The sequence below is a fragment of the Flavobacterium silvisoli genome (assembly GCF_004329815.1).
Lineage (GTDB): Bacteria > Bacteroidota > Bacteroidia > Flavobacteriales > Flavobacteriaceae > Flavobacterium > Flavobacterium silvisoli.
The window spans coordinates 173015-288357 of the sequence record NZ_SJPE01000001.1 but is presented as its reverse complement, the minus strand read 5'-3'; the positions used below and the strand labels follow the sequence as shown (position 1 = coordinate 288357).

At 38.7% G+C, this 115343-nt stretch carries 94 protein-coding genes and 1 tRNA gene (2 of these 95 running past the window's edge); 34 read left to right on the top strand and 61 right to left on the bottom strand.

The genetic code is table 11. The features are described from left to right. From EZL74_RS01195 to EZL74_RS01160, 8 genes are all read right to left on the bottom strand, one after another. Window positions 1-299, bottom strand: partial view of a BatD family protein gene (locus EZL74_RS01195; RefSeq protein ID WP_131474758.1) — the beginning only. Its footprint begins 1465 nt before the window's first position; the window shows 299 of its 1764 coding nt (coding positions 1-299); it begins with the start codon at window positions 297-299; the stop codon falls past the left edge of the window. A gap of 35 nt (window positions 300-334) precedes the next feature. Beyond that, entirely contained in the window at window positions 335-1108 is a 774-nt protein-coding gene (locus tag EZL74_RS01190) for a tetratricopeptide repeat protein (protein WP_131474757.1), read from the bottom strand. After that, a complete protein-coding gene (locus EZL74_RS01185) occupies window positions 1109-2149 on the bottom strand; it encodes a vWA domain-containing protein (RefSeq protein WP_131474756.1) in 1041 nt (346 codons plus the stop codon). A gap of 76 nt (window positions 2150-2225) precedes the next feature. Then, complete coding sequence (locus EZL74_RS01180) at window positions 2226-3227, bottom strand: vWA domain-containing protein (RefSeq protein WP_131474755.1); 1002 nt, start codon at window positions 3225-3227, stop codon at window positions 2226-2228. Continuing rightward, window positions 3227-4861 carry a hypothetical protein gene (locus EZL74_RS01175; protein ID WP_131474754.1) on the bottom strand — a complete coding sequence of 545 codons (1635 nt, stop codon included), beginning with the start codon at window positions 4859-4861 and terminating at the stop codon, window positions 3227-3229. Before EZL74_RS01175 ends, EZL74_RS01180 begins: the two co-directional genes overlap by 1 nt. 171 nt (window positions 4862-5032) lie before the next feature. Beyond that, window positions 5033-5242: a four helix bundle protein gene (locus EZL74_RS13255; protein ID WP_240034540.1), complete on the bottom strand. Its 210-nt coding sequence runs from the start codon at window positions 5240-5242 to the stop codon at window positions 5033-5035. 39 nt (window positions 5243-5281) lie between these two features. Further along, on the bottom strand, window positions 5282-6148 hold the full coding sequence (locus EZL74_RS01165) for a DUF58 domain-containing protein (protein WP_131474753.1): 867 nt from the start codon (window positions 6146-6148) through the stop codon (window positions 5282-5284). A 106-nt stretch (window positions 6149-6254) separates the two neighbouring features. Continuing rightward, window positions 6255-7259: an AAA family ATPase gene (locus tag EZL74_RS01160; protein WP_131474752.1), complete on the bottom strand. Its 1005-nt coding sequence runs from the start codon at window positions 7257-7259 to the stop codon at window positions 6255-6257. 252 nt (window positions 7260-7511) lie between these two features. Between EZL74_RS01160 and EZL74_RS01155 the strand changes: the two genes are divergently transcribed. From EZL74_RS01155 to EZL74_RS01135, 5 genes are all read left to right on the top strand, one after another. Continuing rightward, the gene (locus EZL74_RS01155) at window positions 7512-8378 is read left to right on the top strand and encodes an aldo/keto reductase (protein WP_131474751.1); all 867 of its coding nucleotides are present in this window, start codon (window positions 7512-7514) and stop codon (window positions 8376-8378) included. A 111-nt stretch (window positions 8379-8489) separates the two neighbouring features. Then, window positions 8490-9641: an ATP-binding protein gene (locus tag EZL74_RS01150; RefSeq protein ID WP_131474750.1), complete on the top strand. Its 1152-nt coding sequence runs from the start codon at window positions 8490-8492 to the stop codon at window positions 9639-9641. Beyond that, entirely contained in the window at window positions 9634-10371 is a 738-nt protein-coding gene (locus EZL74_RS01145; protein WP_131474749.1) for a metallophosphoesterase, read from the top strand. Before EZL74_RS01150 ends, EZL74_RS01145 begins: the two co-directional genes overlap by 8 nt. Window positions 10372-10437: 66 nt before the next feature. Beyond that, window positions 10438-10932 carry a DUF6646 family protein gene (locus EZL74_RS01140; RefSeq protein ID WP_131474748.1) on the top strand — a complete coding sequence of 165 codons (495 nt, stop codon included), beginning with the start codon at window positions 10438-10440 and terminating at the stop codon, window positions 10930-10932. 20 nt (window positions 10933-10952) lie between these two features. Further along, a complete protein-coding gene (locus EZL74_RS01135) occupies window positions 10953-11528 on the top strand; it encodes a PhnA domain-containing protein (protein ID WP_131474747.1) in 576 nt (191 codons plus the stop codon). A 79-nt stretch (window positions 11529-11607) separates the two neighbouring features. Here the strand turns inward: EZL74_RS01135 and amaB are convergent, their stop codons facing one another. The 3 genes from amaB to EZL74_RS01120 all read right to left on the bottom strand — a co-directional run bounded on the left by amaB (window position 11608) and on the right by EZL74_RS01120 (window position 15024). Next, a complete protein-coding gene (amaB, locus tag EZL74_RS01130; RefSeq protein ID WP_131474746.1) occupies window positions 11608-13161 on the bottom strand; it encodes an L-piperidine-6-carboxylate dehydrogenase in 1554 nt (517 codons plus the stop codon). A gap of 156 nt (window positions 13162-13317) precedes the next feature. Then, on the bottom strand, window positions 13318-13854 hold the full coding sequence (locus EZL74_RS01125; RefSeq protein ID WP_131474745.1) for a 3-hydroxyanthranilate 3,4-dioxygenase: 537 nt from the start codon (window positions 13852-13854) through the stop codon (window positions 13318-13320). A 60-nt stretch (window positions 13855-13914) separates the two neighbouring features. Further along, window positions 13915-15024 carry an endonuclease/exonuclease/phosphatase family protein gene (locus tag EZL74_RS01120; RefSeq protein WP_131474744.1) on the bottom strand — a complete coding sequence of 370 codons (1110 nt, stop codon included), beginning with the start codon at window positions 15022-15024 and terminating at the stop codon, window positions 13915-13917. A gap of 138 nt (window positions 15025-15162) precedes the next feature. Here EZL74_RS01120 and EZL74_RS01115 point away from each other — a divergent pair, with 138 nt between their 5' ends. The 5 genes from EZL74_RS01115 to EZL74_RS01095 all read left to right on the top strand — a co-directional run bounded on the left by EZL74_RS01115 (window position 15163) and on the right by EZL74_RS01095 (window position 23652). Further along, entirely contained in the window at window positions 15163-17982 is a 2820-nt protein-coding gene (locus EZL74_RS01115; protein WP_131474743.1) for a carboxypeptidase-like regulatory domain-containing protein, read from the top strand. A gap of 11 nt (window positions 17983-17993) precedes the next feature. Further along, a complete protein-coding gene (locus EZL74_RS01110) occupies window positions 17994-18626 on the top strand; it encodes a choice-of-anchor J domain-containing protein (RefSeq protein WP_131474742.1) in 633 nt (210 codons plus the stop codon). 2 nt (window positions 18627-18628) lie between these two features. Further along, window positions 18629-19933, top strand: a complete 1305-nt coding sequence (locus EZL74_RS01105) for a DUF5689 domain-containing protein (RefSeq protein ID WP_131474741.1) — start codon at window positions 18629-18631, stop codon at window positions 19931-19933. A gap of 108 nt (window positions 19934-20041) precedes the next feature. Next, window positions 20042-21943: a S9 family peptidase gene (locus tag EZL74_RS01100; protein WP_131474740.1), complete on the top strand. Its 1902-nt coding sequence runs from the start codon at window positions 20042-20044 to the stop codon at window positions 21941-21943. 185 nt (window positions 21944-22128) lie between these two features. After that, the gene (locus EZL74_RS01095; protein WP_131474739.1) at window positions 22129-23652 is read left to right on the top strand and encodes a T9SS type A sorting domain-containing protein; all 1524 of its coding nucleotides are present in this window, start codon (window positions 22129-22131) and stop codon (window positions 23650-23652) included. Between the two features lie 74 nt (window positions 23653-23726). Here the strand turns inward: EZL74_RS01095 and accC are convergent, their stop codons facing one another. The 6 genes from accC to pdxA form a co-directional block, all read right to left on the bottom strand. After that, a complete protein-coding gene (accC, locus tag EZL74_RS01090; protein ID WP_131474738.1) occupies window positions 23727-25073 on the bottom strand; it encodes an acetyl-CoA carboxylase biotin carboxylase subunit in 1347 nt (448 codons plus the stop codon). 124 nt (window positions 25074-25197) lie between these two features. After that, window positions 25198-25683: an acetyl-CoA carboxylase biotin carboxyl carrier protein gene (gene accB / locus EZL74_RS01085; protein ID WP_131474737.1), complete on the bottom strand. Its 486-nt coding sequence runs from the start codon at window positions 25681-25683 to the stop codon at window positions 25198-25200. A 24-nt stretch (window positions 25684-25707) separates the two neighbouring features. Beyond that, the gene (locus EZL74_RS01080; RefSeq protein ID WP_131474736.1) at window positions 25708-26706 is read right to left on the bottom strand and encodes a beta-ketoacyl-ACP synthase III; all 999 of its coding nucleotides are present in this window, start codon (window positions 26704-26706) and stop codon (window positions 25708-25710) included. Between the two features lie 159 nt (window positions 26707-26865). Further along, complete coding sequence (rpmF, locus tag EZL74_RS01075; RefSeq protein WP_073308476.1) at window positions 26866-27060, bottom strand: 50S ribosomal protein L32; 195 nt, start codon at window positions 27058-27060, stop codon at window positions 26866-26868. A 9-nt stretch (window positions 27061-27069) separates the two neighbouring features. Beyond that, window positions 27070-27612: a YceD family protein gene (locus tag EZL74_RS01070; protein ID WP_131474735.1), complete on the bottom strand. Its 543-nt coding sequence runs from the start codon at window positions 27610-27612 to the stop codon at window positions 27070-27072. Between the two features lie 85 nt (window positions 27613-27697). Beyond that, window positions 27698-28744, bottom strand: coding sequence for a 4-hydroxythreonine-4-phosphate dehydrogenase PdxA (gene pdxA / locus EZL74_RS01065; protein WP_131474734.1), 1047 nt, complete (start codon window positions 28742-28744; stop codon window positions 27698-27700). 60 nt (window positions 28745-28804) lie between these two features. On the opposite strand from pdxA, the gene EZL74_RS01060 reads away from it, so the two are divergent. Both EZL74_RS01060 and EZL74_RS13075 read left to right on the top strand, forming a co-directional pair. Beyond that, on the top strand, window positions 28805-29395 hold the full coding sequence (locus EZL74_RS01060) for a riboflavin synthase (protein ID WP_131474733.1): 591 nt from the start codon (window positions 28805-28807) through the stop codon (window positions 29393-29395). A gap of 72 nt (window positions 29396-29467) precedes the next feature. After that, window positions 29468-29686 (top strand): hypothetical protein, encoded by a 219-nt coding sequence (locus tag EZL74_RS13075; RefSeq protein ID WP_154669973.1) that lies wholly within the window; start codon window positions 29468-29470, stop codon window positions 29684-29686. 161 nt (window positions 29687-29847) lie between these two features. On the opposite strand, the gene EZL74_RS01050 is transcribed toward EZL74_RS13075, so the two are convergent. After that, window positions 29848-29921: transfer RNA gene (locus tag EZL74_RS01050), tRNA-Ile, on the bottom strand. A gap of 50 nt (window positions 29922-29971) precedes the next feature. Beyond that, window positions 29972-30373: a methylmalonyl-CoA epimerase gene (gene mce / locus EZL74_RS01045; RefSeq protein ID WP_131474731.1), complete on the bottom strand. Its 402-nt coding sequence runs from the start codon at window positions 30371-30373 to the stop codon at window positions 29972-29974. Between the two features lie 127 nt (window positions 30374-30500). Here mce and rbfA point away from each other — a divergent pair, with 127 nt between their 5' ends. Together rbfA and EZL74_RS01035 are read left to right on the top strand one after the other, a co-directional pair. Further along, the gene (gene rbfA, locus EZL74_RS01040) at window positions 30501-30893 is read left to right on the top strand and encodes a 30S ribosome-binding factor RbfA (protein ID WP_131474730.1); all 393 of its coding nucleotides are present in this window, start codon (window positions 30501-30503) and stop codon (window positions 30891-30893) included. Between the two features lies 1 nt (window position 30894). After that, the gene (locus EZL74_RS01035) at window positions 30895-32097 is read left to right on the top strand and encodes an ABC transporter permease (protein ID WP_161971676.1); all 1203 of its coding nucleotides are present in this window, start codon (window positions 30895-30897) and stop codon (window positions 32095-32097) included. Here EZL74_RS01035 and dusB read toward each other — a convergent pair. Then, window positions 32094-33086: a tRNA dihydrouridine synthase DusB gene (gene dusB / locus EZL74_RS01030; protein ID WP_131474729.1), complete on the bottom strand. Its 993-nt coding sequence runs from the start codon at window positions 33084-33086 to the stop codon at window positions 32094-32096. The genes EZL74_RS01035 and dusB overlap by 4 nt on opposite strands. Window positions 33087-33290: 204 nt before the next feature. Here dusB and lepA point away from each other — a divergent pair, with 204 nt between their 5' ends. After that, window positions 33291-35087, top strand: a complete 1797-nt coding sequence (lepA, locus tag EZL74_RS01025) for a translation elongation factor 4 (protein WP_131474728.1) — start codon at window positions 33291-33293, stop codon at window positions 35085-35087. A 114-nt stretch (window positions 35088-35201) separates the two neighbouring features. Then, window positions 35202-36248, top strand: coding sequence for a thiamine-phosphate kinase (thiL, locus tag EZL74_RS01020; RefSeq protein WP_131474727.1), 1047 nt, complete (start codon window positions 35202-35204; stop codon window positions 36246-36248). Window positions 36249-36433: 185 nt separating this feature from the next. Here thiL and EZL74_RS01015 read toward each other — a convergent pair whose 3' ends face one another. The 8 genes from EZL74_RS01015 to EZL74_RS00980 form a co-directional block, all read right to left on the bottom strand. Next, window positions 36434-37099 carry a response regulator gene (locus tag EZL74_RS01015; RefSeq protein ID WP_131474726.1) on the bottom strand — a complete coding sequence of 222 codons (666 nt, stop codon included), beginning with the start codon at window positions 37097-37099 and terminating at the stop codon, window positions 36434-36436. Beyond that, on the bottom strand, window positions 37096-39147 hold the full coding sequence (locus EZL74_RS01010) for a tetratricopeptide repeat-containing sensor histidine kinase (RefSeq protein ID WP_131474725.1): 2052 nt from the start codon (window positions 39145-39147) through the stop codon (window positions 37096-37098). Before EZL74_RS01010 ends, EZL74_RS01015 begins: the two co-directional genes overlap by 4 nt. Window positions 39148-39250: 103 nt before the next feature. Next, window positions 39251-39514 (bottom strand): hypothetical protein, encoded by a 264-nt coding sequence (locus EZL74_RS01005; protein WP_131474724.1) that lies wholly within the window; start codon window positions 39512-39514, stop codon window positions 39251-39253. A gap of 581 nt (window positions 39515-40095) precedes the next feature. Further along, complete coding sequence (locus EZL74_RS01000) at window positions 40096-42153, bottom strand: tetratricopeptide repeat-containing sensor histidine kinase (protein WP_161971675.1); 2058 nt, start codon at window positions 42151-42153, stop codon at window positions 40096-40098. Beyond that, window positions 42153-42527: a hypothetical protein gene (locus EZL74_RS00995; protein WP_131474722.1), complete on the bottom strand. Its 375-nt coding sequence runs from the start codon at window positions 42525-42527 to the stop codon at window positions 42153-42155. The genes EZL74_RS01000 and EZL74_RS00995 overlap by 1 nt, the downstream gene beginning before the upstream one ends. 341 nt (window positions 42528-42868) lie before the next feature. Next, window positions 42869-43525 (bottom strand): response regulator, encoded by a 657-nt coding sequence (locus EZL74_RS00990; RefSeq protein WP_131474721.1) that lies wholly within the window; start codon window positions 43523-43525, stop codon window positions 42869-42871. Between the two features lie 32 nt (window positions 43526-43557). Continuing rightward, a complete protein-coding gene (locus EZL74_RS00985) occupies window positions 43558-44442 on the bottom strand; it encodes a LytR/AlgR family response regulator transcription factor (RefSeq protein ID WP_131474720.1) in 885 nt (294 codons plus the stop codon). Between the two features lie 297 nt (window positions 44443-44739). Continuing rightward, a complete protein-coding gene (locus EZL74_RS00980; RefSeq protein WP_131474719.1) occupies window positions 44740-46281 on the bottom strand; it encodes a glycine--tRNA ligase in 1542 nt (513 codons plus the stop codon). Between the two features lie 98 nt (window positions 46282-46379). Between EZL74_RS00980 and EZL74_RS00975 the strand changes: the two genes are divergently transcribed. Together EZL74_RS00975 and EZL74_RS00970 are read left to right on the top strand one after the other, a co-directional pair. After that, window positions 46380-47063, top strand: a complete 684-nt coding sequence (locus EZL74_RS00975; protein ID WP_131474718.1) for a ComF family protein — start codon at window positions 46380-46382, stop codon at window positions 47061-47063. Between the two features lie 74 nt (window positions 47064-47137). Continuing rightward, window positions 47138-48736 (top strand): Ig-like domain-containing protein, encoded by a 1599-nt coding sequence (locus EZL74_RS00970; RefSeq protein WP_131474717.1) that lies wholly within the window; start codon window positions 47138-47140, stop codon window positions 48734-48736. Here the strand turns inward: EZL74_RS00970 and EZL74_RS00965 are convergent. The 5 genes from EZL74_RS00965 to EZL74_RS00945 all read right to left on the bottom strand — a co-directional run bounded on the left by EZL74_RS00965 (window position 48729) and on the right by EZL74_RS00945 (window position 54253). Further along, on the bottom strand, window positions 48729-49493 hold the full coding sequence (locus tag EZL74_RS00965) for an amidohydrolase (protein ID WP_131474716.1): 765 nt from the start codon (window positions 49491-49493) through the stop codon (window positions 48729-48731). The two genes, EZL74_RS00970 and EZL74_RS00965, sit on opposite strands and share 8 nt — an antisense overlap. Before the next feature lie 69 nt (window positions 49494-49562). Further along, the gene (locus EZL74_RS00960; RefSeq protein WP_131474715.1) at window positions 49563-50324 is read right to left on the bottom strand and encodes a succinate dehydrogenase/fumarate reductase iron-sulfur subunit; all 762 of its coding nucleotides are present in this window, start codon (window positions 50322-50324) and stop codon (window positions 49563-49565) included. Between the two features lie 15 nt (window positions 50325-50339). Further along, window positions 50340-52349 carry a fumarate reductase/succinate dehydrogenase flavoprotein subunit gene (locus EZL74_RS00955; protein ID WP_131474714.1) on the bottom strand — a complete coding sequence of 670 codons (2010 nt, stop codon included), beginning with the start codon at window positions 52347-52349 and terminating at the stop codon, window positions 50340-50342. A gap of 18 nt (window positions 52350-52367) precedes the next feature. After that, window positions 52368-53225, bottom strand: a complete 858-nt coding sequence (locus EZL74_RS00950) for a succinate dehydrogenase cytochrome b subunit (protein ID WP_131474713.1) — start codon at window positions 53223-53225, stop codon at window positions 52368-52370. A 161-nt stretch (window positions 53226-53386) separates the two neighbouring features. Then, entirely contained in the window at window positions 53387-54253 is an 867-nt protein-coding gene (locus EZL74_RS00945; RefSeq protein ID WP_131474712.1) for a hypothetical protein, read from the bottom strand. Between the two features lie 113 nt (window positions 54254-54366). Here EZL74_RS00945 and EZL74_RS00940 point away from each other — a divergent pair, with 113 nt between their 5' ends. From EZL74_RS00940 to EZL74_RS00930, 3 genes are all read left to right on the top strand, one after another. Then, window positions 54367-54930, top strand: a complete 564-nt coding sequence (locus EZL74_RS00940; protein WP_131474711.1) for a Crp/Fnr family transcriptional regulator — start codon at window positions 54367-54369, stop codon at window positions 54928-54930. Between the two features lie 86 nt (window positions 54931-55016). Then, window positions 55017-56309: an aminopeptidase P family protein gene (locus EZL74_RS00935; RefSeq protein ID WP_131474710.1), complete on the top strand. Its 1293-nt coding sequence runs from the start codon at window positions 55017-55019 to the stop codon at window positions 56307-56309. Window positions 56310-56436: 127 nt separating this feature from the next. Then, window positions 56437-57222, top strand: a complete 786-nt coding sequence (locus EZL74_RS00930; protein WP_131474709.1) for an alpha/beta fold hydrolase — start codon at window positions 56437-56439, stop codon at window positions 57220-57222. Here EZL74_RS00930 and EZL74_RS00925 read toward each other — a convergent pair. From EZL74_RS00925 to EZL74_RS00905, 5 genes are all read right to left on the bottom strand, one after another. Further along, on the bottom strand, window positions 57219-59978 hold the full coding sequence (locus EZL74_RS00925; protein ID WP_131474708.1) for a PD-(D/E)XK nuclease family protein: 2760 nt from the start codon (window positions 59976-59978) through the stop codon (window positions 57219-57221). The genes EZL74_RS00930 and EZL74_RS00925 overlap by 4 nt on opposite strands. 62 nt (window positions 59979-60040) lie before the next feature. Next, on the bottom strand, window positions 60041-61435 hold the full coding sequence (locus EZL74_RS00920) for an OmpA family protein (RefSeq protein WP_131474707.1): 1395 nt from the start codon (window positions 61433-61435) through the stop codon (window positions 60041-60043). 128 nt (window positions 61436-61563) lie between these two features. After that, window positions 61564-62757, bottom strand: a complete 1194-nt coding sequence (gene kbl, locus EZL74_RS00915) for a glycine C-acetyltransferase (RefSeq protein ID WP_131474706.1) — start codon at window positions 62755-62757, stop codon at window positions 61564-61566. A 53-nt stretch (window positions 62758-62810) separates the two neighbouring features. Then, window positions 62811-65960, bottom strand: a complete 3150-nt coding sequence (locus tag EZL74_RS00910) for a UvrD-helicase domain-containing protein (protein ID WP_131474705.1) — start codon at window positions 65958-65960, stop codon at window positions 62811-62813. Then, window positions 65960-66541, bottom strand: a complete 582-nt coding sequence (locus tag EZL74_RS00905) for a GNAT family N-acetyltransferase (protein WP_317125790.1) — start codon at window positions 66539-66541, stop codon at window positions 65960-65962. The genes EZL74_RS00910 and EZL74_RS00905 overlap by 1 nt, the downstream gene beginning before the upstream one ends. A 173-nt stretch (window positions 66542-66714) precedes the next feature. On the opposite strand from EZL74_RS00905, the gene EZL74_RS00900 reads away from it, so the two are divergent. Continuing rightward, window positions 66715-67323, top strand: a complete 609-nt coding sequence (locus EZL74_RS00900) for a superoxide dismutase (protein WP_131474703.1) — start codon at window positions 66715-66717, stop codon at window positions 67321-67323. A 593-nt stretch (window positions 67324-67916) separates the two neighbouring features. Here EZL74_RS00900 and EZL74_RS00895 read toward each other — a convergent pair. Together EZL74_RS00895 and EZL74_RS00890 are read right to left on the bottom strand one after the other, a co-directional pair. Further along, window positions 67917-69815 carry an amidophosphoribosyltransferase gene (locus EZL74_RS00895; RefSeq protein ID WP_131474702.1) on the bottom strand — a complete coding sequence of 633 codons (1899 nt, stop codon included), beginning with the start codon at window positions 69813-69815 and terminating at the stop codon, window positions 67917-67919. 94 nt (window positions 69816-69909) lie between these two features. Then, window positions 69910-70836: a PfkB family carbohydrate kinase gene (locus EZL74_RS00890; RefSeq protein WP_131474701.1), complete on the bottom strand. Its 927-nt coding sequence runs from the start codon at window positions 70834-70836 to the stop codon at window positions 69910-69912. A 122-nt stretch (window positions 70837-70958) separates the two neighbouring features. Between EZL74_RS00890 and EZL74_RS00885 the strand changes: the two genes are divergently transcribed. Beyond that, a complete protein-coding gene (locus EZL74_RS00885; protein WP_131474700.1) occupies window positions 70959-71378 on the top strand; it encodes a hypothetical protein in 420 nt (139 codons plus the stop codon). Between the two features lie 5 nt (window positions 71379-71383). Here the strand turns inward: EZL74_RS00885 and rnhA are convergent, their stop codons facing one another. Together rnhA and purN are read right to left on the bottom strand one after the other, a co-directional pair. Further along, window positions 71384-71863 carry a ribonuclease HI gene (gene rnhA / locus EZL74_RS00880; protein ID WP_131474699.1) on the bottom strand — a complete coding sequence of 160 codons (480 nt, stop codon included), beginning with the start codon at window positions 71861-71863 and terminating at the stop codon, window positions 71384-71386. 8 nt (window positions 71864-71871) lie between these two features. Further along, window positions 71872-72435 carry a phosphoribosylglycinamide formyltransferase gene (purN, locus tag EZL74_RS00875; protein ID WP_131474698.1) on the bottom strand — a complete coding sequence of 188 codons (564 nt, stop codon included), beginning with the start codon at window positions 72433-72435 and terminating at the stop codon, window positions 71872-71874. Between the two features lie 176 nt (window positions 72436-72611). Here purN and EZL74_RS00870 point away from each other — a divergent pair, with 176 nt between their 5' ends. From EZL74_RS00870 to EZL74_RS00845, 6 genes are all read left to right on the top strand, one after another. Continuing rightward, the gene (locus tag EZL74_RS00870; protein WP_007137004.1) at window positions 72612-72848 is read left to right on the top strand and encodes an acyl carrier protein; all 237 of its coding nucleotides are present in this window, start codon (window positions 72612-72614) and stop codon (window positions 72846-72848) included. 178 nt (window positions 72849-73026) lie between these two features. Further along, window positions 73027-74280, top strand: coding sequence for a beta-ketoacyl-ACP synthase II (gene fabF, locus EZL74_RS00865; protein ID WP_131474697.1), 1254 nt, complete (start codon window positions 73027-73029; stop codon window positions 74278-74280). A gap of 7 nt (window positions 74281-74287) precedes the next feature. Then, window positions 74288-75028, top strand: coding sequence for a ribonuclease III (gene rnc, locus EZL74_RS00860; protein ID WP_131474696.1), 741 nt, complete (start codon window positions 74288-74290; stop codon window positions 75026-75028). A 113-nt stretch (window positions 75029-75141) separates the two neighbouring features. Further along, window positions 75142-75630, top strand: a complete 489-nt coding sequence (locus EZL74_RS00855; RefSeq protein ID WP_131474695.1) for an IPExxxVDY family protein — start codon at window positions 75142-75144, stop codon at window positions 75628-75630. A 5-nt stretch (window positions 75631-75635) separates the two neighbouring features. Then, entirely contained in the window at window positions 75636-77066 is a 1431-nt protein-coding gene (pyk, locus tag EZL74_RS00850; protein ID WP_131474694.1) for a pyruvate kinase, read from the top strand. A 29-nt stretch (window positions 77067-77095) separates the two neighbouring features. Then, window positions 77096-77860, top strand: coding sequence for a Bax inhibitor-1/YccA family protein (locus EZL74_RS00845; RefSeq protein ID WP_131474693.1), 765 nt, complete (start codon window positions 77096-77098; stop codon window positions 77858-77860). Between the two features lie 49 nt (window positions 77861-77909). On the opposite strand, the gene dinB is transcribed toward EZL74_RS00845, so the two are convergent. Then, window positions 77910-78992 (bottom strand): DNA polymerase IV, encoded by a 1083-nt coding sequence (gene dinB / locus EZL74_RS00840; protein WP_131474692.1) that lies wholly within the window; start codon window positions 78990-78992, stop codon window positions 77910-77912. 40 nt (window positions 78993-79032) lie between these two features. Here dinB and EZL74_RS00835 point away from each other — a divergent pair, with 40 nt between their 5' ends. Continuing rightward, entirely contained in the window at window positions 79033-79500 is a 468-nt protein-coding gene (locus tag EZL74_RS00835; protein WP_131474691.1) for a CYTH domain-containing protein, read from the top strand. Between the two features lies 1 nt (window position 79501). On the opposite strand, the gene EZL74_RS13315 is transcribed toward EZL74_RS00835, so the two are convergent. The 11 genes from EZL74_RS13315 to uvrC all read right to left on the bottom strand — a co-directional run bounded on the left by EZL74_RS13315 (window position 79502) and on the right by uvrC (window position 94066). Continuing rightward, complete coding sequence (locus EZL74_RS13315) at window positions 79502-80065, bottom strand: septal ring lytic transglycosylase RlpA family protein (RefSeq protein WP_131474690.1); 564 nt, start codon at window positions 80063-80065, stop codon at window positions 79502-79504. 84 nt (window positions 80066-80149) lie between these two features. Further along, the gene (locus tag EZL74_RS00825) at window positions 80150-80572 is read right to left on the bottom strand and encodes a hypothetical protein (RefSeq protein ID WP_131474689.1); all 423 of its coding nucleotides are present in this window, start codon (window positions 80570-80572) and stop codon (window positions 80150-80152) included. A gap of 84 nt (window positions 80573-80656) precedes the next feature. Then, window positions 80657-82300 carry a glucose-6-phosphate isomerase gene (gene pgi / locus EZL74_RS00820; RefSeq protein ID WP_131474688.1) on the bottom strand — a complete coding sequence of 548 codons (1644 nt, stop codon included), beginning with the start codon at window positions 82298-82300 and terminating at the stop codon, window positions 80657-80659. A gap of 94 nt (window positions 82301-82394) precedes the next feature. Then, complete coding sequence (locus EZL74_RS00815; RefSeq protein WP_240034539.1) at window positions 82395-83621, bottom strand: M23 family metallopeptidase; 1227 nt, start codon at window positions 83619-83621, stop codon at window positions 82395-82397. A gap of 26 nt (window positions 83622-83647) precedes the next feature. Further along, window positions 83648-84577, bottom strand: a complete 930-nt coding sequence (locus EZL74_RS00810) for a tryptophan 2,3-dioxygenase family protein (protein WP_131474686.1) — start codon at window positions 84575-84577, stop codon at window positions 83648-83650. After that, a complete protein-coding gene (locus EZL74_RS00805; protein ID WP_131474685.1) occupies window positions 84577-85353 on the bottom strand; it encodes a DUF3108 domain-containing protein in 777 nt (258 codons plus the stop codon). Before EZL74_RS00805 ends, EZL74_RS00810 begins: the two co-directional genes overlap by 1 nt. Window positions 85354-85643: 290 nt before the next feature. After that, window positions 85644-86804, bottom strand: coding sequence for a 4-hydroxyphenylpyruvate dioxygenase (hppD, locus tag EZL74_RS00800; protein ID WP_131474684.1), 1161 nt, complete (start codon window positions 86802-86804; stop codon window positions 85644-85646). A 54-nt stretch (window positions 86805-86858) separates the two neighbouring features. Further along, window positions 86859-88016, bottom strand: a complete 1158-nt coding sequence (locus tag EZL74_RS00795; protein WP_131474683.1) for a homogentisate 1,2-dioxygenase — start codon at window positions 88014-88016, stop codon at window positions 86859-86861. A gap of 302 nt (window positions 88017-88318) precedes the next feature. Then, window positions 88319-89956 carry an amino acid permease gene (locus tag EZL74_RS00790; RefSeq protein ID WP_131474682.1) on the bottom strand — a complete coding sequence of 546 codons (1638 nt, stop codon included), beginning with the start codon at window positions 89954-89956 and terminating at the stop codon, window positions 88319-88321. Between the two features lie 88 nt (window positions 89957-90044). Continuing rightward, window positions 90045-92258 (bottom strand): patatin-like phospholipase family protein, encoded by a 2214-nt coding sequence (locus tag EZL74_RS00785; protein WP_131474681.1) that lies wholly within the window; start codon window positions 92256-92258, stop codon window positions 90045-90047. A gap of 8 nt (window positions 92259-92266) precedes the next feature. Beyond that, the gene (uvrC, locus tag EZL74_RS00780; protein ID WP_131474680.1) at window positions 92267-94066 is read right to left on the bottom strand and encodes an excinuclease ABC subunit UvrC; all 1800 of its coding nucleotides are present in this window, start codon (window positions 94064-94066) and stop codon (window positions 92267-92269) included. Window positions 94067-94172: 106 nt separating this feature from the next. Between uvrC and EZL74_RS00775 the strand changes: the two genes are divergently transcribed. Continuing rightward, entirely contained in the window at window positions 94173-95411 is a 1239-nt protein-coding gene (locus tag EZL74_RS00775; protein ID WP_131474679.1) for a pyridoxal phosphate-dependent decarboxylase family protein, read from the top strand. After that, entirely contained in the window at window positions 95404-95970 is a 567-nt protein-coding gene (locus EZL74_RS00770) for a 5-formyltetrahydrofolate cyclo-ligase (RefSeq protein ID WP_131474678.1), read from the top strand. Before EZL74_RS00775 ends, EZL74_RS00770 begins: the two co-directional genes overlap by 8 nt. Here the strand turns inward: EZL74_RS00770 and EZL74_RS00765 are convergent. The 6 genes from EZL74_RS00765 to gdhA form a co-directional block, all read right to left on the bottom strand. After that, on the bottom strand, window positions 95945-96568 hold the full coding sequence (locus EZL74_RS00765) for a lipoprotein signal peptidase (RefSeq protein WP_131474677.1): 624 nt from the start codon (window positions 96566-96568) through the stop codon (window positions 95945-95947). The two genes, EZL74_RS00770 and EZL74_RS00765, sit on opposite strands and share 26 nt — an antisense overlap. A gap of 87 nt (window positions 96569-96655) precedes the next feature. Next, a complete protein-coding gene (locus tag EZL74_RS00760) occupies window positions 96656-97036 on the bottom strand; it encodes a TraR/DksA family transcriptional regulator (RefSeq protein ID WP_131474676.1) in 381 nt (126 codons plus the stop codon). Window positions 97037-97048: 12 nt separating this feature from the next. Then, on the bottom strand, window positions 97049-100450 hold the full coding sequence (ileS, locus tag EZL74_RS00755) for an isoleucine--tRNA ligase (protein ID WP_131474675.1): 3402 nt from the start codon (window positions 100448-100450) through the stop codon (window positions 97049-97051). 94 nt (window positions 100451-100544) lie between these two features. Next, entirely contained in the window at window positions 100545-101258 is a 714-nt protein-coding gene (gene recO, locus EZL74_RS00750) for a DNA repair protein RecO (RefSeq protein WP_131474674.1), read from the bottom strand. Window positions 101259-101321: 63 nt separating this feature from the next. Beyond that, a complete protein-coding gene (gene porZ, locus EZL74_RS00745) occupies window positions 101322-103616 on the bottom strand; it encodes a type IX secretion system anionic LPS delivery protein PorZ (RefSeq protein ID WP_131474673.1) in 2295 nt (764 codons plus the stop codon). Window positions 103617-103741: 125 nt separating this feature from the next. Beyond that, window positions 103742-105085, bottom strand: a complete 1344-nt coding sequence (gene gdhA, locus EZL74_RS00740) for an NADP-specific glutamate dehydrogenase (protein WP_131474672.1) — start codon at window positions 105083-105085, stop codon at window positions 103742-103744. Window positions 105086-105350: 265 nt separating this feature from the next. On the opposite strand from gdhA, the gene EZL74_RS00735 reads away from it, so the two are divergent. Beyond that, window positions 105351-106133, top strand: coding sequence for a THC0290_0291 family protein (locus EZL74_RS00735; RefSeq protein ID WP_131474671.1), 783 nt, complete (start codon window positions 105351-105353; stop codon window positions 106131-106133). A 9-nt stretch (window positions 106134-106142) separates the two neighbouring features. Here the strand turns inward: EZL74_RS00735 and hflX are convergent, their stop codons facing one another. Then, entirely contained in the window at window positions 106143-107363 is a 1221-nt protein-coding gene (gene hflX / locus EZL74_RS00730; protein ID WP_131474670.1) for a GTPase HflX, read from the bottom strand. A 188-nt stretch (window positions 107364-107551) separates the two neighbouring features. Here hflX and EZL74_RS00725 point away from each other — a divergent pair, with 188 nt between their 5' ends. Beyond that, on the top strand, window positions 107552-115343 hold the 5' portion of the coding sequence (locus EZL74_RS00725; protein WP_131474669.1) for a choice-of-anchor J domain-containing protein. The gene runs 155 nt beyond the window's last position; the window shows 7792 of its 7947 coding nt (coding positions 1-7792); the start codon lies at window positions 107552-107554; its stop codon lies beyond the right edge, outside the window.

Below are 115343 nucleotides of genomic sequence, written 5' to 3'. Positions count from 1 at the left end.
TGCTTGATGGTCAAGGCTCCTTTTTGCGTAGGCAATAAAATATAGATGTAGGATTTGTTAAAACTACTTCTTCCGTTTATCCAGGATTGACTAACCGATTGGCTTGGTCCTCCAACGATTCTGAAACCGCTGGCCTCAAAATTTGGTGGCTGAAAATTATCACCATCAGCATTCATAGTAAACTCGATGCGCAATCGTTCATTGATGCCCAAGGAGTTTTTGCTCACTTTAGCTTCAAATTGTACTTGAGCCCAAAGCGAGTTTGTCACTAAAAACAATAAAATGAGTATCCTTTTCATTTTCAAATCTTCAAATTGAATCATTTTCAAATTAACTACCAATCTTTTTCAGTTTTTTTCGGATTGGCCTGAACTTTTTGTTTGTTTACTTTATCCTGAACTTTTTTCTCTTCGTTGTTTACAGCGTCCAATAAGTTGTCTATTCTTTGTTTAGAAACACCACCCGGTTGTGGTTGCGGTTTGTTTCCGTTTTGATCTTTGTTATCCTGCTTGTCTTTGTTTTTTCCGTCTTTATCCTGGTCTTTTTGATCTTTATTTTTGTCTTTATCTTTATCCTGATCTTTGTTCTTGTCTTTATTTTTTTGGTCTTTTTTGTCGTCTTTCTTGTCCTTGTCTTTGTCTTTTTTGTCTTCTTTTTTAGGCGGATGGTCTTTCATCATTTTTTTGGCCAAAGCGTAGTTATAACGTGTTTCCTCATCGGCAGGATTGTTGCGCAAGGCATTTTTATAGGCTTCAACAGCTTCAGCGTATTGCTTTTCTTTCATCAAAGTATTGCCGATGTTGTGTAATGCTTCGTGTTTTTCTTTACGGGTTTTAGCATTTTTAAGTGCTTTGGCGTAATGGTATTTGGCTTCACTGACTTGATTTTGACGGTAAACAGAATTCCCCAAGTTGTATGAAGCAATTGATTTCTTCGGATTTTTAGATTCCGAAATGCGATATTCTGCTTCAGCGTCGTTGTATTTTTTTTCTGTAAATGCTTCGTTTCCTTTAGGCAAATCAGTGTCTACTTCCTTTTTCTGAGCTTTCGCCAAAAAAGAAAATAAAAGAAGAAAAATCAATGTCAAATATTTGTTTCTGGCTATCATCTAATTACCTTTCTCATTAAATAAATTCATCTTTTTCACCCATTTGGTTCTTTTTTCCAACAGGAAAACATCTAAAAACAACAAGAAAAAGCCAAACCCTAAGAACCATTGAAACTGTGATTTAAAATCAGCCATTTGTGTGCTTTCAAATTCTGTTTTCTGAATATTTTCCAGCGCATTTTTTACATAGTCCAATACCGCTTTGGTTGAGTTGCCGTCAACGTAACCGCCGCCGGTGGCTTTGGCAATTTTTTTCAGGACTTCTGAATCTCTTTTGGTGATAACCACTTCGTCGTTTTGATCTCTTTTAAAGCTTTCCACTACTCCGTTTCGTTTGAGCGGAATCGGACCTCCTTTTTCGGTTCCAACTCCTACGGTGATGATTTTTAGGCCCAATTTTTTTGCCTCTTCGGCAGCTCCTACTGCTTCATTTGAATGGTCTTCTCCGTCGGTAATGATGATGAGCAGTTTGTTGGTTTTGTCTTTTTTATCAATAAAAGAGGTCGCTAAGTTTATGGCCTGATCGATAGAAGTTCCCTGAGCCGAAATGATACCCGGATTCATACCTTGTAAAAACATTTTAGCCACGCTGTAATCGGTAGTAATCGGCAACACCGGGAAAGCACTTCCTGAATAGGCAATGATTCCGATGCGGTCGCTTCCCAAGTTGTTGATGATTTGTGAAACCAACTGTTTACTTTTTTCCAATCGGCTTGGAGCAACGTCTTCGGCCAACATACTTTTCGAAACGTCAATGGCAAAAACGATATCTATTCCTTCACGTTTTACTGTTTCCAGTTTTGTTCCTATTTTGGGGTTAACTAAACCTATGATGAGGCAGGTTAAGGCCAAAAGAACAACAATTAATTTCAAAATCGGTTTGAAAACGGATTTTTCCGGACTTAGTTTTTTGAGCAAATCCAAATCGCCGAATTCCCGTTGTTTTTTTCTTTTCCAGAATTGAATGTACAAGAAAAGTAATGCCATTGCCGGAATGACAAACAAGAGATACAAATACCATTTTTCTTCTAACTCGTACATACTTTAATTGTGAATTATGAATTTTAAATTATGAATTGAAATAATTTGTAATTCGTAATTTTTCATTCTTAATTATTTATATAAAACTTCTGTAAATCGTGTTGCGCAAACCAAATTCGATTAACACTAATATACCAGCAATCCAAACAAACGGACGGTATTTTTCGTCATAATCATAAAACTTCAATTCCTGAATTTCGGTGGTTTCCAGTTTGTTGATTTCGTCGTAAATGGCTTGCAGTTTACTGTTGCTGTTGGCACGGAAATATTTTCCTCCGGTGTTTTTGGCAATAGTCTGCAGCAAACTGACGTCAATCTCTACCGGCATCATTCTGAATAAAAATCCGCCTCCCGGAGCATAAGCATATGGGAAAAGTGCATCTCCATTGGTTCCGATTCCGATAGTGTAGACTTTTATGCCGTATTCTTTAGCAATTTGTGAAGCGGTTTCCGGCTCAATAAATCCGGCATTGTTCACACCGTCAGTCATTAGAATGATTACTTTGCTCTTGGCTTTACTTTCTTTCAACCGATTGATGGCAGTGGTTAATCCCATCCCGATTCCGGTTCCGTCCTGCAATACGTTGTCGTATTTTATGCTTTGAATAGCATCTTGTACAATGGCTTTATCGCTGGTCACCGGTGTTTTGGTGTAGGCTTCAGCGGCATAAACGACTATACCGATGCGGTCATTGGGTCTTCCCTCAACAAAATTTTCGGCTACTTTTTTTAAGGCTTCCATTCGGTTTGGCTTCAAATCTTTGGCCAACATACTTCCCGAAACGTCAATCGCCATTACAATATCAATTCCTTTAGTCGATTTGGTTTGGCTGCTGATGTCTACTTTTCGGGGTCTTGCCATAGCCACAATCAGTGAACTTAATGCCAATAACCGCAAGACAAACAAAAACGGTTTAAGTTTGGCCAGCAATGATTTCTGTGTTTTAAACCCTTTTACCGAACTGATTTTCAAAGTAGCGGTTTGCTCTTTTCTTTTCCAAATAAACCACACTATGGCCACCGGCAGTAATAAAAACAACCAGAAAAACTCAGGATTTAAAAAGCTTACCTCTTTCATTATTTGTCTGTTGTTTGTAGTTCAACCGAGTTTAATACCCTGTCCATAATTTGTTTTCCGTAAGTGTCATCTTCGCGATGCATGATTGTGATTTGTTGTAAGCCTCCATTTTGGGCAAAAACCAACATTTCGTAATACATTTTGGTCGATTTGCCTTTAATTTTATCCAACACAGTCATGGTTCCGTACGCTTTTTTACCACTAATGCCTTTTTGTGTGTTGAAATCTTCTGTTTTTACAATAATATTTTGTGCGCCTTGCGCTTCGAAAACCTTTAAGCTTCCTTCTGCGGCCTGGTCTAAATCAATTTGCGTTTCTTGTTTGTAAGTAACCGTAGATACACTGATGTAAAAGTCGTCAATCAAACTGCCGTAAATGAAAATTTGCATTTCTTTTAATAATGCCATTGCTTCTTTGGGCATTATCTTTTCGGCATTCATTCTTTTCAGGACTTTTGGCGTTTCTATTTTCACGCCCGGATTTCCGTATTCGCTGTAAACCCATTCGCCTTCCATCAGTTCTTTGGTTGGATGGCCAATGATGTTGTCTTTGACATAATCAAATCCTTTGAAATAAATTAAACTCAGCAAAGCCAACAAAAGCATCCCCACCACAATTCCTATGGTAGTAATGATGCGAACACGTTTTTGCTTTTTTAGTTTTTGTAAACGAGCCAGTTCTTTTTGCTGTTCGTTCCAAAGCGCCAATTCATCATTTTCTTCCACCGTTTCAGGAATGGATTGATGGATGGTTACGATGGAATTGGAGATGCGTTTTTTGTCTTCTTCGATTTCAAAATCCAACGGCTTTACTTTGGCAAATTTTACCAAATCGGCTTGTTTCAAAACTTTTTCAAGGTTTTCGACGGTTTCGTTGGATAACTTGAGTTTCTTTTGCTTGGCGGCTTTACGAAGTCCTTCAATCAGTTCCGAAGTGGTGCTTTCCATGGCCGGAATGTGGATTTCTTCTTCAATATAATTTCGGGCAATGTCTGTCAGTTCCGAATAATAACTCTTAATTTCACCTCTTTGCCAAAGTTCTTTTTTCTCCAATTGTTGCAACAGGGTAGTGGCTTTTTCAATTGGCGTTTTAAAAACGATGACTTCCTCTTTTTCGATTGTTTGTCTTTTTTTGATGTATTTGTAAATAAAAAATCCGGCAGCGGCGATGACCAATAAAACCAAAACATAAATCCACCAAGAACCCATCGGACTTTCGACTTGTGCGATGTCTTTGATGTCATACATTTTTTGCTTCAGAGTGTCTACTTTTACATCATTGACTTCCACTTTAATGCTGTCGGAAAACGAGAGCTTGCCGTTGATCAGAACCGGGATACGGGGAATGGTGTATTTCCCCGAATCAAATTGAGTCAAGCCATATTTTTTAATCAATTCATATCGACTTCCTTTCTTTACGGTATCAATTTTATAGGATTGAATTACTTCTAAGGCACCAAAGTTCCTGGCTTCGGGAAATTTTACTTTAGACAAAGTATCGACGTCTGTTTTTAAGGTCAATTTGAATTCGGCGCCGATTTTATTTTTGGTAACATTCACCGAAGTGGAGACCTTAGGTTGCGCCCAAAGTCCTATCGAGAACAGAAGAAATAATATGTAAATCTTTATTTTCATTGTTGATTGAAGATTAACGATTTTTGATTTCAGAATTTGTTTTAGCGGTTTTAATACTTGAAACAAAAATTGAAATGAGCTCGTTAGCTTCCGATTTTAGTTTGTTGATTAAGGTTATATTTGATGATAACGTTGCTTTTTCAATAATTTTTAAACAATTAAACGTTTCTCTTAATTCTTTGAAATCCCCATTTTATGGATAAAATCTTTTTTACTTTCAGCACTTTGTGCCTCTCCATAATTTAAAGCCGGAGATGTTGATGAGCGAACAATTTGACCAATAAGATGATTTCCGGCATAAGATTTATCAATATCATTGGTAAACAAAATTATTTCTGCTGCAAAATCAATCAATCGCTCCTCTAAATCTTGTTTTTTCATTTCTAAAATCAAAAATCGTTAATCATCACTCTCAAATTCTTATCTCGATTTAAAATAGCCTAATAATTTCGTTACATAACTATCGTCAACACGAGTATTGACAGTTCCCGAACCACATTTTGAAAAAATATCTTTGAAGTAATTCACTTTGTCCTGATATTGTTTTTCGTAGCTCATACGCGCTTTTTTAGAGCTCGTGTCTACCAACAAAATTTCCCCTGTTTCCGCATCTTCCATTTCTACCATACCGATATTGGGCATTTTTTCCTCGCGAATATCATACACACGAACACCGGTGATGTCGTGTTTTTTTCCGGCAATTTTTAAGGTTTTCTCGTAATCGTCTTCTACCATAAAATCCGAAATTACAAAGACAATGGCTTTCTTTTTCTGCGTGGATGACAGAAATTTTAAAGCCTGTGATAAATCGGTCTTTTTGCTTTTGGGTTCAAATTCAATTAGCTCCCGAATAATACGCAATACGTGTGACTTTCCTTTTTTGGGCGGAATGTACAACTCAATTTGATCCGAAAATAAGATCAACCCAATTTTATCATTGTTTTGTGTAGCCGAAAACGCCATGGTAGCGGCAATCTCGGTCACAATTTCACTTTTCAGTTGGTTTTTGGTCCCGAAACTCTCCGAACCCGAAATATCTACCATCAGCATCATGGTGAGTTCGCGTTCTTCTTCGAAAACTTTGACATACGGCTCGTTGTAGCGCGCGGTTACGTTCCAGTCGATGGCACGTATGTCATCGCCGAACTGGTATTGACGTACTTCCGAAAACGTCATACCACGACCTTTGAACGAGGTGTGGTATTCGCCCGAGAAGATGTGATCGCTCAATCTTCGGGTTTTGATTTCGATTTTACGAACTTTTTTGAGTAAATCCTTAGTTTCCATGTGATTGTTGATTGTTGATTAACGATTTTTGATTTCAGATCTTAAATGCTTTGCCAATTCGAGCAAATCTCTCGGGTCTTAAATCAGCTATCAGAAATCTTAAATCTTAAGGCACTTCGATTTCGTTTACGATTTTGTTGATGATATCAACCGAAGTGATGTTTTCGGCTTCTGCTTCATAAGTAACCCCGATTCTGTGGCGTAATACGTCATGTACTACAGCACGAATGTCTTCCGGAATTACGTAGCCACGACGTTTGATAAAGGCGTAACATTTAGCAGCATTGGCCAAATTGATACTTCCACGTGGCGATGCGCCGAAACCAATCAGTGGTTTTAAACTTTCTAATTTGTATTTCTCCGGATAACGGGTAGCAAAAATGATATCGAGGATGTATTTTTCAATTTTTTCGTCCATATACACTTCACGAACAGCTTCTTGTGCACGAAGAATTTGATCGATAGAAACTACCGGGTTGACTTTTTCATAAGAACCTTTCAAGTTTTGACGGATAACCAAACGCTCTTCGTCTACTTTTGGATAATCGATGACGGTTTTAAGCATAAAACGGTCTACCTGCGCTTCCGGCAATGGGTAAGTTCCTTCTTGTTCAATGGGATTTTGCGTAGCCAATACTAAAAACGGTTTGTCTAGTTTGAAGGTGGTATCGCCAATGGTGACTTGTTTTTCCTGCATGGCTTCCAACAAAGCCGATTGTACTTTGGCCGGAGCACGGTTAATCTCATCAGCTAAAACGAAATTGGCGAAGATGGGCCCTTTTTTGATGGAAAACTCGTTGGCTTTGATGTTGTAAATCATGGTTCCGATAACGTCGGCCGGTAATAAATCGGGGGTAAACTGGATGCGGCTAAAGCTTCCGTGTACAGCTTGCGATAAGGTGTTTATGGCTAATGTTTTTGCCAATCCGGGAACCCCTTCCAAAAGAATATGGCCTTGGCCTAAAAGCCCAATTAACAATCGTTCTACCATGTGCTTCTGACCAACAATCACCTTGTTCATTTCCATTGTCAGCAAGTCTATAAAAGCACTTTCTCTTTCAATTTTTTCATTAATTGCTCTAATATCTAAAGCAGTACCATTTTCTTCCATAGTTTTGGGTTTATTCTAATGTGTGATGGTTATAATTTTAACATTTCAAAAGTCAAAATTTATTGGGTTACCAGATGTTAATAATGCGTTAAAACTTTAGAAAACACCTTAATTTTAAGGATGATTTATGATTTTCTTTTTATAATTTTAAGACCTGATAGCCGCTTTGAAATTTTTGAGGCAAAATACTAAAATTTTCAAAAGAGCAAAATTTACGAAACTACTTTTAAACACATCTTAAGAAACACAAAAATGCAAACAAAATTATCATCAATAATAGCCGGAACTATGAACTGGGGAATTTGGGATAAAAACCTCAGCACTTCCGAAATGGAACACCTCATAAACCTTTGTGTTGAAAATCAAATTACCACCTTTGATCATGCCGATATTTACGGCAATTATACTACCGAGGCCGATTTTGGTAAAGCGTTCAAACAAAGTAAAATTGACAGAAAAAAAATCCAACTCATCTCAAAATGCGGAATTCAGCACACCAATGGGCGCGATAACAAAATCAAACATTATGATTATTCCAAAAAATACATCGTTTGGTCGGTTGAGAATTCCTTAAAAAACCTGCAAACCGATTATCTGGATGTACTGCTGTTGCACCGTCCGAGTCCTTTGATGGAAGCCGATGAAATAGCAGAAGCGGTAGCCCAACTGAAACAGGAAGGAAAAATTCTTGATTTCGGCGTTTCCAATTTTACGGCTTCGCAAACCGAATTGATTCGACAAAAAACAGAAATCAGTTATAATCAGGTGCAGTTTTCAGCCACGCACCATCAGGCCATGTTGGACGGCAGTTTTGATTATATGCAGTTGCACAACATCCGTCCGATGAGCTGGAATCCGCTGGGTACGGTTTTCCGAGAAGACATCGAACAAACCCGACGACTGAAAAAAGTATTGGCACAGTTGGTTGAGAAGTACCATTTGGGTGCCGATACCATTTTGTTGGCCTGGATTTTAAAGCACCCGGCCAAAATAATTCCGATAGCAGGGACCGTGAACGTAGCCCGAATTCAGGCGTTACAGAAAGCTGCCGAATTGCAACTGGAGCAGGAAGATTGGTTTGCCATTTGGACGGAAAGTATGGGGAATAAAGTGCCATAATGATTGCAGATTGCAGAATTTTGATTGTTGATTACAGAAGAAGGATAATATGTCTTAATTTTCAAAAACCAATCTTAAATCAAAAATCGTTACTCTTCATTCTTAAAGCAAATGATCAACAAGCGCCTTTTAATCAAAAATCTATTGGCTCACAACGATGAGAGCAGTTTTTATGATAAAAAGCGCCAGTTGAATTTACATACCAAAGAGGGCAAGGCCAAGTTTTTGAAGCACATTTGTGCGTTATCCAATTCCAATCCTTCCAACAATTCATATATTGTCGTGGGTGTGGAAGATCATGATAATGAAATTGTTGGCGATGATTTTTTCGACGACAGCAGGATTCAAAATCTGGTCAATGCCTATCTGGAAAATCCGCCTAAAATTCAATATGAAAATGTTCCTTTTCCCAATTTGCCTAAGGACAAAGTAGTGGGATTGGTGACCATAAAACCCAAACACAAAACCTCTTTCTTTAAAAAAAACATTCATACCATTCTGGCCAACACGGTCTTTGTGCGCGTGGGCAGCAACTCGATGCCGACGGAAGAAAAAATCCCGTATTCCAAACAAAATATTGAGGCGGTCATCAGCATCGAAAACAGTTCGCGCAACAGCATTGCCCATACGCTCGATGGGGTCATTGATTTTATGAACAACCGTCATAAAGACATGCCCTCGAAGTATAAGGTTTTTAAGGAGTTGTTTGTAATTTGCTGGGCCGGAGTCCCCAAAAAAATCAGGGACACAACCTATCTTTCCAGAGTAGATATCGAACTGATTAATGAGCAGGTAAAGTTGTTTTACTCGGCCCTCGATGTGGTTTCAATCAGTTACGACCATCAAAGTTTTACCATAGTCGAGCATGTCCCGCTGGGGCTGAATGACAAAACCAGTTACTACCCGCTGGAACAACTGACGATTCGCTTTTTTGACAACGGCTATTACAAAATGGAAACACAAATGCTGTTTGAACCCCCGTCCTATAACAAAAAAATGTTGCACCACATTTACAATTCTAACGTAGCTTTGCTGAATAAAATGCAAAAGGGAATTCCGCTTTCGGAACGAGAGGAAAAGGATTTGGAAAATTTTTCGTCTACTTTGATGATTTGTTATCTGAACGGTTTTGACGACGCTAAAAGAAAACTCGTAGAAGCCAAACCCTTCCTGAAAATACAACCCAATGCCACGGTTTACCTAAGTTTTAAGGAAGCCATGCGCATTTTGAGAAAAATGAAATACAATGTAAATAATGCCTAGAAAATTAGTAATCGGAGACATACACGGTGGCTTGAGGGCTTTACATCAAATTATGGAAAGAGCCCGGGTAACCCCCAAAGACACCTTGGTTTTTTTGGGAGATTATGTAGACGGCTGGAGCGAATCACCACAGGTTTTAGATTTTTTAATCGAATTGAATACCAAGCAAAAATGCATTTTTATTAGAGGGAATCACGACGAGTTGCTGTTGCATTGGCTCACGGGAAATACACAACATATCGATCAAACCATGTGGTATCATCACGGTGGCGAAGCTACGGTTTTGGCGTATGAAAACGTCTCCAAAGCAAAAAAGCAAGAACACATCCGTTTTTTAAAGAACCTCGAAAACTACTATCACGACAGCAAGAATCGGTTGTTCATCCATGCCGGATTTACCAATCTGAACGGCATCCATTATGAATATTTTCCGAAGTTGTTTTACTGGGACAGAACCTTGTGGGAAACGGCACTCTCGTTGGATATCTCCATTTCAAAAGACAGTCCGCTCTATCCGCGACGCCTGAATTTATACGACGAAATTTACATTGGACACACGCCCGTGACTCGCATTGGACTTACGGTTCCCCTAAAAAAAGCCTGTATTTGGAATGTAGACACCGGAGCGGCCTTCAAAGGGCCTCTGACTATTATGGATGTCGATTCGAAAGAATATTGGCAAAGCGAGCCTCTCAACGTTTTGTATTTTAATGAAAAAGGAAGGAACTGATTTGGTATTTTAGAATAAGGATTTAGGATTTTAGAATTTCTATATTTGCATCATAATTCAAGACAAATGAAAAAAACAATCATTATAATGGCTTTGGCCGTTGTGGGTTTTGCCAATGCGCAAGCCTACAAAGGCAAAGGCGATGTGAAAGGACAAGTGGGCTTGAACTCACAGGATCACGGAACCGGCATCAACACTTCGGTTGATATTGGGATAGGCGAAAATATGTCCTATGGTTTTGTCGCTTCTTATTTGCTTTCGGTAGATAAGGCAGATGGGGTCAAACCCAAATTTGAGGACCGTGCCGATGTCAAAGTGCGTTTTAATGCCAATATAGGCAATGTGTTTGGTTTGGATAAAAAAATGGACATTTATCCCGGATTGAGTTTAGGGACCCGAAATTTCGGAGGACATTTGGGCTTTCGGTATTTTTTTACCAATGGTTTCGGACTCTACGCCGAAGGAGGAGCGCCCATAGCCAAATATGACACCAACACCCAAGGCTTTGAACATTTTAACAACCAGTTTGTTTTTAATTTCGGAGCTTCTTTCAACTTGTAATAATATCTAAAAGCCATAAAATGAGTATCGTAACCGAAAAAAGATTAAAAGACCGAAGCGGTTCCCAATGTGAAATCAGCGGAAGTGAAGAAAACCTGGTAGTGTACTTGGTACCTCCTAAAACCGAAGCCACACCCGAAAACTGCATTTTGATTTCGAAGCCCTTAAGAGATCAAATCGAAAACCCGGATACCATGAATCCTAACGATTGGAGAGGATTGAGCGACAGCATGTGGAATGAAAACCTGCCGGTGCAAATTGTGTCTTGGCGCATGTTGGCGCGTTTGAAGAATCATGATTTGTTAGACATGATGTATCTGAATGAAGACGCCTTAGAATGGGCCAAAGCGACCGGAGAAGGGGAAGATGAAGAGGGCAAGATTGTTCACAAAGACTCGAATGGCAATCTTTTATTTGATGGCGATTCGGTGGTGCTGATCAAAGATTTGGATGTAAAAGGCGCCAATTTTACCGCCAAAAGAGGAGCGGCTGTGCACAACATTAAATTGGTTTGGGACAATGCCGAACAGATTGAAGGCCGTGTCGAAGGACAGCATATTGTAATTTTGACACAGTATGTCAAGAAAACCAAATAACGTCAACCTCATGTTATAAAAAAAGTCCCGGAATTTCCGGGACTTTTTTGTCTATTATCTTTTAGTCTCTTCTTTAAGACTATAAATCAAATTTGATTCCCTGTGCCAATGGCAAACTGGTCGTGTAATTGATGGTGTTGGTTTGTCTTCTCATATACACTTTCCAAGCGTCAGAACCTGATTCGCGGCCACCCCCGGTTTCTTTTTCGCCACCAAAAGCACCGCCTATTTCAGCACCCGATGTTCCGATGTTGACGTTGGCAATACCACAATCCGAACCGGCGTGTGATAAGAACGTTTCAGCTTCTCTGAGGTTGTTGGTCATGATGGCAGAAGACAATCCTTGTGCCACGCCATTTTGAATTTCAATAGCGTTGGTCACATCGCCCGAATATTTCAACAAATACAATACCGGAGCAAAGGTTTCGTGTTGCACAATTTCGAAGTGATTTTGAGCTTCGGCAATGGCCGGTTTTACATAACAACCGCTTTCGTAGCCTGCGCCCGAGAGTACGCCACCTTCTACTAAAATTTTACCGCCTTCAGCCACTACTTTTTCTAAAGCTTTGTTGTACATTTCAACGGCATGGGTATCGATTAACGGCCCCACATGGTTGTTTTGGTCTAACGGATTTCCGATTCTCAATTGCCCGTAAGCACTCACTAACGCATCGCGTACTTTATCGTAAATACTTTCGTGGATGATTAATCGGCGGGTTGAGGTACAACGTTGTCCGGCAGTTCCTACGGCGCCAAATACCGCACCGATAACGGTCATTTTAATATCAGCATCCGGAGTTACAATGATAGCGTTGTTTCCGCCTAATTCTAATAAAGAGTTTCCTAAACGAGCGGCACAAGCCTGCGCTACAATTTTACCCATACGGGTCGAACCGGTAGCCGAAACCAAAGGCACACGTTTATCGTGCGTCATCATTTCACCCACTTTATAATCGCCGTTGATCAAACAAGAGATGCCTTCCGGAAGGTTGTTTTCTTTTAATACTTCGGCAATGATATTTTGACAAGCGATGCCGCATAGAGGCGTTTTTTCAGACGGTTTCCAAACGCAAACGTCGCCACAAATCCAAGCCAAAGCGGTATTCCAAGACCAAACGGCTACCGGGAAGTTGAAGGCCGAAATGATGCCGACAATGCCCAGCGGATGGTATTGCTCGTACATGCGGTGTCCCGGACGCTCGGAGTGCATGGTCAACCCGTGTAATTGACGTGATAAACCAACAGCAAAATCACAGATGTCTATCATTTCCTGAACTTCTCCGTAGCCTTCCTGAAGGGATTTCCCCATTTCGTACGAAACCAATTTTCCTAGTGGTTCTTTGTATTTTCTTAATTTTTCACCAAACTGACGCACGATTTCTCCGCGTTTGGGAGCCGGCATCAAACGGAAAGTTTTGAAGGCTTCGCTGGCCGTTTGCATTACTTTTTCGTAATCTTCGGCAGTGGTGGTTTTTACTTTTCCGATGAGTTGTCCGTCTACCGGGGAGTAACTTTCGATGATTTCTCCGTTAGAAAAATGGTTGTTTCCGGTGGAGGTTCCTTCGTTGATGGCTTTTATGCCTAGTATTTCTAAGGCTTCGGTCATACCGAATTGTTGTGCAATTGTTGCCATTGTACTATTTATTTTGTTTGTTTTTAAAATGTTGACTGCAAAAGTAACGGTTTATTTTGAATAATTAATCACCTAGCCCGGATAGGAACGGCATCCTTTTTAGGATGGCCACATCCTAAAAAGATAGAGTGGATAGCCGGAAACCGCTCCCAGAAATTATTGGGCTACAAATCTCGGGTCGGTTGGCATGATGGTGCCACATTTTTCACAGGTTCGCAGGGCTTCGGAACCGTAAAAATGGGTGAAATGCTGGAGGAAATCCTTTTCGATATCGGTGAGCGGAAAGTAGACTTCGTGCAGTTTGTGGTTGCAGTTGTCGCAAAACCAGAGTAAACCGTCTTTGCCTCCGGCGTCGTGGCGTTTGCGTTCGATAACCAATCCGATGGAATTTTCGCTTCGGTTGGGCGAATGCGGTACTTTGGCCGGGTGGAGGTACATGTCGCCGGCAGAGAGTTTCATAGCGCGTTTTTCGCCATTGTCCTGTATATAAACGGTAATGTCGCCTTCGAGTTGATAGAATAATTCTTCGGTTTCGTTGTAATGGTAATCTTTGCGGGCATTGGGACCGGCCACAATCATGACGATGTAATCTTCGGAGTCGACATAGATATTTTTGTTGCCGACCGGCGGTTTTAGCAGGTGGCGGTTTTCATCGATCCATTGGTTGAGATTGAAGGGTGCAGGAATGGCCATAGTTTTTTTAGGTAAAGATAAAAAATAAAAAAGTCCCGAAATCTTCGGGACTTTAAAATATTATTTGACTTCTTTAATCAGGTAAATATAGGACGGGAAGTGGTCACTGTAGCCTACTTCGTTCATGCTGTGTCGCAGCGGATACCCTTTGTATTGACCGGTGGTTTGTATCATGAAAGGTTTATTCCAAATTCCGGCTTTCCAGTAGCGGAAAGAAGAATAGTCTTTTTGAATCAAGGTTTCCGAAACCATGATTTGGTCGAAAATATCGCCGGCATCACGGTAAAATAACGTAGCATTTCCTTTGTAGAACATTTCTTCAAACGGATTGTAAACCCCAAATTTTTGGACTTCTTCTTGTTTGCGCTTGGCGCCTACACCTTCTTTCACACTTTTGTTATAAGTGCCGTCGTTCAAGTCGCCCATGGTAATGATTTTGGCATTGGGGTTGATTTTGTAGATGGAATCCATGATTTTGCGATTCAATCTGCCGGCGGCTTCACGGAAAGGGGAGCTTTTCTTTTCACCTCCTGAACGCGATGGCCAGTGGTTGACCATGATGTTGATTTCTTCTCCGTCCAACAAACCGGTTACTAAAAGGATGTCACGGGTATATACTCTTTCTGAATTGGCTTCTACCTCAGATTTGTCATCAGACGCATCATCAGTAGCGTGTTTTCTTTTGGCAGTTTGATCCAGTTGGTTTTTGTAGATTAAGAGCGGAATGTTTTTATAACTGGTTGGTTTGAAATGTTTCTTTTGGTATAAGAAACCTACATCAATCCCTCTTTTATCGGGAGAATCAAAATGTACAATTCCGTAGTCGTGTGCCAGCATTTCGGGTTCTTTAACTAAATCTTCTAAAACGCCTCTGTTTTCAATTTCGGCACCACCAATAATTACCGGCGCTTCTTTTTGTTGGTCGTTGGTTCCGATTTGCGATAAAACGGTGGCAAGGTTGTGCAGTTTTTGACGGTATTTTGCAGAGGTCCAGTTTTGAACGCCATTTGGGAGCCATTCTTCGTCATTATTTGGTCCGTTGATGGTATCAAATAAGTTTTCCAGATTATAGAAAGCTACCGTATGAACAACGTATTTTTTAGCTTGTGCATTTGCTCCGTAAATTGCGAAAAAAACAAAGAAAAGAGCTATTAATTTTTTAATTCTCATAAAATGTATATTAATTTAATATCAAGTTTATACAAACTTTGCGCCAAAAGTATATAATATTATTAAAAGATGTACATTTGTCGGCTGTTAAGTTTTTATTAAGGCTTGACTTTAGGAAAAATTAATTTTATTTTATTTATGAAAAAACTTGTTATTAGTACTTTATTTGTAATGCAAGTATTTTTTGTTTTTGCTCAAAACAATACCGGTTTTACTGGTAAAGTATTAGATTCAAAAACACAAAAACCATTACAAAATGTAGTTGCTTCTATTCAAAACACCAACTTGTCGATGTTAACTGACGTAAGTGGTGTTTTTACATTTAAAGAGGTAACGGTCGGCAGTCAATTATTACAAATTAAGAGCGCGGGTTACAAAGATCAGTTGCTTTCTATCGATGTAATTGCAGGAAAAATCTTAGATTTAGGTATCATTGTTATGGACGAAGATATTACTTCGGAACAACAATTGAGTTTGATTACAATTACCGAGAACGATTTAGGCGATGATAATAGTGGTTCTGAAAGTACTTCAGGATTATTGCAAGCCTCTAGAGATGTTTTTCAACAAACTGCAGCCTTCAACTGGGGGCAAGCCCGATTTAGAATAAGAGGTTTAGATAACGAGTATGGTACCACTATGATTAATGGTATCGTAATGAATAAAATTTACGATGGTAGACCACAGTTCAGTAACTGGGGCGGACTAAATGATGCTACCAGAAACCAAGAGTTTACTTCGGGTTCTACACCATCTGATTATACTTTCGGAGGGATTTTAGGAACTCAGGAAATCAATACCAGAGCTTCCATTTACAGAAGAGGTAGTCGTGTGTCTTTTTCAGGAACCAATACTAACTACAGTTGGAGAACCATGGGTACTTACGCTTCAGGGATGAATACTGACGGATGGGCTTTTGTAATTTCAGCATCAAGAAGATGGGCTCAGGAGGGATATTTTGAAGGAACCGATTACAGTGCTAATTCATTGTTTGCCAGTGTTGAAAAAAAATTTAATGATCATCACTCTATTGGTTTTACTTCTATCTTTGCACAAAACAGAAGAGGAAAAAGCTCTCCGAACACCAATGAAGTTAATGACCTTAAAGGTTTCAAATACAACTCTTACTGGGGATGGCAAAACGGAAGAAAAAGAAACTCAAGAGACAAAGAAGTTGAAGAGCCAATCAATATCCTTACGCACTATTGGAAAATCAACAACAATACCAATTTAAACACTAGTGTTTCATACCAAGTAGGACACGTTGGAAACAGTAGGTTAGATTATCAGTTAGCTAACAATCCCGATCCAACCTATTACAAGTATTTACCAAGTTACTTCCTGAACTCTCCGGATTCTTATGTTAATGGGTTTGACGACCAGGGAAATCCAATTGTAACCAATCCCGAGGCTGATGCTGCCAGAACTAAGTTCCTAAATGACGGACAAATTGATTGGAATGCAATGTATTTAGCAAACACATCGAGTGTTAATATGGGTAAAAGTGTTTATGCGCTTTATGAGGACAGAACGGACGATAAACAATGGAATGCTAATTCCATAATTAATTCAAGGCTGTCTGACAAAATATCGTTGAATGCTGGAGTGAACTTCAGAAAATTAACCTCGCACAATTATCAAAAACTTACTGATTTATTGGGCGGTGAGTACTTTTTGGATATAGATCCTTTTTACTCAGGAGATGCGAGTCAATCTGATTTAAATAATCCAAACCGAGAGGTAAAAGTAAACGGTACTTACGGTTATAACTACAATTTATTGGCTACAACTTTTGACGGTTTCACCCAATTTAAATTCAGTTACAAAAAAGTTGATTTCTATTTAGCAGAATCTTTTTCAAGATCACAATACCAAAGAGACGGGTTATATAAAAATGGTATTTATGCCAGCAACTCTTATGGTAAGAGTCAAAAAATGATTTTTGAAAACTTTGGTTTCAAAGGAGGATTAACATATAAAGTTAATGGTCGTAATTTCTTTGATTTCAATGGAGTATACATGACAAAGGCACCAAGCATGAGAAATGTGTTTGCGAATGCTCGTATCAATAACAATACTACACCTGATATTAAAAGCGAATCTGTGATTGGTGCTGATGCTAGTTACATCATCAAAGCTCCAAAATTTAAAGCAAGACTTACCGGATATTACAGCAAAATTTTAAATGCTAGTGAGATTTCTTTCTTTTACGGAGAAGGTTTATTTGATGAGGTAGCGGTAGGATCCGGAAATGAAGATTCATTCATCAGTGAGATTGTTACCGGTATCAACAAGAAAAATATAGGTGGAGAATTTGGTTTTGAATATCAATTAACTTCAACTATCAAAGTTAGTGGTTCAGCTGCTTACGGGGAATACAAATTTGACAATAATCCTAATTTGAAAGTTAATGATGATGCACAAGCATCTCCTACAAATACTAATCCGCTCACGGATTTCGGTAAAACTTATTTAAAAGGATACCGCCAATCGGGTATGCCTCAACAGGCATACTCTATTGGACTGGAGTACAGAGACCCTAAATTCTGGTGGATAGGTGCTAATGCCAATTATTTAGCTGATAGTTATATTGATGTTTCCAGTATATTGAGAACGAAAAACTTTGTAGTCGAAGATACAGCAAACGATATCGGATATGACGGAGGAACAGTTGATGCGGTTCGTAAAGCTCTAAAACAAGAGAAGTTTGATCCGGTTACTTTGGTTAACTTAGTAGGAGGAAAATCTTGGAAAGTTGGTAACGATACTTTTGGATTCTTTGCCAGTGTAAATAACGTCTTTGATGTTAAATATAAAACGGGAGGATTCGAACAATCCAGAAAAGCCAATTTTACAGAATACCAGGCTGACAATGCCAACGGTACACCTTCATTTGGATCAAAATATTTCTACGGTTATGGAAGAACATATTTTGTTAATCTTTACATTAATTTCTAATAAGATATACTATGAAAAAAATACTTAAACTAACTTTTGCATTACTTGTAGTAAGTGTTGCAAGCAGTTGTACCGGAGATACTGAAGTGGCTCCATATAAGCCCGTGTTCTTCTCTCAGTCTTTTGAGTCAGTTGAGGCAGGCAGCGGTTCAGTTGAGATACCTATCAATGTAGAGGGATGGATTAATTATAATGCTTTGGGTTTAAGAAATTGGTGCTGTAAAGTTGCAAACAATAACAATTACGCAGAATTCTCTTCTTTTTATTCCAACAATCCTTCAACAAGTGATGATAATGATCAAGTTTGGTTGATTACACCGAAAATAGACTTTACTACGACTACCAATGAAACATTGCTTTTTAAAACGCAATCGAAATTCTCTAATGGCGCCGAATTTAAAGTCTTGATTTCAACTGATTTTGACGGAACAACAGCAGGAATAGCAACAGCAACTTGGACTGCTTTAAACCCAATTTTACCAACCGTTGATAATGTTTTTGTTGACAGTGGTTTTATCGATTTAAGTGATCAAGCATTCCAAAGTTCCAACGTATATATAGCTTTCAGATACACAGGAAGTAAACCCGGTAACAAAACAACAACGTTTCAGTTAGACGGCATTAAAATATTTGAAAATAAATAACTATGAAAAACGCAGCAAAATTTTTAACATTATCGCTGTTCACAACATTATTTGTAGGTTGTGTAAATAACGATATATACAACACCCCCGATTTGAGTGGTGAGTGTAATGACTTAACGGCTACAAAACAAGTTAGTGATATTGTAGCTACTGCTCCTTTGTCGCCTAACGAAATCAAATATACTGGCGAAGACATTATTGAAGCGTATGTTACATCTAGTGATGAGGGTGGAAACTTTTATAAGTCTATCTCTTTTGTATCTCTTGATGGATCTGTTGGATTCAGTATTCCTATCGATGATTACAATTTATATACTAAGTATCCTCCCGGAACTAAAGTATATGTTAATTTAAAAGACAGATACTACACCAAAGACTTCGGTTCAATGATTATCGGATCACTGTACCAAGGAAATTCAGTTGGAAGAATCTCAATTATCAGTTATCAAGATGTTTTAACAAGATCATGTACTCCACGTATTTCAGAAGATAATTTGGTAAACAAAATTACTATTCAACAAGCAAAAAATGATTCTTACCTCAATAAGTTAGTCGAAATTGATAATGTTCAATTTACCGATGCTTCAGTTGGTAAAAACTATTATGACCCATCTGTAAATAGTATAGGAGGAGCTACAAATCACCTTATTGAAGATGTTGATGGAAATACCTTAACTTTGAGAGTTAGTCAGTATGCTAATTTTGCAGCCAACTCAGTAACCGGTAATAGCGGAACTATAAGAGGAGTTATGACAAAATTTGGTACAACTTATCAATTTATGGTGAGAACTATCAATGATGTTAAATTGACACAGGGAAGAATGTTGCCATTGTTTATGGAGACATTTGATACAAATTTCCCTAATTGGGTAAAAGCAAGTGTAATAGGAGCTCAAGTATGGACATTAAATGCTACTGGTAATCCAGGAAATTGTGCTGATATGAATGGATTTTCAAGCGGCCCGGTTCAAAATGAAGACTGGTTAATTTCACCTGCTATCGATTTATCAGCCGTATCAGCTGCAACTTTAACGTTCCAAACATCCAGACCTTTCTCGGGTAACAACCTTCAGGTTTATGTTTCTACTAATTATGTAGCTCCAAATCCTGCAGCACCTCCTATGCCTTCAACGGCTACATGGACATTACTATCGGGTTCTTTAGCAACATCAGCAACTTGGAAAGATTCAGGTAATGTTTCTTTGAACGCCTATACAGGTAATACAAATGTTAGAATTGCTTTCAAATACACATCTACTACATCATCAGCCTCTGAGTGGAAAGTGGATAATGTTAAGATTAAATAATCTAATTAATTTTGGATCTAGAGCCCCGTATTTTCGGGGCTCTTTTTATATAAAACAAATTTATTTAATTACTACTTTTAAAACTTCAAATTAATTATTTCAATACCCATGAAGAAATTACTTTTCATATTCGTCAGTACTATGAGTTTAACAACATCTGCACAAAAAGTTCTCTCTCCCGAAACCCTTTGGTCAATCAATCGCGTTACCGCTTTAGGAATTTCGAAAGACCGAAAATCAATTGTCTATAAAGTGGCCACCCCATCTGTCAATGACAATAAACTGAATTCCAAATTCTATACTATACCGCTAGCAGGAGGAAATCCCACTGAGGTGATGGAAACCAAAGATTTGCTAAAAGATAAAAATGTCTCTCCTGATGGCAAATACCTACTTTCTTCTCAGGAAGTAAAAACCGAAAACGTTTTGGGAAAAGACATTTACGCTGATTTGCAGAAAGCGGATGCCCAAATCTACAATGGTCTCGATTATCGCCATTGGGATACATGGAATAATGGCACACACAACCACGTTTTTTATGCCGAAAACAAAGACAAGGCCATTCCGGTTGATATTATGAAAGACGAACCGTATGATAGTCCGCAAAAACCTTTCGGAGGCGATGAGGATTACATTTGGGCACCAAATGGGAAAAGCATCATTTATGTTTGTAAAAAGAAATTCGGAACAGCCTATGCTATTTCAACAAATACCGATTTGTATGAGTACAATTTAGAAACCAAAATCACCAAAAACCTCACAGAAGGAAATTTAGGCTACGATACCAATCCGGCTTTTTCTCCCAATGGAGATTTGACCTGGTTGCAAATGAAACGCGACGGTTATGAAGCCGATAAAAACGACATCATCGTGCGTTTTAAAGGAATGGATATCAACCTGACTGCCACTTGGGATGGCTCTGTAGAAAGCTTTAAATGGGCGCCTGACGGCAAAAAGGTGTATTTCCTGGCGGCTGTAGACGGAACTCAACAGTTGTTTGAGGTAAATTTCCCTGGCCTTACGAAAATTGCTGTAACAGTAAGACAAGTGACATCGGGCGATTTTGATGTGCATGACATAGTAGATGTTTCCCGCGAAAATTTCATTCTGACCCGTACAGATATGAATCATGCATTGGAAATTTATTCATACAGCACCAAGAATAAGACTTGGTTACAATTGACTAAAACCAATGAAAGTATTTACAGTCAATTGGCTTTGCCAAAATACGAAAGACGTTATGTAACTACTACTGATGGGAAAAAAATGTTGGTGTGGGTCATTCTGCCTCCAAACTTTGACAAAACAAAAAGATACCCGACATTGTTATACTGTCAGGGCGGACCTCAATCTCCATTAACTCAAAGTTATTCCTTCCGTTGGAACTTTTCTTTAATGGCTTCACAAGGTTATGTAATTGTAGCACCAAATCGACGCGGTATGTACGGACATGGTCAGGAATGGAATGAACAAATATCTAAAGACTGGGGCGGACAGGTGATGAAAGATTACTTGTCGGCAATTGATGATGTAGCGAAAGAAAGTTATGTAGATAAAGCTCGGTTAGGATGTATTGGAGCGAGTTATGGCGGGTATTCGGTATACTTCCTTGCTGGAATCCACAATAATCGTTTTAAAAGCTTTATAGCGCACGATGGTGTATTTAATTTAGAAAGCATGTATGGTACTACTGAAGAAGTGTTCTTCAACAACTGGGATCATGGCGGACCATATTGGGACAAAAATAATGCAGCGGCTCAAAAGACATTTAACGAGTTCAACCCAGTCAAAATGGTCGATAAATGGAATACACCCATCTTAATCATTCAAGGTGGAATTGATTTCCGTGTGCCTATAGGACAAGCTCAGGAAGCTTTTCAGGCTGCACAATTACGAGGGATTAAAAGCCGTTTCCTATATTTTCCCGAAGAAAATCACTGGGTGCTAAAACCACAAAATGCTTTGGTATGGCAACGTGAATTTTACAAATGGTTGAAAGAGACGTTATAATACATTAGATAATATTTTCAAAAAACCTCTGTTTCTAAAGAAACAGAGGTTTTTTTATTTGACGATAGGCTCTTAGATGATTGAATGCAAAAACTCAATTAATACTTTAAAAATCATAGTATTGTTTTTAATGATTATTTTTATTTCGTAATTTTCTTATATTTGATAAATAAACCGTTCAATTTATGAGAAAAATTTACTTTGTAGCAATTTCGTTACTATTTTTTAATCTTATCCAAGGACAAATTATTAACATACCTGATGCTAATTTTAAGGCAAAGTTATTGTCTGCAAGTGCTTTGGTTCAAGTGGCATCCATTCAAACACCCAATTTAAGTGGAAATGTTTCTTCATATAATAGTATAGATACTAATAATGATGGTGAGATTCAAGTTAGTGAAGCATTAGTCATTAAATATCTCAATATTAATTCAGGTAATATTATGGATTTGACAGGAATAGAAAACTTTACCAATTTGGTAAATTTAAATTGCTCCACGAATCAGTTGACAACGTTAAACATTAGCGCTTTAACTAATCTTGTATTTCTGAATTGTTCAGTTAACCAACTGTCGGCTCTTAACGTGACAAATTTAACTAGTCTTTTATCACTTGATTGTTCATCTAATCTTTTGCCTGTTTTAAATTTAACTGGTTTAGGCGCGCTTAACACTCTGAAGTGTTCAAATAATCAATTAACCAGTTTAAATATTAGCAATATCAATTATTTAACGCTTCTGGATTTCTCAAATAATGCTATTCAAAATATAAATTTATCATCAGCAGTAAGTTTGGAATCATTATCTATGGGAGCCAATCCTTACACGGCACAAGTTAACTTAAGCAATCTTATAAATTTGCAATTTTTATACTTACAAAATTTGCCAAGTAATGCCATATCTCCACTGACTGTTAGTGTCATGCCACATCTAACAAGCTTGACAAGCTTAACAACTGACGGATCAGCTTTAGGAAATATTAATTATGCTTTATTACCAAATTTGCAAACTCTTTTTTGTAGAAATTCGGGATTAACAAATATGAACGGTATTCCAAACACTTTAAGTGTTTTTGTTTGTCAAAATAATCAATTGACAAGTTTGAATCTTACAGGATTTTCAAATTTGACCGCATTGAATTTTGCCAATAATCCGTTGACAAGTTTAACTTTTGGAAATCATCCCAATTTGATTACCATGTTTGCAGGTCAAACTAATTTAACAACTATTGATGTCTCTAATTTACCTGCACTTTCAAGTTTAAGTGTTTATAATAGTCCGGTTTTGATAACTTGTAATATAAAAAACGGTATCAATACAACTATGAGTTTTAATCTTTGTCCAAATTTGCAATGCATCACAGCGGATAGCAGTGAAATAAGCACAGTTCAAAATAATATCATTACCTATGGATATACTAATTGTTCGGTTAGTTCTAATTGCTCATTACAAAATGATGATTTCGAACGTTATAATACATTCAGGCTTTATCCAAACCCCGCTGTAAACATTCTAAACATAGAAGCTAACAGTTCGACAAAAATAAAAAGTATCATTATTTACAATATTTTGGGACAGGTTGTAAATACAATCAATAATGCTGAAGATGTTTCATCAATAGATATATCAAATTTGATTAAAGGGAGTTATCTTATAAAGCTAATTACGACAGATGGAGGTAACTTGAATATGAAATTTGTTAAGGAGTAGTTTTAACAGATAATTTTCTTTTTTAAGATTAAGAGATCACAAAAAACCCCAACTCAGTGAGTTGGGGTTTTTATTTATTGCGGATCTTTCATTTTGAACGTTTCCATGAATTTTGTGGTATAATTTCCGGCTACATAATCCGGTTCGTCCATTAACTGGCGGTGGAACGGAATAGTAGTTTTTACACCTTCAATATAAAACTCATCCAAAGCGCGTTTCATTTTGTTAATGGCCTCTTCACGGGTTTGTGCTGTGGTGATTAACTTGGCAATCATGGAGTCATAGTTTGGCGGAATAGTATATCCGGCATAAACGTGAGTGTCCAGACGCACTCCGTGGCCTCCCGGTGCATGTAAAACGGTAATTTTACCCGGAGAAGGGCGGAAATCATTATACGGATCTTCGGCATTAATACGACATTCTATAGAGTGCAATTGCGGTAAATAATTTTTACCCGAAATTGGCACACCGGCGGCTACCAATATCTGCTCACGAATTAAGTCGTAATCAATAACCTGCTCGGTAATTGGATGTTCTACCTGAATACGGGTATTCATCTCCATGAAGTAAAAATTGCGGTGTTTGTCCACCAAAAACTCAACGGTTCCGGCACCTTCATATTTGATGAATTCGGCAGCCTTAACGGCAGCTTCTCCCATTTTTTGACGCAGTTCATCCGTCATGAAAGGCGAAGGGGTTTCTTCTGTCAATTTTTGGTGACGACGTTGTACCGAACAATCTCTTTCGGATAAGTGACACGCTTTTCCATACGAATCACCCACTACTTGAATTTCAATATGACGAGGTTCTTCGATTAATTTTTCCATATACATACCGTCATTTCCAAAAGCGGCGGCCGCTTCCTGACGGGCACTTTCCCAAGCTTTTTCGAGCTCTTCTTCTTTCCAGATGGCACGCATTCCTTTACCACCACCACCGGCAGTAGCTTTCATCATCACTGGGTAACCAATTTCTTTGGCCACTTTTTTTGCTTGCGTAAAATCTTCTAAAATACCATCGGAACCCGGAACACAAGGAACTCCGGCCTCTTTCATAGTAGCTTTGGCTGTGGCTTTGTCTCCCATCTTATCAATCATCTCAGGAGAAGCACCAATAAATTTGATGCCGTGTTCCTGACATATTTTAGAAAACTTCGCGTTTTCCGAAAGAAAACCGTAACCCGGGTGTATAGCATCTGCATTGGTAATCTCTGCAGCGGCTATAATATTCGGCATTTTTAAGTATGATAAATTGCTGGGCGGTGGACCAATACAAACAGCTTCGTCAGCAAACTTTACATGCAAACTCTCAGCATCAGCAGTAGAATAAACAGCCACAGTCTTGATGCCCATCTCACGACAGGTTCTGATAACGCGAAGCGCGATTTCGCCTCGGTTGGCAATTAATATTTTTTTAAACATCTTTTTAAATTAGATAGTTAGACAATTGGATTGTTGGATTTTTAGATTGTTTCGCATGTAGAAGGGAACATTTGATTATTAGAAAAACTAATAATCTGAAAATCTAATAATCTAATAATCTAAATTATGATGGATCAACTAAGAATAGAGGTTGGTCGAATTCAACCGGCGACATATCATCAACTAAAATCTTAACGATTTTTCCTGAAACTTCGGCTTCAATTTCGTTGAACAACTTCATAGCTTCAACCACACAAAGTACATCTCCTTTACCAATAGTGCTGCCAACTTCCACGAATGGAGCCTTGTCAGGAGACGGTTTGCGGTAGAACGTACCAATCATTGGTGATTTAATAGTAACATATTTAGAATTGTCATCAGCAGCTGGAGCAGCGGCAGGAGCAGCAGGTGCTTGAGCCACAGGAGCGGCAGCTACCGGAGCAGCCAATGCAGCCTGCATAGGTGCTTGTTGTACGTAAGTGATTTCAGGGGTGTTTCCTTCTAAAGTAGTTCTGATTGTGATTTTTACATCACCTGTTTCCAATTTTACTTCAGCAACTCCTGAATTGGATACAAATTTGATCAGGTTTTGAATTTCTTTTAAATCCATGATTTATTGGTTTTAGAATTAGTTTTACTGTTTGTTATAAGCCCATTTCAGGTAGATAGAACCCCATGTGAATCCTCCTCCAAAAGCGGCAAAAATTAAATTATCTCCTTTTTTAAGTTGGTTTTCAAAATCACTCAACAACAACGGAAGCGTTGCTGAAGTTGTATTTCCGTAACGGTGAATGTTAACCAATACTTTTGATTCGTCCAATCCCATACGATTAGCGGTTGCATCTATGATTCTTTTATTGGCCTGATGGGCTACTAACCAATTGATGTCGTCTTTGGTTAAGTTGTTGCGTTCCATGATTTTCTCGCTGACATCAGCCATACCGGAAACAGCGTATTTGAATACGGTTTTACCATCCTGAAAAACATAATGCTGTCTGTTTTGAACAGTTTCTATAGATGGAGGAAGTATAGAACCGCCGGCGTCAATTTTGAGGTATTCTCTACCAATGCCGTCGCTTCTTAAGTACTCATCCTGCAATCCGAGACCCTCGTAATTAGGTTCAAATAATACGGCTCCGGCACCATCTCCAAAAATGATACAAGTGGCTCTGTCGGTATAATCAATTATAGAGGACATTTTATCGGCTCCAATCAATAACACTTTTTTGTAACGACCTGATTGTATGTATGCTGCAGCATTGGACATGCCGTATAGAAAACTTGAGCAAGCGGCCTGTAGGTCATAAGCAAAAGCATTAACGGCTCCGATTTGACTGGCTACGTATACACCGGTAGAGGCAACGGGCATATCGGCAGTAGTAGTGGCCATGATTACCAAGTCTATTTCGGCAGGATTGATATTGGCTTTGGAAATTAAATCCTGAGCGGCTTTGATAGCCATAAATGAAGTGCCTTTTCCTTTTTCTTTTAAAAGTCTTCTTTCTTTGATTCCGGTGCGAGTGGTAATCCATTCGTCATTGGTATCAACCATTGTTTCCAGTACTTGATTTGAGAGTACAAATTCCGGAACATAAGCTCCAACTGCGGTAATTGCGGCTGTTATTGTAGTCATAAAAATGGTATTTTTCCTGTCGATTTTTTGAAATCGAAAAGTTGTGGAAATTACAAAAAAAAAATTATACCGAGGGTGTTTAGAAATGGATATTTCTTAAAATTAAGTAAAACAAAAAACTCCCATAGACTGGGAGTTTGTTTTGTAAAAAAAACTTAATTAAGCAACAGCTACTGATTTATCAATAACTACCTGACCTCTGTAATACATTTTACCTTCATGCCAATAAGCTCTGTGGTATAAATGTGCTTCACCTGTTACTGGGCAAGTTGCGATTTGAGCAACAGTTGCTTTATAGTGAGTTCTTCTTTTATCTCTTCTTGTTTTCGAGGTTTTTCTCTTAGGATGTGCCATTGTACTATATTATTTATCCGTTAATAGTTGTTTTAATTTGTCCCAACGCGGGTCAATATCATCTTCTTTTTTTGCTTCTTCTTTTACTTCTTTAACCTGTAATTCATTTAGTTTTTGCAATGCTTCGGTTTGTAGTGTTCCGTCTTTCACTCCGGGATGTATCCTTTTTTGAGGGATTGACAATACAATCATTTCGTATATGTACTGCGACAAATCAATCTGATGCTCGCCATGCGGCAGTATCAATAATTCATCATTGTCATTATTGAATTCGTCGCCAAACTGTACTACCAGTTTAATTTTACCTTTGATAGGTAAATCAAATGGTTCGCCGGTTAGGTCACACGGAACGTTAACGGTTCCTTTGTGTTTGAAATTGATTTCCAGCATAGTAGTTTTTTTTTCTAAAACTACTTCTACTGTTACATCACAACTTTCGAATTCATCAAAACTAAATTCGTCAAAGAACTTCTTGTTTATTTTAAACTCAAACTGATGCTTTCCTAATTTTAACCCTATAAAAGGAATTAAATATTCATTTGTACTTTTCATCTAAACAACAATTTGACCCGACATTTCGGGAGTGCAAAGATATAAAATTATTGTAATTCCAATAACCTTATGAACATTTTTTTGTTTATAACTGTTTTTCCTTTGTTTTCAGTGGATTTTTGCTGATTTCCAGGTATTCATTTCGCGAGTTATAGATGTCAATTGCTGTGTAAACGGCTTCTTTAAACGAATTGTAATCCGCGATTCCCTTTCCGGCAATTTCATAGGCGGTGCCATGATCAGGAGAAGTTCTTATTTTATTCAGACCGGCAGTATAGTTTACTCCATTGCCAAAAGACAATGTTTTGAACGGAATCAGCCCCTGATCGTGATAAGTAGCAATTACAGCGTCGTATTTTTCATATTGATTACTGCCAAAAAAACCATCGGCGGCATAGGGACCAAAGACTAAAGTACCCTTTTCAAACATTTTTTTCAATGTTGGTCTCAAAATTTCATCGTCTTCTTTTCCGATAACGCCGTTATCTCCAGCGTGTGGATTCAAGGCCAAAACAGCAATTTTAGGTTTATTGATCCCAAAATCCTGAATCAGTGTTTTTTTGACAGTTTCTATTTTTTGAATAATCAGTTTCTCAGTAAGATGTTTGGCTACTTCGTTAACCGGAATGTGGTCTGTCAATAAGCCTACTCTTAAATTGTCCTGAACCATCAACATCAAGGCATTGCCCTCCAGTTCTTGATTTAAGTAATCAGTATGTCCCGGGAATTTGAATTCTTCAGATTGAATGTTGTATTTGTTAATGGGCGCGGTTACCAATACATCAACCTGATTTTCCTTTAAGGCTTTTGTAGCGGCAACAAATGATTTTATAGCGTATTTTCCAATGTTTTCATCGGCTGTGCCAAAATTAAGATCAACCCCTTCGCGCCAAACGTTTAACACATTTATTTTTCCGATTACCAACTGGTCTAATTTGTCAATACCGTGTAAAGGAGCGGTTAAGGCTAATGTTTTTTTAATGAAAGACAACACTTTCACATTGGCAAAAATAACAGGGGTACAAAGTTCCAGCATTCTGGAGTCTTCGAAAGTCTTAAGGATTACTTCGCTTCCAATACCGTTCAAATCTCCTATTGAAATTCCAACGATTATATTTTCTGCTTTTTTCATAAGATGGACAAGTTATTTATTGCTAATTTTGAAGTGCAAATTTAGTAAAATAAAACTACAATGTTTACAGGAATAATCGAAACCCTCGGAATTATAAAACAGCTTCAAAAAGACAACGATAATCTGCATATAACTATTTCTTCACCCTTAGCTCACGAATTAAAAATTGACCAAAGCGTGGCTCATAATGGAGTTTGTTTGACCGTTGTTGCTATAAATGATGATCAATACACGGTAACAGCTATTAGAGAGACTATTGAAAAAACAAATCTGGGCGAATGGAAAACCGGAGATATCATCAATTTGGAACGAGCTATGAAATTGGGTGATCGGTTAGACGGACATATTGTTCAAGGTCATGTGGATCAGACAGGGATATGCAAATCAATAGAAGAGGCAAGCGGTAGTTGGTATTACGCTTTTGAATACGACAGTCAATTCAGTAACATCACTATTGAAAAAGGATCAATAACCGTAAACGGGGTGAGTTTGACTGTGGTGAATTCAAAGGCTAACGAGTTTAGTGTGGCGATTATACCCTATACTCATGAGCATACCAATTTTAAGACGTTTGTTGTTGGGACAAAAGTAAATCTCGAATTTGATGTCGTAGGAAAATATGTAGCAAGATTACATGCTTTAAGGAACTGAAAAAGAAATAGTTTCTGAAATTAAAAAGCTACCTATTCAATGGGTAGCTTTTTTTTATTTAATTGAACGATTTTGTATAATCCGTATGTAAGAGAAATCAACGCCAAAAAAGCTATTCCTCCATCCAAAGGTGTTCCTGGTGGCGGAGGTGGTGTTGAAGGCGGCGGTGGTCCAGGTGCAGCAAATAGGGGGCTTGCCGACAAGAAAAGCACTGCCAGAATAAGAATAATTTTATTCGGGACAATTTTCATAGTGCGTAAAAGTAAAAAAAAAATCTATTCTCCAAAATAATTGCATTCTAAATTCAATAAATTAATATAAAATTAAAGTATTGTCTGTATTGATTTCAAAAACCGTACTGAATCCTCAGTTTGTTAACGGAAAATTTAAACACCCAAATCTGTAAACCATTTTAAACAACAAAGACCTCTGAATTAGAGGTCTTTGTATTGTGGTCCCACTTGGGCTCGAACCAAGGACCACCTGATTATGAGTCAGGTGCTCTAACCAACTGAGCTATAGGACCGGTTAGCAGGCTGCAATATTACTACTATTTTTTTTTCGTTGCAACTATTTTTATGGTATTTCTTGGCAAAGTTCAATCAGGACTCCGTTGGTTCCTTTTGGATGTAAAAAAGCGACCAGTTTGTTGTCAGCTCCTTTTTTAGGTATTTCGTTTAAAATGATAAATCCTTCTTTTTTCAAACGTTCTATTTCGGAAACAATATCAGCTACATCAAAAGCGATATGATGAATTCCCTCTCCCTTCTTTTCCAAAAACTTAGCAATCGGACTCTCCGGATGGGTAGCTTCCAACAGCTCTATTTTATTAGGACCGTTCATAAAGAAAGAAGTTTTCACGCCCTCACTGGCTACTTCTTCCTGCTTGTAAGGCGGATTGCCGAAGAGTTTTTCGAAAAGCAAATTGGAAGTCTCTAAATTAGCTACCGCTATACCTATGTGTTCTATTTTTCTCATTTTAATAATGCTGGATGACTCAATTTCGGAGCGCTAAGTTAATTAAAAAACCAACACTGTGCTTTTCAAAACATAACCACTTAGCAGTCTGGTTGCTCAGTGATTTAAAAAAGCGTATTTTTGCGCCATGGAAACGAACAGACAGAAAAAAATAGGCAGTGTATTGCAAAAGGATTTGGTGGATATCCTTCAGGGAGAAGTCCGTAAAAACGGAATTACTAATTTGGTGATTTCGGTTTCTAAAGTAAGTGTAACTACTGATTTATCGATTGCCAAAGTATATTTGAGTGTTTTTCCACAAGACAAAGCGGCTGAATTGCTTGAAGCAGTGAAAACCAATGCGCCTCTTATTAAGCATGACTTGGCACAAAGAGTAAAACTGCAATTGCGCAAAGTGCCTAACTTGGCATTCTATATCGATGATTCATTGGATTATATTGAAAAAATAGACAATGCTTTGGCCGGAAAAGAAAATCCTATTGAAAACCGCGACCTTTTAGATAAACGCAAGAAATTTTAAATTGAATTTTCCGCTTTACATAGCCAAACGCTACCTCTTTAGTAAAAGCAACAACAATGCTATTAATATTATAACAGGTATTGCTGCGGTGGGTATAATTGTGGGCGCCATGGCTTTATTTGTAGTGCTTTCGGTGTTTAGCGGTTTGCGTGATTTTAGTTTGTCATTCTCTAACGACTTTGATCCGGATTTAAAAGTCAATCCCTCTGCCGGAAAATATTTTTTTATTACACCACAACAGGAAAAAGAAATTGCGTCGATTGAAGGGATAGCTTCATACAGTAAAGTAGCCGAAGAACGGGTGCTTTTCTTTTTTAAAGGAAAGGAAATGGTGACCTACTTAAAAGGAGTTGACGCTAATTTTACCCGAACCAATATTCTTGCTAAAAATAATATTTTTAACGGACAATGGTTGAAGCCGGAGACTTATCAGGTGGTGGTAGGTTACGGCATCAGCGATAAACTATCACTCGGATTGTTTGATTTCAATAATCCGTTTGAAGTATATGTGCCCCGAAAAGGCAAGGGTGTTATCCAAAGTGAAGAAGAAGCGTTCATCAAAACCAATCTGATTCCGGTAGGGATTTATGCCATTAGTGAAGACTTAGACGGCAAGTATGTCTTTTGCGATTTGGCTTTGGCACGGGAATTATTGGAGTTGAAACCCAACCAAATTTCCGGTTTAGAAATCAAAGAGAAGCCCAATGCTGATGAGACTGTGATTGTTGAAAAGCTGAATACTGTTTTTAATAACAAAGTTACCATCAAGAACAGGGCACAGCAAAACGCGACGCTATACAAAATGCTCAATACCGAAAATATAGCCGTGTATTTGATTTTTACTTTGGTGATTGTTATCGCTCTTTTCAATTTAATCGGGGCTTTAATCATGATGATTTTAGATAAAAAAAGCAACCTGAAAACCCTTTTTAATTTGGGTTCCGAAATCAAGGATTTAAAGAAAATTTTCCTGCTTCAGGGTAGTTTGTTGAGTGTTTTGGGCGGAATTGCGGGGCTGCTCTTGGGGATAATCATAGTTGTGATTCAACAACAGTTTAAATTAGTTATGATTACCGATACGTTAGCCTATCCGGTAGTTTTCAGCATTCAGAATGTCCTGATTGTATTGGCTACCATTGTCCTGTTGGGAATAATTTCCAGTTGGATTGCCAGCAGCCGTGTGAGTAAAAAATTATTGGATTAAACAAATTGATAATTAGCGTAAGCATCCCGAATTTCCTCAAAAATCTGCAATAAAGCGTTGTGATCATCGGTAGTTACCAAACGTTGCTTAAAGTCTTTAAAGCCGTGAATGCCTTTGAAATAATTGGTGTAGTGACGACGCATTTCTACTATGCCCACCCGTTCTCCCTTCCATTCCATTGACCAAATCAAATGATTGCGGGCAGCTTCAATGCGGTCTTTCATGCTGGGCTGAGGCAAATGTTCTCCGGTGTTGAAGTAATGTTTGATTTCGTTAAAAATCCACGGGTAGCCAATGGCGGCGCGACCAATCATAATACCATCAATGCCGTATTTGTTTTTATATTCTAATGCTTTTTCGGGCGAATCGATATCGCCGTTTCCAAAAATGGGCATCGCAATTCGGGGGTTGTTTTTCACCCGGGCGATGTGTGACCAATCGGAGTGGCCTTTGTACATTTGTGCTCGGGTGCGAGCGTGAATAGTTAAAGCTTGTACCCCAACATCCTGAAGTCTTTCGGCTACCTCATCAATGTTGATGGAATTTTCGTCCCAACCTAAACGGGTTTTTACGGTTACCGGCAAATTGGTTCCTTTGATGACGGCTTTGGTTAAGCGCACCATCAAATCGACATCTTTTAACACGCCGGCCCCGGCTCCTTTGCACACCACTTTTTTTACCGGACAGCCAAAATTGATGTCTACTAAATCGGGTTGTACTGTATCGACAATTTTGGCTGACATTTCCATTGCTTCTTCATCGCCGCCGAAAATTTGGATACCAACCGGTCGCTCATAATCAAAGATGTCGAGTTTTTGGCGGCTTTTGATGGCGTCGCGAATCAGTCCTTCCGAAGAGATGAACTCTGAGTACATTAAGTCGGCACCGTGGAGTTTGCACAAACGACGGAATGGAGGGTCGCTCACGTCTTCCATGGGTGCCAGAAGTAGTGGAAAATCAGGTAATTGGATGTTGCCGATTTTGGGCATAATGTTGATTTTTGCGCAAAAATACGATTTTTAAAAGAAAAGTTGAAAGCTATCCGAGCAAAGACTGCTTTTCGGCTTTGAAACTGATGAATTTAGCCTATATTTGCGGATTAAATGCGTGAAGGATGGGAGCAAGTACCGTGTACTGCGGACAGCCTGGCCCGCCTTGGCGGGACACGCCCCAAAGATTGATTTTTATAGAAGATGAAGAATATTAGAAATTTTTGCATTATTGCCCACATTGACCACGGAAAAAGTACGTTGGCCGATAGATTACTTGGTGCTACGCAAACCGTTACCGCTCGTGAAGAGAAAGCGCAATTGTTGGATAACATGGATTTGGAGCGTGAGCGCGGGATTACCATTAAGAGCCACGCCATTCAAATGGAGTACAAATACAAAGGCGAAGATTACATCCTGAACCTGATTGACACTCCGGGACACGTGGATTTTTCGTACGAAGTTTCCCGTTCGATTGCGGCTTGTGAAGGGGCGTTGTTGATTGTGGATGCTGCGCAGAGTATTCAGGCACAGACGATTTCAAACCTCTATTTGGCTTTGGAAAACGATTTGGAAATTATTCCGGTGTTGAACAAAGTGGATTTGCCTAGTGCGAACCCGGAAGAAGTGAGTGATGATATTATTGATTTGTTAGGATGTAAGTTAGAAGACATCATCCACGCTTCGGGGAAAACCGGGTTTGGAGTAGAAAATATTCTAGCGGCTATAATCGAAAAGATTCCGGCGCCTAAAGGCAGCAAAGAAGAACCTTTGCAGGCGTTGATTTTTGACAGTGTGTACAATCCGTTTCGTGGAATTGAAGTTATTTTCCGTGTGAAAAACGGCGAAATTCGCAAAGGTCAGAAAATCAAGTTCATGGCTACAGGCAATGAATATTTTGCTGATGAAGTTGGGACATTAAAATTGAACCAAGTGCCGAAAGATGTGATTTCAACCGGAGATGTTGGGTATTTGATTTCGGGGATTAAAGAAGCTAAGGAAGTAAAGGTTGGAGATACGATTACCGATGCTAAAACTCCAACGACAAATATGATTGTAGGTTTTGAAGATGTAAAACCGATGGTATTTGCCGGAATTTACCCGGTAGATACAGAAGATTATGAAGATTTACGCGCTTCGATGGAGAAGTTGCAATTGAACGACGCTTCATTGGTGTTTGCACCGGAGAGTTCGGCAGCATTAGGATTTGGTTTTCGATGCGGATTCCTGGGGATGTTACACTTGGAGATCATTCAGGAGCGTTTGGAGCGTGAGTTTGATATGACTGTGATTACCACGGTTCCGAACGTATCGTATTTGGCGTATACCAAAAAAGAACCGGATACTCCGATTGTAGTGAATAATCCGTCGGATTTGCCGGAACCGTCTAAGTTAGACCGCGTAGAGGAGCCATTTATCAAGGCTACAATTATTACCAAATCGGATTTTGTGGGTAATGTAATGAGTTTGTGTATTGAAAAACGCGGTATCATAACGAATCAAACGTATTTGACTACGGAGAGAGTAGAGTTGAACTTCGACATGCCGTTGGCGGAAATTGTATTTGATTTTTACGACCGATTGAAAACGGTTTCCAAAGGTTATGCTTCGTTTGATTACTCTCCGATAGGTATGAGAGCGTCAAAATTGGTGAAATTAGACGTATTATTGAACGGAAATTCAGTAGATGCTTTGTCCGCTTTGATACACGAAGACAATGCGTACAACATTGGTAAAAAGATGTGTGAAAAACTACGTGAATTAATCCCGAGACAACAGTTTGATATTCCTATTCAGGCTGCTATCGGAGCTAAAATTATCGCACGTGAAACCATCAAAGCCCTGCGTAAAGACGTTACGGCCAAGTGTTACGGTGGAGATATTTCGCGTAAGCGTAAACTCTTGGAAAAACAGAAAAAAGGAAAAAAGAGAATGCGTCAGGTAGGAAACGTAGAGATCCCGCAAGAAGCTTTTATGGCGGTATTGAAGTTGAATGATTAAAAAGGACTAAGATTCAAGTATTGAGATATTGAAACCCGGCGCAAAAGTGTCGGGTTTTTTTATTGGGATAAACCTTAGAACCTTAGTATCTTTGCCTTTTAGAACCACATAAAGATGTTAGAAGATAAAACTCCGCAGCGTACTTCCCTTTCACAATTGGGCGAATTTGGCTTGATTACTCATTTGACCAAGAATTTTGATATCAAACAGCCTTCGACGATAAAAAGTATAGGAGATGATGCTGCTGTGCTTGATTTTAAAGATAAAAAAGCAGTGATTTCTACTGATTTGCTGATAGAGGGAGTGCATTTCGACTTGTCCTATATGCCCCTGAAACATTTGGGTTATAAGGCGGTTGTGGTCAATATTTCCGATATCTGTGCCATGAATGCAAAACCGACACAAATCACCGTTTCTGTGGCAGTTTCCAATCGTTTCCCTTTGGAAGCTTTGGAAGAGTTGTTCGAGGGAATTGCTTTGGCTGCTAAGGTTTACAATGTTGATGTTGTTGGCGGTGACACTACTTCTTCGCAGAAAGGATTGATTATATCCATAACTGCCATTGGAGAAGCCACTGCAGAGGAACTTGTGTACCGTGACGGAGCAAACAAAGGCGATTTATTGGTAGTAACCGGAGATTTGGGTTCGGCTTATATGGGATTGCAGGTTTTAGAGCGTGAAAAGCAAGTGTTTCAGGTAAATCCGAATAATCAGCCTGACTTGGATGCTTATACATATATAATTGAGCGTCAATTAAAACCGGAAGCCCGACATGATATTAAAATTTTATTGGAAAAACTGGAAGTAAAACCAACCGCTATGATTGATATTTCGGATGGATTGTCTTCAGAAGTCATTCACATTTGCAAACAAAGCAAAGTAGGATGCAATTTGTATGAAGAAAAAATTCCGGTAGACCCTGAATTTATAAGTGTTTGTGAAGAATTCAACATCGATTCGACCACAGTAGCCATCAATGGAGGAGAAGATTATGAATTGCTGTTTACCATTGCTTTAGAAGATTACGATAAAATAAAGGGCAATCCGAACTTTACGGTAATTGGCCATTTAACTCAGGAAAGTGAGGGGATTCATTTGATTACAAGGGCTAACACCAAAATTCCCTTGAAAGCCCGAGGCTGGGATGCTATGGAGGTTTAAAAAAGCGATACCGAAGTATCGCTTTTCCCCCTAAGTCTTGTAAATTAAGCTGTAGTTTTAAGATATACTACCTCTTTTAGAATCTACAAATACTAACCCTGAAATCATTCTGCTAAGTTAATCATTGTAGACAAGGAGGTAATTACGGTTTCCCGCATATTTCGTTACGGTTTCCCGTAAAATCGTTAAATGACACCTTTATTTTTGGCTTCATTGATTAAATCAATGTCGTTTCCGCCTTTTACTTCCAATATTTCTCTGATGTTGAGTTTTCTTTTTTCAACGGCGCTTAAAGAAAGTGGAATGTACTGAGGTAAGTCTTTTGTTTTTACCCCTTTTGACAGATGAAATAAAATTTGTTTGTCAAAAACATCTAACTCAATATTGTTGTATTGGGCTTGTCCTACCAATTTGATAACCGTTTGACTGTAATAGCTTTCGTTTTTAATGATTTTGTCAAAAGCGAAGAGTAATTCGTCAAAGGTTAAGTCGTTTTTGATGATTAATCCGCTGGGATTAATGGTTTTGATGATGTTGTTTATTTTAAGTAATTCAGTGTGCATGGTTAGCAGAATTACTTTGCAATTGGGCATTTCTGTTTTGATAAGCATGGCAAGATCCTCTCCGGAATAGATGCCTTTTTCGGCATACTCTGGCATGCTGATGTCAAAGAAGGCAATGTCGAATGCTTTGGATGAGTCTACGATGTTTTCATAGCCGCTTTTGCAGTTGTTGGCTTGTGTTATGATAAATTCATATCCTTGTTGGCTGTATTTGTTGATGGCATTTTTGTAGGCCTCTATGATGAACGGATGATCATCTACTATTAAAATATTGATTGGGCTTGTCATGTTTCTTCTGTAATTAGTTGTTGTTTTGTTTCTATAGGTAAGGTAATGACTATTTTTGTTCCGTGATCTTTTTTAGAGGTGATGTCTATAATTCCCTGACAGTCATTGGTTCTCGATATCATGTTTTGCATACCGATACCTTTGCTTTTTCGGTTGACATCAAATCCGACACCATCGTCTTGAATTTTCAAATATACATTTTCTTTATCGCCTTTTACTTCAACGGTTATAGTTTTAGCATTGGCGTATTTGTTTATGTTTTGCAGTCCTTCTTGCAGTATGCGGTACATATTAATCTTGATATTGTTACTCACCTTATCCCAGTCAACACTGGTGTCTATAGTATAAATCAGATTGGCGTCGTGAGATGATTTTTGTTCTTCGAGTAAATTGTGAACGATAGAGACAAAGTTATTAATTAATACTTGCTTTTCTCTGTTCAAATCATGTGAAATTTCACGAATATCCTGCTCAATAGTTTTCAGTTCATTGAGGAGTTCAAATCTTCTTTTGATGGATTCTTCGTCATTGTTGTGGTTAAGGCTGTCGAGATTCAAACGTAGACCAAACATTCTTCCGAGCACGCCATCGTGCAAATCTTGTGCGAGTCTTTTCTTTTCTTTATTGCGGCTTTCGTCTATGATGGCCTGCTGTGACATCATGAGGTTGTAAATGTCTTCATTGGCTTTCTGCTGGGCTTGTTTGTACAACAACTCTCTAGTTCGTGCGCGTTGAGCTCTTACCACAAACAATAAAACTACAACTATAAACGAAACTACAAAAATATACAGGAGGTTTCTGTTTTTTTCTTCTAAGTTCGATTTTTCCTGAATGATTTCGTCGGTTTCATATGCTATACGGGCGAATTTTTCTTTTGTAATTCTTTCGGCTTGTTGAATACTATCGTTGAGTTTAATGTAATCACTATAATAAAGAGATGACTTTTTTTTATCGATTAATGAAAGTTGTTTAAGTGCAGCTAAAACATCTCCTGAAGAGTTTAATTTTTTCGCTTGTTGTAAAGCATTTTTAGAGTAGAAAATAGCTTTTATTGTATCTTTGTTTTGAGAAAAATATTCTGAAAGATGTATTTTATTTATTACACCAGTTGAGAGATTCAGACTATCAGCTATTTTATAGGTTTTGATGAATAATTTATATGCTTCTGATTTTCTATTTAATTTAAACATTGAATATGCTAAATTATCATATAGTTTTGTGTATAATTCTGGGTTATCAATGAATAAATTCTCATCCTTTAAAGCTAAATTAAAGTTGAGTATTGCTTCTTTATGATTGTTTAAATTTTGATAAACAACTCCTAAATTGTTTAATGTGACTGATTTATAATGGTTTACGCTGTTTAAATTTTTTGTTGATGCGACGTTAAGTGCTTTTTTGTGGTATATTATCGCATTGGAATAATTTTTAAGTTCGTTTGAACTTATCGCTATGAAATTATAAGCAAAATATTCTTTTGAATAGTCTTTAAATTTTGACAAGTATCTTAATGATAAACTTGATGATTGTTCACAACCTGAAAAATCACCAATATTAACTTGAACATAAGCTTTTTCTAAATAATTTTTACCAAGATTCAAACTATCCTTTGTTTTGAAGAAGAATTTTTCTGCTTTAACAAAATAAACGTATGAGCTATCAATTTTACCAGTATCTATATAATGGTTAGCTAAAGCATTATATGATTTTGCAATAGAGGAAGTGTCTTTAGCCAATAATGATATTTCTATCAAATAATTAATTGATTTTAAGAACTCGGTGTTTTGATTTAACAATTTAAAGTTCTTAGCAACTTTCAATAAATCAACCCTGTTTTTTAAATTGTTTCCTTGTAACTTTAAAATTAAAAAAGCCTTTCGGTTGTTTTTTAATTTATCCTGTAATGATATTTTAATGTTTTGTTGGGAAGATAGGTAAATAGATAAGCTGTCTTTAGTCGGTTTTAGAGAAGTATTTTCCTTATTGCTTTTATTGCAATTGTAGAAAAATAAAAAGAAAGGAATTAATATGATTACTTTTTTTCTCAAGATGTAAATTTGAGTTGCTAAAATACTAAAAGTAATACAATATCAATAAAAAAAAGACTTTCAGCTAACTGAAAGTCTTTTTTTGTATTTTTAAGATTCTTAATTATATTGGTCTTGGAGTTACTTGACCTCCAATCTCATTTGTTACAGGTCTTGGAGTTACTTGACCTCCAATCTCATTTGTTACAGGTCTTGGAGTTACTTGACCTCCAATTTCAAATGCCACTGGCCTTGGAGTTACTTGACCTCCAATCTCATTTGTTACAGGTCTTGGAGTTACTTGACCTCCAATCTCACTTGGAGTCGTAAATGATGTAACTATAAGCATTAGTGCTAATAAGCCGAAAGTTGTTGCTAATTTTTTCATAATTTGAGACTTTTTATTGTTAATGTTTTGTTTCGTTTTTGTGGTGTGTGCAGTCAGTTTGATTTGAGGCTGTTGCACTTTCACGATGTAAAACTAGAAAGGATGTCTCTCGGAAGCCCTATATTTAGAGGTGTTTATGGTAGAATGGTGTCGTTTGATAGTGAATGAGTGTCAAATACGAGGGAATGGTTTTTTGGTTTTTGAGTTTTTTCAACAAAAAATGGTTCTTAAGAGTTTTTTAAAATAGTTTTCCGGTATTCAGAAAGGGAAATGCACAAGTGGGGTGCACAATAGTAAAGTGAAGAAGGGTCTGATATTCTCAATCTTAGCATATAATCCTTTTTATACTGGAGCTGATTCTTGATAACAGAATCACGAATGTCTATGAGATATTTTGAATAAGCTTATTTACGATAAGATTTTGGTTGTAGTTTTTATAGGTTATAAAACTATGAGTTGATGAAAATGCCAATTTTATTCAAAGTATGTTTTCATGCATTCCTCATACACTATCTATGCCTTTGGTATGCTTATCTATGCCTTTGCAATATTTAGGACAAGACAAAATGTCTTGTCATCATTTAGGTGGATCTCTTGGTATTATTTTTCCCTACAACCATTATCGATTTAATTTTTTTTCTTAGTGGGACGGAAATATTGATTGTGGTACCCGAGTAATTCCCTGAGCTGAAATTAATTTTGCCTCTCAGCGATTTTACTCTCAGTTTCATGTTTTGAATTCCGATTCCTTTTGGAGTTCTTTTGTTTCCTAAGCCTATTCCATCATCTGTTATGGAGAGGTATATGTTTGGTTCATCAATAGTGAAGGTTATTGTTGCCCGATTGGCTTGTGCATGTTTATTGATGTTGTTGCAGGCCTCTTGAATTATACGGTAAAGGTTCATTTTGACTTTGCTGGAAATATTGTTCCAGTTGATTTCGGAATCCAATTCCAATTCATAGTTTGTTTTGTTGACCTTTTGTTCTTTTATTAAATCTTCTAAAAGTTTTATGAAACTGTCTTCCTTATGGAGTACTTCCTTATGGAGTTCGTGTGAAACTGAACGAATTTCTTGTTCAACTTTGTAAATCTCATGGACATAATTAATACATCTATCTATCGTTTCTTGGTCTGATTTGTGAGACAGTACTGATAAATTCATCCGTGTGCTTGCCAGTTTGTTCATGATACCGTCGTGTAATTCTAATGCAATGCGTTTTTTTTCCTGTTCACGGACTTCGTCTTCTTTTTCTTTTTGATTCAACATCAAATCATAAATTTGTTCATTGGCCTTCTGTTGGTCCTGCAGCAACAACATTCTTTTTTGTTTAGTTTGTAGATAGTTTATGATAAAAAACAGCACTCCAATCAGAATTAAAAGTGATGCCAAACCTGCAATGTTCCATTTTTGCCGAATAGCTTTGTTTTTCTGTTGAATAATTTCATCAGTTTCATAAGCAATTCTTGCAAATTTGTCGCGAAATTTTCTTTCTGCTATTTGCAAACTATCATTTATTCTGATATACTCAATAGCATTTGCAGAAGCGTTTTTTTTATCTACTTTTATGAGTTGTTGCATACACAACAAAACGTCTGTTGGATTTTTGTAACTTTTTGATATGGCTACAGCTTTTTTAGCATGTTCGATAGCCTTTATAGAGTCATTTATTTTTTCGTAATACATTGATAAGTAAGACTGATTATAGTTTCTTCCAAAGCCACTGTTAAAATGAAGAAATAGTTTTTCAGCTGTATCCAGTTTTTTTTTGAGATTTGTAAAGTTGTTTTTTTTTAATTGAATGTAGCTGTATAAAGAAAGTGAAAGAGAATAGTTGGTTGGATTGATATATGATATTTTTTTATCATCTAAGTTTTTTTTTATATATGTCATTGCTTCATTGTATTTTTTCATGTTAATTAGAGATGAAGCTATATCATTATTAAGAGAGTACTTTTTTGAAGTTGAGCATTCGAGTTTTTCAGCTTTTTGAAAATATTTAATCGCTTCGAAATTATCATTTAGAAGACTTAAATTATTGCCAATTTTAACATAGCAAAAAAACTCATGGATTTTAGCATTTGTTTCTTTTGCAAGTGATAACATTTCAATAGCTGTTTTATTACTGCCCAAAAAATCGCAAGCATAGGATTGTGTAATTGAAATATTCCCCATTGTTTTAAGGACTTTATCTATTTTATTAATCGACAGGAATATTTTTTTTGCTTTAAAAAAGTAGTCAATTGCTTTTTCGTTATTAGATGTTGACATGTAGTATAGACCCAAATTTCTGTAGGCATCAGCAAGACTTTCAGTATCGCCATATTTTATAGAAGATGATTTTAATTTTTCAGCTGCTAATTTGAGTTTTTCATTTTTATTGAAGAGGCAATATGCATAACATATTTGATTCATTTGTCTTCTTGCTGTAGTATCATTTTTATCCAAATCAATCAAAGAATAGGCTTTGTCATTGTATTTTATTCTTTTGTTAAATTCAATAGTGTCATTTAGAGCTAAATCGATATATTTAGTGACTGTGTCATTGACAACATTATCATCTCCACTATCAATTTTTTTATTACAACTGTAAAGTGACATCAGTAAAGTGAAACAGACTAAGACTATTTTTATTTTCATCATTTAATGGCCAATAATAAATTTTCGTATATTTTTTTTATTTCTACTTTGATCTGTTCATCATTCGTTGTAATCGATGCTGCGATGTTTTTTGACGTTTCACCTTTTTTAGCAGACAAAGAAATTTCAACCACTATATTACAGCTATTTTCTGATTTTTTTGAGCTGTAGGGTGTTATTTCATCAAAAATTTTACCCGTATTCTCTTCAAAATCCCGGATAGATGTAAACGTGTACTTTATTGATTCTTCTCGTGATCTTATGACCACAAATACTGTTTCCTTGTTGTCGGGTTCTGGATTAGCCTTCTTTTGTGCGTTTGATGAAAGGAGCGATAATAATGAAATTCCAAGAGTTGCGATTATTTTCTTCATAGGCATATGTAATTAAAAAACCCTGAATTTGTCGGTTAGAACAAAAACAGGGCTAATTTTTTTGATTTGTTGATGATACTCTGTTTATTAACAAATCGAAATCTAAACAGAGAAATTTCTATTGCATTTTACCGTTTCAAAAATACCACTCAATGAAAAGGCCGCAATATCAAATGAGCAGGTAAGTCTCAAAAAAATACCTAGCTAACAAATAAATGTATCTGGTGTAAAAGTAGACAGGATAAGAAAATCTGCAGGTACACAAAAAGTGTACATTTTGTTAAGATTCTACAGGGATGGATTTTTTAAATGGAATTGTATAGTCAATTATAGTTTCTGTTCTAGATAAGGCCTTGTTTTCTGGCCTCTCTCAGAATGTCTTCATCATTACCTTTTTCAATTCCCAAAAACTCTTTTATCGCTACTTTTCTTTTATCTATAGCGCTTTTAGATAGGTGCAGCGTTTCTTGAATGGTTTTTGTTTTGGTACCTTTTGACAGTAAAAGAATTATTCTTCTGTTGTAGCTGTCCAAAGGTTTTATGGTTGTTTTTAAGTTGTCTTTAAAAAATTTAGCCGTTTGGCTGTAAACAATTTCACCTCTGATAATTTTATCAAAAGCTTCCAGAAAATCATTCGAGGTAATGTCGCTTTTTACTAACAGTCCATTAGGATATTGCTCCTTAATGATGTCCTGGAGTACAATTGCTTCGGTGTGCGAGGTCAGTATTGCAATTTTAGTACCGGGCATGTATTGCCTGATTACTTTTACCAAATCTTGGCCTGAAAAAATACCTTTTTCGGGATAAGGTGGTAAAGTCATGTCTAAAAAGACCAAATCAAATCTTTTATCAGTATTGGTGATGAAATGGTAAGCATCCTCACAATTATACTTTTCCTGAGTATTAACAATGTACCCATAAGGATTATGAGCCAATATCGACTTATATCCCTCAATAATTGGCGGATGATCATCAACTATAAACACCTCTACTTTCATACAAAAGTTTTGGTAAATGTATTATTTTTCGTCTATATTTCCAAATAATTACCCCCGGCAATGCGGTTGATGATTAAGTCTACGTTGTCTTTATATGATTTTGAGAACGGCAGTTTGGTGGTGGAATTCTTGATATAACATACAGTGTTTCCTGTATGAATGCGAGAAACCTGGTCAACATTAATGATATAACTGTTGTGAATGCGGAGGAATTGGGATTGGGGCAGTACGGTTTCAAAATGTTTCAGTGTTTTGAATGCCGTAATCATTTCTCCGTTGTTGAGATGAATGTCGGTAGAGTTGTTGTCGGCTTCAAAATAAAGAATGTCGTTAGAATCAATATAACGGTAATCGCCATAAGATTTAATACAAATAATGAGCGATTGCTGCTTTTGAATCACTGAAGGACCTTCATTGGGCGAGTCGGATCTTACAGTTACTTCATTTTCGGTCTCTTGTTCAAGTTGTTCTGCAACGGTTTCGTCTAAAACTTCAAAAGTGGCCGCCGGGTTTTTTACTTCTGAATGCGGCAAATCTGATTTTATGGCCCGATCAAATTTTAGTATAGCTTTTCTGAAATCATTGATGTCTAAGGGTTTGAGTAAATAATCGATGACTTCGTATTTCAGCGCTTCATAAGCCAATTCTTTTTTTGAAGTAGTTACAATAATTTTCGGAACCACACTCAAATAACGATACAATTCGTTGATTAGCGATAAGGAAAGGTTGCTTTTTTTATCAGTTGGGTCTATTTCAAGAAAAACCAAATGAGGTTGGTGTTCGAGAATTAAGTTTACCCCTTCGTCATAGCTGTTTGCAGTAGCCACGTAAGACAAATTGCGAAAACGCTCAGCAATAGCCAAAGTTTTCGTGACATCGTCTTGGTTGTCATCAATGATGATAAAGGTGTGGCTCATGAACGCTTTTCCGTTGATTTAGGGAAAGCATCATCAGTCAAATTTTTGGTAGTTTTGGGGAAAACTATTTTTGCATCGCGAAGATTACAATTAATAATTTCGCACGAAAATAAAAACGATTAAACGTCTCGATTTTCGTTATAACGAAAGTAGATTTTTGGGCTTAAAATGTTTAAAATTGTTGACAGAAACGCTAATCCTGTTAATATCTGCATTTTAGCTCGGATAAATACTTACAAAAACAAAAAACCCAAATTCTCTACAGAATTTGGGTTTTTATCTTATGGTATTTTTTTTTTAGATTTTCATCAACCAATTTCGCATGGCTACTTCATTTCCGATTATGGTTTTTAATTCGGAAATCTTTACGCGGTCTTGAGCCATGGTGTCACGATGGCGAATGGTTACGGTCTCGTCTTCTAAAGTTTGATGATCTACCGTTATACAGAAAGGTGTTCCCAGTGCGTCCTGTCTGCGGTAACGACGTCCCACCGCATCTTTTTCATCGTAGGCTACGTTGAAATCCCATTTTAAATCTTCTATGATTTTTTTCGAAATCTCCGGTAGGCCGTCTTTTTTTACCAACGGTAAAACAGCAGCTTTGGTTGGTGCCAATACACTTGGCAAACGCAAAACGGTTCGGGTTGAACCGTCTTCTAAAGTTTCTTCTTTTAAAGCGGTAGCAAAAACTGCCAAGAACATTCTGTCCAATCCAACGGAAGTCTCCACCACATAAGGTACGTAGTTCGAATTGGTTTCGTTATCAAAATATTGCAGTTTTTTACCCGAATATTGTTCATGGGCTTTTAAATCGAAGTCGGTTCTCGAGTGTATTCCTTCTAATTCTTTGAAACCAAAGGGGAAATTAAACTCAATATCAGCTGCGGCGTTGGCATAATGCGCCAGTTTTTCGTGGTCGTGGAAACGGTAGTTTTCTTTGCCTAAACCAAGAGACAAATGCCAGTTCAAACGGGTTTGTTTCCAATACTCGTACCACTTCATTTCTTCTCCCGGTTTCACAAAAAATTGCATTTCCATTTGTTCAAATTCACGCATACGGAAGATGAACTGACGGGCCACAATTTCGTTTCTAAAGGCTTTTCCGGTTTGGGCAATACCAAACGGAATTTTCATTCTGCCTGTTTTTTGTACGTTTAAGAAGTTTACGAATATTCCTTGTGCCGTTTCCGGACGCAAGTATAAATCCATCGCGTTTTCAGCTGAGGCTCCCAATTTGGTTCCGAACATTAGGTTGAACTGCTTCACATCGGTCCAGTTACGTGAGCCGGTTTCCGGATCGGCAATTTCTAATTCGTCGATTAGTTTTTTGACATCTTCTAAATCACCGTTGCCCAAAGAACGACCCATTCTTTCGAGAATTTCACGCTCTTTAGCCAGATATTCCATCACACGCGGATTGGTAGTCTTGTATTGCTCTTCGTCAAAGGCAGCTCCAAATCGTTCACGTGCTTTTTCGATTTCTTTTTTGGCCTTAAGGTTTAATTTTTCGGCATAATCCTCAATCAACACGTCGGCGCGGTATCTTTTTTTAGAGTCTTTGTTGTCAATCAGCGGATCGTTAAACGCATCCACGTGACCCGAAGCCTTCCAGGTAGTTGGGTGCATCAAAATTGCAGCATCAAGGCCGACAATATTTTCATGCATCTGCACCATGGCTTTCCACCAGTACTCTCTAATGTTTTTCTTTAATTCTACTCCGTTTTGCGCGTAATCATACACCGCGCTCAACCCATCATATATTTCGCTCGACGGAAAAATAAATCCGTATTCTTTTGCATGCGAAACGACATTCTTAAATATATCTTCTTGTTTTGCCATAATGATGCAAAAATATAAAAACGGATTTTAAATAAATGATTAAAAAGCGCTTGGCATTTAAAATTTTTATAATTTTATGTAAGAAAAATAACTTTTTTATGTGGAATCATCTTCTGAATTTGTTTTTTCCAAGGGCATGTAGCGGTTGTCAGGCATTTTTACTGGCTGATGAAAAGGTGCTTTGTACGGTTTGCAGGCATGAAATTCCGCTGACAAATCATCATTTGATAAAGCAGAATGAAGTGATGCAGAAGTTCTATGGCAGGATTCCGCTGGAGTTCGGCGCAGCTTTATTTTATTTTCATAAAAAAGGAATAGTTCAGGAAATGATTCACCAATTGAAATACAAAGGTCAAGAGGCCGTCAGTGAAACCGTCGGGAATTGGTACGCGTCAGAATTAAAGGGGTTGGAATCCATTAAAAATATTGATTACATTATACCGGTGCCGCTCCACAAGAAACGGTTGCGGGAGCGTGGATACAATCAGGTTGAAGGATTTGGGAAAGCCCTATCGGCACAACTTAACATTGCTTATAATGACCAATTGTTGTACCGAAAATTACATACCAAAACGCAAACCAAAAAAGATCTTTTGGGCAGAGCCGATGTCATTTCAACTGTCTTTGATGTTCATTTTTCGGAATTGCATCACGGGAAACATTTTTTGCTGATAGACGATGTGATTACAACCGGTTCAACACTTGAAGCCTGCAGCAGGGCGTTACTCAAAATTCCGGATGCGAAAATCAGCATTGTTTGTATGGCTATGGCGCACAGTTAAATGTTAACTTTCCTGAAAAAGATTTCATTCACACTAAATATAATTGTTATTTTGTGCTTTGAAAAAACGCTTTTATGCCAAAAATTGACTTCAGATATTTTTCTTTACTCTTGTTGCTGTTTACCATAGGTTGTGCCAAAAGAGGCAGTATTACCGGAGGAGCAAAAGACACCATAGCACCGGTTTTGAAAGCCAGTTTTCCCAAAAATCTTTCGACCAATTTTAACGGTAAAGAAATCAAGTTGGTTTTTGATGAATATGTCAAGCTAAAGAACGTCAATAAACAGCTGATTGTTTCACCTCCCATGAAAAATCAGCCGGAAATTCTGCCTTATACTGCGAGCAAAGTTGTAACAATCAGACTTAAAGATACTTTACTGCCTAATACGACTTACAGTTTCAATTTCGGGCAAAGCATAGAAGACAATAACGAAGGCAATCCGCTGTCACAGTACAAATTTGTGTTTTCAACCGGAAGCTATATCGATTCGTTAGCACTGAAGGTTAAGGTCAAAGATGCTTTGGAGAAAAAGACGGATAATTTCGTATCAGTCATGTTGTATGAAGTGAATGAAAAGTTCAACGATTCAACCATTTATAAGGAAACTCCGCGATACATTACTAATACGCTGGACAGTTTGAGGGTTGTTACCTTGGAAAATATCAAAGCGGGAAAATACCTTTTGGTGGCCCTGAAAGACAACGGTAATAACAAATACAACCCTAAATCGGATAAAATAGGTTTTCAAAAAGAGTACATCACTATTCCGAATGACACCGTTTTTGAAGTCGAATTGTTTAAAGAACGACTCCCTTTTGAAGCTATTAAACCTACTCAGGCTTCAAGCAACCGAATGTTGATGGGATATCTGGGTAATCCAAAAGGAGTAAAAGTTAAAGTAAAAAACGGAACCGAAATCATCCCGTCCTTGGTTACCGGTTTTCCTAAAAAAGATTCCCTGCAAATTTGGTTCAAACCACTTAAGGTTGATTCCCTAGCGGTAGAAGCTGAAAAAGACAAATGGATTAAATCATTTACCGTAAAAATGAAAAATCTTAAGGCTGATACGTTGTCGGTAAGTACTAATTTCAGCGGTAATCTTCCGCTCAGAGAACGTTTTTCTTTGATCAGCAGTACGCCTTTGGTTCAGTTTGATAAGTCGAAAATCAGTATTTTCAATAAAGATTCACTTGCTGTTCCTTTTGAAACTGAATACGATGATTTTCAGCAAAAGCTGTATTTAAATTTCAATAAAGAACCATTAGAGCGCTACAAAATTACATTGCTGCCTGGTGCTTTAGTAGATTTTTATGACACCAAAAACGACACACTTAAATACAACATCAACACTAAAAATGCTTCTGACTATGGTAATTTAAGGATTCTCTTAGAGCATGTAAAACGTTTCCCTATATTAGTGCAATTAACCGATAAGGACGGAACCGTAAAAGCAAGTGAGTACACAGAACAAAATACGACTATTGTTTTTGATGCCTTAGAACCGGCACTGTATACGTTGCGAATTATTTATGACGATAATAAGAATAAGGAATGGGATCCGGGGAGTTTCATGGAAAAACGCCAATCCGAAGAAGTCATTTACTTTCCTAAACAGATTGATGTGCGTGCCAATTGGGATGTGGAACAACCGTTTGATTTAGGAACTAACTAATTTCGAAATAATCCCTGTCGTTTAAAAAACCTAGTTTATTGCGCATTTCCATCAGTTTTGCTTTATCGAGTTCCACTATGAACACAGCGTCGGCTTCCTGTGGCTCTAGAAGATAATTGCCTAAAAAATCAACCACTTGGGAATGTCCAATGTATTGGTGTTTGTTGTGATCGCTTCCTATTCGGTTGACACCTATGGTGTAGCTCATGTTTTCCACGGCGCGTGCTTTTAGTAAAATATCCCAAGCGCTTATGCGAGGTTTAGGCCAATTGGCCACATAAAGCAATACATCATAATCTTCCGTATTACGGGAAAACACCGGGAACCGCAAATCATAACAAATCAGCGGACAAATGCGAAATCCTTTGTATTCAATAACGAGTTTATTTAGCCCGGCCGTGTAATGTTGGTGCTCTCCTGCCAAGGTAAACAAGTGTTTTTTGTCGTAGGTTTGTATGTTGCCGTTCGGAAAAACGAAAAGTAATCGATTGTAGTAACTACCGTTTTCTTCAATGACTAAGCTGCCGGTAAGTGCACAGTTTCTGGCTTTGGCCAAATGTTGTAACCATAAAACGGTTTCTCCCTGCATGGTTTCGGCTACTGCCTTCGGATCCATTGTAAATCCTGAGGAAAACATTTCCGGAAGAATGATTAAGTCCACCTCTTCCATAAAGCCCATTATTTTTTGTGATAAATGGCTTCGGTTTTCTACGGGGTTTTCCCAAACAAGTGAGGTTTGTACTAAAGCAATTTTCATATTCAAATATAGCAAAAAAAACGCACTCTGAAATAGAGTGCGTTTGATATAATTTCAACTGATTTCAGTTTATTTGATACTTGCTTTTAAATACTCGCGGTTCATGCGGGCAATATTTTCAAGTGAAATTCCTTTCGGGCATTCAATTTCACAGGCACCGGTATTGGTACAGTTTCCGAATCCTTCTTCATCCATCTGACGGACCATGTTTAAAACACGTTGCGTAGCTTCTACTTTTCCTTGTGGCAACAAAGCATATTGCGATACTTTGGCACCTACAAACAACATAGCAGAGCCATTTTTACACGTAGCTACACAAGCACCACAACCGATACAAGCAGCCGCTTCAAACGATTTGTCTGCATCGTGCTTGTTGATAGGGGTTGCATTGGCGTCGATAGTGTTTCCGGAGGTGTTAACCGAAACGAAACCACCGGCTTGTTGAATTCTGTCGAATGCACTTCTGTCTACCACTAAATCTTTAATTACCGGGAAAGCTCGGCTTCTCCAAGGCTCTACATAAATGGTATCTCCGTCGTTGAACATACGCATGTGCAGCTGACAAGTAGTGATTCCGGTATCAGGTCCGTGAGCGCGACCGTTGATGTATAATGAGCACATTCCGCAAATCCCTTCACGACAGTCGTGGTCAAATGCGACAGGCTCTTTTCTTTCGTTCACTAATTGCTCGTTCAATTGGTCTAACATTTCCAAAAATGAACTAGCAGTAGAAACATTATCCAGTTTGTATGTTTCCATGCTTCCTTTGGATTTAGCGTTTTTTTGACGCCAAATCTTAAGGGTTATATTGATGTTTTTTGCTGTACTCATAATCCTAATCTCCTATTACTTATAGTTTCTAGCGGCTATTTTAATAAACTCGTATTTCAATTCTTCTTTGTGAAGAATCTCTTTGCTGATGTCTTCCCCATTGTATTCCCAAGCGCCTACAAATTTGAAGTTTTCGTCATCACGAAGCGTTTCTCCTTCAGCATCTTGGTATTCTTCACGGAAGTGACCTCCACAAGACTCTTTACGTTGCAGTGCATCCATCGCCATTAATTGACCCAGTTCGATGAAGTCAGCCACACGAAGTGCTTTTTCCAATTCCGGATTCAATTCATCCGCACTGCCCGGTACAAAAACATCTTTGTAGAATTCGTCTTTTAAGGCAGCAATTTCGGCGATAGCTTCTTTTAAGCCTTGCTCGTTTCTGCCCATACCTACTTTATTCCACATGATGTGACCTAATTTTTTGTGGAAATGGTCAACCGATTTCGTTCCGCTGTTGTTCAGGAAGAAGTTGATGCTGTCTTTCACACGTTTTTCAGCTTCGTCAAATTCGGCTGTATTCGTAGGGATTTTGCCGGTACGGATATCATCTGCCAAATAATCAGAAACGGTGTAAGGCAATACGAAATAACCGTCGGCCAAACCTTGCATCAAAGCAGAGGCTCCTAAACGGTTGGCTCCGTGGTCAGAGAAGTTGGCTTCTCCGGCAACGAAACAACCCGGAATGGTAGACTGTAAGTTGTAATCTACCCAAACACCACCCATCGTGTAGTGAACGGCAGGGTATATTTTCATCGGAGTCTCATAAGGATTCTCGTCTGTGATTTTTTGGTACATGGTAAACAGGTTGCCGTATTTTTCTTCCAACCATTGTTTTCCCAGAGCGGTGATTTCTTCCGGTGTAGGGTTGTGGTTTCCTTTGGCGTAAGCCGCTTGTTTTCCTTTGTTTTGAATTTCGGTAGAGAAATCTAAGTATACTCCTTCGTTGGTGTCATTGGCTTCAATTCCGAAACCGGCATCACAACGCTCTTTGGCAGCTCTTGAAGCCACATCACGAGGCACCAGGTTACCAAATGCAGGGTAACGTCTTTCCAAGTAGTAATCTCTGTCTTCTTCGGCAATTTGTGTGGGTTTTAATTTACCGGCACGAATCGCTTCCGCATCTTCTTTTTTCTTAGGTACCCAAATACGTCCGGAGTTACGCAATGATTCTGACATCAAAGTTAACTTCGATTGGTTGGTTCCGTGTACCGGAATACAGGTTGGGTGAATTTGAACAAAACACGGATTAGCAAAAGCCGCTCCTTGTTTGTGTACTTTCCATCCGGCAGTAACGTTACTTCCCATGGCATTGGTAGAGAGGAAATACACATTTCCGTATCCTCCTGATGCTATAATTACTGCGTGGGCCGAATGTCTTTCGATTTCTCCGGTAACCAAGTTACGGGCAATGATACCGCGTGCTTTTCCGTCCACTTTTACTAAATCCAACATTTCGTGACGGTTGAACATTTGAACACGTCCCAATCCTATTTGTCTTGATAAAGCAGAGTAAGCGCCTAACAACAATTGTTGTCCGGTTTGTCCGGCAGCATAAAAAGTACGTTGTACTTGCGTACCCCCGAACGAACGGTTGTCTAATAATCCACCGTAGTCACGGGCAAAAGGAACCCCTTGAGCTACACATTGGTCGATAATATTTCCGGATACTTCCGCCAAGCGGTGTACGTTTGCTTCACGCGCGCGGTAATCCCCACCTTTGATGGTATCGTAAAATAATCGGTAAATACTGTCACCGTCATTTTGGTAATTTTTGGCGGCATTGATACCCCCTTGCGCGGCAATAGAGTGTGCACGACGCGGGGAGTCTTGAAAACAAAATGCTTTTACATTATATCCCATTTCACCAAGAGAGGCTGCCGCAGAGGCTCCTGCCAATCCTGTTCCTACTACAATAATGTCAATTTTTGGACGGTTGTTAGGTGCAACCAGTTTCAAATGGTTTTTATAATCGGTCCATTTTTGAGAAATATGACCTTCTGGTATTTTAGAATCTAACTTCATGATTTATACTGATGTTGATTATTTTAAGAAAAAATGAATGTAAACCGGAATGATAGCAAACAGTAGCGGAACTACAATGGCAAAGGCTTTCCCGAAACCTTTGATTGCCGGTGTATATTTTGGATGGTTTAAGCCCAGAGATTGGAAAGCGCTGCTGAATCCATGCAGCAAGTGGAAGGCTAACACAAACATAGCTATGACGTAAAGAACAGTCGCAATTAAGCCCAATTTAGCATCTTTGAAAAAGGCAACGGTGATTTTGTGCAAATCTTTATACCCTTCGCCAATTTTAACACGAGCTTGTGTGTTGTAAAAATCAGTTCTGTGTTCAATATAGGTTTGAGCACCGGTTTTCATGGCTTCTTCATAGCTTTTGGCAACCTGACTCACCGGCATGTAACCGCCGTTAGTGGTAACATACAATTCTTGTTTTTGTCCCATTACTTCTACGGTAATGCTTTGTAATGGCATGTTTTTGTCAAAATGCATAACAGCCCAAAAGTTTACCATATGCGTTACAATGAAAACCAAAATTAAGGTTCCCAATACAGCCATGTTTCTGGATGAAAAACTGCTGTTTGCGCTTGGGTTGTTTTTAGCATAACCAATTGGTCTTGCTTTTACGTTCTGATAGGTTAATAAGAACCCATCAACAGCATGGAATAAAATAGAGAAGTAAGTGAGGTAAGATAGAATTTTTACCGCCGGATTAGAGGTCATAAACAGTGCATACTGATTGAAATGCAATGCATCGCTAAAAATTAATTGAAGATTTCCTGCCAGGTGACCCGCTAAAAACAAGCATAAAAATAAACCTGTAAGAGCCATCCAGTATTTCTTTGCAAGAGATGACTTTAAAAGTGCAGATTTTGCCATAATTGTGTATAATTTGTTTAAAAAAATCACACAAAAATACACCTATTTGCTATTAACTACAACCTTTTCGTTCTAATTTATAATGAATTTAAAGTGGGTTTAACAGTTGTTGAATATCAATGACTTAAATGACTATTTTGATCATGAAATCCTAAACAAAATTATTTAACATAACTTGGAATTAAACCGCGCAATCCCATGTCTACAACATTTTCTCCTGCTGAAGGTTCGAATTTTCCGTCGACGTTCACCTCATGCCACTCAAAACTGTGGTTTATGGATAAGGAAAGGGTCACTGTTACATCGCTGGTTTCGTTGCCGGTAATAGCCAAAGGAGTAGCAAATTTTCCGGTAACCACACACGATTTTAACGGAATTCCCGAAGTGGCATGCAACGGATTCGGAACGGTTGTAGCCCCGGTTGGTGCTTGTCCCGAAGAAGAATAAGGCTGATTGTTCAAAGCAAAAGCCCAATACCCTTGCTCGCGGTTTCCGTTTACAGGAAAGATGCTGTTGCCAATGTTAAACGAAGTCAGATAAGTATTGAATCCGACAAAACTGGCTAAAGTTCCTGTATAATCAACCCCGTTATTTCTGATGTTGATTTGGTAATTCTGATAGGCCAACGAAACGCGAATCCATTCATAATTTCCTTTAGCTACTTGGGTTAACGGAATTTTTATGAATACTTCATCTTGCGCCACAATTTTCTCTTTGCTGAAATCTATAGCGTTAGCTCCACCTAATGTGGTTTCGGCTCCGTGATAAATAATCGTTCCGGTTCCAATTTGCGTGTTGGCATTTGGCGCTAATTCAATATAATGCGAACCTATTGTATTAAAGACAGGGGTCTGCGCGGCATTGCCATCGGGAATGACGGATGGTTCTCCCAAATTGTTCAAGCGAATCTGATTCGGGTCGAATTTAAATTTCACAATCAACATAGGTTTACTACTGCTTTCTTCGCTGCAAGAGAAAAACGGAATTGCGGCTGCCGCAAATAGTAAAAGGAGATATGCTTTTTTCATTGTTTAAAGTTTGGTCAAAGTTAAAAATGCAAAACGATTGTAATTCATTTACGTTACAACTAACGGCAAAAATGTATTTTTATTACATTTGATTTACGCAAAATAGTTCAAAAATGTTTGTCCACTTTATTACAGCAATCACTCCCAACGATTCTGCCAAAGAGAGAACCGAGATCATCCAATCGTTTCGCCAGCTGAATCTCAAAAAGCACGAGATGTTTGTCAAACAAGATGAAGTCTGTCGTTATTTCTGTTACATTGAGAATGGTATTTTGCAGCACGCCGTAGATGTCGAAGGAGATGAAAAAACGACCTATATAGCCCTGAAAAACACGGTCACCAGCTCACTCTACAGTTTCTTACACCAAACCCCTTCCCGAAAAAGCATCAAAGCCCTAACCGATTGCGTGCTGTGGGTCATTGATTTAGAACATTTCATTAAACTTAAAGCCAACAGTAATACCTTTTCGCAGTTGTATTACGGTATACTCGAAAAACAAATCTGTCTCATTGATGAGTACCGAATAGACTTACTAACCCTGACTCCGGAAGAGCGTTATAAAAAGCTATTAGTCTCAGAACCCCAACTTCTGCAGGAAGTTCCGTTGCATTATTTGGCGGCTTTTTTGGGTATCTCTTCCCGACACATGAGCCGCATCAGGAAAACCATAAAATAATGCCATTTGGCTACTAATTTAGTTTTGACTAATGCTTACTTTTGGTAAAGTAATTTTCAAATTAACAAATTTTCAAATTCAACAACATGAAATACCATCAAATAGACCGCAATTTGTTTATTAAAAACAGAGCAAAGTTTACGGCACAAATGAAACCTAACAGTGTAGCTGTTTTCAATTCCAATGATATTTATCCGGTATCGGCCGACAGTACGTTGCCCTTTGCCCAACACCGGGATATTTTTTATTTGAGCGGAGTAGACCAGGAGGAAAGCATCTTATTGCTCTTTCCGGATGCGCCATACGAACATTTGAAAGAAATTCTTTTTCTGAAAGAAACCAACGAACACATTGCTATTTGGGAAGGAGAAAAACTAACCAAGGAACGAGCCTTTGAAGTATCCGGAATCAAATCGGTGATTTGGTTGCAGGATTTCCATAAAACGCTGAAAGAGGTAATGGCTTATGCCGAAACGATGTATATCAATACCAACGAACATTACCGCGCGACTATAGAAACCGAAACCCGTGAAGCCCGATTTGTAAAATGGTGGAAAGAAAATTATCCGGCGCATAAGGTCGAAAAATCTAACCCTATTTTGCAAAGACTGCGTTCAGTCAAAGAAAGTGAAGAGCTTGATTTAATTCAAAAGGCTTGTGACATCACCGAAAAAGGATTCCGTAGGGTACTGAATTTTGTGAAGCCGAATGTGACAGAATACGAAATTGAAGCTGAGTTTGCACACGAATTCCTGCGCAACCGCTCCAAAGGATTCGCCTATACTCCGATTATTGCCTCGGGGAACAATGCCAATGTGTTGCATTACATTGAAAACAATCAACAATGCAAAGCAGGTGATTTGATTTTGTTGGATGTTGGTGCCGAATATGCCAATTATTCGAGCGATATGACCCGTATGATTCCCGTTTCTGGACGATTTACCGACAGACAAAAACAAGTGTACAATGCTGTTTTAAGAGTTAAAAATGAAGCCACTAAAATGTTGGTTCCGGGTACGTTTTGGAAGCAATATCACATTGAGGTGGGTAAAATAATGACCTCAGAGTTGTTAGGTCTTGGTCTAATTGACAAAGCCGATGTGCAAAACGAAAATCCTGATTGGCCCGTCTATAAAAAATACTTTATGCATGGCACTTCTCACCATTTAGGGTTAGATACGCACGATTACGGCTTATTGCACGAACCGATGCAGGCCAACATGGTCTTTACTGTAGAGCCGGGTATTTATATTCCTGCCGAAGGTTTCGGAATCCGTATTGAAGATGATATGGTTATTCAGGAAAAAGGAGAAGCCTTCAATTTAATGCGTAACATTCCGATAGAAGTAGACGAGATTGAATCGATTATGAATTCTTAATCAGAGGGGAGATAAAAGATGAACAGCAAACAAGACGGCTCGCGAAAGTGAGCCGTTTTATTTTTCAACAACTGTTCTTCTATTCGTGGCTAAATACTATTTTTGGACCATTAAGGAGAAATTTTTCATGAACAAAGCTATAATCTATAAAAACACGAAAGTTTCATTTACCGACCAAGGTAAAGGCACGGCGGTTATGTTTTTACACGGATTTCTGGAAAATCAGACCATGTGGGGAGCTTTTGTGCCCGAACTCTCAAAAAAGTACCGCATAATTACCGTTGATTTACTGGGGCACGGACAAACGGAGTGTTTGGGGTATGTTCATGCTATGGAAGATCAGGCAGACATGTTGTTTGCTTTGCTGATGCACCTCAAAATCCGCAAAGTGGTGTTGGTAGGTCATTCGATGGGTGGCTATGTAGCCTTGGCTTTTGCCGAAATGTATCCTGACCATATGAAAGGTTTGTTTTTGCTAAATTCAACCTCAAGAGCTGACAGCGATGAACGTAAAAGTAACCGAGACCGTGCTGTTGTCTGTGTTAAGCAAAATTACAGCAGTTTTGTAAGTATGTCGATTGCTAATTTGTTTAGTGAAGACAACAGAGAGCGATTGTCTGCTGAAATTGAGCGGGTCAAAGCACAAGCGCTGAAAACTCCTTTGCAAGGCATAGTAGCAGCGTTAGAAGGAATGAAAATACGCAAGGATCGCGAAGTGATTCTGCATTTTGCACCTTATCCGATGCATTTGGTCTTAGGTAAAAAAGACGGAGTGTTAATTTATGAAGATAATATAGACCAGATAGAAGGGACTCCTGTTGGACTCACCACTTTTCCTGATGGTCACATGTCCCATATCGAAAATCAAAAGGAACTGCTCAAAGTCTTCCTCGATTTTCTGAAGAAAGTTTAATTGCTCTTTTCTTCAAACGCAACATTTGTATCAAAAATCTCCTGAAGCAGCAGCACAATTTGCTCTAAGTAGTCTTTCATAATTTCACCCGAAATGATGCCTTCTTTTTCATTTTCCGATTTAAACTGAAACGGTAGAAAACCGGCTTTTAAATTTTTAAACGATATGATTCCGGCCTCTATCTCGCGCCCTTTTGCCTCAAGTTCATACATGAAAACATAAGCCAATACCTGAATGATTTTGTCGTTTTTGATGTCTTTGGTTAAACCGTTCCAATCTTTTAAAGTGACGTTTTTTTGTTCTACTTTTCCGGTTTTGTAATCAATGATTCTGATTTTTCCGTTGCGCAGTTCAATTCGGTCCACATTACCTTTAATCAATACAGGAAAAGGCAAACGGGAATCTTCCAAAACGCGTTCGTAAGTTGCTTCTAACGCTATCAGTTGTACTTCATCTCCTTTTTCCAGTGCTTCTAATTCCAGTTTGAGAAAGTTCAGCACGTTGCGTTTGGCTACTTCAAAGGCCAACAGATTGCGTCCTTTTTTGATTTCACCTTCTTTGTACACTTCTTTGAATTGGGTGGCTACTTCGGCATCAATTTTTCTCATACAGATTTTCAGATCCTCAACGGTCAAAATTCTGCCTATGAAAGGTTTGTATAACTCTTCTAAAGCACCATGAATGATGGTTCCCAGAGTATTTACAGCAATGTTTTCTTCTACCTCATCGGTTTCGGAAATGCGCAAAACTCTTTGGAAATAAAACTGTATCGGATTGCGAATGTATGTGGTTAGCGAAGATGGAGAGAATCCTTTGTCGGCTATTTCACGCAGTCGCTCTAAGGCACTTTCCGTCTTTGGAACTGCTATAGGTTCATAGGCAACATTTGGAACATCGGCATTAAAATACTGAAAAGTAAGGTGGTGGTTTGGCCTTTTTTCGACTTCTAATTGGGTAATGAAGCGACTTTTTTCTCCGGCATCAAAACCTTCACTGTCGGCATTATAAATCAGATAGATGTTTTTGGCACGCTGCAGTAAATGATAGAAGTGATAGGTGTAGATAGCGTCTTTTTCTTTGTAAGTAGGCAATCCCAGTTCACGTTTCACATCATACGGAATGAACGAATTGGTGCTTTTACCCGCCGGAAACTTTCCTTCGTTTACCGAAGTAATGATTACCGTTTCAAAATCGAGTACCCTGCTTTCCAAAACACCCATGATTTGTAAACCGGTTAATGGTTCACCTTCAAACGATACTTCGGCTACATCAATGACTTGTTTGTAAATAGCGTGCAGTGTTTTAATATCGTCAATAGCGCGATGGGCATCAAAGTAAGAAGTCATTTTGTTTATGACTTTATATATCGAATATACAAAAGCATTGGTGATTTTTTCTTCCTCATTTTCATAGCTCAGGCTGTCTTTGATTTTAAGTAAAATTTGAGCCAGATTTTCTAAAACACTTACGGCGCTGCCATCCCATTTTTGAAACAATAATTGAAACAACTCATTGCCATTTGGGTGGAGCTCGTAAAGTTTTTTATGGGTTATAAAGGAATAGTTGTTTTTGTTTATTTTAAAGACTAACTCATCCGCTTTCACATATGTTTCGATTAGCGGATGCGTCAGTATATCTAACACGTCTTTGTAGTAGAGCACATAATTATCAACACTTCGGGCCAGGGCATTGCTGTGGAGTTTGAACAATTTGGCCAAGAGCAGTTGTGCCGGATTGTTTTTGCTGGAAAACCCCATAGTGATATTGAGGGCAGCAACACAATCGGGCAACGAATGCAGTACGGGTAGTAGCAGGTTCTCTTCTCCGAGTACTAAGGCTACGTTTTGTAGATTTGAACCGTTTTCCTGTGCGTGTTTTTCAATGATGCTTCCGGCTATTTTAGCTTGTCCGATTGACTTTGAGGTGGCAATAATCTCAATGTTTTTGGTTTCGCTAAAATCAGAAACTATCCATTCATAAGGATTGGTTTTGTAATAGATCCAATCCGATTTAAATTTGCGTTGAAATAGTCCCGCATCGTGGAAGGTATCGTGTAGTAAACTTTCATCTATATCCCAGTATATTTTTGCGCTATCCTGAGCCAAGAGGTGTTGAATAATTTTTTCCTCAGCCTGATTGAGCGCATTAAATCCGGCAAATACAAATCGGTTGTGGTTGTTTTCGGAAAAATGGTTGAGGTTTTCTACTGCCTCGCGGTAAATTAATCCTTGATAGCCAATTCCTTTGCCAACTAAGTATTGATAGAGAGAATGATAATAATGTGGTAGTTTTTTCCAAAAGGACAAATAGTTGTCAATCAGTTCGGTTCTTTTATTGATGTCAACAGACCAGTGTTCGATTTCTTTAATGTTCTCGAGGTATTTTAAAACGTGATTAGGATCGAGTAAATAGCGGTCAATTTCATTAAAATCCTGTAATAGTGTTTTAGCCCAATTGGCAAATGTTTCAAAAGATTCCTGATTGTCTTTTTCTGTTACAGCAAGATATACTTCGTAAAATTCAAAAAGCACCTCTACACTGTCGATACTGCGAATGCCTGCAATATTCTGAACAAATTCTTCAATACTGATGATTTCGGGTGCAAAACAGTTGGTGGTCACCAGATTTTTGAATTCTTCCAGTAAGAATACTTTAGCTCTTTTGTTGGGTAAAACAACAATCAAATCCAGTAGGGTATTGGAATGGTTTTTTAAAATTTCCTGAGCCAGTTGGTGGAGAAACGTTGGTTTTGACATACCATAAAAATAAAAAAACGCCCCGAATTTCGGAGCGTTTTTTAGAAATATTTTGAGAGAAATTATTTTACTAATTTCACTTCAACTCTTCTGTTGTTTGCTTTACCAGCTTTAGTTTTGTTAGTGTCAATTGGTCTTGACTCACCGTAACCTACTGAAGATAATCTTGAAGCAGCGATACCGTTTTCGATTAAGTAATTTTTAACGGCTGCAGCTCTGTCCTCAGACAATTTTTGGTTAGCAGCATCTTTACCATCGCTATCTGTGTGACCTTCGATGCTGAACTTAGCAGAAGGGTATTCTTTTAAGATTCCGGCAATTGATTGTAACACTGGGTAAGTTTGTTGTTGGAAAGTTGATTTACCTGAGTTAAACAAGATTGTTTTAGCGTAGTCGTTTAATCTTTTTACCACTTCGTCAGATACTTCAGGACAACCGTTGTTAGCAGCAGTTCCTTTTACATCCGGACATTTGTCATCTTTGTCTAATACTCCGTCACCATCTCTGTCTGGCCAAGGACAACCACCGTTTTCTTTTGGACCTTTTACATCCGGACATTTATCAGCTTTATCAGTAATACCATCACCGTCAGCATCAGGACATCCGCCTAATGATTTTAAACCGGCTACTTCAGGACAAGCATCATCTTTATCAGCTATACCATCACCGTCAGTATCAGGACATCCGTTGAATTCAGCAGGACCTGCAATTTCAGGACAAGCGTCGTCTTTGTCAGCAATTCCGTCACCGTCAGTATCAGGACATCCGTTGAATTGTTTCAAACCAGCTACTTCAGGGCAAGCGTCGTCTTTGTCGTAGATTCCGTCACCGTCAGTATCTTTTCCACCGAATTTGAAAACAAGACCGGCAAAGTGTTGCATGTGAGAAGGCATATCTGCACGTACATCTTCGAAAGAATGTTTGTAAGTAGAACGAACAGATAAACCTACAGTTTCAGTAAACCAGTAAGTCAATCCAAGACCACCGTTTAATGTACCTGCGTGTAAATCATCACCAATCCAAGTATAACCACCACCAATGTGGATAGAAGGATCAATAGTTTTTGATTTAATCAAACTCATCAAACTATAGTTGATTACACCATCAACTGCATAATAGTTCAAGTCGCCAGGATTATCAACAGTGTACGGACCGTTATTTACTCTTGGGTTTACCCATTTAGTAATTTTGTTAACTGATCCGGTAACTCCGAATGAGAAATTGCTACCAACGTACTTAGATACGTTTACGAAAGATACAGAAGGAAGGATGTTCCAGTTATCCTTAGCATTAAAATACTGAGAGAATTGATCCTCCAATTTTGATGCAGCACTTACTCTTGTATCTACTGCGTTAACCCCAAACGAAATCGCCCAAGGATTGTTGCTGTCTTGAGCTTGTGAGCTGAACCCAGCCAACATGAGCATAACAACGAATAATTTGTTAAGATGTTTCATACTTAATTTGATTAGATTATAATAATTATAATAGAGCAAAAGTAATACCTATTAGTATAATATCAAAATGTTATGGTTAAAATATGGTAATTATGTAATCTTTTGAGTGAATTTTGAAAATCAATGATTTACTTAATAACATTTAACATCTTTCCCACTTCGGTAAATGCTTTTATTGCTTGGTCTAAATGGTCTTTAGTATGTGCCGCAGACAATTGTACTCTGATGCGCGCTTTGTCTTTCGGAACTACCGGATAGAAGAACCCAATCACATAGATTCCTTTTTTTAATAATTCATCGGCCATGACTTGTGACAGCTTGGCGTCGTAAAGCATTACCGGTACTATGGCTGAATCACCATCAATGATGTCAAAGCCTGCTGCTTTCATGCCCGCTTTGAAATAATTGGTATTCCACTCCAGTTTATCGCGTAGGGTAGTGTCTTTTTCCAAAAGTTCAAAAACTTTTAGGGACGCTCCAACAATAGCCGGAGCCAATGAATTGGAGAACAAGTACGGGCGTGAACGCTGACGTAAAATTTCAATCACTTCTTTCTTGGCAGTAGTATAGCCACCCATAGCACCACCTAAGGCTTTTCCTAAGGTTCCGGTTATGATGTCTACTCTTCCCATCACGCCTTTGGCTTCCAGAGTTCCTTTTCCGGTGGCACCAATAAAACCGGCCGCGTGGCATTCATCTACCATGACCAATGCATCATATTTGTCGGCCAAGTCGCAAATTTTATTCAATGGCGCTACCAATCCGTCCATAGAGAACACACCATCGGTAACGATTAATTTGAAACGATGTCCTGCTTCTACAGCTTTTTTCAATTGGTTTTCCAAGTCTTCCATATTTGAATTTTCGTAGCGGTATCGTGCAGCTTTGCACAAACGCACTCCGTCAATAATAGAAGCATGGTTCAAACTATCGGAAATGATGCAGTCTTCTTCTCCCAACAAAGGTTCAAAGACACCACCATTGGCATCAAAAGCCGCTGCATACAAAATAGTATCTTCAGTGCCGTAGAAATCGGCTATCTTTTTCTCTAACGTTTTGTGAATATCTTGAGTACCGCAAATGAAACGAACCGAGGACATTCCGAAGCCGTGCGAATCCAACGTGTCTTTAGCGGCCTGAATCACTTCGGGGTGCGACGATAATCCCAGATAGTTGTTGGCGCAAAAGTTCAGAACCGTTTCGCCGTTTACAGTGATTTCCGCTCCTTGTGGTGAAGTAATGATTCTTTCTTTTTTGAAAATACCGTTTTGTTCGATGGTATCCAGTTCTTTTTGCAGGTGCTGCTGAATTTTTCCGTACATGTTGATCGTTGTGGTTTTGTTATTTTTTGTTTGTATTGTACTGCTTTTTGCGTTTACAAATTTACGATTTCCAAATGTTCTCCAATGTAAACCAATGCTTTTTTAGTCACTTTAAAGCCCATTTTTTCTATTGCATTTTGGTAATTCTCTAATTGTGTGGTGTATTTGGTCTGATGTGCACCGGTTTTATAATCGAGCAGATAGATTTCTTTGTTTTGGCTGAGGACCATTCGGTCGGGCTTGACCAAATTACCTTCTTTTTGAATAATGGTCTTTTCATTTAAAACCGTATTGTGAGCTGAGAAAAACAACTGTAAATCCTGATGATTGACGATTTCCTGTATCGTTTTTTCCACTTCTGTCTTTTGGATTGTTATGATTAGTCCGTTTTCAATGGCTTTGGTTAATGCCAATTCGATATTGTCTTTGGTATTTACGAAGGATAAAATTTCGTGTAAAACATTTCCAAACTCGATGGCTTTTTGTTGTTTGGTATTCCACATCAAACTTTCTTTTTGGGCAATTTTGATGTTTTTCGGATTCAATACAGCCGATAATTGCGGAATGGTTTTCGTATTGTTTTGCACCTCGCGGGTTACGGATTTTTTTTCGGCTTTGCCAAATGAATAGTCCAAAACCGTTTCATTAAAATTACCAACCGATTCTAAATACCGAATGAAAAACGACGACATATTGTTCGGAAGGTTTCCGTTTTTCCCGATATTCATTCCTGAAATGATATACAATTGTTCTTCCGCCCGGGTGAGTGCCACATACAACACATTGATGTTATCGAGCAATTCTTCCTGTTTTTTTTGTTGGTACACCAAAGAAGCTTCTGCTCCGTAAGCTTCAACCTTGTTGTTTTTGTCTACCAAAGCTTTTGGCAAACCAACCACATCTTCATCGGCATTGAGCCACATCTTTTCGCGAGGGCCTTTGCTGTAGTCTTCTTCGGCAAACGGAAAAATCACCACCGGGAATTCTAATCCTTTTGATTTGTGAATGGTCATGATGCGAACGGCGTCGTTACCTTCGGGAGCAGGAATGCTCAGTTTTTCGGAATTCATATCCCAATAGTACAGAAAATCCGAAATCCCGGCTTGGTTTTTTACATCGCGTTCCAAAACAATATCCAGAAAAAACTGTACGTAAGCGTTTCGTTTTGTCGTGGGAATCATTTTGGCTATGATGATTTCACAGGCTTCATACAATGATTTTTTTCGAATGTGTTCAAAGGAAAAATCGATTTCAAAGTGGCGTAACCAGTCCTGAAAGTCTCGTTCTCCATTTTGCTCCATACCCTTGGCAATAAAATCGTGTATGTCCCATTTGTCCTGCTGCGAGGCCAAATAGTAAAGAAACCTGGCTTTTGACTGCAAATCGTTGTTGTTTTTCAAATAACGCAGGACGTTCACAATGCTTTGAACTTCTGAAGAAGCGTTGAGTAATAAACTTTCGGATGACAATATCGGAATGCCGTTTTCGGTCAGGTAATTGGCTATTTCGGTCCCGTGTACTTTTTTTCGGGTCAGTACTACAATGTCTTTAAAACGAAATCCCTGTTGTCTGACTTTTTGAATGGTTTGCAGCGTTGATTGAAGATATAATTCGTTCTTTTCCGGACTTTCTTCGTCATCCAAAGCGATTTTGTCAATTTTTGGTACAAAGGAAATTGAAACGTATCCGCCTTTTTTATCATTTTGCTGCTGGTAACTGTGATTTTGATATAAATCTTTGTAATCTTCATTTGAAAATTCATGAGCCAAAAAGCCAAAAAGCGCATTATTAAAATCGATGATTTGGGAATAACTGCGGTAATTTGTGCCCAATGAAAACAAGGCTTTATCCGGATTGACAAACGGATTTTTGGTTTTGCTCAACTCGATAAATTGTTCTGCTTTTCCGCCACGCCATCGGTAAATGGATTGTTTCGGGTCGCCCACAATCAGCAATGAACCCCGCTCACCATTCAAATCTTCACTTGCCAGGGCGTTGTCAATAAGCGGAATCAGGTTTTGCCACTGCATTTCAGAAGTGTCCTGAAATTCATCTATAAAAAAATGGCGGTATTTTTCGCCCAAACGTTCATAAATAAAAGGTGCCGGTTGATTTTGGATTTGTTCGTTAATCACTTTGTTAAACTCAGCTATCGAAAGTACATTTTGTTCTTTCTGGATTTTGGCCAGTTCGTGGCTGACGGTATTGAGCAACGAGAGTGGCGTGATATTTTTGAGAAAGGCTTCGTAAAAGTTTTTCTTCTCGAATTTTTTATAAATCGAAGCTAAGATTTCAAGCAGTTTAGGGATAAGGGTTTCTATAATTGCTCTGTCCGGAGCTGTTTTGTTGATTTTGATATCGTCAAATTCGTGGTAGGTTTTATTAGCCGGATTGAATTTTTTTTCCTGAATACTCATGAGGTGTTTGGGGAAATAACTGCCTGAAAAGGATTTGATGTCAATGCCGTTATTTTCAATCAATAGCAATGCTTCGGTTGCCAATGCAATGGTTTCGGCTTCAATTTCGGCACTTAGCTCGGTGAGTTTGTTTTTAATGTTGATGAACTCGGTTATGGTTTTGTTGTTAAAGTGCGCAATTTCTTCCCGATTGTTTTCGTTCAAAATCAGTTTTCCGGTTTCCATGATGTCGCGTGACACGTCCCAGCTTTTATCGTCATCGGTTTTTTCCATTGTAAAATCGACGAGTAAATTGGTCAGCGTTTCATCTTCTCCGGCTTGCGCTATGAGGGCATCAATGGCTTCGTTTAGAAGGCTTTCGGTGTCGAGTGAAACCTCAAAAGTAATCGGTAAATTCAAATCGTGAGCAAAAGCACGAATGACTTTATGGGTAAATTTATCGATGGTTGAAATGTCAAAAGCGGCATAATTGTGAATCAGGTTTTTGATGATGTTTTTTGCTTTTTCGGTAATGGTAGCCAAAGACAACCCGGTTTCTGCCTGAATGTCTTTCATGAGTTGCAAGGCTTTGTCAGACGGATTCTCGCGGGCAAATTCGGAAAGGCTGTCCACAACACGGCTTTTCATTTCGTGTACCGCTTTATTGGTAAAGGTAATGGCCAGAATGTTGCGGTAGGCATCGGGTTTTTTAGAAAGCAGAATGATTTTTAAATATTCTTTGACCAAGGTATAGGTTTTGCCCGAACCGGCCGAAGCATCGTATATGGAGAAAGCTGGTTTTTGCATCAGGGTTTTGTTAGGATATAAATAAAATTCAGTTTCGAGTCTTCGCCGTAATATTCGACTTCAAACTCGTCTATTTTGACGGCTCCTGTTTTTTCGATGGCTTTTTGTGAGCGGTAATTGGTTGCACCAATGTGAAAATAGACCTTGTCAACAAACTGAAACGCATGTTGGAGCATGAGTTCTTTCAGTGCTTTGTTGTAGCCGTTACCCCAAAATTTCCGACCGATGAAAGTATATCCGATTAAAACGGAAGATTCTTTTTCGTTGTAATCATAAAATCGGCTGCTGCCCACTACTTCATTGCTTTTGGTGTCCCGAATTAAAAAGGCTCCTTCAGATTGCATGGCTCCTTCGAAATAATTTTGAAATACTTCACGCTGATACCGAAGCCTGTTAGGGTGTTGTTCCCAAATTAACGGATCGGAAGCAACGGCGTACAGTTCTTCGAAATTGCTTTGCTGTAGCGGAATCAGTTTGAGTAACTGGTTTTGTAAATGGGTAGGTTGCCGATTAAAATTCATGGTGTACGCTTCTTTTTCTAGCCCCGATTGTAATGGAAATCCTTTTCCTTGTTTTACCAAACAAGGAAAAGATTGTATTGAAAAGCGGGAAACAGCTCCTGAAATACATTCGGGATAAATCCTGATCGGAAAATTGATTTTAATTATTTGTTAATTGGAAAATAGTATTTCCGATTCCGAAGTTAAATGTATAAATTTGAATTCAATTTAATAGTAACTTAAATAAAAATATTATGGCTTTTGAATTACCACAATTACCTTATGCTTACGATGCATTAGAACCACATATTGATGCCAGAACGATGGAGATTCATCATACGAAACATCACAATGCTTATGTGACCAATTTGAACGCGGCGATTGCCGGTACAGATATGGAAGGGAAAACAATAGAGAACATCTTGATTAATTTGGACATGACTAATATGGCCGTTCGCAATAACGGTGGAGGACATTACAATCACAATTTGTTTTGGAGAATCATGGCACCCAATGCGGGAGGCATGCCAACAGGAGAATTACTGGAAGCTATCGAAAGAGATTTTAAATCTTTTGAGGAATTCAAAGCAGCATTTGCCAAGGCCGGAGCAACGCGTTTTGGATCGGGTTGGGCTTGGCTTTGTGTGCATAAAGGTGGAAAATTAGAGGTGTGCTCTACTCCGAACCAAGATAATCCGTTGATGCCGAACACAGGTTGCGGCGGATTTCCAATTTTGGGAATGGATGTTTGGGAACACGCGTATTATTTAAACTATCAAAATCGCAGACCTGATTATATTGAAGCATTTTTTAATGTAATCAACTGGACGGAAGTAGCCAGATTATATGCTACAGAGAAATAAGCATATTTTTTAAATATTAGAAAGACCGATTGTGAAAGCAGTCGGTTTTTTTGTGGAGTGTTGTAAAAAATAAACAGGCGGAATTGCTTCCACCTGTTTGCCCCAAATCTACCATAAACTTAACCTACTAAATACTATGGTATGGCAAATCTAATAACATCAAATTAAAAAAAGATAATTTTTGTTAAAAATATATTGGAATGATGAGCAAATGAGAGTAAAACGGGTCTTTTTAACTGATTTTCTGACGGATATAAAATAAAAAAGGTGAAGCATAACCTCACCCTTTTTGCCCCAAATCTACCATAAACTTAACCTACTAATGCTATGGTGATTCAAAAGTATAAGTGTAATTCTCATGGAAAAAATAAAATAGATAAACAGCACGTAAAATCGTTAAAGTTTTACTGATTTTTGAATTGATATAAAATAAAAAAGGTGAAGTAAAACTTCACCCTTTTTGCCCCAAATCTACCATAAACTTAACCTACTAATGCTATGGTCTGACAAATGTAAGTGTGTTGAAAATCAGAAAACAAAAAATTCAGATAAACGGCAACAATAATCGTTTAACTTCAATAAATGTTAAAATTTTAATACGCCCGGGCATTTTTTCCCTCGTAAAAATTCATAAATGCCTTATTTACAACCCGGTTACCTCCCGGTGTTGGATAGTCGCCGGTAAAGTACCAATCGCCCAGATTTTTCGGACAGGCTTTGTGCAGATTTTCTACACTTTGGAAAATAATTTTTACTTCGGCATTAATGTCGCCCGAATTCAATAGTTCTGCTATTTTATCGGCTATTTCCTGATCTGTGAATGGTTTGTATATTTCGGTTACGTAGTTGATTACGTCATGGTCTTTGAAATTCGCTTGTGCTTTGCATTTGGTATAAACTTCATCCACGATGTGGTATTGATTTTTTTCTTTTAGTAAAGCCAACGCTGCCTGAAAGGCAATTAATCCTTCGAGCTTGGCCATATCAATGCCGTAACAATCCGGATAGCGAATTTGGGGAGCTGAAGAAACCACTACAATTTTCTTAGGATTCAAATGATCCATCATTTTGAGGATACTCATTTTTAAAGTAGTGCCTCTAACAATGCTATCGTCAATGATTATCAGGCTGTCAGTGGGCTTAATTACACCATAGGTTACGTCATAAACGTGTGCTACCAGGTCATCTCTGCTGCTGTCTTCTGTGATAAAAGTTCTGAGTTTGGCATCTTTGATGGCAATTTTTTCAGTTCTTATTTTTACCGACAGGATTTCCTCCAATTTTTCTTTGGTGAGTGTTTTTCTGTTGTCGAGGATAAACTGATTTTTGCGGTGGTTCAAAAAATCATTGGCCGCTTCAATCATGCCGTAAAATGAGGTTTCAGCGGTGTTTGGGATATAAGAGAAGACGGCATTGTCTGTGTCATTATCAATAGCCTCTAAAACCGCTGGTAGAATCAATCTCCCCAGTGCTTTTCTTTCCTGATAAATTTCGGCATCGCTCCCACGGGAAAAGTAAATGCGTTCAAAGGAACAGGCTTTTTTTATCGTAGGCGTAATAATTTCTTTTTCTGAAATGGCGCCGTTTTTCTTTATAATTATCGCATGACCGGGTTGTAATTCCTGTACTTTTTCAAACGGAACATTGAAAACGGTTTGGATAACCGGTCGTTCAGAAGCCACTACTACAATTTCGTCATCTTCGTAAAAATAGGCAGGGCGAATTCCGGCAGGATCACGAAAAACAAAAGCATCACCATGTCCCAATAAGCCAGCCATGGCATAGCCGCCGTCCCAGCCGCGGGAAGCTCGTTTTAATATTTTGACTAAATCCAGTTTTTCTGCAATTACCGGGGAGGCTTCTCTTTTGGATAACCCATTATTTTTACATTCTTGGTACAAATCGGTTACTTCATCGTCGAGAAAATGCCCAATTTTTTCCATTACGGTAACCGTATCGGCCATTTCTTTTGGATGTTGCCCCAGTTCGACTAAGCTGTTGAACAGTTCTGTTACATTGGTCATGTTGAAATTTCCGGCTACGATGAGGTTGCGGTGCATCCAGTTGTTTTGACGCAAGAACGGGTGTACGCTTTCAATACTGTTTTTGCCGAAAGTTCCGTAACGCACATGTCCTAAAAACAGTTCTCCAATATAAGGAATGTTGTCTTTTTGGAGTTGTACATTTTCGTGGTACTCCGGATGATGTTCCAGTTCTTCGTTAATGCGTTCGTTGATTTGGGCAAAAATATCCTGAATAGGCTGGGCTTTGTTTGATCGTACCCGACTGATGTATCGTTCTCCCGGTTCGACATCAAATTTAATCGAAGCAAATCCGGCGCCGTCCTGACCCCGGTTGTGTTGCTTTTCCATCAGCAAATACATTTTTTGTATGCCGTAAAAAGCGGAGCCGTATTTTTGTTTGTAAAATTCTAACGGTTTTTTTAATCGTAAAAGGGCGATTCCACATTCGTGTTTAATAGCGTCGCTCATAGTAGTAGTTGTGTTGTTTCGGCTGAATGGTCTCAGCTTCAGTTGTTTTTAGTAGTTGTGTAAAAAAAATGCCCCGACGAATCGAGGCATAAAGTTATTGTAATTCTATTTCAAATTGTGTTAAAGCTCTGAATTGTTTCAAGCGTTGATTCACTTCTTCTTTTGTGAGTTCGAGCATTCTCTCGGTTCCGAATTTCTCAACACAGAAAGAAGCTAGATTAGATCCTTGAATAATAGCGGTTTTCATCGTTTCAAATGAAATGTCGCCTTGTTGAGTAATGAATCCGGCAAAACCACCCGCAAAAGTGTCACCGGCACCGGTTGGGTCGAATACATCTGCCAAAGGTAAAGCAGGAGCAAAGAAGATGTGTTCGTTATGGAAAATCAGAGCACCGTGTTCTCCTTTTTTAATTACCACGTATTTAGGGCCCATAGTGTGGATTTTAGCAGCTGCTTTAACCAAAGAATACTCGCCTGACAATTGACGGGCTTCTTCATCGTTAATGGTAATTACGTCCACGCGTTTGATAACGTCTAATAATTCCGGCAACGCACAATCCATCCAAAAGTTCATGGTGTCTAATACCACTAATTTAGGTTTTTGGGTCATTTGGTTTAAAACGCTAGACTGAACGATAGGGTGTAAGTTTCCTAACATCACCACATCGGCGTTTTTAAAGTTTTCGGGAACAATAGGATTGAAATCAGCCAATACATTTAATTCTGTAGCCAAAGTATCTCTGGAGTTCATGTCGTTGTGGTAACGTCCGCTCCAAAAAAATGTTTTGCCGCCTTTTACTACTTCAAGACCTGAAATATCGATGTTTCTTGCCGTCAACAAATCGAGGTATTCTTGTGGAAAATCATCACCAACTACAGATACTATAGCTGATTGTAAGTTAAAATGCGATGCAGACAGACCGATGAAAGTTCCGGCTCCGCCTAATATTTTGTCTGTTTTTCCGAAGGGCGTTTCGATAGCATCAAAAGCCACCGTTCCTACTATTAAAAGTTTGTTCATTCTCTGAGTTTCAAATTTAAAGGTGCAAAGATAAGTTTAAAGTTTCAGAGTTGCAAAGTTTCAGAGTTGCAAAGTTTTGATGGAATTTGTAGGTTTGTTTTTAACAAAAAACAAGATACAGCATGAAAACAGAAAAAGTATTGGCCGTCATTGTGATAATTGGATTGATTTTGAAATTTTTTCATATTCCGGGAGGGAATATCTTGACCATTTTGTCGATGATGACAATTTCATTCTTTTATTTTCCTTTAGGGTTTTATTTTTTAAGTCATAAGAAAATCGACAACACAACAGTTGGGTTTTCTATATTATCAGGATTTTTGTTGTCGACACTTGTTACAGGCTGTTTATTCAAATTCATGAGTTGGACAGGAGCAATGATGGTTTTGAGTGTTGGAATTATATCTTGCTTACCGATAGCTTTTATTGCTTATCGAAAATTCACCAAACAAAAAGAGAGTGAGCACTCAGATTATTATAAAAATATAGTGGTGAGAGTTGCTTTCTTTGGAATTTTAGGGTTACTGGGATCTTTAATCTGAGTTATTTACAGCAGCTTTTTTTCTTCTGTTTCGTAAAAAGCATCCACAGACAGCTTTGGAAGACTTGATGCATAAACAGCCAACTCATCACAGCGTTCGTTTTGCGGATGGTTGTTGTGACCTTTAATCCATTTGAAATCCACTTGATGTTGTCGATATACTTTTAGGAAGCGTTTCCACAGATCAGGGTTTTTTTTGCCGGCAAAATTTTTCTTTTCCCAACCGAAGACCCATTTTTTTTCAACGGCATCCACCACATATTTAGAGTCTGATACTACCAATACTTTCATGTTGGGGTTTTTGAGTTTTTCTAAACCAACGATTACAGCCAGTAATTCCATTCGGTTATTGGTGGTATAGCGAAACCCTTCGTAAAACTCTTTTCTGTACGGAGTACCAACCATTTCCATTACTACACCGTAACCTCCGTTTCCGGGATTTCCTTTGGCAGCACCGTCGGTGTATATGTGGACTTGATGTGACATTTCTGGAGTCAGGGTTTCAGGATCTGGGCAATTACTTTCGGGAAATATTCATGTTCTAATTCGTGAACTTTGGCGGCAATCTCTTCGGGAGTCTTGCAATTTTCGATGTTGGCAGCAGTTTGGAATATGAATTCGCCTTCATCGTAGTGTTCGTTTACATAATGAATGGTGATACCGGTTTCGTGTTCTTTATTTTCTAAAACAGATTTGTGCACATTCATGCCATACATCCCTTTGCCGCCGTATTTTGGTAATAATGCAGGATGAATATTGATGATTTTGTTCGGGAATTCGTGAACAATTGCTTCGGGCATTTTCCATAAAAAACCGGCGAGTACGATCAAATCGGGTTGCAATTCCTTGATTTTGTTCAGTACGCTGCCTTCGTTTAATTCAACTCTGTTGAAAACCCAAGTTGGGACTTGATGGGCCTGTGCTTTTGCTAAAACTTTGGCCTCGGGATTGTTTGAAAAAACAGCAATAACAGTCGCTTCTTTTTGGTTTTTAAAGAACTGAATAATGTTGTCTGCATTGGAACCGGTGCCTGAAGCAAAAAGCAAGATTTTTTTCATTGGGGAAGGCAATTTTATGGTACAAAAAAAAGAATAATTACCCGAATTAAAACCATGTATGTGTAAGATTTTGAAATAATTTTTTTAATTTCGTGAACACATTTAGTAACAAAAAGGTTGTTTTAAAATAAAGTTTTTTATTTTTGCCAACAATTAAAATTAAAAATTTAGAAATTATGTCAGACATTGCATCAAGAGTAAAAGCGATTATTGTAGACAAATTAGGCGTTGACGAAAACGAAGTTGTAACAGAAGCAAGCTTCACCAATGATTTAGGCGCTGATTCATTAGACACTGTTGAGCTTATTATGGAGTTCGAAAAAGAATTCGATATTCAAATTCCGGATGACCAAGCAGAGAACATTGCTACTGTAGGTCAAGCTATTTCTTACATCGAAGAAGCAAAAAAATAATAATAATTCACCCGTGAGAAGCCAGTTTTTCACGGGGTTTTTTATTATTTTTACTGAAAAGAGTAAAACTGATTGACATTCAATCAAAAAAATATTGAAATACCCTTGTCTCTTTAATGATTTAACTTTGAAGAAAACATGGGTATTATTTGTTTAAATACCTAGTAAAAAACACATTATGGCATTAAAGCGAGTTGTAGTAACAGGTTTAGGTGCATTGACGCCCATCGGAAATTCAATCGAAGAATATTGGGATGGCTTGGTAAATGGTAAAAGTGGCGCGGCTCCCATAACTTATTACGATACTGAAAAACACAAAACAAAATTTGCCTGCGAAGTTAAAAACTTCAATATCGAAGCCTACATGGATCGCAAAGAATCCCGCAGAATGGACAAATTTGCTCAATATGCTATTGCAGCCAGTGAAGAAGCCATTAAAGATGCAGGAATTACCGATACCAACGTTAACAAACACCGTGTGGGAGTGATTTGGGGTGCCGGGATTGGCGGACTCGAAACGTTCCAGGAGGAAGTCATCAGTTATGCCAAAGGAGACGGGACACCAAGATTCAATCCATTCTTTATTCCGAAAATGATTGCCGATATTGCCCCTGCTCACATTTCAATGCGCAATGGGTTTATGGGACCTAATTATACTACAGTTTCGGCTTGTGCTTCTTCAGCCAACGCCCTTATAGATGCTTTCAATTACATCCGTTTAGGCATGTGTGATGTGATCATCTCTGGAGGCTCAGAAGCTGCTGTAACTATTGCCGGTATGGGAGGATTCAACTCTATGCAGGCTTTGTCTACCCGAAATGAAAGTCCGGAAACAGCATCAAGACCTTTTGATGCTACGCGTGACGGTTTTGTTTTAGGAGAAGGTGCCGGTGCTTTAGTTTTAGAAGAATACGAACACGCCAAAGCCCGCGGTGCTAAAATATATTGTGAAATCGGCGGAGGCGGAATGTCGTCAGATGCTTACCATTTAACAGCTCCGCATCCGGATGGTATAGGTGTAATAGCTGTAATGCAAAACTGTTTGAATGATGCCGGAATGAAACCAACGGATGTTGACCACATCAACACCCATGGAACTTCAACGCCGTTAGGCGATGTGGCTGAGTTGAAAGCTATTAGTGCTGTTTTTGGTGACCATGCTAAAAACATCAACATTAATTCAACCAAATCGATGACCGGACACTTATTGGGTGCTGCCGGAGCTATTGAAGCAATTGCTTCTATTTTGGCTATGAAACACGGAATCGTTCCTCCAACCATTAACCATAAAGTGGTAGACGAAAATATTGACCCGAGTTTGAATTTGACTTTGAATAAAGCTCAAAAAAGAGAGGTTAAGGTAGCAATGAGTAACACCTTTGGTTTTGGAGGCCATAACGCTTGCGTATTATTCAAAAAATTAGAAGACTAAACTTTAGATGAAAATTCTAAAAAAAATATTTAAAAATTCCCGTTCAACTGAGGACGGGATTTTTTTTAAAGAAATTGAAAAAGTTATAGGTTTTAGGCCCCAAACCATCATCTACTACGAAAAAGCGTTCACTCACCGTTCTACCAACCGCACGGATTTGAAAGGAAACCCCATGAACTACGAACGTTTGGAATTTTTGGGAGATGCCATGTTGAGCGCTGTAATTGCAGCCCATTTGTACAATAAAGCCCCAGCTGGAGACGAAGGTTATTTAACCAAAATGCGTTCCAAAATTGTGAGCCGTGAGCATTTAAATGAGTTGGGACGAGACTTAAATTTAATCCGATTTGTTGAAAGTAAAGTCCCTACCCAACATTTTGGCGAGAACATACACGGCAATATTTTTGAAGCTTTAGTGGGTGCTATTTTTTTAGATAAAGGCTATGACTTTTGTGAAAAATTCATCCAGAAAAGTGTTATCACACCTTATGTAGATATCGAAAAACTGGAAGGTAAAGTCATCAGCTATAAAAGTTTGCTAATTGAATGGTGCCAAAAAGAAAAAAAGTCATTCCATTATGATGTCTTTGATGATAACGGCAATGATGGGCAAAAGTTTTTTGGCGTTCGCCTGAGTATTGATGATAAAGTAGTTGCCAAAGCCCGCGCAACCTCGAAAAAGAAAGCAGAAGAAAAGGCTTCCCAACGCGCTTATTTTGCATTTCAGGAAAAAATTAATAAAAAATAGAACAGCGTCCCAAAAGGCTACAACGTTTTCGTTCATAAAATATCGTTAAGGCAATCCTCACTTAGCGATAATCTGTAACAGATACACTATATTTACAACTTAAATTGCAAGGTATGGCCATTCACAAATTGCATTGGGATGAGTTTGACGAAATAGATTATCAGCTAATTGCTATTCATTCACCATTAGAGGATTACCGATTGGCTTATTACATTAATCAACAGCTTCCGATTAATTTAAAAAAGAGCAATTGCAATATCCACATCAGCAATAGAGAAGGAGAAACCCAATTTACTAGGTTTATTTTTGAAGATGAAAAGAAGGATATTTTCTGGAATCTGATTCAAAATCAAAATGATGTTTTAGTTGCGTCATCAGCCGGTAATGAAGGCTTGTTTGCGGATGTCAGCAGTAAATTTTCGACCAAAATTTATTTGATACCCGAGTTTAAAAAAGTGGATTACTTTTTAAAAATAGAAAATGCGGAAGATACGATAGACGTTGCGAAAATTGCAAATTGCATCAAGAAAATTGAAAGGGTTACAACAGTATACACTGTTGAAGCTGAAAAAATAAAATCGAAAAATAATTTAATTTTTTAAATAGAATGCCAACGAGAAAAAAAACTAAGATTGTAGCCACGCTGGGGCCTGCATGTAGTTCGAGAGAAGTAATTAAAGAAATGATAGATGCCGGTGTGAATGTATTTCGCATTAATTTCTCTCACGCTGATTACACTGACGTAAAAGAAAGAATCGATATTATTAGAGCACTGAACGAAGAGTTCGGGTATACCACAGCTATTTTGGCCGATTTACAAGGTCCCAAATTGCGTGTTGGGGTGATGAAAGAGGATGTGGTGGTAAAGCCCGGGGATATCATTACCTTTCAAACCGCCGAAGATGTTCCGGGAACCAAGGAACGGGTTTATATGAATTATTTGTCTTTTCCTAAAGATGTAAATCCGGGAGAACGAATCTTGTTAGATGATGGTAAGTTGATTTTTGAAGCTTTGGAAACTAACGGTACTACCGAAGTTGTTTGTAAGGTGATTCAGGGCGGTCCGTTAAAATCTAAGAAAGGAGTTAACCTGCCGCAAACCAAAGTATCCTTGCCGGCATTGACCAAAAAGGATATTAAAGATGCATTGTTTGCCATAGATGAAAAAGTAGACTGGATAGCGCTTTCCTTTGTGAGAACTCCCAAAGATTTGGAAGAATTACAAGATTTAATTGCCAAACATTCCGACCATAAAATTCCGATTATTGCTAAAATCGAGAAGCCAGAAGCGGTTGAAAACATCGATAAAATCGTTGCTTTTTGTGACGGATTGATGGTGGCTCGCGGTGATTTGGGAGTGGAAATTCCGGCGCACGAAGTCCCTTTGATTCAAAAGAAATTGATTCACAGAGCTAAAACAGCAAGAATTCCGGTAATCGTTGCTACGCAAATGATGGAAACCATGATTACCAGTTTAACACCAACCCGGGCTGAAGTAAATGATGTAGCAAATTCAGTTATGGATGGAGCAGATGCCGTGATGCTTTCGGGCGAAACTTCGGTGGGTAGTTATCCCGTAGAGGTTATCGAAAAGATGACCCAAATCATTGAAGCGGTTGAGGATTCTCCACTCATTGTAGTGCCTCAAAATCCGCCTCATGTCAGAACCAAGCGCTTTATTACCAAGTCTATTTGTTACCATGCGGCTACTATGGCCAATGACATAAAAGCCAAAGCTATTTCAACGCTGACCAACAGCGGTTATACGGCTTTTCAGATTTCTGCCTGGAGACCTCAAGCCCATATTTTGGTGTACACTTCTAACAGAAGGATTTTGACCCAGTTGAACTTACTTTGGGGAGTGAATGCTTTTTATTATGACAAGTTTGTAAGTACTGACGACACAGTAGAAGACATCAACCAAATGGCCAAAGAAAAAGGGTATGTAAAAAAAGGAGACATGCTGATTAATTTGGCGGCGATGCCGGTAGCTGATAAAGGGATGGTAAATACATTAAGAGTATCAGAAATAGAATAATTTTATTATATTTAAAGCAAAAAAATAATATGAATTCAAACAATCCATTTTTCAAATCAAAATCGTTTACGGAAAGCGCCCGTAACACAGCGGATACAACCCACGAAGCGGTAATTATTGATTACAATCAAACCATGACGGTTTCGGGTACCATCAACAAAAGTTTCCTGATGTTGATTTTGTTGATTGCCAGTGCAGCCATAACTTGGACCATGACTTACAACGGACAAAATCCAATAGTATTGACCATTGGCGGAGCTATTGTTGGTTTGATTTTGGTTTTAATTGCTACATTCCGACCGCAAAATTCGGGATTTTTAGCGCCGGGTTATGCCATATTCGAAGGGCTTTTCATTGGCGGAATTTCGTCTATTTTTGAAATCATGTATCCGGGTATTGTTATACAAGCTGTTAGCTGCACCTTTGTAACGTTTATGGTTTGTTTTGGTTTGTACAAATACGAAATTGTAAAAGTGAACGATAAGTTCAGATCGGTTGTTATTGCGGCTACATTAGCTATTGCAACCTATTATTTGATCTCTTGGTTGTTGGCAATGTTTACCAGTTTCCAGCCGGTTCATTATGGTAACTCAATGATGAGTATCGGAATCAGTGCTTTTGTAATAGTAGTTGCGGCTTTGAATTTATTTTTAGACTTTGACCAAATTGAAAAAGGAGTACAAAATAAATTGCCAAAATACATGGAGTGGTACGGAGCTATGGGATTGATGATTACACTGGTTTGGTTGTACATCGAATTCTTAAGACTACTTTCTAAGCTTTCTAAAAAATAAAAAGATTTTCAAATCGAAAAACCAGCTTTTAAAGCTGGTTTTTTTATGACTAAAATTCAAATTTCAATTGCACTACAACCGTTTTCTTTATTTCGGTATTTAAATTGTTTAACGAGATGCCGAGTAATCGAACTGACTCCTTCATTCGTTCCTGAAACAAAAGCTCCTTAGCAGTCTCTAAGAGCAATCCTTTATCAGAGATGAAGTAAGGCAGTGTTTTGCTTCGGGTTTGTGTCGTAAAATCGCTGTATTTAATTTTTAACGTTACGGTTTTTCCGGAAATGTTGTATCGCTTCAATCTCTTTTCCAGCTCACCTGCTATGCGCTCCAGTTTTTCCACCATAAATATTTCTGAAGTCAGGTTTTCATTGAACGTGTGTTCGGCTGCTACCGATTTGGCTATACGGTTAGGTTTTACCGAGCTGTTGTGAATGCCTCTGACAATGTTGTAAAAATGCAATCCGCTTTTGCTGAAATGCTCCTCCAGAAATTCTTTCGATTTTGATTTCAAATCTTTTCCGGTAAAAATCCCCAAATGGTACATTCTTTCGGTGGTTACTTTTCCGATACCGTAAAATTTTTTGATGTCGAGATTTTCTAAAAAAGACTCAACTTCTTCCGGATTTACCGTTTTCTGTCCGTTGGGTTTGTTGTAATCGCTGGCAATTTTGGCCACAAATTTATTAACCGAAATACCGGCAGAGGCGGTTAAACCAACTTCTTCAAAGATGCGTTTTCTGATTTCCTGGGCAATCAAGGTGGCACTGGGATTCCCTTTTTTATTTTGAGTAACATCCAAATACGCTTCATCCAGCGACAGAGGTTCGACCAAATCAGTGTACTCGTGAAAAATTTTCCGAATCTTTTTTGAAATTTCTTTGTAACGGTCAAAACGCGGTCGGACAAAAATTAAATCCGGACAATTTCTTTTGGCCTGAATGCCGCTCATAGCACTGCGAACCCCAAATTTACGCGCTTCATAACTTGCCGCCGATACCACACCGCGAACCTCACTTCCGCCCACAGCCAGAGGTTTTCCTCTCAACTCAGGATTGTCCATTTGTTCGACCGAAGCATAAAAGGCATCCATGTCGATATGAATAATTTTTCGATAAGAAATCGGTTCCGCCATGTCACAAATTTATAGTATCTTTCGATAAATTTTGTGTGTGATGATAGAAATAGAAAGAAAGTTTTTAGTCCTTTCGAATGATTTTTTGAAAGAAGTTTTTGTTGAAAAACGAATAGTACAGGCCTATTTAAATTCAAATCCGGAACGCGCAGTTCGAGTCAGAATTAACGGCAATAAAGGGTATTTAACCATCAAAGGAAAAGGCAACGAAACCGGTACAACCCGCTTTGAGTGGGAAACCGAAATACCAATAGCCGATGCAGACAAATTGCTTTTGCTTTGTGAAGAAGGAATTATTGAAAAAACCCGTTATGAAATAAAAATCGGCAAACACCTTTTTGAAGTAGATGTTTTTGATGGTGAAAATAAAGGTTTGATTTTAGCAGAAATTGAACTGCAATCAGAAGATGAATTTTTTGTAAAACCTCACTGGTTGGGGCAGGAGGTTACTAATGATGAGCGATTTTACAACGCCTATTTAAGCCGTCATCCTTTCAGAAGCTGGTAATTTATTTATCTTCCACTTCCAGTTTTACAATTACGGCCCCCGAATTTTTATTGTCAACCAACTCCATAAAAGCTTTTTTGGATAAATCGATTTCACGTACTTTAGAGAAAGGGCCACGATCTGTAATTTCTACGATTACCGATTTTCCGTTGGCTTCATTCGTTACTTTTACTTTAGTGCCGAAAGGCAGTTTTTTATGTGCGGCTGTGTATTTAGTATTGTCAAATCGAATTCCGCTTGCCGTTCTTTTGCCATGGAATTTTTGGGCGTAATAAGAAGCGTGAGCATTTTTTTTGTAGAATTTAAACTTTAAGTTCATTTCCGTTTTCAACGAGTCGGTTACTTGCGGAATTTCTGCCAGCGCTTTATTTTTTAGTGTGTCTACTTTGGTCAACGGAAGTGTTGCGGCTTTGGTCTTGTCTTTACTTTCTTTTGGTGCAACTGCGGTTTCTTTCGCCTTTGGTTTGTTCTTTTCTTTCTGTTGCGGTGGGTTTGTAGCCCATAACGAAGCGGAAAAAATCAGAAGAACTAAAGAAGAAAAGAAAGGGACTATTTTGGTATTCATACGGAGCATTTTAATTTGTACAACAGGTTTTGCAAAAACCATACCTTGATAAAAAAAGCCCTTTGCAGGACTTTTACTTTTTACTTAGAACCAAAGGTTCCATGGAATTCTACTCAGAATTAAAAGCAACCCCAGTCCATATAAAATGGCAATTGACTTGAACTTTGAAACGCTGTTTTCCGCTTTTTTATGTTTTGACCAACCGATGGTGATTAATACTATGGCAACGATATTTGTTAGCGGATGTTCTAAAGATGTTAATCTTAAAGCGGCGTCCTTCATAAGTCCAAACGATTCAGAGCCCAGGGGAGAGACAAAATAAAGAATTAATCCAACCAATAGTTGTATGTGTGTAGCAATTAGTCCGAAGAGTGCTATTTTACGGTCTTTTGCAGTAAACTCCTTTTGAGATGACATTCCTATAAACGAATTGACAACAGCAACAACTAATAATAACAGCGCAATATACGCCCAACCCGAGTGGAATTTTTGAATAAAGTGGTACATGGTATTTTGTTTTGGAATAACAAATATAGAGAAAAAGGCATGAAAAAACCTCACTTGGCGATGAGGTTTTCTGTTAAATAACAATTATTTGTTGCTCAAAAAATGATTTAAAAGGAATTCGGTCGAACTGTCATGCTTTTTCACAACACCCGAATCGATTTCGTCTAAAATAGAATTAGCCAATTGTTTTCCCAGTTCAACGCCCCACTGGTCGTAACTGAAAATGTTCCAAATAATACCCTGCACAAAGATTTTATGCTCATACATAGCCACTAAGGAACCTAATGATTTTGGTGTCAACTTTTGGATTAAAATGGTATTAGTAGGTTTGTTGCCGGAGAATACTTTGAATGGTAGTAAGAAAGAAGCCGTTTCAGCAGGAATTCCTTGTTTTTCCATTTCTGCTTTTACCTGTGTTTCTGTTTTTCCGTTTAACAAGGCTTCAGTTTGGGCAAAAAAATTAGACATCAACTTGTTGTGATGCTCGTCATTGCCATACAACGGTTTGATGAATCCAATGAAATCAGTCGGAATCAACTTAGTTCCCTGATGCATTAACTGAAAAAAAGCATGTTGGGAATTGGTTCCCGGTTCTCCCCAAATGATGGTTCCTGTTTGGTAATTTACCGGTTTTCCGTCACGGCCAATGCTCTTACCATTGCTTTCCATAATGCCCTGCTGCAGATAGGGGGCCAACTTTTGCAAATATTGCGTGTAAGGAATTATTGCCTCGCTTTCGGCTCCGTAAAAATTATTGTACCAAATGCTGAGCAATGCTAAAATAACCGGAATATTTTTATCAAAGGCTTCGTTTTTGAAATGTTCATCCATTTCATGTGCGCCGTTTAAAAGATTTTCAAAATGACCGAAACCAACCGCTAAACTTATGGATAAACCCACCGCACTCCAAAGCGAAAAACGGCCGCCAACCCAATCCCACATCGGAAAAATATTGTCGGGATTGATGCCAAATTGGGTTACTTTTTCAATGTTGGTAGAAACTGCAACGAAGTGTTCGGCTATGTCTTGTGGTGTAGCCGATTTCAAAAACCAAGAACGAATGGTTTCTGCATTAGTAAGAGTTTCTTGAGTAGTGAATGTTTTAGAAACGATTACAAAAAGGGTGGTTTCCGGATTTATTTTTTTAATAATTTCATTTACATGGTCGCCATCTACATTAGAGACAAAGTGTACATTCAGATGATTTTTATAGAATTGCAATGCTTCAACAATCATGGCAGGTCCCAGGTCTGAACCTCCAATTCCAATATTAACTATATCAGTAAAGGGTTTACCGGTGTGTCCTTTTCTTTGCCCCGAAATTACTTCACCAGTGAAATGTTTTATCTTGTTTTTTACTTCAAAAATCTCCGGGATTACGTTTTTACTATCTACTAAAACACTTTTATTTTTAGGCGCTCTCAAGGCGGTATGTAAAACGGCTCTGTCTTCTGTTCGGTTGATATTACCTCCGCTAAAATATTCAATTATCGCTTCTTTTAGGTTTGCCTCATAGGCTAATTCCAGCAGTAATTGCAGAGTTTCCTGATTCACTCTGTTTTTGGAATAATCAACTAAAAAATCATTCCACCGAATATGAAATTTTTCCGCTCTGGTATTATCACCGGCAAACATCTCAGACATTGAAACATTTTGCACTTGCGAAAAATGATGTTGTAATTTTTGCCAAGCATGAGTGCTGGTAGGATTCGTATCAGGTAATGCCATTTTTTTACGTTTGAATAACAAATTTACAACTATTGACGGCTTAAAAAAACGGAATGTTTTACGCTAACGTTGTAGTTAGTAATTATATTGAGAATTACTTTCTGAATTTTACATCAGAGACACTATCCAGCACTTTTTTCAACGGAAGCATTTGTTCCATGAATTTTGGTTTTAGTTTAGAGTCCATAGGAGTTGAAGTTGGCAAATTCAAACGAAGCGCATCCACCTGTACACCGTTTTTCCAGAAACGATAGCAAACATGTGGTCCTGTGGCTAAGCCTGTGCTTCCTACTTTTCCGATAATTTGTCCTTGTGTTACCCGTTGCCCGCGACGCACTAAGATTTTTGACATGTGTAAATACTGAGTCGAGTACGTTCGGTCGTGTTTTACTTTGACGAAGTTTCCGTTACCGGCAGTATATCCGGCTTGTTCAACTACTCCCGAAGCGGTGGTCATGATTGGCGTTCCTGTAGGAGCTGCATAATCCGTTCCGTTGTGAGCTTTCCATATTTTTTGCACCGGATGGAAGCGACTTTTGGTGTATCGCGATGTGATGTTTACAAATTTTAACGGGGCTTTCAGGAAGAAGTTTTTCAGAGTTTTTCCTTCTTCGTCAAAATATTGTTGTTTTCCGGTACTGCCGTCAGGAGAAAATGGGAAGGCATATATTTTTTTGCCTTTGTACTCAAAATAGGTTGCCTTTAAACTGTCGACGCCGTCATAAATAGTGTCATTAATGAATCTTTCGGTAAAGGTCATGGCAAACTTGTCGCCTTTTTGCAGTTTGAAGAAGTCGATGGACCAAGCGTATATTTTGGCGATTTTAGGTGCCAGAGCCGGATCAACTTTTAAGTTTTGAAGCGTTTCCGAAAGCGAACCATTTAAAGCACCAGCTATTGTTTTGGTGACAAATTTTACCGGTCTTGTTCTTTTATGTGCCACGACCGAATCTCTCAAGTCAACAATGTAATAATTCAGCCGATCGGGTTGGTAAATAAATGCCTGAAGTTTGTTGGTTTTATCTTTGGTACGCAGCAAAAGAAAAGGTTTTCCTTTTCGGATGGAGCGCACATCAAAAGTGTCTTTCACTTTGGCAACGATGTCGTAAACTTGATTACCGTTCAGATTTTGTTTTTCTAAAATACTGCCAAATGTATCTCCGGACTGAATAGTGTCTTCAACAATGTTGTAATCATTCAATTTAAATCCAAAGTCGACGGTAAGCGGCATACTCTTATGAGGTTTGACCGATTTTTTTTCGGTTTTATCACAAGATATTAATGTTGCTAAAGCAAAAAATATGAGGAGTATTTTTTTCAAACGTTTTATTTTTATGCAGTGCCGGTTTATTCACCCCAGTTTTTCAATTCTTCTTCACTCCACAGTTCAGGGAAAAATATTCTTCTTTGGTACTTTGGATGCATGTATTTTTTCCAATCACTGCCTCCTGTAGCTTCGCCTGAACCTTGGCCGCTTTCGATGTATTTTTTGGCTGCATTCAAATGCCCCATTACCCAGGTAATGTTTACCGTACGGTCATAATGACGCATGGCTTGTACCAGATTTTCATCTTTTTGATCGGTTTCAGGCAATTGTTTGAATTTTTGCCAAATGTTAATGGTATTGTATTCTTCCATATAACGAAGAAACTCTTCACGATATTTTCTTTCAAATTCTAAAATCAGGTATGATTTTTCTCCAGTCGTATGGTCTTTCCCGGCTGCCTGCCAATACAGGTGTTCAAACGCGTAAGAATAAGGGGTGTTTCTGTCTATGGTAGCTCTGAAACGGTAATCGATTAGATTGATTAAATCGGTTGAAGAAAACTCTATTAAACGGTATTGAGCACTTTGAAAACCGCTGGCAGGAGTCAATGTGTTTCTGAATTTCATGTATTGTTCTACTTCCATACCATCTCCCATAATGTCAAATGAAGTGGTAAGCATGTCAAAGTAGCGACTGATTCGACGGAGTTTTTCAGTGAAAAAGTCTGTTTTAGGCTTATCGGTGTGACAAAGTTGTTTGATTTCCCAAAGAATCATTTTAAACAATAATTCATTAACCTGATGGTACATGATGAAAACCATTTCGTCAGGCAAAAGTGTTCTCTGGGTTTGTAAATTTAACAGTGCATCTGTTTGAATGTAGTCCCAATATGTAATTGGTTTTGACCACAAAAGGCCTTCAAGATGGGTATCGGTTTTTTGATTGATGGCTTGGAATTTTTGCTCCAAAGCATCGAGTAATTCTTCAGTTTGTGTTGTTTTAGTATTCATTAGTCTTTTAATTTTACCATAAACGGATTTTTTAATCCTTTGAATCCGTCTAAGTCAGCTTTTATAGAGCCGACAGCCAAACTGGCTTTTATTCGCAATGGTATTTTATTGTCATCATCTGAAATCCAAACGGTTAAACTTTCTTCTTCTTTGAAGACTCTTCCCGATTGAACGATGGGCCTGAAAATCATGGTTGGAGCAGTTCCAAATTTAGTTTTTAAATCTTCTCTACCTATAAATTTTAACTTAAACTTATAAATCTCATCATCAAAAAACATGTCTACCATTACTGACTCACCGACTTTTAATTTGTCAACACTCGGATGGTTTCTCAGGTAGTAAAAAGTTGAAACAATATCCTGAACATTTTCGGTTACTGAAAACGTTTTTTCTGTTTTATTCTTATAATCTTTTACAAGTACCTTGTTTGCATCCTGGTTAAAAAAGCCTTCTTGGTTTTTGGTGTAGCCGCCTTCATCTATTTTTCTAACGAATTGGTAAGGTTTGTTGGTTTGTTTGTCGAAATAGCTTTCGTAGTTATCGTCTACTTTAAAAAAAAGACGCGACATTCCAACGGTATATCCTTTGCCTATGGCGTGATATACTTTTTTGTTGTCTTTTACGGCTTCTTTAATTTCGAGGGTAGCATAGCCGGCATTTATGAATCCGTAGTGAATTCTGAATTTGAACCATTCGCCAACATCATAAGCATCAGGTTTTTGAGTGTCGAAACTTACGGTGATAAAAAGCAACAATAAGAAGAAATACTTTTTCATTTTTTTTATTTGTTTTTATACCGTGATTGCAATATTCGTTCCAAAAGTATTAAAACAAAAAAACCCAGTCAAATTAATGACTGAGTTTTTATGCTATTAACCAACCAAAAAACTATAAATTATGAAAATTTATCCAAAAAGTTGAGGGAACCACCCCTCATTTTTTATACTGCAAAGATAATTACATTTGTTGCGGAATTACAACAAAAAAACCAACTTTAACATTAAATTAATAAAATATAGTTCTTTTTGAGGTTTAGTTTTAAATAATATTTAATAAAATGATATTTTTACAGTGTTCCTCGTAACATTTGCTCTCTTTCGATTGATTCGAAAAGGGCTTTAAAATTTCCGGCGCCAAAACCACGCGCACCCATTCTTTGAATGATTTCAAAAAATAAAGTAGGTCGGTCTTCAACAGGTCTTGTGAAAATTTGAAGCAGGTATCCTTCGTCATCGGCATCTATCATAATACCCAACTTTTGAAGTTCATGGATATCTTCTTTAAATTTACTCATGTGGTCTTTCAGTCTTTCCGGTATGGCATCATAATAAGCCTGTGGGGGAGTAGTGAGAAATTCAATACCTCGTGCTCTCATTTCGGCTACTGTTTTCAGAATGTCATCAGTTGCAACGGCGATATGCTGCACTCCCGGGCTTTCGTAAAAATCAAGATACTCTTCAATTTGTGATTTTTTCTTTCCTTCTGCCGGTTCGTTGATTGGGAATTTGATTCTTCCGTTTCCGTTGCTCATAACTTTTGACATCAAAGCAGAATATTCAGTAGTAATTTGTTTATCGTCAAAGGAAAGGAAATTCACGAACCCCATCACATCTTCGTACCATTTTACCCAGGTATTCATCTCGTTCCAGCCTACGTTTCCAACCATGTGATCAATGTATTTTAACCCTACAGGTGTCGGATTATAGTCGGATTTCCATTCTTTGTATCCCGGTAAAAAAGCTCCGTTATAGTTTTTACGTTCTACAAACATGTGAACGGTTTCTCCATACGTATAAATTCCGGCGCGTACAACCTCTCCGTGTTCGTCTTTTTCAACGGTTGGTTCCATGAATACTTTGGCTCCGCGTTTTGTAGTTTCTTCAAAAGCAGATCTTGCATCTTCAACCCAAAGGGCAACAATCTTCACACCGTCACCGTGTTTTTTTACATGTTCGCCAATAGGAGAATTACTGTTCAAAGCGGTGGTTAATACCAAGCGGATTTTATCTTGTTTTAACACATAGGATGCTCTGTCTTTTAATCCGGTTTCTAATCCGGCGTAAGCGTGTGATTGAAATCCGAAAGCTGTTTTGTAGAAATGAGCTGCCTGTTTGGCATTGCCTACATAAAACTCTACGTAATCAGTTCCTAAAAGCGGAAGGAAGTCTTGTGCTCCTTCAAATATTTTTTCAAGTCCGTATTCAACGGATTTTATTTCTTTTGACATAGTATTAAAATTATATTAGCGGGACTGTAATTTCCCAAAGTTGTGTTTATTTTTTTATTCTAACCAGGATTGATAGTATTTGTCATCGGCAATTTTCATCGCTTCTTCGGTAACCATAAGCGGTTTGAAAGTGTCTACCATGACGGCTAATTCCTGAGTGTCTTTTTTGCCAATGCTTCTTTCAACGGCTCCCGGATGCGGTCCGTGCGGAATTCCGGCCGGATGTAACGAAATATGTCCGGCTTCGATATCATTTCTGCTCATAAAGTCGCCATCCACGTAATACAGTACTTCATCAGAATCAATATTGCTGTGGTTGTATGGTGCCGGAATGGCCTCGGGATGGTAATCGTACAAACGCGGTACAAAAGAACACACCACGAAAGCATCAGTTTCAAACGTTTGATGTACTGGTGGCGGTTGATGAATTCTTCCGGTTATGGGCTCAAAATCATGAATGGAAAAAGCATAAGGATAATTATATCCGTCATAACCAATCACGTCAAAAGGATGGGTGGCATAAACCATCTCGAAAATTTCATCTTTCTTTTTGACTTTGATGATGAATTCACCTTTTTCGTCGTAGGTTTCCAATTCGTGTGGTCTGCGGATGTCGCGTTCGCAAAAAGGAGAATGTTCCAAAAGTTGTCCGAACCAGTTTCTGTACCTTTTCGGGGTGTAAATCGGGCGGTGTGATTCAACAATAAACAAGCGATTGTCTTCGGTGTCAAAATCAATTTTATAAATGATGCCTCGCGGTATTAACAGATAGTCACCGTATTTGAAATCGAGGTTGCCTAACATGGTTCTCAATTTTCCGCTACCGCGATGGATGAAAAGTAACTCGTCGGAATCGGTATTTTTATAGAAATATTCTTTTGTAGAATGTTTTGGCGCAGCTAAAACTATATGACAATCGGAGTTAGTCAGTACTATTTTTCGACTTTCTAAGTAATCGTTTTCGGGGTTCACCTGAAAGCCTCTCAGTCGGTAAGACTGAATGTTGTTCGCTTTTGAAACTTTTGGTGCAATGCTGTATTGATTGCGAATTTCTTTGACCTGAGTTGGTCGATGCTCGTGATATGAATTGGTCGACATTCCGTCAAAGCCTACCGTTCCGAACAATTGTTCATAGTACAAATTACCGTTGGGTTTTCGGAAAATGGTGTGTCTTTTGGGAGGAATGTTTCCTAGTTTATGATATAATGGCATAGTTTTTTACTTTGATAATTTTAAAATGAGATAATTCAGCTTCGCTCAATTGAGGCGTTGGCCTCGGGTGAAAATAAATTCAAATCCGAAATTATTCATAAAAGAAGTGGCCTCACTCAGGATTTCTCTTGATGAGGAATTTTAAATGTGCTAATAAATTATCCCATTTTTTCACCTAACAAATATCGTAAAAAAAGGAACGCTGAAAATGATAATTTTTCAAATTTTACAAAAAACAGAAAAGGATTAAAGCGTTTTATGATTCACTTTAATCCTTATTCTGTAATAATATGTTTCGAAAATTATTTGGATTTTTTCAAACTCAAAAAGTAAATTACCGCATGCAGTATTGAGAAGCCTATTGAGAAATAATATAGAAAATGATCATCAACAGCTTCATTTGAGTGGTGAATAACAGCCACAATCAATAAAGCAACTACCATTCCTAATCCTGACAATGCTACGGTTTTATAGCTTTTATTGTCGAATGTTCCTTTGTTTAAAACACTGTTTTTCATACCGTAATACAAATAGATGTCAAAACCAATCATCATCCATACGATTAATCGGATCCAAGTGTCTAAAGGCAGGAATACCATCATGAATAAACATACCATAACACCCAAAACAGGAACCAATGGTACCAAAGGTGTACGGAATGCTCTTGGTGCTTCGGGCATTTTGTTTCTCATGACCAATACGCCCAAACAAACTAAAATAAAAGCAAACAAAGTTCCGATACTCGTCATTTCGCCTACAACTCTCGCCGGAACAAAAGCCGCAAACAAACTAACAATCAGCATGAACAACATGTTGTTTTTGGCCGGAGTTCTGTACTTTGGATGTACTTCTGAAAATACTTTAGGCATTAAACCGTCTTTACTCATAGAGAAGAAAACACGACTTTGTCCCATCAACATTACCAAAATAACTGAAGCATACCCGGCTAAAATGGCCAAAATGATAGCTTTGTTCAGCCAAGGATAGGCCGGAGTAATCATTCCGGAAGCATCGGCAACACCCATATGGTCAATTGCAATAGCGACCGGAGCAATTCCGTCAGCACCGGCAAAAGCGGTATAGTTAACTACACCGGTCATGACATGGGCAAATAAAATATATAATACCGTACAAATTCCTAAGGATAACAATATACCGATAGGCATGTCTCTCTTTGGATTTTTTGCTTCCTGTGCAGCAGTAGAAACCGCATCAAATCCGATGTAGGCAAAGAAAACAATTGCTGCGGCACGGATGATTCCACTAAAACCGAATTCTCCGAAAGCGCCTTTGTTTTCAGGAATGTAAGGAGTGAAGTTTTCGGGTTTTATGTATTGCCATCCCAAAGTTATGAATACTAAAACAACTGATACTTTCAACAAAACAATCAATCCGTTGACAAAAGCCGATTCCTTTGTTCCTCTCATTAAGATAAGGGACATCACCATCACGATAAGCACAGCAGGAATATTAATCAGCCCGCCTTCAAAAGGAGAATGAGTAAATTGCTCGTTAAGATGAATGCCATAACCGTCGAGAAATTTGGTCAGATACCGCGACCAACTGATAGAAACAGTCGCCGCACCAACGGCATATTCCAACACCAAATCCCAACCGATAATCCAGGCAATAAACTCACCCATAGTGGCAAAGGAATAAGTGTAAGCACTCCCGGCTACGGGGATCATGGATGAAAATTCAGCATAACACAAGCCTGCAAAAACACAACCCAATGCTGCCACAACAAATGAAATGGTGATGGCCGGACCGGCATTTTGTGCAGCCGCCATACCGGTTATCGAAAATAATCCGGCACCAATAATGGCTCCTACACCCAAGGCCGTTAGACCGGTAGCGGTTAGTGTTTTTTTGAGTCCTTTTTCAGATTCATCTGCTTCAGAAAGTAGTTGATTTAAGGGTTTTCTTTTCCAAATCGACATAAAAGAGAGTTTAGTTAATAGATTTTCAAATATAGTTTTTTATGTTTAAATCGAACAAAAATAAATTTTATTCTGATTGTCAACCCATTTAAAACCAAAATCCAATACTGATAAAAGTATAGCCTTTGCTCTGTTCCGGAGACCAAGTATGTTTTATTTCTATGGGTCCCACAGCAGACTCCAATGCATACCCGATGGCATATCCATTGTATTTGGGTTTTGAAAACCAATCGCCGTTTTTAAACAGGTCATCTTCAATATTGGCATAGTTGGCGGCAAAATTGATGTGGTTTTTTTTGTAAATCTCATAGTCGAGTGTGATGCAGCCTTTGATAAAACTGTCTGCAGAAACACTCAGAAAATCATAACCGTAGAAAGGCTTGAAGTTATTGACGGCATTAAACCCATAGCCTCCCAAAATAAAATCGAAGAAATGAACACTGTCTTTACCAATGACAAATCCGGCATCGGACTGCATTTTTAGTGTAAATTTTTTGTAAAAGGTTTTGGCAAAAGCAATTTCGCCCTTGGCTATAGAATAGCGGTGGAATTCGTTGGTGTAATTCGAAGAATACAGGAATGACTGTAAATCTCCGGTAAAAAACCAGCCTTTTTTCGGAAAAAGTTTATTGTCAAAAGAGTCAAATTTGGCATAACCAAAAATACTCAGGTAGTCGCTTTTTTCAAAGGTTGGAGATATGGTTCCTAAATTATCCGATTTAATCTTTAAATACTTATACTCTACACCGGCTCCGATTAGAAACTTCTGAATAAAAACGGTTTGCATATAAGCCTGATTGGTCAAATCGGAAAAGTCAATATTGATGCTGTTGAGGCCCAACTGTGTCAGTAATTCTCCGTTTTTAAAATCGGTTTGAACATTCCTGTTAAAGGTGTTGTAGCGCGATTTCAGACCAAAGCTCCAATAAAAACCATTGTCGATGTAATAGTCTAAATTGTATCTGATATTGTCACCAAGACCCACGTCGAGAGAAACCACATCGTTTTTAAACAGGGTTTTCTTTTGTGTGATATTGGCCAAAATGGCACTTTTGTATAAACCGTCGTAGTGAAGACCGAATTTCAGGAAAGTTTTAACAGGGTTTTCGGTCAGGTTTAGTTGCAATTCATCACCACCCTGGTAAGGTTCTAAAGTATAGCTGATGCGGCTGAAGTTTTGTGTAGCGTTGATATTGTTAATTCCCTTTTTTAAATCATTGTATTTGATGACAGAGCCGTTTTTGAATCGAAGTTTTCCCAAAATGTAGGCTCTGGTGTAATTGTCCAACTTGTTTATGCTGATACTTTTTAGTTGTAAAGTGTCTTGCTGCACTTTGAATTTGTTGAGATGATAGGGCTGTGAAGGGTCTGCCAATTTGCTGATGGCCTCTATTTGAAGCATGGCCGCCTCTTCACCTTTTTTGATGATTTCCTGACCTTCATCAAATGAAATCACTCCGTAGTTGGAAATATCGGGTTTGATGTAGATGTCGGTGATTTTGATTTTCTCCTTCATCTTTTTAATCATGTCCAAATTGGTGATTTGTACCAAAATGCGGGTAGCATCTTTCAGTGATTTTCGGTCTTTCAAATCGTCTTGCACATCTACCCCAATAATGATATCGGCTCCCATTTTACGCACTTCTTCCGCCGGATAGTTGTTGACAACACCGCCGTCAATCAGTAGTTTACCGTCAATTTCTACCGGAGCAAATAATGATGGAAATGCAGAACTGGCCAACATAGCCTGCGCCAAATAACCACTTTGTAATACTACCGGTTCGCCTTTTTCAATATCAGTAGCGACACATAAAAACGGGATGGGAAGTTTATTAAAATCTTTAACGTGTCGTACCTTGTGGGTTAGTTTGGAAAGCAAATTGTAGTTGTACATCCCTTTGGAAAGCGCAATTGGGATTCCTATTTTCAGTTTATCGAAGGGCAACGAAAGCGCATACATTTCATCGTTTCGTTTTTCATAAAAACTCTTAGAAGAACGCGGAATGTAATCCTGTAGCAATTCGTCAAAATCGGTATTGTAAAAAATAGAGTCAATCTGCGAAGCACTATAACCTGTAGCATACAATCCGCCCACTACGGCTCCCATACTTGTTCCGCCTATGTAGTCAATTTTAACCCCGGCATTTTCGAGTGCTTTTAAAACCCCGATGTGAGCAAATCCTTTAGCTCCGCCTCCGCTGAGTACTAATCCGATTTTGGGTCTCTTTTGGGTAACGGGCTCCTGCGCCGAAACAATCTGAAGCAAAAAAAGACAGAGAAGTGCAACAATTGTTTTTTTCATAAAAGGCGTTAGGATTTACTGATGTTGTAAAATTCGGAAATTTTTTTGGCTTTTGAAGCACCTACAACCTCAGAAATTTCTTTTTCGGTGGCTAATTTCAATCTTTTTACACTTTTGAAGTGTTTGATGAGTGCCAACATAGTTTTTTCGCCTATGCCGGGAATGGTTTCTATGGTGGTTTGCAATGCTGATTTGCTGCGTTTGTCGCGATGGTGCGTAATGCCGAAACGGTGGGCTTCGTTGCGCAAGTGCTGAATGATTTTGAGTGTTTCCGATTTTTTGTCTAAATACAACGGCACCGAATCACCCGGATAAAACAATTCTTCGAGTCTTTTGGCAATGCCTATGATGGCTACTTTGCCGCGCAAACCTAAATCATCAATGCTTTTTAAGGCCGAGGACAATTGGCCTTTTCCGCCATCAATGATGATTAACTGTGGCAAGGGTTGGTTTTCGTCGAGCATCCGTTTGTAGCGGCGGTACACTACTTCTTCCATAGAGGCAAAATCATTGGGGCCTTCCACGGTTTTGATGTTGAAATGACGGTAGTCTTTTTTGCTGGGCTTTCCGTCTTTAAACACCACGCAGGCCGAAACCGGATGGGTTCCCTGTATGTTGGAGTTGTCAAAACATTCAATGTGGCGCGGCTCTGTGGGAAGGCGCAAGTCTTTTTGCATCTGCGCCATGATGCGGTTGGTATGCCGCTCAGGGTCAACAATCTGAATTTGTTTGAGTTGTTCCAGTCGTTGGTATTTGGCGTTGCGTTGCGATAATTCCAAAATCTGTTTTTTGTCGCCCAGTTGTGGTACCGTTACTTTTATTTTATCGCCAAAATCCAATTCAAAAGGCAGTATGATTTCTTTGGTGGTCAGATGAAAACGCTCTCTCAATTCAATAACCGCAAGGGCTAATAACTCCTCATCGGTTTCATCCAGTTTCTTTTTGATTTCCAGTGTATGCGAGCGAATGATGGCTCCGTGGGCTATTTGCAAAAAGTTGACATAGGCCATAGCTTCATCAGATACTATCGAAAACACATCCACATTAGAAATTTTCGGATTTAAAATGGTGGAGCGCGACTGGTAATTTTCGAGGGTTTCGATTTTTTCTTTTACTTTTTGTGCGGCTTCAAATTTCATTTCGGCAGCCAAATCCTGCATCATTTTCTTGAAATCGCGCAAGCTGTCTTTGAAATTGCCTTTCAGGATTTCGCGGATGGCATCTACTTGTTTTTGGTAATGCGCCAATGGTTCATAACCTTCACAAGGGCCTTTGCAGTTGCCAATATGATACTCTAAACACACTTTGTATTTGCCCGATTTGATGTTGGCATCGCTTAAATCATAATTGCAGGTACGCAACGGATAAAGCTCCTTAATCATGTCTAAAATGGTGTTCACCGTTTTAAAATTGGTATACGGGCCAAAATATTCAGAGCCGTCTTTGACCATTCTTCGGGTGGGGAATATTCGCGAAAACGGTTCTTTTTTGATGCAAATCCAAGGGTAGGTTTTGTCATCTTTGAGCATTACGTTGTACCGTGGCTGCAGCTTCTTGATGAGGTTGTTTTCCAGCAAAAGCGCATCGGCTTCTGTAGAAACGACAATGTGCTTTATCTCTGCAATCTTTTTGACCAACACATTGGTTTTGGCATTGTCATGCACTTTATTGAAATACGAGCTTACCCGTTTTTTCAGGTTTTTGGCTTTGCCCACATACAATATCTTGCCTTCTTTATCATAATACTGATATACCCCGGGGCTATCGGGCAGTGTTTGAAGCTGAAGTGCTATTGAGGGGGTTTCCATAAAAACAAAGTTAATTGAAATTGCTGTAAAAGCAAGAGAGGTGTTGCCTAACATTTATCATGTTTTTTGGTCTTGCGATGTGTTAGTTTTGGCAAAATTTACAGGTATGAACTATTGGAAAAAATTAGCCCCCAATGAGCGCAAGTACAGAATTCAAAAGGCATTGCTTGAAAATATTAATTTTTCAAAAGACAGAGCACTCGGATATCCTGCCTCAAAACTGGATGATAAAGTTTTTAATGACGATGCGCCTTTTTTGAAAGATGCTCCCATATTGCAAACCTATGTCGCCAATCCCAATAATATAGGATGTCACACTTTCGGAGCTTCGGAAAGAGCTTTTCAGGGCACGCATGAAATAGAACGCGAGGTGCTGAATGTTATTGCGGTAGATATTTTTAAAGCCGAACCCAATTCGTTTGACGGATACATATCACCCGGCGGTACCGAAGCCAACATACAGGCCATTTGGATGTTTCGCAATTATTTCATGAATAATTATGATGCCAAAAGCGACGAAATAGTCATTGTAGCTTCTGAGGATACTCATTATTCTATTCCGAAAGCGGCTAATTTACTGCAGTTGGATTGGCTGAAAATTCCCGTAGATTTCAATACCCGAGCGATGGATAAAGTACAATTGGAACTGATGGTGAAAAAAGCCAAAGCAGCCGGGAAGAAGTATTTTATTGTCATCTCCAATATGGGAACGACCATGTTCGGTTCAGTCGATAATCCCGAAGATTATATTGAGGTTTTAGAAAAGCACGAGGTAGCGTATAAACTTCATATTGATGGAGCCTATGGCGGTTTCGTATACCCGTTCAGCAACCAGCATTCGGTCATTAATTTCAGCAATCCTAAAATCAGTTCAATTACCATTGATGCGCATAAAATGCTACAGGCACCTTATGGTACCGGAATTTTCATTTGCCGCAAAGGCTATATCGAAAACGTGCTGACCAAAGAAGCCGAATATGTAGAAGGCATGGATTTGACCTTATGCGGCAGCCGCAGCGGAGCCAATGCAGTGGCTGTTTGGATGATATTGTTTACCTATGGTCCTAACGGCTGGTTTGAAAAAGTAAGCGTGTTGCAAATGCGAACCCAATTTTTGTGCAGGCAATTAGATGAGTTGGGCATTGCGTATTTCCGCGAGCCGTTTATGAACATAGTGACCATCAAAGCGGAGCACATTTCAGCAGCATTGGCCGAAAAGTACGATTTGGTGCCGCAACGCCACCACGGCAATAACGACTGGTACAAAATTGTGCTGATGGATCATGTAGAAGTAGAACATTTGACTACTTTTATACACGATTTGAAAGCCACTGTTTATGCTTAAAAAAGACCTGCGCAAAAAATACAAAGAACTCAGAAGTAAATTAACCCCTGAGGAACTCGATGACAAGAGCATGGCTATTGCCAATCGTTTGCTACAGCTCGATATTTGGGAGTTGACTTATTTTCACCTGTTTCTGACCATTGAAGAGCAAAAAGAAGTGGATACCGAATTCATACTCCAAATTTTAGCCGGAAAAGACAAAGAAATTGTAGTGGCCAAAAGCAATTTCGAAACCCGCGAAATGACACACTATCTTTTGACTGATAATACTAAATTCAGGAAAAACGAATATCATATTTATGAACCTGTTGATGGGATAGAAGTGCCGGTTTCAAAAATTGATGTGGTTTTTGTGCCTTTGCTGGCCTATGACACAAAAGGGAACAGGGTAGGGTATGGCAAAGGATTTTACGATAATTTTTTGTCGAAATGCAAGCCCGATGTGGTGAAAATAGGGTTGTCTTTCTTTGAACCCGAAGCACTAATTGAAGATGTTTTTCTAAGTGATATCCGTTTGGATTATTGCGTGACGCCTATGACTGTGTATGACTTTCGATAAGTGTTTTTTTGGCGAAAGCCTTTTTGTTGAAAACAATCAAAATACCCACTCCCGTTGAAATGGCCATATCGGCTATGTTGAAAATGGCATTGAAGAATTTAAAGTCCTCTCCGCCCCAAATAGGCAACCATTTAGGCAATTGCCCTTCCCAGATGGGAAAGTACAACATGTCAACTACTTTTCCGTGAAACCAAGTGCCATAAGGGTTGTCTGAGAATGCCGTAGCCAAATGCCCGTAACTGTCGTCAAATACTACCCCGTAAAACACCGAGTCGATAATGTTTCCGGCTGCTCCGGCAAAGATTAAAGCAATGGCCACCATCAGATAGTTGGAGCTGTGTTTGCGGCTCGAATCGTAGAGCCAGTAGCCAATACCAAAAATTGCCACAATTCTGAAAACCGTTAGGATCAGTTTACCGTATACCCCGGGAATTCTGGCTCCCCAAGCCATACCTTCATTTTCTATGAAATGAATACGCATCCAATCGAAAACAAAAATTTCTTCGTTAAGAGCGAAATTCGTTTTGATATAAATTTTGGTAAACTGGTCAACCAATAGAATAATTGCAATGATTAAAACGGAATTTCGTAATGACATTTTTCTGATTTTGATGCGCAAAAATAGTATTTTTTTCTAAAAAATAACGCTCCGTTCAGGAGCGTTATTTTATTTGTAGTAAAGTTGTTATCGCTGTAAATTTTTAGCTTCAATGCTCATGGTAGCATGAGGTACGATTTTTAATCTTTCCTTAGAAATTAATTTTCCGGTTACTTTACAAATCCCGTAGGTTTTGTTCTCAACGCGGAACAATGCGTTTTTTAAATCGCGGATGAATTTCTCTTGGCGAATAGCTAATTGTGAGTTCGCTTCTTTCGACATGGTTTCGCTGCCTTCTTCAAACGCTTTGAACGTGGGCGAGGTATCGTCGGTGCCGTTGTTTAAGTCGTTCATATAAGCGCTTTTTATAAGGTCCAAATCGGCTTTGGCTTTTTCAATCTTTGCTAAAATAATTTCCTTGAACTCAGCTAAATCAGCATCCGAGTATCTTAATTTTTCTTCTACCATAATCTTTCGTAATTATTTAGAAATTAATATTCTTGTTTTTATCTCGTCAAATTCTATTTCAGAACCATTCGGAATTTCATTTTCCAAGACCAAATCTTCAGTCAATGTTTCCGATTTGATGTAGTTTTCGTTCTCTTGAATTGCTTTGGCTAATACAGGGTTGTGCTGTAATTGAACTTTAATTTTATCGGTAACTTCAAATCCGCTGTCTTTTCTAATATTCTGAATTCGATTTACCAGTTCTCTCGCAATACCTTCATTTTTCAATTCTTCGGTAAGGGTAATATCTAACGCAACAGTAATACCATTGGCATTGGCTACCAACCATCCCGGAATATCCTGAGACGAAATTTCAACATCTTCTAATGATAAAATTATACTTTTTCCTGAAATAACAAGCGTCAGCTCACCTTTGGTATCCAGTTCGTTGATTTGTTCAGGAGTTAAATTTTGTATCTCTTTGGAAATCAATCCCATGTCTTTGCCGAATCTAGGACCTAAGGCTTTAAAGTTGGGCTTAATCTGCTTCACTAAAACACCGGATGCATCGTCTAAAAGTTCAATTTCTTTGACGTTTACTTCGGCTTTTATCAGGTCGGAAACCGCCTCAATTTCAGCACGCTGATGGTCGTCAAGTACTGGTATCAGTACCTTTTGCAACGGTTGGCGTACTTTTATCATTTCCTTTTTGCGAAGCGATAAAACCAGTGAAGAAACCGTTTGGGCTTTCATCATTTTGCTCTCTAACGATTTATCAACAAAGTTTTCAACCGAAACCGGGAATTTCGCCAGGTGAATGCTGCTAAAATCCTCGCTTCCAGTGGCGTTGACTAAATCTCTGTACAAGTTATCCATAAAGAACGGAGCAATAGGTGCCGATAATTTCGCTACGTTTAACAAACAAGTATACAAAGTTTGATACGCTGCAATTTTATCAGTGCCGTATTCGCCTTTCCAGAATCTTCTTCGGCACAAACGCACGTACCAGTTGCTCAAATTCTCCTGAACAAAATCAGAAATTGCACGAGCGGCTTTGGTTGGTTCGTAATCAGCGTAAGCTTCGTCAACTATCTTAATTAAGGTATGCAGTTCGGATAAAATCCAACGGTCAATTTCCGGTCTTTCGGCCAGTGGTACTTCTGCTTCAGCATATTTAAAACCGTCAATATTGGCATACAAAGCAAAGAATGAATAGGTGTTGTATAAGGTTCCGAAGAATTTACGTCTTACTTCGGCCACGCCTTCGATATCAAATTTTAAGTTGTCCCATGGATTCGCATTGGCAATCATGTACCAACGGGTCGCATCCGGGCCGTATTCTTTGAGTGTTTCAAACGGATCAACGGCGTTGCCCAAACGTTTGGACATTTTTTGGCCGTTTTTGTCGAGAACCAAACCGTTTGATACTACATTTTTATAAGCAATTTTGTCGAAAACTAAGGTGCTGATAGCGTGTAGTGTATAAAACCAACCACGGGTTTGGTCAACCCCTTCGGCAATGAAATCGGCCGGAAAGTCTTTGTTTTGGTCAATTTTGTCTTTATTTTCAAACGGGTAATGCCACTGCGCATACGGCATGGCACCACTATCGAACCAAACATCTATCAAATCACTTTCGCGCTTCATTGGTTTTCCTGATGGGGAAATAAGTGTGATGTTATCGACTACATTTTTGTGTAAATCCACCAAATCATAGTTTTCCTCACTCATGTTTCCAATCTCAAAACCTTGGAACGGATTGGTAGTTTCTACACCGGCGGTAATCGCTTTTTCAATTTCGTTATAGAGTTCTTCTACCGAACCGATAATCATTTCTTCCTGCTTGTCTTCGGTGCGCCAAATTGGCAACGGAATCCCCCAGTATCTGGAGCGGGACAGGTTCCAGTCGTTGGCGTTTTTCAGCCAGTTCCCAAAACGGCCTTCGCCGGTGGCTTTGGGTTTCCAGTTGATGGTTTCGTTTAGGTCAAACATGCGTTCTTTAACATCAGTCACTTTGATGAACCAGGAATCTAGCGGATAATATAACAACGGTTCGTCGGTACGCCAGCTGTGTGGGTAACTGTGCACGTATTTCTCAACTTTGAACGCTTTGTTTTCTTCTTTTAATTGGATGGCAATTTCTACATCTACCGAACGCTCCGGTGCGGTTCCTGCATCGTAATATTCATTCTTCACATACTTACCTGATAAATCACCCAAACCTTGAATGAATTTACCTTGCAAATCTACCAAAGGAACAGGATTGCCATTGGCATCCAAAACCAACATGGGCGGTACTTCAGGAGTCGCTTCTTTGGCTACTTTGGCATCATCGGCCCCAAACGTCGGCGCGGTGTGCACAATACCCGTTCCGTCCTCAGTAGTAACAAAGTCACCTGCAATTACCCTAAAGGCATTCTCGGGATTTTGATACGGTAAAGCCAATGGCATCAATTGCTCGTAACGAATGTCAACCAAATCTTTTCCTTTGCATTCGGTTAGGATTTGGTAGGGGATTTTTTTGTCTTCGGCTTTGTAGTTCGTGAAATCGTCATCGTTTTCGGCCACAAAGTATTTGCCGGCGAATTGTTTTCCAACTAAGTTTTTAGCTAATATCACATTAACCGGTTCGAACGTATATTGGTTAAAGGTTTTTACCAAAACATACTCAATTTTTGGTCCGACGGTCAAAGCGGTATTACTTGGCAACGTCCATGGCGTAGTCGTCCAGGCCAACATGTGAATATCACCTAATCCCTGAAGGAAACTTGGCAACGTTTCCGGTTTTGTTTTGAATTGTGCCACCACTGTTGTATCAGTCACATCGCGATAACTTCCCGGTTGGTTGACTTCGTGCGAAGACAAACCTGTTCCGGCTTTTGGTGAATATGGCTGGATGGTGTAGCCTTTGTACAACAAGCCTTTGTCGTAGATTTGCTTCAACAACCACCAAACCGATTCCATGTATTTGGATTTGTAGGTTACGTATGGATCTTCCATATCTACCCAATACCCCATTTTTTCGGTTAGGTCATTCCACACGTCAGTATAACGCATCACGGTTCGTTTACACGCTTCGTTGTATTCTTCGATGGAAATGGTTTTTCCGATGTCTTCTTTGGTAATGCCCAATTCTTTCTCGGTGCCCAATTCAACGGGTAAACCGTGCGTATCCCATCCGGCTTTACGTTTTACCTGGAACCCTTTTTGGGTTTTGTAACGACAAAAAATATCTTTAATGGCGCGCGCCATTACGTGGTGAATGCCGGGTAACCCATTAGCAGAAGGAGGGCCTTCAAAAAACACATACGGGGTAGCTCCTTCACGCAGAGTGATGCTTTGTTCAAAGATGTTATTTTTCTTCCAAAAATCAAGAACTTCAGACGCTACGGTTGGCAGGTCAAGTCCTTTGTATTCAGTAAACTTAGTACTCATTTTTGTCGTTTTCTTAAATCAGTCTGCGAAAGTAAGGAATTTTGATAAAAGAGCACAGAAAATAGACAAAAGAGAATGGACTTTTACTTAAAAATTAAGCAAATACCTCTTTTAAAACTTCGAGTGATTTGGGTTTTTTAAATCCGTCGAGGTGACTGGCGTAATAGTCGAGCAGAATTTTAAGCAAAATTTGTCGTTCTATGCCGGCAAATATTTTTTGGTCGGAGTCAAATTTTAAACCAATGAGTCTTTTGAATAAATGGGTTTCGTGTTCGTTCAGACAACTGGTTGATATAGCAGTCGTAAATACACCTTCTTTCAGTTCAAAAAAGGGATTTTCCACAGCGGTAATGTCGGGATAAAAACCAAGAAATTTGGTCATCTCCAGCAGCAGGAGTAAATGAAAATTGGCCGTGTTATCGTGTGTATCGAGCCATTGCAAAGCCGATTCTAAAAAGAGGAACAGGTTTTCGTTTTTTTCTTCTTCGTGTATGCTGTGGTGTAGCATTTCGGAAAGAAAAATAACGATAGTACTCTTGACAATATCCCTTGAAATGGTCTGATAGGCATGCGCCAGTTTGATTTCTTTGAAATGTTCAAGGGTGCCTTTGTTTTTGTGATTGGCTTCTATTTCGAGTAGTGTTAAAGGCTGAAAATAGGCTATTTTCTGATTGGATTTTTTGGTCGAAAATGCGCTGGGCACAAAGTAGCTTTTTACTCCGTCTGACAGTGTCAGGCATTTAACGATCAGGCTTTTTTCCTGATATTTCAGGGAAGAAATGACAATGGCTTTGGTTTTGACTAACATGAGGTAATTACGAATTTGGAATTACGAATTACGAATTAATGGCTCGTAAACATAGCTCGTAATTTATCTGATTATCATCACTTTTTTAACTTTGGTTTCGGTGCCATCTTCTCCGGCAATGAAAATCATGTAAACACCTGAAGCTACTTTATATTTGCCAAAAGCAGTAGTGTCCCATTCAACCGTTCCGCCCTCAGACGTAGTTTCGTATACCAGGTTGCCTTCTATGTCGGTGATTTTGATGTTAGCTTTTGAAATCAACCCGGCAATTTTTACAGTACCGGTAAACCCCGGGCGTACCGGATTGGGATACACATAAGCACCGCTTAAATCATCAGCCGGTCTGGTAGCAGTTCCCTGAAAAGAAACCATACCTTTATCGGTCGCAAAAAACACTTCTCCTGTAGTTGCATTGATGTCGATGTCATTGATGACGTTACTGGGCAGGGGTGAATTGTCTTTGGTGAAGTGATAAAGAGTCTGCTGTCCGTCGGAAGAAAAAAGGAAAACACCTGAATCGGCTGTTCCTATCCATTTCTGATTGGAACCGTTCACCACGATATCGGTTATGAATTGTTCGTACAACAGTTCTTGCGGCAAGCCATCCTCTAAAATAATGATGGCATTGGCTTTCATTTGTTCGTCTGATGTAAAACTGTTGACACTCGGCAGTACTCTCAGCCCTTGACGGGTTCCTATCCAGAGTTGGTTTCTATTGTCAATGGCTATTGCTCTTACGTCTTCTATCGGAAGATTTCCCGAAGTTTCCCCCATGGTTATTTTTTTGAAGATATTTCCGTTTTCATTAAAGGCGACTACACCATCTTTTGAAGTGCAAATCCATTTGGTTCCGCTTTTGTCGATGACCATTCTTCCGAAACGAGCATTAAAATAATTATCTAAAATTGTAGTCATGTCGTAGGACTGCCACTGATTGTTTGTTTTGAGAACTTTTAGGGCGTTTTTGACCAAGCCGTTCGTCATCCATAAGTTTCCGGCTCTGTCGTAAACACTTTGTTCAATTCGGATGTTGGAGTCTTGAGCATCAGTAGGAAATATAGTTTCCAAACCGCTGTTGCTTTTGTTGTACACAGTTACCAATTGGTCGTCTTCAAATTTCAAGAGACCTGCATAATAGGAGCTGACAAAAATTTGCTTTTCGTTGTTTGGATTTACGGTTACTCTGACCAAATCGGGGGAAGCGCTTCCGGAAAGATGTACTTCGCTGTAAGGAATGTTTGTCCATTGATTATTGGCGTATTTGCTAATCCCTAAGTATAAAAAAGGATTTGGGTCATATATTTCAGTGTAGTCACCATATACTGCCCATAAATTGCTTGATGTAGTGTTGATGGAAAAAAGATTGTTTCTTACAGGTCCGTTAGGCATGATAAACTCAAAAGCAAAAGGGTTTGAAAGAGTTGAAGTTAAAATTCCTTTTTCATTGGTGCCTATGTATATGTTGCCGTTAATAGTTGTAGCACAGGTAAATGTCAAGGTTTCGGGTGAAGCCTGAAAGGGTTGTATGTGGGCTATTTGACTCAGAGCCTGATTAAAAATGAAAACATGGTTTTTTGAGGTTACTATAAGTTGGTCTGCATTGGATCTGATGTCTACACCAATTTCACCAACAACGCCTATTTGCTGAAAAAAAGAGCCGTTGTATTTGTAAATTCCGGTGTCCAGATTCAAGCCTATGAGTTGGTTATTAAAAGTAGTGATTCCATTCCAGAATCCGTTATCAAAAACCTGCCATTGTGCAAAATCAATCAAATTCGGGTTGTTGATGGCTGCTTTTCGGATGCCGTTATTTTGTGTAACAGCATAGATGTCATTGTTAAAAATAGTGGTTTGGTACACTTTTATCTCAGCACCGTTGGGTCCTATAAAATAAGTATCGCCAAATTCCAAAGTTGCCAATTTGTATTGCACAATTCCAAAATCACATGAAACATACAACACGCCATTGTATTCCATAAAGTGATTTATTTTCTTGATGTTGGTAGGAATGTTTTTGTTGATGATGTCTACTACATTCAGCATGCTTCCGTCGGCATCATTGACGACAATCATCAAGCCGTCATCGTATCCTACAATGGTTTTGTTGAATGCAACACTGTGGTACATGGCCGAAATGGTTTGTCCGGACAGCCCGTCAACAGTATTGATAGTCTTGATGCTGTTTGTGGTTAAGTTTTTAACAAACAGAGCATTTTCCGCTGCTGCAAAAAGGGCTGTGTTTGATTCGGAAATATCTTTGATTTGATTATATGAAAAGTAGCCTTTCCAATTGAGATTTTGTTGAGCAAAACCAATTTGAACACACAAGAGCAAAAACCAGAAGAAGCATTTTCTCATTAGACATGAATTATACCTGCAAATATAACATAAACGCAAAAAAAAAGCTTTTGGTATTTTTAGGTATAAAAAAATGCCCTCATTGCTGAGGACATTTTTAAGGTTTTGGTTGGTTTTATTTTAGTTTATACGATTCCCTGAGCAAGCATGGCATCGGCTACTTTTACGAAACCGGCAATGTTTGCGCCTTTTACATAATCGGTATATCCAGCGGCATCAGTTCCATATTTTACACAGGCAGCGTGAATGTTGGCCATGATGTCTTTCAAACGTTGGTCTACTTCTTCTGAAGTCCAGCTCAAACGCAAAGAGTTTTGCGACATTTCAAGACCTGAAGTGGCTACCCCTCCGGCGTTAGAGGCTTTACCCGGAGCAAAAAGAATCTTGGCGTGCAAGAAGGCTTCAATAGCCTCCGGTGTTGATGGCATGTTGGCGCCTTCAGATACACACATACATCCGTTAGCGATAAGCATTTTTGCTTCTTCACCGTTTAATTCATTTTGAGTGGCACACGGTAAGGCAATATCACATTTTACTTCCCAAGGGCGTTTTCCGGCTACAAATTTAGCATTCGGATATTTGGCCACGTAATCTGAAATTCTACCGTAGTTTACGTTTTTGATTTCCATGATATGGGCTAATTTTTCAGCATCAATTCCGTCAGCATCGTAAATGTATCCTGAAGAGTCAGAAGCCGTAACAACTTTAGCTCCCAATTGTGTTGCTTTTTGAATTGCATATTGGGCCACGTTTCCTGAACCCGAAACTACCACGGTTTTTCCGGAGAAGCTTTCGCCTTTGGTAGCCAGCATGTTTTGAGCAAAATACACATTCCCGTAACCGGTTGCTTCAGGACGGATCAAAGAACCTCCGAAAGTAATTCCTTTTCCGGTTAATACGCCGGTAAATTCATTGCGCAATCTTTTGTATTGTCCGAACATGTAACCTACTTCTCTTCCGCCTACACCGATATCTCCGGCAGGAACGTCAGTATCTGCTCCGATATGTTTGGCTAATTCGGTCATGAAGGCTTGACAGAATTTCATGATTTCGTTATCTGATTTTCCTTTCGGATCAAAATCAGCTCCTCCTTTTCCACCGCCCATTGGCAATGTGGTTAAACTGTTTTTGAATGTTTGTTCAAAGGCTAAGAATTTAAGGATGCTTAAGTTAACCGAAGGGTGGAAACGGATTCCTCCTTTATAAGGTCCTATAGCTGAGTTCATTTGAATTCGGTAACCGCGATTTACCTGAGTGTTTCCGGCATCGTCTACCCAAGTCACACGGAACATGATTACTCTTTCAGGCTCTACCATTCTTTCCAAAAGCATTTTGTTTTGGTATTTTTTATTTTGTTCAATGAATGGAATTACCGTTTCGGCAACTTCCATAACGGCTTGCATAAATTCCGGCTCGTTGCCATTTCTTTTAGCAACAGATTCGATAAATGCGTTGATACTTTGTGACATAAATTATACTATTAAAATTTTTTAAGAAATCGTTTTCGTAAAATCGAACAAATATACATTTAATTAAAAATGCGCGGTCAAAATTTTTTAAATTCTCAGTAAATTTATGTTTATGTTAAGAAATTTTGCAGGATTCTGAAGTAATTCCACTTATTTAAATCTTTTGTTGCTTTTTTTTACGCATAAATCAACAAATTTTTATTTTATTTTAGAAGTGATTGATGTTTTTATATATTTGTCGAGAATTGAATTTATTAGTATGCAAATGCCCAAGAAATTTATCATAACCCTCTTATTACTATTTGTATTTACAACCAGCACTAATGCTCAGTTTGGTTTTTCTCATGAAATAGGAGCTATTGCCGGTCCGGTTGCTTTTCAGTCGGATTATGGTGAGCGTCATGATTTTGCTACCAATGCCGGAAATACAGGGTATGGTATAGGTATAATTCACTATTTAAATTTCTCATACAAGGCGGAATGTAACTGTTACACTCCCGAAACGTATTTTAATGATCACTTTAAATTGAGAAGTGAGCTTTCATACAATAAAACCAATTTACAGCATTTCGGACAGTGGGTTGACAAAAGCAAGACGTCTTTATTTGCCCAGCAGTTAAGAGCGATGAAAGGGAGTACTGCAGTTACCAATATTGGGATGCAGTTGGAGTTTTTTCCTTTAAGTATCAGAGATTTTACCGCAACTATCGGGTCATTTGCTCCCTTTTTCAGTTTGGGCGGGCAGTTTAGTTTTTACGATCCTGAAGTGCATTCTGATTTAGGACCTATGAATTCGCCAATATCTACGCCCGACAAGTATATGTATGCCACAACAAATCAAGGTGGAACGGTATGGTCGATAGTTTCCAGTATAGGTTGTCGTTACAAATTAACTGAGCTTTCGGATTTGATGTTGGATTTGAGATGGCAATATTACTTTTCCAATTGGGTAGACGGTATGAATCCGGACCCGAAACGATATCCTGAAAACAAAGCCAATGACTGGAATGTTTGGTTGAATTTCGGATATATTTATTATCTCCAATAGTAGAAAGACTTACTCTTCTGTAGCATCCTTGTAATCCGGATATAAAAACTTATTATAAGGAAATCTCGTAATGTGAATTTCTCTTACGGCTTCGTATACTTTTTCTCTGAATTCTTCAAAATTTTCTTTGTTGGTTGCTGAGATGAACAAAGCATTCTTTTCGCCTACAGTGGCCATCCATGTTGCTTTCCATTCTTCTAAGGTGTAGTGTTTGCTGGTTTTTTCGGTAATCAAGTCGTCGGCATCAATAACCAAATGTTTGTAAGCATCAATTTTATTGAAAACCATAATGGTTGGCTTATCATTGCTTTTAATGTCCTGCAAAATTTGGTTAACAGAAGCGATGTGTTCTTCAAAATCAGGGTGTGAAATATCAACAACGTGCAATAGTAAATCGGCTTCGCGTACTTCATCCAGTGTGCTTTTGAAAGATTCGATGAGTTGGGTAGGCAGTTTTCGGATAAATCCAACGGTGTCCGATAATAAAAACGGTAGGTTTTTAATCACGACTTTCCGGACAGTAGTGTCAAGCGTAGCAAACAATTTGTTTTCGACAAAAACTTCACTTTTGCTGATGACATTCATTAAGGTAGATTTTCCCACGTTGGTATACCCAACCAAAGCTACACGAACCATAGCGCCGCGATTACTTCTTTGAACTGACATTTGCCTGTCGATGGTTTTTATTTTGTCTTTTAACAATGCAATTCGGTCACGCACAATTCTTCGGTCGGTTTCAATCTCGGTTTCACCCGGACCACGGAGTCCGATACCTCCTTTTTGTCGTTCCAAGTGGGTCCACATTCCGGATAATCTGGGTAGTAAATATTGGCATTGTGCCAATTCAACCTGGGTTCTGGCATAGGAGGTTTCCGCTCTTTGAGCAAAAATATCCAGAATGAGGTTGGTTCGATCGAGTACTTTACAATCCAGAATTTTAGAAATGTTTTTTTGCTGAGAAGGAGACAACTCATCGTCAAAAATAACGGTCGAGATATTATTTTCTCGGATGTAATGATTTATTTCATCCATTTTCCCGGTACCTAAAAAGGTCTTAGGGTTAGGGCGATCCAGTTTTTGAAAAAAGCGTTTGACAACCTCGCCGCCGGCAGTGTAGGTCAAAAACTCGAGTTCGTCGAGGTATTCTTTCAGCTTGTCTTCATTCTGGTTTTGCGTAACGATACCAACAATTACCGTTCTCTCAAAATTTATGATTTCTTTTTCTAACATTGTTGTTCGATTGATTCGCAAAATTAGGAATTTGAATTTTAAAAAATCATGTAAATGTTATAAGAAATGGATGAATAACGCCGATTATTTTATCAAAAAAAATATAATTCCTGATTTTTTCAGAATTTTTACTAAATTTGGGCTTCATTATCCAAAAAATTATAATCAAACAACTAAATTTTCATTTCATGAAAAAAATTACTTTACTATTACTGTTGTTGTTCGTTTCCTTTAGCGGTTATTCCCAATTATTCCCGGCTGAAGGATTTGAATCAACCGCAGGACCGGAAAACCCGCCTTTAACGGACTGGTATTTGGGAAGCGGAACTTGGGCCGTATTTGACAATGATGCGGCATCAGGAATTACCACAACCAAACGATGGGGTATCAACAGTGTTGCCGCCAACGTTCATCAAGGGCTTAATGCTGCTTTTATGGACAGAGACAACATTGGTGCCGGAAATACCGCAGAGGATTTCTTAGCGACACCTTTAGTTTTTGTGCCAGCCAATGGAGAATTGCACTTTTTTGCCAGAACATTTGCCAGCGGACAACAAGGTACCATTTTCCAAATTAGAGTGGCGCCGGGTACGGCGAACCAAAATGATCCTGCAGCCTATACTACTATTCAAACCTATACTGAAGCTCAGTTGTCGACGGTTTTTAATGAATACGAAGAGAAGGTTGTAAACTTGGGAACTTCTTTTGCAAATCAAAGTATCTATATTGCCTTTGTGCAGGTTTGGACACAGCCTTCTTCTGCGTTGGGTGGAGATCGTTGGTTGTTGGATGACGTAAGCGTGGTTGAGAAATGTTTGGATCCGACAAACTTGACAGTTTCTGGAATTAACTCTTTTGGGGCTACCCTAAACTGGACAAACACCAGTGGGGCTACTTCATGGGAAATCGAAATTGTTCCTGCTTCGGGTACTCCAACAGGAACGGGTATAATATATAATGGATTGCCTCCATATGTTGCCAGTGGTTTACAGCCGAATACTCCTTATAAGTTTTATGTAAGAGCCTTGTGTTCGCAAAGCTCCAGCCAGTGGGTTGGACCTTCAGCAAATTTCACAACTCTTGTGGCTCCTCCGGTTTGTGGAGGAAATTTTGTAGATACCGGCGGAATAGCGGGTAACTACGGTAATAATGCTAATAGTACTACAACGATAAACCCTGTCAATCCGGGTGATGTGGTAACGGTAACTTTTACCTCATTTAATACAGAAGCTAATAATGACGTATTAAAAGTATATAATGGTTCGGTATCTCCGGCCAATTTGATTGGATCTTATTCAGGAACCACTTTGCCACCGGTAATTACATCGAGTGCTGCTAACGGTAGTTTGGTATTTGTGTTTACTTCAAACGCTTCTGTTACTGCAGCCGGTTGGGCTTCGAACATAACGTGTGGACCACCGGTAGCTTGTCCGAAGTTAATCGCTTTGAATACTAGTGCTTTGTCGTCTAACTCAGTTAGTTTGGGATGGACGGCTACGGGTTCTGCTACCACATGGCAGGTTTTGGCTTTGCCGTGTACGGATCCTGCACCAACTGCTACAACTACAGGATGGGTTTCAACAACCAATAATCCTTATAATATTACCGGGCTTACTCCGGGAACTTGTTACAATTTATATGTAAGAAGTGATTGTGCTGCAGACGGACTTGGAGAATGGGCCGGTCCTGTTTCAGTAACAACTCCTGCTGCACCACCTATTTGTGGCGGAAACTATGTTGATGGCGGAGGTTTAACAGGAAACTATGCAAATAACATTACTGCAGCAGCAGGTACCCAGGTTATTACTCCTATCACACCGGGTGATGTGGTAACGGTAACTTTTACTTCTTTCAATACGGAGTTGAATAACGACGTGATGAAAGTATATAACGGTAACAATACGTTACCGGCTAACTTAATCGGAACATTCTCAGGAACCACTTTGCCACCTGTATTTACATCTACAGCAGCGGATGGTAGTCTGACGTTTGTATTTACTTCTAATGCAACAGTTAATGCGGCAGGTTGGGTTGCTAACATTACTTGTGGTCCGCCACCGGCAACTTGTACAGCTCCTATTGCTTTGACCACCTCTGCATTAGTAGCTAATTCAGTTTCTTTGGGATGGACCGCTACTAATAGTGCTACTACATGGCAAGTGATAGCTTTACCATGTGCTGATCCTGCACCAACTGCTTCTACCACAGGTTGGGTAACTGCTACGACTAATCCGTTTACGGTTACAGGTCTTAATGCTACTACTTGTTATAAATTATATGTAAGAACGGATTGTAGCGCTACTTCAGGCGGTGTTAGTTCATGGTCTTTACCAGTTACAATTAATACACCATGTTCATCGTATACCATTCCTTTCCAGGAAGGATTTAATACAGGATCGCCATCAGAGCAATGTTGGACAGTATTGAATGTTAATGGTGATGCTGATGCCTGGGACATGAACTATGCTACGAATCCTTATGAAGGAGATCAGGCAGCTATGTTATACACCGACTTTAATAACGGTGCTAACAACGATTGGTTGATTTCTCCTCAAATTATCTTAACGGGTAACCAAAGATTGAAATTCCACTACCGAGTTCAATCGGCTACAGAGCCTAACGAATTCAGAGTGATGTTGTCTACAAATAACCCTACTCCGGCTGATTTTACGCAGACTTTAGTGCCTTTAACAACGTATAATAACACTGCTTATGTTGAAAAAAGAGTAAACTTGAGTGCTTACACAGGTCCGGTTTACATTGCATGGCAAGTACCACCGGGAACTATTGATGGTTGGAGAGTTTATATTGACAATGTAATTGTTGAAAACCTGCCGTCATGTCCTGAACCTGAATCTGTAGTACAGACGAATGTGTCTTCTAATTCAGTGAGTTTATCATGGACTAATGGAAATACAGAAACGGCTTGGGAAGTACTGGCATTACCTTGTGCTTCACCGGCACCTACAGCTGCTGCTACGGGATATGTTCCTGCCGGTAGTAATCCGTTTGTATTAACCGGCTTAAATCCAAATACTTGTTATGATATCTATGTAAGAGCGGTATGTTCTCCTACAGATAAGAGTATTTGGTCTATTGTTCCTTTAACTGTAAATACATTATGTTTACCGTTTACAGTTCCGTTCCAAGAAGGATTCAACAGTAATTCAACAACTGAATCTTGTTGGACAGTATTGGATGTGAATAACGATGGGGATAAATGGGATATGAATTATGCAACCAATCCTTATGAAGGAGATCAGTGTGCTGTTCTTTATACCGATTTTAATGCCGGTAACAATAACGACTGGTTAATTTCACCACAAATTACATTAAACGGAAATCAAAGATTGCGTTACCGTTACCGTGTACAATCGGCAACAGAACCAAACGATTTCAGAGTTATGTATTCTACCACCGGAACCAGCCCTGCAAGTTTTAACGCTAATCCTCCGCTGGTTGCGCTCACAAGTTACAGTAACACTACTTATGTAGAAAAAATAGTTAACCTAACCGGTATAACAGGAAATACTAATATTGGTTTCCATGTGCCTCAGGGTGGTCTTGATGGATGGAGGTTGTATATTGATAAGTTTGTAGTTGAAAATATTCCAACTTGTTTACCGCCAATCAACCTAACAGTTAGTAACATAGAGGCTACTTCGGCTTTGTTGGGTTGGACCGATACCAATTCACCAACTCCGGCTACACAATGGGAAGTTATTTTTGTTCCTCAGGGAGATCCTGAACCACTGCCTTCAGCGGTTGGTCAGATCGTATCTTTCAATCCGGCACTTATGACCGGGTTAGCACCGGGTACTGCTTATACGTATTATGTAAGAGCGGTATGTTCATCAACCGATAAGAGTGAATGGTCAGTTGGAGCTAACTTCACGACCTTAATTATAAATGACAACTGTTCCGGAGCTGTATTTGCTCCAGTAAACCAATCTCAAATTTGTCAACAAACAACTCCGGGAACCATAAGTGGTGCTACTGCTTCAACGGGTGTTCCTGCAGCATGTATCGGATCAGCCGACGATGATGTTTGGTTCCAATTTGTAGCATCAAACCCATATTTAACAGTTTCGTTATTAAATGTGGTTGGTAGCACAACTAATTTGAATTTTGCGGTTTACTCAGGTCAATGTAACGCGTTAACGCAGGTATATTGTAGTACTGCCAACGCGCTTTATGGAGTTGTAAATGGATTAACACTTGGACAGACTTACTATATCAGAGTATACTCTAATGCGAATACAGCACAAACGGTGAATTTTAATCTTTGTATTTCTACTCCGTCAAGTTGTTTGTCAGCAACTTCTGCTTGTCAGAACTTACAATATCCGAATATTCAAGGGATTACTAATCAGCCGGCAATAGGATGTTTGTCAGATCCTAGAAACCCTAGTTATTATACTATCAACGTTACTCAGACAGGTCCTATTAACTTGCTTTTGACGCAGTCTACCACTCTTGGCGGAACGCCAAATCTTGATGTTGATTACGCGGCTTGGGGTCCATTCACCAGTCAGGGTGCTGCTTGTGCTGCTATAGGGAACCCTCCTACTTTAGCGCCAGGAATTGGTGTGCCGGTAACGACTACTACAGGATGTAGTTTCTCTGCGGCATCAACAGAAACACTTAATATTGCTAATGCGGTTGCTGGGCAAGTTTATGTAATTTTGATTACAAATTATGCGAATACTCCGGGATTCATTAGTTTAACGCAACAAAATGTTAATGCACCGGGAGCGGGTACGTATGAATGTTGTCCGGATGCGTTCTTTAAATATGTTCCTGCTACTTACTGTAAAGGATCGGCTACTAACCCAATTCCGGTTATTGATCAGGGATCTTTAGCGGGTACGTTCTCTGTGGCTCCTACTTCGCCTGCCGGTTTAGTGTTTGCCAATACTGCCACAGGAGAAGTTGACTTGGCTGCGAGTGCACCGGGTATTTATACTATCTTGAATACCGTGGCTGCGAGTACGACCACAAACTGTCCTCAAGCTCAAAGAGGTTACACCATTAAAATTGAAGAGCCTTTGACGGCTACTATTTCATACGGTCCTACCAATTATACTACTTTCTGTAAAAGTATAAATACTTTACAGCCTGTAACAATTACTGGTACAACGGGAGGATCTTTCTCAGTAACTCCAAACGGTGGTTTATATATCAATACTACTACAGGACAAATCAATCCTAGTTTGAGTCAACCGGGTGTTTATACTATCAGTTATGGTATACCAAGTTCTACGTGTACCGGTACTAATCCGTCAACTACGGTTGAAATCTTCGGATTGCCAAACATTCCGAATCAATCGCCGATAACAAGATGTGACAGTTATACTTTACCGGCATTACCGGAAGGAAATTACTATTCAACTTCACAGTTGAGTGGACCAGCTACTGCACCATTGGATATCACGGTTCCAATTACCAGTTCACAAATGGTTTATGCTTACGGAATTACCAGCAATGGATGTCAGTTAGAGAAATCATTTATGGTAACCATTAACAGTGTAGCTACACCAACCTACAACGTGACTCAGTCTTCTTGTACAAGTTCAACAGGAAGTATAACGGTTACGTCACCGGTTTCAACATCAGGAAGTATCCCTACAGATTTGTTTATTTCTGAAGTAACCGATTCCAACTGGGGTTCACTTTCTTATGTAGAATTATTTAATGGTACAAATGCGGCAATTAACTTGTCAACATATTCTATTAAAACGGCTAATAATGGAGGAGCATATTCATTTACATTGCCTTTGAACAATGTTACTTTGGCATCGGGCAGTACATATGTTATTGCTTTGGGTAATGATAGTGCCTGTACTACTCCGGGAGGTAATGGTTCATTAGCGGCTCAAACTAATGCTTCGGGATCTGTTAATTTCACCGCTAACGGACATGACCATATCGCTTTGTTTAAAGGCGCAACACAAATAGACAGTTGGGGTGCTTTTGGATCTAACAACTGGGCTCCGGCCAGTGTAGGTACAGAGGGTGCTGATTTCAGAAGAAAAAATACTGCATCGTCATTACCTAGTACGGTTTACAATAATAGCGACTGGGATGTTTACGATTATTTGGGAAGTGGTTCTAATGCTAATTGTGCCAATAATGATTACTCAAATATTGGGGTTTATTCTTTGACTATTTCAAATTATCAATATAGTTTGGATAATGGACCATTCCAATCAGGAACTACATTCTCTAACCTTGCTGCCGGACCACACGTATTGGTAGTAAAAGATTTATTGACCGGCTGTACTTCGGCACCGATTACCATCAACATTGATGCGCCGGGAAGCGGAACAATTACTTCATTAACTCCGAATACTCCTATCTGTTCAGGTGGTAATGCCGTGTTTGATATAGTTGGTACTCCTAATGCTACTGTGACTTATACTATAAATGGAGGTTCTAATCAAACGGTTGTTTTAGATGCAGCCGGTAATGCTACAGTAACCGTAAATGCAGTTACTGTTGATACTGTTATTTTATTGAATCAAATCAGTACAGCATCGTGTACTGTTGCTGTAAACAATACCGCTACTGTACAAGTACTGTCCAGCGTTGTTTTCGGAACTTTAACGCCAACGACACCGGTATGTTCAGGAGGTGATGCTGTGTTTACTTTGACAGGTACGCCTAATGCTACTGTGACTTATACTATAAATGGAGGGTCTACTCAAACGGTAGTTTTAGATGCTACCGGAAATGGTTCGGTTACCATAACAGGTGTTACAGCAGATACTACTATTTTGTTGAGCGACATTAGTTTAGGTTCTTGCAACACTACGTTGACTGATTCGGCTACAGTTACTGTTTTACCGAATCCGACTTTAGTTTCGTTGACTGCTGCTACACCAATATGTTCAGGAAGTAATGCCGTGTTTACATTGACAGGTACTCCTAATGCTACTGTAACTTACACCATAGACGGTGGTGCTACTCAAACCGTAGTTTTAGATGCCAGCGGAAATGGTTCCGTTACTATAACTGCTGTTACAGCTGACACTACTATGTTGTTAAGCCAAATTGATTTAGCATCATGCAGTACGGTATTAACAAATTCTGCTACAGTAGTAGTTGTGACTAATCCAACTGTAACGACGTTGACTGCAACTACTCCGGTATGTTCAGGAGATAATGCGGTATTTACGTTAACCGGTACAGCTAATACTACTGTGACATACACTATAAATGGCGGCGCTAATCAAACGGTTGTTTTAGATGCCAGCGGAAATGGTTCAGTTACAGTAACCGCTGTTACTGCTGATACAACAATCTTGTTGACTGAAATCAAAATCGGAACTTGTATTACAACATTAAGTAATACAGAGACTGTTACAGTATTGCCTAGACCAGCTTTAGTATCGCTTACATCCATTACTCCTATATGTTCAGGAGGTGATGCAGAGTTTACTCTGGTAGGTACACCTAATGCTACTGTTACATACACTATAAATGGCGGAACCAATCAAACGGTTGTTTTAGATGCCAGCGGAAATGGTTCTGTTACAGAAACCGGTGTTACGGCAGATACCACTATGACATTGAGTCAAATTAGTTTGGCGTCATGTAACACCTCGCTTACTAATTCTGCAACTGTTGTGTTGTCATTACCTGTTCAAATCGTAGTATCAGGAGGTTGTCAAGGACAATTTTATAACTTAACAGCTTCTCCTGTATCTAATTCGTTTGATCCACAAACAGTAACATATGAGTGGTATAACGATTTGGGAATCATGATAGGAACAACTCAAACTATTACAGTAACCCAAGCAGGAGACTATTATGTTGTGATTACCAATGGCGGATGTGCCAGTCAGTCTGCTCCGTTCACTGTAGACTCGACAACTTGTGTAATTCAAAAAGGTATTTCTGCTGATAATGATGGGTTAAATGATAGATTTGACTTGAGTGGATTTAATGTAAAAAGGCTGACTATTTTTAACCGTTACG

Excerpts from the sequence above, each read along its gene's own strand:
- EZL74_RS01190 (WP_131474757.1), bottom strand. The coding sequence starts at position 1,108 with ATGATAGCCAGAAACAAATATTTGACATTGATTTTTCTTCTTTTATTT.
- EZL74_RS01185 (WP_131474756.1), bottom strand. The coding sequence starts at position 2,149 with ATGTACGAGTTAGAAGAAAAATGGTATTTGTATCTCTTGTTTGTCATT.
- EZL74_RS01180 (WP_131474755.1), bottom strand. The coding sequence starts at position 3,227 with ATGAAAGAGGTAAGCTTTTTAAATCCTGAGTTTTTCTGGTTGTTTTTA.
- EZL74_RS01175 (WP_131474754.1), bottom strand. The coding sequence starts at position 4,861 with ATGAAAATAAAGATTTACATATTATTTCTTCTGTTCTCGATAGGACTT.
- EZL74_RS13255 (WP_240034540.1), bottom strand. The coding sequence starts at position 5,242 with ATGAAAAAACAAGATTTAGAGGAGCGATTGATTGATTTTGCAGCAGAA.
- EZL74_RS01165 (WP_131474753.1), bottom strand. The coding sequence starts at position 6,148 with ATGGAAACTAAGGATTTACTCAAAAAAGTTCGTAAAATCGAAATCAAA.
- EZL74_RS01160 (WP_131474752.1), bottom strand. The coding sequence starts at position 7,259 with ATGGAAGAAAATGGTACTGCTTTAGATATTAGAGCAATTAATGAAAAA.
- EZL74_RS01155 (WP_131474751.1), top strand. The coding sequence starts at position 7,512 with ATGCAAACAAAATTATCATCAATAATAGCCGGAACTATGAACTGGGGA.
- EZL74_RS01150 (WP_131474750.1), top strand. The coding sequence starts at position 8,490 with ATGATCAACAAGCGCCTTTTAATCAAAAATCTATTGGCTCACAACGAT.
- EZL74_RS01145 (WP_131474749.1), top strand. The coding sequence starts at position 9,634 with ATGCCTAGAAAATTAGTAATCGGAGACATACACGGTGGCTTGAGGGCT.
- EZL74_RS01140 (WP_131474748.1), top strand. The coding sequence starts at position 10,438 with ATGAAAAAAACAATCATTATAATGGCTTTGGCCGTTGTGGGTTTTGCC.
- EZL74_RS01135 (WP_131474747.1), top strand. The coding sequence starts at position 10,953 with ATGAGTATCGTAACCGAAAAAAGATTAAAAGACCGAAGCGGTTCCCAA.
- amaB (WP_131474746.1), bottom strand. The coding sequence starts at position 13,161 with ATGGCAACAATTGCACAACAATTCGGTATGACCGAAGCCTTAGAAATA.
- EZL74_RS01125 (WP_131474745.1), bottom strand. The coding sequence starts at position 13,854 with ATGGCCATTCCTGCACCCTTCAATCTCAACCAATGGATCGATGAAAAC.
- EZL74_RS01120 (WP_131474744.1), bottom strand. The coding sequence starts at position 15,024 with ATGAGAATTAAAAAATTAATAGCTCTTTTCTTTGTTTTTTTCGCAATT.
- EZL74_RS01115 (WP_131474743.1), top strand. The coding sequence starts at position 15,163 with ATGAAAAAACTTGTTATTAGTACTTTATTTGTAATGCAAGTATTTTTT.
- EZL74_RS01110 (WP_131474742.1), top strand. The coding sequence starts at position 17,994 with ATGAAAAAAATACTTAAACTAACTTTTGCATTACTTGTAGTAAGTGTT.
- EZL74_RS01105 (WP_131474741.1), top strand. The coding sequence starts at position 18,629 with ATGAAAAACGCAGCAAAATTTTTAACATTATCGCTGTTCACAACATTA.
- EZL74_RS01100 (WP_131474740.1), top strand. The coding sequence starts at position 20,042 with ATGAAGAAATTACTTTTCATATTCGTCAGTACTATGAGTTTAACAACA.
- EZL74_RS01095 (WP_131474739.1), top strand. The coding sequence starts at position 22,129 with ATGAGAAAAATTTACTTTGTAGCAATTTCGTTACTATTTTTTAATCTT.
- accC (WP_131474738.1), bottom strand. The coding sequence starts at position 25,073 with ATGTTTAAAAAAATATTAATTGCCAACCGAGGCGAAATCGCGCTTCGC.
- accB (WP_131474737.1), bottom strand. The coding sequence starts at position 25,683 with ATGGATTTAAAAGAAATTCAAAACCTGATCAAATTTGTATCCAATTCA.
- EZL74_RS01080 (WP_131474736.1), bottom strand. The coding sequence starts at position 26,706 with ATGACTACAATAACAGCCGCAATTACCGCAGTTGGAGCTTATGTTCCG.
- rpmF (WP_073308476.1), bottom strand. The coding sequence starts at position 27,060 with ATGGCACATCCTAAGAGAAAAACCTCGAAAACAAGAAGAGATAAAAGA.
- EZL74_RS01070 (WP_131474735.1), bottom strand. The coding sequence starts at position 27,612 with ATGAAAAGTACAAATGAATATTTAATTCCTTTTATAGGGTTAAAATTA.
- pdxA (WP_131474734.1), bottom strand. The coding sequence starts at position 28,744 with ATGAAAAAAGCAGAAAATATAATCGTTGGAATTTCAATAGGAGATTTG.
- EZL74_RS01060 (WP_131474733.1), top strand. The coding sequence starts at position 28,805 with ATGTTTACAGGAATAATCGAAACCCTCGGAATTATAAAACAGCTTCAA.
- mce (WP_131474731.1), bottom strand. The coding sequence starts at position 30,373 with ATGAGAAAAATAGAACACATAGGTATAGCGGTAGCTAATTTAGAGACT.
- rbfA (WP_131474730.1), top strand. The coding sequence starts at position 30,501 with ATGGAAACGAACAGACAGAAAAAAATAGGCAGTGTATTGCAAAAGGAT.
- dusB (WP_131474729.1), bottom strand. The coding sequence starts at position 33,086 with ATGCCCAAAATCGGCAACATCCAATTACCTGATTTTCCACTACTTCTG.
- lepA (WP_131474728.1), top strand. The coding sequence starts at position 33,291 with ATGAAGAATATTAGAAATTTTTGCATTATTGCCCACATTGACCACGGA.
- thiL (WP_131474727.1), top strand. The coding sequence starts at position 35,202 with ATGTTAGAAGATAAAACTCCGCAGCGTACTTCCCTTTCACAATTGGGC.
- EZL74_RS01015 (WP_131474726.1), bottom strand. The coding sequence starts at position 37,099 with ATGACAAGCCCAATCAATATTTTAATAGTAGATGATCATCCGTTCATC.
- EZL74_RS01005 (WP_131474724.1), bottom strand. The coding sequence starts at position 39,514 with ATGAAAAAATTAGCAACAACTTTCGGCTTATTAGCACTAATGCTTATA.
- EZL74_RS01000 (WP_161971675.1), bottom strand. The coding sequence starts at position 42,153 with ATGAAAATAAAAATAGTCTTAGTCTGTTTCACTTTACTGATGTCACTT.
- EZL74_RS00995 (WP_131474722.1), bottom strand. The coding sequence starts at position 42,527 with ATGAAGAAAATAATCGCAACTCTTGGAATTTCATTATTATCGCTCCTT.
- EZL74_RS00990 (WP_131474721.1), bottom strand. The coding sequence starts at position 43,525 with ATGAAAGTAGAGGTGTTTATAGTTGATGATCATCCGCCAATTATTGAG.
- EZL74_RS00985 (WP_131474720.1), bottom strand. The coding sequence starts at position 44,442 with ATGAGCCACACCTTTATCATCATTGATGACAACCAAGACGATGTCACG.
- EZL74_RS00980 (WP_131474719.1), bottom strand. The coding sequence starts at position 46,281 with ATGGCAAAACAAGAAGATATATTTAAGAATGTCGTTTCGCATGCAAAA.
- EZL74_RS00975 (WP_131474718.1), top strand. The coding sequence starts at position 46,380 with ATGTGGAATCATCTTCTGAATTTGTTTTTTCCAAGGGCATGTAGCGGT.
- EZL74_RS00970 (WP_131474717.1), top strand. The coding sequence starts at position 47,138 with ATGCCAAAAATTGACTTCAGATATTTTTCTTTACTCTTGTTGCTGTTT.
- EZL74_RS00965 (WP_131474716.1), bottom strand. The coding sequence starts at position 49,493 with ATGAAAATTGCTTTAGTACAAACCTCACTTGTTTGGGAAAACCCCGTA.
- EZL74_RS00960 (WP_131474715.1), bottom strand. The coding sequence starts at position 50,324 with ATGAGTACAGCAAAAAACATCAATATAACCCTTAAGATTTGGCGTCAA.
- EZL74_RS00955 (WP_131474714.1), bottom strand. The coding sequence starts at position 52,349 with ATGAAGTTAGATTCTAAAATACCAGAAGGTCATATTTCTCAAAAATGG.
- EZL74_RS00950 (WP_131474713.1), bottom strand. The coding sequence starts at position 53,225 with ATGGCAAAATCTGCACTTTTAAAGTCATCTCTTGCAAAGAAATACTGG.
- EZL74_RS00945 (WP_131474712.1), bottom strand. The coding sequence starts at position 54,253 with ATGAAAAAAGCATATCTCCTTTTACTATTTGCGGCAGCCGCAATTCCG.
- EZL74_RS00940 (WP_131474711.1), top strand. The coding sequence starts at position 54,367 with ATGTTTGTCCACTTTATTACAGCAATCACTCCCAACGATTCTGCCAAA.
- EZL74_RS00935 (WP_131474710.1), top strand. The coding sequence starts at position 55,017 with ATGAAATACCATCAAATAGACCGCAATTTGTTTATTAAAAACAGAGCA.
- EZL74_RS00930 (WP_131474709.1), top strand. The coding sequence starts at position 56,437 with ATGAACAAAGCTATAATCTATAAAAACACGAAAGTTTCATTTACCGAC.
- EZL74_RS00925 (WP_131474708.1), bottom strand. The coding sequence starts at position 59,978 with ATGTCAAAACCAACGTTTCTCCACCAACTGGCTCAGGAAATTTTAAAA.
- EZL74_RS00920 (WP_131474707.1), bottom strand. The coding sequence starts at position 61,435 with ATGAAACATCTTAACAAATTATTCGTTGTTATGCTCATGTTGGCTGGG.
- kbl (WP_131474706.1), bottom strand. The coding sequence starts at position 62,757 with ATGTACGGAAAAATTCAGCAGCACCTGCAAAAAGAACTGGATACCATC.
- EZL74_RS00910 (WP_131474705.1), bottom strand. The coding sequence starts at position 65,960 with ATGCAAAAACCAGCTTTCTCCATATACGATGCTTCGGCCGGTTCGGGC.
- EZL74_RS00900 (WP_131474703.1), top strand. The coding sequence starts at position 66,715 with ATGGCTTTTGAATTACCACAATTACCTTATGCTTACGATGCATTAGAA.
- EZL74_RS00895 (WP_131474702.1), bottom strand. The coding sequence starts at position 69,815 with ATGAGCGACGCTATTAAACACGAATGTGGAATCGCCCTTTTACGATTA.
- EZL74_RS00890 (WP_131474701.1), bottom strand. The coding sequence starts at position 70,836 with ATGAACAAACTTTTAATAGTAGGAACGGTGGCTTTTGATGCTATCGAA.
- EZL74_RS00885 (WP_131474700.1), top strand. The coding sequence starts at position 70,959 with ATGAAAACAGAAAAAGTATTGGCCGTCATTGTGATAATTGGATTGATT.
- rnhA (WP_131474699.1), bottom strand. The coding sequence starts at position 71,863 with ATGTCACATCAAGTCCACATATACACCGACGGTGCTGCCAAAGGAAAT.
- purN (WP_131474698.1), bottom strand. The coding sequence starts at position 72,435 with ATGAAAAAAATCTTGCTTTTTGCTTCAGGCACCGGTTCCAATGCAGAC.
- EZL74_RS00870 (WP_007137004.1), top strand. The coding sequence starts at position 72,612 with ATGTCAGACATTGCATCAAGAGTAAAAGCGATTATTGTAGACAAATTA.
- fabF (WP_131474697.1), top strand. The coding sequence starts at position 73,027 with ATGGCATTAAAGCGAGTTGTAGTAACAGGTTTAGGTGCATTGACGCCC.
- rnc (WP_131474696.1), top strand. The coding sequence starts at position 74,288 with ATGAAAATTCTAAAAAAAATATTTAAAAATTCCCGTTCAACTGAGGAC.
- EZL74_RS00855 (WP_131474695.1), top strand. The coding sequence starts at position 75,142 with ATGGCCATTCACAAATTGCATTGGGATGAGTTTGACGAAATAGATTAT.
- pyk (WP_131474694.1), top strand. The coding sequence starts at position 75,636 with ATGCCAACGAGAAAAAAAACTAAGATTGTAGCCACGCTGGGGCCTGCA.
- EZL74_RS00845 (WP_131474693.1), top strand. The coding sequence starts at position 77,096 with ATGAATTCAAACAATCCATTTTTCAAATCAAAATCGTTTACGGAAAGC.
- dinB (WP_131474692.1), bottom strand. The coding sequence starts at position 78,992 with ATGGCGGAACCGATTTCTTATCGAAAAATTATTCATATCGACATGGAT.
- EZL74_RS00835 (WP_131474691.1), top strand. The coding sequence starts at position 79,033 with ATGATAGAAATAGAAAGAAAGTTTTTAGTCCTTTCGAATGATTTTTTG.
- EZL74_RS13315 (WP_131474690.1), bottom strand. The coding sequence starts at position 80,065 with ATGAATACCAAAATAGTCCCTTTCTTTTCTTCTTTAGTTCTTCTGATT.
- EZL74_RS00825 (WP_131474689.1), bottom strand. The coding sequence starts at position 80,572 with ATGTACCACTTTATTCAAAAATTCCACTCGGGTTGGGCGTATATTGCG.
- pgi (WP_131474688.1), bottom strand. The coding sequence starts at position 82,300 with ATGGCATTACCTGATACGAATCCTACCAGCACTCATGCTTGGCAAAAA.
- EZL74_RS00810 (WP_131474686.1), bottom strand. The coding sequence starts at position 84,577 with ATGAATACTAAAACAACACAAACTGAAGAATTACTCGATGCTTTGGAG.
- EZL74_RS00805 (WP_131474685.1), bottom strand. The coding sequence starts at position 85,353 with ATGAAAAAGTATTTCTTCTTATTGTTGCTTTTTATCACCGTAAGTTTC.
- hppD (WP_131474684.1), bottom strand. The coding sequence starts at position 86,804 with ATGTCAAAAGAAATAAAATCCGTTGAATACGGACTTGAAAAAATATTT.
- EZL74_RS00795 (WP_131474683.1), bottom strand. The coding sequence starts at position 88,016 with ATGCCATTATATCATAAACTAGGAAACATTCCTCCCAAAAGACACACC.
- EZL74_RS00790 (WP_131474682.1), bottom strand. The coding sequence starts at position 89,956 with ATGTCGATTTGGAAAAGAAAACCCTTAAATCAACTACTTTCTGAAGCA.
- EZL74_RS00785 (WP_131474681.1), bottom strand. The coding sequence starts at position 92,258 with ATGAAAAAAACAATTGTTGCACTTCTCTGTCTTTTTTTGCTTCAGATT.
- uvrC (WP_131474680.1), bottom strand. The coding sequence starts at position 94,066 with ATGGAAACCCCCTCAATAGCACTTCAGCTTCAAACACTGCCCGATAGC.
- EZL74_RS00775 (WP_131474679.1), top strand. The coding sequence starts at position 94,173 with ATGAACTATTGGAAAAAATTAGCCCCCAATGAGCGCAAGTACAGAATT.
- EZL74_RS00770 (WP_131474678.1), top strand. The coding sequence starts at position 95,404 with ATGCTTAAAAAAGACCTGCGCAAAAAATACAAAGAACTCAGAAGTAAA.
- EZL74_RS00765 (WP_131474677.1), bottom strand. The coding sequence starts at position 96,568 with ATGTCATTACGAAATTCCGTTTTAATCATTGCAATTATTCTATTGGTT.
- EZL74_RS00760 (WP_131474676.1), bottom strand. The coding sequence starts at position 97,036 with ATGGTAGAAGAAAAATTAAGATACTCGGATGCTGATTTAGCTGAGTTC.
- ileS (WP_131474675.1), bottom strand. The coding sequence starts at position 100,450 with ATGAGTACTAAGTTTACTGAATACAAAGGACTTGACCTGCCAACCGTA.
- recO (WP_131474674.1), bottom strand. The coding sequence starts at position 101,258 with ATGTTAGTCAAAACCAAAGCCATTGTCATTTCTTCCCTGAAATATCAG.
- porZ (WP_131474673.1), bottom strand. The coding sequence starts at position 103,616 with ATGAGAAAATGCTTCTTCTGGTTTTTGCTCTTGTGTGTTCAAATTGGT.
- gdhA (WP_131474672.1), bottom strand. The coding sequence starts at position 105,085 with ATGTCACAAAGTATCAACGCATTTATCGAATCTGTTGCTAAAAGAAAT.
- EZL74_RS00735 (WP_131474671.1), top strand. The coding sequence starts at position 105,351 with ATGCCCAAGAAATTTATCATAACCCTCTTATTACTATTTGTATTTACA.
- hflX (WP_131474670.1), bottom strand. The coding sequence starts at position 107,363 with ATGTTAGAAAAAGAAATCATAAATTTTGAGAGAACGGTAATTGTTGGT.